99 protein-coding genes and 2 tRNA genes (2 of these 101 cut by a window edge) are annotated in these 115343 nt (G+C 56.0%); 44 read left to right on the forward strand and 57 right to left on the reverse strand.

Annotated features, from left to right (window positions below; genetic code table 11):
- Together uvrC and uvrY are read right to left on the reverse strand one after the other, a co-directional pair.
- Window positions 1-1028, reverse strand: the 5' portion of a protein-coding gene (gene uvrC, locus HFD92_RS04710) for an excinuclease ABC subunit UvrC (RefSeq protein ID WP_111208065.1). The gene continues 805 nt to the left of window position 1, outside the view; 1028 of the gene's 1833 nt are visible here — the first part of the coding sequence; the start codon lies at window positions 1026-1028; its stop codon lies off the left edge, out of view.
- Window positions 1021-1680, reverse strand: a complete 660-nt coding sequence (gene uvrY / locus HFD92_RS04715; protein ID WP_009090981.1) for a UvrY/SirA/GacA family response regulator transcription factor — start codon at window positions 1678-1680, stop codon at window positions 1021-1023. Before uvrY ends, uvrC begins: the two co-directional genes overlap by 8 nt.
- Window positions 1681-2110: 430 nt before the next feature.
- Here uvrY and HFD92_RS04720 point away from each other — a divergent pair, with 430 nt between their 5' ends.
- Window positions 2111-2335 (forward strand): DUF2594 family protein, encoded by a 225-nt coding sequence (locus tag HFD92_RS04720; protein WP_003849983.1) that lies wholly within the window; start codon window positions 2111-2113, stop codon window positions 2333-2335.
- A gap of 37 nt (window positions 2336-2372) precedes the next feature.
- Here HFD92_RS04720 and HFD92_RS04725 read toward each other — a convergent pair whose 3' ends face one another.
- From HFD92_RS04725 to HFD92_RS04735, 3 genes are all read right to left on the reverse strand, one after another.
- Window positions 2373-2984 (reverse strand): acyl-homoserine-lactone synthase, encoded by a 612-nt coding sequence (locus HFD92_RS04725; RefSeq protein ID WP_167428503.1) that lies wholly within the window; start codon window positions 2982-2984, stop codon window positions 2373-2375.
- 119 nt (window positions 2985-3103) lie between these two features.
- Window positions 3104-3826 (reverse strand): transcriptional regulator SdiA, encoded by a 723-nt coding sequence (sdiA, locus tag HFD92_RS04730; RefSeq protein WP_111208066.1) that lies wholly within the window; start codon window positions 3824-3826, stop codon window positions 3104-3106.
- Window positions 3827-4990: 1164 nt separating this feature from the next.
- Window positions 4991-5686 carry an extensin family protein gene (locus HFD92_RS04735; protein ID WP_154927877.1) on the reverse strand — a complete coding sequence of 232 codons (696 nt, stop codon included), beginning with the start codon at window positions 5684-5686 and terminating at the stop codon, window positions 4991-4993.
- A gap of 287 nt (window positions 5687-5973) precedes the next feature.
- Between HFD92_RS04735 and cycA the strand changes: the two genes are divergently transcribed.
- A complete protein-coding gene (gene cycA / locus HFD92_RS04740) occupies window positions 5974-7374 on the forward strand; it encodes a D-serine/D-alanine/glycine transporter (RefSeq protein WP_046101562.1) in 1401 nt (466 codons plus the stop codon).
- Window positions 7375-7418: 44 nt separating this feature from the next.
- On the opposite strand, the gene HFD92_RS04745 is transcribed toward cycA, so the two are convergent.
- Window positions 7419-8393, reverse strand: a complete 975-nt coding sequence (locus HFD92_RS04745) for a metal-dependent hydrolase (RefSeq protein ID WP_167428411.1) — start codon at window positions 8391-8393, stop codon at window positions 7419-7421.
- 38 nt (window positions 8394-8431) lie between these two features.
- Entirely contained in the window at window positions 8432-9067 is a 636-nt protein-coding gene (rutR, locus tag HFD92_RS04750; RefSeq protein WP_009090993.1) for an HTH-type transcriptional regulator RutR, read from the reverse strand.
- Between the two features lie 306 nt (window positions 9068-9373).
- Here rutR and rutA point away from each other — a divergent pair, with 306 nt between their 5' ends.
- The 6 genes from rutA to rutG are packed head-to-tail and all read left to right on the forward strand — an operon-like array spanning window position 9374 to window position 14303.
- The gene (gene rutA / locus HFD92_RS04755) at window positions 9374-10465 is read left to right on the forward strand and encodes a pyrimidine utilization protein A (protein ID WP_154927879.1); all 1092 of its coding nucleotides are present in this window, start codon (window positions 9374-9376) and stop codon (window positions 10463-10465) included.
- Window positions 10465-11178: a pyrimidine utilization protein B gene (gene rutB / locus HFD92_RS04760; RefSeq protein ID WP_167428504.1), complete on the forward strand. Its 714-nt coding sequence runs from the start codon at window positions 10465-10467 to the stop codon at window positions 11176-11178. Before rutA ends, rutB begins: the two co-directional genes overlap by 1 nt.
- Before the next feature lie 17 nt (window positions 11179-11195).
- Window positions 11196-11591 (forward strand): pyrimidine utilization protein C, encoded by a 396-nt coding sequence (gene rutC, locus HFD92_RS04765; RefSeq protein WP_009090999.1) that lies wholly within the window; start codon window positions 11196-11198, stop codon window positions 11589-11591.
- Window positions 11591-12397, forward strand: a complete 807-nt coding sequence (gene rutD, locus HFD92_RS04770; protein WP_167428412.1) for a pyrimidine utilization protein D — start codon at window positions 11591-11593, stop codon at window positions 12395-12397. Before rutC ends, rutD begins: the two co-directional genes overlap by 1 nt.
- Before the next feature lie 18 nt (window positions 12398-12415).
- Window positions 12416-12928: an NADH-dependent FMN reductase RutF gene (gene rutF / locus HFD92_RS04775; protein ID WP_033736345.1), complete on the forward strand. Its 513-nt coding sequence runs from the start codon at window positions 12416-12418 to the stop codon at window positions 12926-12928.
- Window positions 12929-12977: 49 nt separating this feature from the next.
- Window positions 12978-14303, forward strand: coding sequence for a pyrimidine utilization transport protein G (rutG, locus tag HFD92_RS04780; RefSeq protein WP_154927881.1), 1326 nt, complete (start codon window positions 12978-12980; stop codon window positions 14301-14303).
- Here the strand turns inward: rutG and HFD92_RS04785 are convergent, their stop codons facing one another.
- Window positions 14304-15218 (reverse strand): DMT family transporter, encoded by a 915-nt coding sequence (locus HFD92_RS04785; protein WP_167428413.1) that lies wholly within the window; start codon window positions 15216-15218, stop codon window positions 14304-14306.
- 98 nt (window positions 15219-15316) lie between these two features.
- Window positions 15317-15490, reverse strand: a complete 174-nt coding sequence (locus HFD92_RS04790; RefSeq protein WP_009091008.1) for a general stress protein — start codon at window positions 15488-15490, stop codon at window positions 15317-15319.
- Between the two features lie 301 nt (window positions 15491-15791).
- On the opposite strand from HFD92_RS04790, the gene wrbA reads away from it, so the two are divergent.
- From wrbA to HFD92_RS04805, 3 genes are read left to right on the forward strand one after another with little or no spacing between them, the layout of a single operon-like run.
- A complete protein-coding gene (gene wrbA, locus HFD92_RS04795) occupies window positions 15792-16391 on the forward strand; it encodes an NAD(P)H:quinone oxidoreductase (protein ID WP_009091010.1) in 600 nt (199 codons plus the stop codon).
- 20 nt (window positions 16392-16411) lie between these two features.
- Window positions 16412-16642 (forward strand): YccJ family protein, encoded by a 231-nt coding sequence (locus HFD92_RS04800; RefSeq protein ID WP_009091011.1) that lies wholly within the window; start codon window positions 16412-16414, stop codon window positions 16640-16642.
- Window positions 16643-16696: 54 nt separating this feature from the next.
- The gene (locus HFD92_RS04805; RefSeq protein WP_167428414.1) at window positions 16697-18070 is read left to right on the forward strand and encodes an NAD-dependent succinate-semialdehyde dehydrogenase; all 1374 of its coding nucleotides are present in this window, start codon (window positions 16697-16699) and stop codon (window positions 18068-18070) included.
- Window positions 18071-18134: 64 nt separating this feature from the next.
- Here HFD92_RS04805 and agp read toward each other — a convergent pair whose 3' ends face one another.
- The 3 genes from agp to HFD92_RS04820 all read right to left on the reverse strand — a co-directional run bounded on the left by agp (window position 18135) and on the right by HFD92_RS04820 (window position 20394).
- Window positions 18135-19880, reverse strand: coding sequence for a bifunctional glucose-1-phosphatase/inositol phosphatase (gene agp, locus HFD92_RS04810; RefSeq protein WP_167428415.1), 1746 nt, complete (start codon window positions 19878-19880; stop codon window positions 18135-18137).
- Window positions 19881-20145: 265 nt separating this feature from the next.
- Window positions 20146-20233 (reverse strand) — tRNA-Ser (locus HFD92_RS04815).
- Between the two features lie 73 nt (window positions 20234-20306).
- Window positions 20307-20394, reverse strand: a tRNA-Ser gene (locus tag HFD92_RS04820).
- Window positions 20395-20614: 220 nt separating this feature from the next.
- Between HFD92_RS04820 and yccA the strand changes: the two genes are divergently transcribed.
- A complete protein-coding gene (yccA, locus tag HFD92_RS04825; protein WP_009091017.1) occupies window positions 20615-21268 on the forward strand; it encodes an FtsH protease modulator YccA in 654 nt (217 codons plus the stop codon).
- A 104-nt stretch (window positions 21269-21372) separates the two neighbouring features.
- Complete coding sequence (locus HFD92_RS04830) at window positions 21373-21699, forward strand: TusE/DsrC/DsvC family sulfur relay protein (RefSeq protein ID WP_009091019.1); 327 nt, start codon at window positions 21373-21375, stop codon at window positions 21697-21699.
- On the opposite strand, the gene yccX is transcribed toward HFD92_RS04830, so the two are convergent.
- Window positions 21700-21978, reverse strand: coding sequence for an acylphosphatase (yccX, locus tag HFD92_RS04835; protein WP_167428416.1), 279 nt, complete (start codon window positions 21976-21978; stop codon window positions 21700-21702).
- 85 nt (window positions 21979-22063) lie between these two features.
- On the opposite strand from yccX, the gene rlmI reads away from it, so the two are divergent.
- Both rlmI and hspQ read left to right on the forward strand, forming a co-directional pair.
- On the forward strand, window positions 22064-23254 hold the full coding sequence (gene rlmI / locus HFD92_RS04840; protein ID WP_009091023.1) for a 23S rRNA (cytosine(1962)-C(5))-methyltransferase RlmI: 1191 nt from the start codon (window positions 22064-22066) through the stop codon (window positions 23252-23254).
- A gap of 58 nt (window positions 23255-23312) precedes the next feature.
- A complete protein-coding gene (gene hspQ / locus HFD92_RS04845) occupies window positions 23313-23630 on the forward strand; it encodes a heat shock protein HspQ (protein WP_009091024.1) in 318 nt (105 codons plus the stop codon).
- Between the two features lie 36 nt (window positions 23631-23666).
- Here the strand turns inward: hspQ and HFD92_RS04850 are convergent, their stop codons facing one another.
- The gene (locus tag HFD92_RS04850) at window positions 23667-24080 is read right to left on the reverse strand and encodes a CoA-binding protein (protein ID WP_009091026.1); all 414 of its coding nucleotides are present in this window, start codon (window positions 24078-24080) and stop codon (window positions 23667-23669) included.
- Window positions 24081-24256: 176 nt separating this feature from the next.
- Here HFD92_RS04850 and HFD92_RS04855 point away from each other — a divergent pair, with 176 nt between their 5' ends.
- Both HFD92_RS04855 and mgsA read left to right on the forward strand, forming a co-directional pair.
- Window positions 24257-24898, forward strand: a complete 642-nt coding sequence (locus HFD92_RS04855; RefSeq protein WP_167428417.1) for a DUF2057 family protein — start codon at window positions 24257-24259, stop codon at window positions 24896-24898.
- A gap of 68 nt (window positions 24899-24966) precedes the next feature.
- Window positions 24967-25425 (forward strand): methylglyoxal synthase, encoded by a 459-nt coding sequence (gene mgsA / locus HFD92_RS04860; protein WP_009091029.1) that lies wholly within the window; start codon window positions 24967-24969, stop codon window positions 25423-25425.
- 1 nt (window position 25426) lies between these two features.
- Here mgsA and helD read toward each other — a convergent pair whose 3' ends face one another.
- A complete protein-coding gene (gene helD / locus HFD92_RS04865; RefSeq protein WP_167428418.1) occupies window positions 25427-27481 on the reverse strand; it encodes a DNA helicase IV in 2055 nt (684 codons plus the stop codon).
- Window positions 27482-27604: 123 nt separating this feature from the next.
- On the opposite strand from helD, the gene HFD92_RS04870 reads away from it, so the two are divergent.
- Window positions 27605-28045: a YccF domain-containing protein gene (locus tag HFD92_RS04870; RefSeq protein ID WP_009091033.1), complete on the forward strand. Its 441-nt coding sequence runs from the start codon at window positions 27605-27607 to the stop codon at window positions 28043-28045.
- A 1-nt stretch (window position 28046) separates the two neighbouring features.
- On the forward strand, window positions 28047-30188 hold the full coding sequence (gene yccS, locus HFD92_RS04875) for a YccS family putative transporter (protein WP_370525218.1): 2142 nt from the start codon (window positions 28047-28049) through the stop codon (window positions 30186-30188).
- Here the strand turns inward: yccS and HFD92_RS04880 are convergent.
- Window positions 30185-30814 carry a TfoX/Sxy family DNA transformation protein gene (locus HFD92_RS04880; RefSeq protein WP_058958010.1) on the reverse strand — a complete coding sequence of 210 codons (630 nt, stop codon included), beginning with the start codon at window positions 30812-30814 and terminating at the stop codon, window positions 30185-30187. The two genes, yccS and HFD92_RS04880, sit on opposite strands and share 4 nt — an antisense overlap.
- A 210-nt stretch (window positions 30815-31024) precedes the next feature.
- On the opposite strand from HFD92_RS04880, the gene sulA reads away from it, so the two are divergent.
- Together sulA and ompA are read left to right on the forward strand one after the other, a co-directional pair.
- A complete protein-coding gene (gene sulA / locus HFD92_RS04885) occupies window positions 31025-31516 on the forward strand; it encodes an SOS-induced cell division inhibitor SulA (protein ID WP_167428419.1) in 492 nt (163 codons plus the stop codon).
- A gap of 350 nt (window positions 31517-31866) precedes the next feature.
- Window positions 31867-32937, forward strand: a complete 1071-nt coding sequence (ompA, locus tag HFD92_RS04890) for a porin OmpA (protein WP_009091041.1) — start codon at window positions 31867-31869, stop codon at window positions 32935-32937.
- Window positions 32938-33032: 95 nt separating this feature from the next.
- On the opposite strand, the gene matP is transcribed toward ompA, so the two are convergent.
- The gene (gene matP / locus HFD92_RS04895) at window positions 33033-33500 is read right to left on the reverse strand and encodes a macrodomain Ter protein MatP (RefSeq protein ID WP_009091043.1); all 468 of its coding nucleotides are present in this window, start codon (window positions 33498-33500) and stop codon (window positions 33033-33035) included.
- A 53-nt stretch (window positions 33501-33553) separates the two neighbouring features.
- Between matP and HFD92_RS04900 the strand changes: the two genes are divergently transcribed.
- Complete coding sequence (locus tag HFD92_RS04900; protein ID WP_167428420.1) at window positions 33554-35422, forward strand: Lon protease family protein; 1869 nt, start codon at window positions 33554-33556, stop codon at window positions 35420-35422.
- Between the two features lie 68 nt (window positions 35423-35490).
- On the forward strand, window positions 35491-36009 hold the full coding sequence (fabA, locus tag HFD92_RS04905) for a bifunctional 3-hydroxydecanoyl-ACP dehydratase/trans-2-decenoyl-ACP isomerase (RefSeq protein WP_009091047.1): 519 nt from the start codon (window positions 35491-35493) through the stop codon (window positions 36007-36009).
- A 68-nt stretch (window positions 36010-36077) separates the two neighbouring features.
- Here the strand turns inward: fabA and rmf are convergent, their stop codons facing one another.
- From rmf to rlmKL, 6 genes are all read right to left on the reverse strand, one after another.
- Window positions 36078-36245 carry a ribosome modulation factor gene (rmf, locus tag HFD92_RS04910; RefSeq protein ID WP_008925875.1) on the reverse strand — a complete coding sequence of 56 codons (168 nt, stop codon included), beginning with the start codon at window positions 36243-36245 and terminating at the stop codon, window positions 36078-36080.
- A 278-nt stretch (window positions 36246-36523) separates the two neighbouring features.
- Window positions 36524-37093 (reverse strand): membrane integrity-associated transporter subunit PqiC, encoded by a 570-nt coding sequence (pqiC, locus tag HFD92_RS04915; RefSeq protein WP_009091049.1) that lies wholly within the window; start codon window positions 37091-37093, stop codon window positions 36524-36526.
- Window positions 37090-38733, reverse strand: a complete 1644-nt coding sequence (gene pqiB / locus HFD92_RS04920; protein WP_009091050.1) for an intermembrane transport protein PqiB — start codon at window positions 38731-38733, stop codon at window positions 37090-37092. The genes pqiC and pqiB overlap by 4 nt, the downstream gene beginning before the upstream one ends.
- Window positions 38720-39988: a membrane integrity-associated transporter subunit PqiA gene (pqiA, locus tag HFD92_RS04925; RefSeq protein WP_167428421.1), complete on the reverse strand. Its 1269-nt coding sequence runs from the start codon at window positions 39986-39988 to the stop codon at window positions 38720-38722. Before pqiA ends, pqiB begins: the two co-directional genes overlap by 14 nt.
- A 14-nt stretch (window positions 39989-40002) precedes the next feature.
- Window positions 40003-41919, reverse strand: a complete 1917-nt coding sequence (locus tag HFD92_RS04930) for an ABC transporter ATP-binding protein (RefSeq protein WP_058957434.1) — start codon at window positions 41917-41919, stop codon at window positions 40003-40005.
- 6 nt (window positions 41920-41925) lie between these two features.
- On the reverse strand, window positions 41926-44040 hold the full coding sequence (gene rlmKL, locus HFD92_RS04935) for a bifunctional 23S rRNA (guanine(2069)-N(7))-methyltransferase RlmK/23S rRNA (guanine(2445)-N(2))-methyltransferase RlmL (protein WP_167428422.1): 2115 nt from the start codon (window positions 44038-44040) through the stop codon (window positions 41926-41928).
- Window positions 44041-44151: 111 nt separating this feature from the next.
- Here rlmKL and HFD92_RS04940 point away from each other — a divergent pair, with 111 nt between their 5' ends.
- The gene (locus HFD92_RS04940) at window positions 44152-45261 is read left to right on the forward strand and encodes a YcbX family protein (protein WP_167428423.1); all 1110 of its coding nucleotides are present in this window, start codon (window positions 44152-44154) and stop codon (window positions 45259-45261) included.
- On the opposite strand, the gene HFD92_RS04945 is transcribed toward HFD92_RS04940, so the two are convergent.
- The 4 genes from HFD92_RS04945 to HFD92_RS04960 all read right to left on the reverse strand — a co-directional run bounded on the left by HFD92_RS04945 (window position 45262) and on the right by HFD92_RS04960 (window position 49487).
- A complete protein-coding gene (locus HFD92_RS04945; protein ID WP_009091060.1) occupies window positions 45262-45804 on the reverse strand; it encodes a cell division protein ZapC in 543 nt (180 codons plus the stop codon).
- Window positions 45805-45957: 153 nt separating this feature from the next.
- Window positions 45958-46968 (reverse strand): quinone-dependent dihydroorotate dehydrogenase, encoded by a 1011-nt coding sequence (pyrD, locus tag HFD92_RS04950; protein ID WP_111208088.1) that lies wholly within the window; start codon window positions 46966-46968, stop codon window positions 45958-45960.
- A 134-nt stretch (window positions 46969-47102) separates the two neighbouring features.
- A complete protein-coding gene (locus tag HFD92_RS04955) occupies window positions 47103-48404 on the reverse strand; it encodes a flippase (RefSeq protein WP_009091062.1) in 1302 nt (433 codons plus the stop codon).
- A 102-nt stretch (window positions 48405-48506) separates the two neighbouring features.
- On the reverse strand, window positions 48507-49487 hold the full coding sequence (locus tag HFD92_RS04960) for a glycosyltransferase (RefSeq protein WP_167428424.1): 981 nt from the start codon (window positions 49485-49487) through the stop codon (window positions 48507-48509).
- 738 nt (window positions 49488-50225) lie between these two features.
- Here HFD92_RS04960 and ssuE point away from each other — a divergent pair.
- From ssuE to ssuB, 5 genes are read left to right on the forward strand one after another with little or no spacing between them, the layout of a single operon-like run.
- A complete protein-coding gene (ssuE, locus tag HFD92_RS04965) occupies window positions 50226-50777 on the forward strand; it encodes an NADPH-dependent FMN reductase (RefSeq protein WP_167428505.1) in 552 nt (183 codons plus the stop codon).
- Window positions 50778-50788: 11 nt separating this feature from the next.
- Complete coding sequence (locus HFD92_RS04970) at window positions 50789-51742, forward strand: sulfonate ABC transporter substrate-binding protein (protein ID WP_255461696.1); 954 nt, start codon at window positions 50789-50791, stop codon at window positions 51740-51742.
- Window positions 51743-51751: 9 nt separating this feature from the next.
- The gene (gene ssuD / locus HFD92_RS04975) at window positions 51752-52900 is read left to right on the forward strand and encodes an FMNH2-dependent alkanesulfonate monooxygenase (RefSeq protein ID WP_111209024.1); all 1149 of its coding nucleotides are present in this window, start codon (window positions 51752-51754) and stop codon (window positions 52898-52900) included.
- A 10-nt stretch (window positions 52901-52910) separates the two neighbouring features.
- Window positions 52911-53702 (forward strand): aliphatic sulfonate ABC transporter permease SsuC, encoded by a 792-nt coding sequence (gene ssuC / locus HFD92_RS04980; protein ID WP_058957440.1) that lies wholly within the window; start codon window positions 52911-52913, stop codon window positions 53700-53702.
- The gene (gene ssuB, locus HFD92_RS04985; RefSeq protein WP_009091072.1) at window positions 53699-54487 is read left to right on the forward strand and encodes an aliphatic sulfonates ABC transporter ATP-binding protein; all 789 of its coding nucleotides are present in this window, start codon (window positions 53699-53701) and stop codon (window positions 54485-54487) included. The genes ssuC and ssuB overlap by 4 nt, the downstream gene beginning before the upstream one ends.
- Before the next feature lie 41 nt (window positions 54488-54528).
- Here the strand turns inward: ssuB and pepN are convergent, their stop codons facing one another.
- Window positions 54529-57144 (reverse strand): aminopeptidase N, encoded by a 2616-nt coding sequence (gene pepN, locus HFD92_RS04990; protein ID WP_167428425.1) that lies wholly within the window; start codon window positions 57142-57144, stop codon window positions 54529-54531.
- Window positions 57145-57387: 243 nt separating this feature from the next.
- Here pepN and pncB point away from each other — a divergent pair, with 243 nt between their 5' ends.
- From pncB to HFD92_RS05010, 4 genes are all read left to right on the forward strand, one after another.
- A complete protein-coding gene (gene pncB / locus HFD92_RS04995; RefSeq protein WP_167428426.1) occupies window positions 57388-58593 on the forward strand; it encodes a nicotinate phosphoribosyltransferase in 1206 nt (401 codons plus the stop codon).
- A gap of 158 nt (window positions 58594-58751) precedes the next feature.
- On the forward strand, window positions 58752-60152 hold the full coding sequence (gene asnS / locus HFD92_RS05000; RefSeq protein WP_009091079.1) for an asparagine--tRNA ligase: 1401 nt from the start codon (window positions 58752-58754) through the stop codon (window positions 60150-60152).
- Between the two features lie 300 nt (window positions 60153-60452).
- Window positions 60453-61559 (forward strand): porin OmpF, encoded by a 1107-nt coding sequence (gene ompF / locus HFD92_RS05005; protein ID WP_304623150.1) that lies wholly within the window; start codon window positions 60453-60455, stop codon window positions 61557-61559.
- 233 nt (window positions 61560-61792) lie between these two features.
- Entirely contained in the window at window positions 61793-62983 is a 1191-nt protein-coding gene (locus HFD92_RS05010) for an amino acid aminotransferase (RefSeq protein WP_167428427.1), read from the forward strand.
- Between the two features lie 62 nt (window positions 62984-63045).
- Here HFD92_RS05010 and HFD92_RS05015 read toward each other — a convergent pair whose 3' ends face one another.
- From HFD92_RS05015 to cmoM, 7 genes are all read right to left on the reverse strand, one after another.
- Window positions 63046-63675 (reverse strand): MBL fold metallo-hydrolase, encoded by a 630-nt coding sequence (locus HFD92_RS05015; RefSeq protein ID WP_167428428.1) that lies wholly within the window; start codon window positions 63673-63675, stop codon window positions 63046-63048.
- Window positions 63676-63714: 39 nt separating this feature from the next.
- Complete coding sequence (locus HFD92_RS05020) at window positions 63715-64263, reverse strand: YcbK family protein (protein WP_009091085.1); 549 nt, start codon at window positions 64261-64263, stop codon at window positions 63715-63717.
- Between the two features lie 185 nt (window positions 64264-64448).
- Window positions 64449-66260 carry a L,D-transpeptidase gene (gene ldtD, locus HFD92_RS05025; protein WP_167428429.1) on the reverse strand — a complete coding sequence of 604 codons (1812 nt, stop codon included), beginning with the start codon at window positions 66258-66260 and terminating at the stop codon, window positions 64449-64451.
- Between the two features lie 149 nt (window positions 66261-66409).
- Window positions 66410-70897: a chromosome partition protein MukB gene (mukB, locus tag HFD92_RS05030; RefSeq protein ID WP_167428430.1), complete on the reverse strand. Its 4488-nt coding sequence runs from the start codon at window positions 70895-70897 to the stop codon at window positions 66410-66412.
- Window positions 70894-71619, reverse strand: coding sequence for a chromosome partition protein MukE (gene mukE / locus HFD92_RS05035; protein WP_009091092.1), 726 nt, complete (start codon window positions 71617-71619; stop codon window positions 70894-70896). Before mukE ends, mukB begins: the two co-directional genes overlap by 4 nt.
- Window positions 71600-72922 (reverse strand): chromosome partition protein MukF, encoded by a 1323-nt coding sequence (gene mukF / locus HFD92_RS05040; RefSeq protein ID WP_009091093.1) that lies wholly within the window; start codon window positions 72920-72922, stop codon window positions 71600-71602. Before mukF ends, mukE begins: the two co-directional genes overlap by 20 nt.
- Window positions 72919-73704, reverse strand: coding sequence for a tRNA uridine 5-oxyacetic acid(34) methyltransferase CmoM (cmoM, locus tag HFD92_RS05045; RefSeq protein WP_058957450.1), 786 nt, complete (start codon window positions 73702-73704; stop codon window positions 72919-72921). Before cmoM ends, mukF begins: the two co-directional genes overlap by 4 nt.
- Before the next feature lie 125 nt (window positions 73705-73829).
- Here cmoM and elyC point away from each other — a divergent pair, with 125 nt between their 5' ends.
- Complete coding sequence (gene elyC / locus HFD92_RS05050) at window positions 73830-74615, forward strand: envelope biogenesis factor ElyC (protein ID WP_167428508.1); 786 nt, start codon at window positions 73830-73832, stop codon at window positions 74613-74615.
- Here elyC and HFD92_RS05055 read toward each other — a convergent pair.
- The 12 genes from HFD92_RS05055 to serC all read right to left on the reverse strand — a co-directional run bounded on the left by HFD92_RS05055 (window position 74595) and on the right by serC (window position 88602).
- On the reverse strand, window positions 74595-75488 hold the full coding sequence (locus HFD92_RS05055; RefSeq protein WP_167428431.1) for a hypothetical protein: 894 nt from the start codon (window positions 75486-75488) through the stop codon (window positions 74595-74597). The two genes, elyC and HFD92_RS05055, sit on opposite strands and share 21 nt — an antisense overlap.
- Before the next feature lie 111 nt (window positions 75489-75599).
- Window positions 75600-76349, reverse strand: coding sequence for a 3-deoxy-manno-octulosonate cytidylyltransferase (gene kdsB / locus HFD92_RS05060; RefSeq protein WP_009091099.1), 750 nt, complete (start codon window positions 76347-76349; stop codon window positions 75600-75602).
- Complete coding sequence (locus tag HFD92_RS05065) at window positions 76346-76528, reverse strand: Trm112 family protein (protein WP_009091101.1); 183 nt, start codon at window positions 76526-76528, stop codon at window positions 76346-76348. The genes kdsB and HFD92_RS05065 overlap by 4 nt, the downstream gene beginning before the upstream one ends.
- 104 nt (window positions 76529-76632) lie before the next feature.
- Window positions 76633-77847 (reverse strand): winged helix-turn-helix domain-containing protein, encoded by a 1215-nt coding sequence (locus tag HFD92_RS05070; RefSeq protein WP_167428432.1) that lies wholly within the window; start codon window positions 77845-77847, stop codon window positions 76633-76635.
- A gap of 40 nt (window positions 77848-77887) precedes the next feature.
- Window positions 77888-78874: a tetraacyldisaccharide 4'-kinase gene (lpxK, locus tag HFD92_RS05075; RefSeq protein ID WP_167428433.1), complete on the reverse strand. Its 987-nt coding sequence runs from the start codon at window positions 78872-78874 to the stop codon at window positions 77888-77890.
- Window positions 78871-80619 carry a lipid A ABC transporter ATP-binding protein/permease MsbA gene (msbA, locus tag HFD92_RS05080; protein WP_046101523.1) on the reverse strand — a complete coding sequence of 583 codons (1749 nt, stop codon included), beginning with the start codon at window positions 80617-80619 and terminating at the stop codon, window positions 78871-78873. The genes lpxK and msbA overlap by 4 nt, the downstream gene beginning before the upstream one ends.
- 34 nt (window positions 80620-80653) lie before the next feature.
- Entirely contained in the window at window positions 80654-82909 is a 2256-nt protein-coding gene (locus tag HFD92_RS05085; protein WP_167428434.1) for a DNA internalization-related competence protein ComEC/Rec2, read from the reverse strand.
- Between the two features lie 204 nt (window positions 82910-83113).
- On the reverse strand, window positions 83114-83398 hold the full coding sequence (gene ihfB, locus HFD92_RS05090; protein ID WP_003849360.1) for an integration host factor subunit beta: 285 nt from the start codon (window positions 83396-83398) through the stop codon (window positions 83114-83116).
- 82 nt (window positions 83399-83480) lie between these two features.
- A complete protein-coding gene (gene rpsA / locus HFD92_RS05095) occupies window positions 83481-85154 on the reverse strand; it encodes a 30S ribosomal protein S1 (RefSeq protein ID WP_009091109.1) in 1674 nt (557 codons plus the stop codon).
- A 108-nt stretch (window positions 85155-85262) separates the two neighbouring features.
- Window positions 85263-85949 carry a (d)CMP kinase gene (gene cmk / locus HFD92_RS05100; protein WP_046101522.1) on the reverse strand — a complete coding sequence of 229 codons (687 nt, stop codon included), beginning with the start codon at window positions 85947-85949 and terminating at the stop codon, window positions 85263-85265.
- Window positions 85950-86147: 198 nt separating this feature from the next.
- Window positions 86148-87434, reverse strand: coding sequence for a 3-phosphoshikimate 1-carboxyvinyltransferase (aroA, locus tag HFD92_RS05105; protein ID WP_140924433.1), 1287 nt, complete (start codon window positions 87432-87434; stop codon window positions 86148-86150).
- 82 nt (window positions 87435-87516) lie between these two features.
- A complete protein-coding gene (serC, locus tag HFD92_RS05110; protein WP_167428435.1) occupies window positions 87517-88602 on the reverse strand; it encodes a 3-phosphoserine/phosphohydroxythreonine transaminase in 1086 nt (361 codons plus the stop codon).
- A 314-nt stretch (window positions 88603-88916) separates the two neighbouring features.
- On the opposite strand from serC, the gene ycaO reads away from it, so the two are divergent.
- The 4 genes from ycaO (at window position 88917) to pflA (ending at window position 95172) form a co-directional block, all read left to right on the forward strand.
- Window positions 88917-90680 (forward strand): 30S ribosomal protein S12 methylthiotransferase accessory factor YcaO, encoded by a 1764-nt coding sequence (ycaO, locus tag HFD92_RS05115; protein WP_140924435.1) that lies wholly within the window; start codon window positions 88917-88919, stop codon window positions 90678-90680.
- A 371-nt stretch (window positions 90681-91051) separates the two neighbouring features.
- Window positions 91052-91912, forward strand: coding sequence for a formate transporter FocA (gene focA, locus HFD92_RS05120; RefSeq protein WP_167428436.1), 861 nt, complete (start codon window positions 91052-91054; stop codon window positions 91910-91912).
- Window positions 91913-91984: 72 nt separating this feature from the next.
- Window positions 91985-94267, forward strand: coding sequence for a formate C-acetyltransferase (gene pflB / locus HFD92_RS05125; protein WP_009091120.1), 2283 nt, complete (start codon window positions 91985-91987; stop codon window positions 94265-94267).
- Window positions 94268-94431: 164 nt separating this feature from the next.
- Window positions 94432-95172, forward strand: coding sequence for a pyruvate formate lyase 1-activating protein (gene pflA, locus HFD92_RS05130; protein WP_167428437.1), 741 nt, complete (start codon window positions 94432-94434; stop codon window positions 95170-95172).
- A gap of 53 nt (window positions 95173-95225) precedes the next feature.
- Here pflA and HFD92_RS05135 read toward each other — a convergent pair whose 3' ends face one another.
- The 7 genes from HFD92_RS05135 to HFD92_RS05165 form a co-directional block, all read right to left on the reverse strand.
- The gene (locus HFD92_RS05135; RefSeq protein ID WP_167428438.1) at window positions 95226-96377 is read right to left on the reverse strand and encodes an MFS transporter; all 1152 of its coding nucleotides are present in this window, start codon (window positions 96375-96377) and stop codon (window positions 95226-95228) included.
- Window positions 96378-96696: 319 nt separating this feature from the next.
- Window positions 96697-97989 carry a serine--tRNA ligase gene (gene serS, locus HFD92_RS05140; RefSeq protein ID WP_167428439.1) on the reverse strand — a complete coding sequence of 431 codons (1293 nt, stop codon included), beginning with the start codon at window positions 97987-97989 and terminating at the stop codon, window positions 96697-96699.
- A gap of 92 nt (window positions 97990-98081) precedes the next feature.
- Entirely contained in the window at window positions 98082-99425 is a 1344-nt protein-coding gene (locus HFD92_RS05145; protein WP_167428440.1) for a replication-associated recombination protein A, read from the reverse strand.
- Window positions 99426-99432: 7 nt separating this feature from the next.
- Entirely contained in the window at window positions 99433-100044 is a 612-nt protein-coding gene (gene lolA, locus HFD92_RS05150; RefSeq protein ID WP_009091130.1) for an outer membrane lipoprotein chaperone LolA, read from the reverse strand.
- 177 nt (window positions 100045-100221) lie between these two features.
- Window positions 100222-103830, reverse strand: coding sequence for a DNA translocase FtsK 4TM domain-containing protein (locus HFD92_RS05155; protein ID WP_167428441.1), 3609 nt, complete (start codon window positions 103828-103830; stop codon window positions 100222-100224).
- Between the two features lie 118 nt (window positions 103831-103948).
- On the reverse strand, window positions 103949-104443 hold the full coding sequence (lrp, locus tag HFD92_RS05160) for a leucine-responsive transcriptional regulator Lrp (RefSeq protein WP_006118610.1): 495 nt from the start codon (window positions 104441-104443) through the stop codon (window positions 103949-103951).
- Window positions 104444-104617: 174 nt separating this feature from the next.
- Complete coding sequence (locus HFD92_RS05165) at window positions 104618-104851, reverse strand: hypothetical protein (RefSeq protein ID WP_141629822.1); 234 nt, start codon at window positions 104849-104851, stop codon at window positions 104618-104620.
- Between the two features lie 110 nt (window positions 104852-104961).
- Between HFD92_RS05165 and trxB the strand changes: the two genes are divergently transcribed.
- The 5 genes from trxB (at window position 104962) to infA (ending at window position 110861) form a co-directional block, all read left to right on the forward strand.
- Window positions 104962-105927, forward strand: a complete 966-nt coding sequence (gene trxB / locus HFD92_RS05170; protein ID WP_009091134.1) for a thioredoxin-disulfide reductase — start codon at window positions 104962-104964, stop codon at window positions 105925-105927.
- A gap of 144 nt (window positions 105928-106071) precedes the next feature.
- Window positions 106072-107841, forward strand: a complete 1770-nt coding sequence (gene cydD, locus HFD92_RS05175) for a cysteine/glutathione ABC transporter permease/ATP-binding protein CydD (protein WP_167428442.1) — start codon at window positions 106072-106074, stop codon at window positions 107839-107841.
- Window positions 107841-109571 (forward strand): cysteine/glutathione ABC transporter ATP-binding protein/permease CydC, encoded by a 1731-nt coding sequence (gene cydC / locus HFD92_RS05180; protein ID WP_167428443.1) that lies wholly within the window; start codon window positions 107841-107843, stop codon window positions 109569-109571. The genes cydD and cydC overlap by 1 nt, the downstream gene beginning before the upstream one ends.
- 33 nt (window positions 109572-109604) lie before the next feature.
- A complete protein-coding gene (gene aat / locus HFD92_RS05185) occupies window positions 109605-110297 on the forward strand; it encodes a leucyl/phenylalanyl-tRNA--protein transferase (protein ID WP_140924451.1) in 693 nt (230 codons plus the stop codon).
- A 345-nt stretch (window positions 110298-110642) separates the two neighbouring features.
- The gene (infA, locus tag HFD92_RS05190; RefSeq protein ID WP_002211347.1) at window positions 110643-110861 is read left to right on the forward strand and encodes a translation initiation factor IF-1; all 219 of its coding nucleotides are present in this window, start codon (window positions 110643-110645) and stop codon (window positions 110859-110861) included.
- 86 nt (window positions 110862-110947) lie between these two features.
- Here the strand turns inward: infA and clpA are convergent, their stop codons facing one another.
- Complete coding sequence (clpA, locus tag HFD92_RS05195; RefSeq protein ID WP_009091142.1) at window positions 110948-113224, reverse strand: ATP-dependent Clp protease ATP-binding subunit ClpA; 2277 nt, start codon at window positions 113222-113224, stop codon at window positions 110948-110950.
- 52 nt (window positions 113225-113276) lie between these two features.
- Window positions 113277-113597 (reverse strand): ATP-dependent Clp protease adapter ClpS, encoded by a 321-nt coding sequence (gene clpS, locus HFD92_RS05200; RefSeq protein WP_003849318.1) that lies wholly within the window; start codon window positions 113595-113597, stop codon window positions 113277-113279.
- A 316-nt stretch (window positions 113598-113913) separates the two neighbouring features.
- On the opposite strand from clpS, the gene cspD reads away from it, so the two are divergent.
- Window positions 113914-114135 carry a cold shock-like protein CspD gene (cspD, locus tag HFD92_RS05205; protein ID WP_009091144.1) on the forward strand — a complete coding sequence of 74 codons (222 nt, stop codon included), beginning with the start codon at window positions 113914-113916 and terminating at the stop codon, window positions 114133-114135.
- A gap of 68 nt (window positions 114136-114203) precedes the next feature.
- On the opposite strand, the gene HFD92_RS05210 is transcribed toward cspD, so the two are convergent.
- Window positions 114204-115343, reverse strand: partial view of an ATP-dependent endonuclease gene (locus tag HFD92_RS05210; RefSeq protein ID WP_167428444.1) — the 3' portion only. Its footprint extends 498 nt past the window's final position; only the last 1140 of its 1638 coding nucleotides appear in the window; the start codon falls outside the window, past its right edge; the stop codon is at window positions 114204-114206.

Here is a 115343-nt window from a genome sequence, read left to right on the forward strand (position 1 = left end):
ATGTTAACCCGGCGTCCCGCCAGTTCACTCAGAGACTCAGCCAGCAGCTCGCGCTCTGGCAGGGTAAAGTCCAGCAGGATGTCACCTGGCAGGGTGCGAGCCTCACTGCCCTGCAGATAGAACTGCCCGACAAAGGTCTGCACCACCTCGGCCAGATCGGTATCCACCGGGACTTTCGGGAAGTAGCTGCGGCTACCCAATACTTTACCCTGACGAATAAAGAGCACGTGAAGACAGGCCATACCGGCGTCGTACGCTACGCCCATGACATCGAGGTCATCACCCTGATTTGAGACAAACTGCTTTTCAGTAATCCGCCGCACGGCCTGAATCTGGTCGCGCAGTCGTGCCGCCTCTTCAAAACGCAGTCCGGTACTCGCCTCTTCCATGCGTCTGACCAGCTGATTAAGCACCTGATCATCTTTACCGGCCAGGAACAGGCGCACATAGTCGGTCTGCTGCGCATACTCCTCTTCACTGACCAGCCCGGCCACACAGGGACCCAGGCAGCGGCCTATCTGATATTGCAGACAGGGCCGGGAGCGATTGCGGTAGACGCTGTTTTCGCACTGGCGGATAGGGAACACTTTTTGCAGCAGGCCCAGGGTTTCACGCACCGCGTAGCCATTCGGAAACGGACCGAAATATTCGCCTTTGGCATGTTTTGCGCCACGGTGCATCGCCAGACGTGGATGAGTATCGCTGCTGAGGAATATGTAGGGATACGATTTATCATCGCGCAGCAGTACGTTATAGCGCGGCTGATAGAGCTTGATGTAGTTATGCTCAAGCAGCAGCGCTTCGGTTTCGGTATGGGTTACGGTGACATCGATGTGCTGGATATTGCTGACCAGCGCTTCGGTTTTGCGGCTGCCGACCTGCGTGCGGAAGTAGCTGGTCAAACGCTTCTTCAGGTCTTTGGCTTTGCCCACATAGATGACGGTGCCTGAGGCGTCATACATGCGGTAAACACCGGGCTTGCTGGTTACCGTACTCAGAAAGGCTCTGGAATCAAAAACGTCATTCACTACTGATTAACGGCTCCGCATTGTAGAGGCCATGTCGAATGGCCAGATGCGTTAACTCGACGTCGCCACTGATATTCAGTTTGCTGAACATCCGATAGCGGTAACTGTTAACGGTTTTAGGACTGAGATTTAACTGCTCGGAAATTTCCGTCACCTTTTGTCCTCGGGTGATCATCAGCATAATCTGCAATTCCCTTTCCGACAAACAGCTGAAGGGAGATTCCGCTTTTTGTGGTTCAATCTGGCTCAGAGCCATCTGCTGGGCGATGTCTGACGCGATGTAGCGCTGGCCGGCATTGACCGAACGAATCGCGTTGATAACTTCCTGCGGCGCGGCCCCTTTACTGAGGTAACCCGCAGCCCCCGCCTGCATGACTTTGGCAGGCAGCGGATTTTCGGTATGGATAGTCAGCATGATAATTTTGATATCGGGGTTGTAGCGCACGATTTTTCGCGTCGCTTCCAGCCCGCCAATACCCGGCATATTCATGTCCATCAGAATGACATCCACCTGATTGGACCGGCACCATTTGGCCGCATCCTCGCCGCAGTTAACCTCTCCGACCACGGCCAGCCCTTTAACATCCTCCAGGATACGACGGATCCCGGCACGGACAAGTTCATGGTCATCAACAAGAAGCACACTGATCAACGGGGAAACTCCAGAGGCTAAAAAGAGGAAGCAATCAGGTAATGTGAGCGGTAATCATACCCGCTTTTGCCCCAAAAGCACATCAACAAAGCAAAACAGTGGACGCATTGCATCATTACCCTCAGCCGGGCGTGGCGCGTCGCATCAGACTTTTCTGCTCATCATCAGCATCGTTGCATATTGATTAAATGCTCTGTATTTCAGAAGATTAACAACCGCGTTCGGTAATCCTGTCTACAACGCATTGCTGTCCGCTCCGGGCCAGTCAATCGTGTGATTACTTTCAGCGATTGATTAGTTGTGCTGGACGAAACGGCCTTTAACGGCAAAGCGGACCGGCACCATCAGCAACTTACCTCCCCTGTGGTATACTCACGCACTGCTGTGCGGACAGATTGCCGACACATTGTCATTCACCAAGGAGAAACTCATGAGCGATGAAGATTTTGCAACTTCCCAGGAAGCCCGGAAATTAGCGGATGAAATCGCGGGGCTGAAGATGATGATCACCCTGATTCTGAAAGGGATGGGTCAGGCTGATGCGGGAAAAGTGATTATTAACATGGAACGCTATGTACAGACGCTGGGCGACAAACCGCAGGCGGAAGTGTTCAGCAATACCATCAAGCAGATTAAAACCGCCTACCGTCAGTAAGCGTGTTGTGTTGCCCCCAGCCGCGGGGGCAATTGACCTAATTATGCGACTGCCAGTTGACCGACACACCCAGCGTCGGCAGCACCTCTTCCGGGGTGAAGCGTCGGGTGCCCCGATACTTCTCTGCCAGCGCAGGCTGAGTCACCGGAATACGGATCGCAAACAGATTATCTTCTGACAGAATCAGGCCGGGTGTGAGTGGCTCATAGACCACCTGATGCTGCTCAAACATCTTCTCCAGCATTGGCGTTGCCGAACTGATGATGTACTCCATGCCGTGCAGTTCCGCCAGCTGTACCGCGTGCCAGAGTATGTTCAGCGGCAGTTCGGCATCCACGTCCAGGCGTGCAGAGAAGCGCGACATTTCCCAGACTTTCTCATGGCTGAAAGGCAGCACGATGCCTTCACTCTGCTCAGGCTCAAACCAGGGCATCAGGCGGGCACAGCCGCAGATCCCTGCACGGGCATTCCATGCGATCAGCCAGGTCACATCTGAACGATCGTAGCGATCATACTCCTGTCCTGGCGTGCTCAGGCGCGGCGGAATAGACCACCCTTCGCCGCGCGCAAAGACGCTGTAACGGTAGCTGCCCAGTTCGGCGAGCAAAGAGGATGGCATATCCTTTAACTGCGTTTGCACTATTTTCATCATGCGCCTCTGACATCCCCATGTTGCTATGATTTTTTGCGCCAGCCTGGCAAAGTTCCGGCGCAGGGTAGACAACTGACCCGTACAAAGAAACTGCCAAAGGTGGCAGTTGTTGATGTTCAAATCAGTCCGATTGCGGCTGCATAACAGGCAATCTGCGTTTTATTGGAAACATTGAAACGCTTTTGCATATTTTTTTGATGAAAGTTAACGGTATGTTCAGAGATGGATAAAATAAGTGAAATCTCGACCGCCGTTTTTCCTTCGGCTGTCCATTTCAGAATTTCCAGCTCGCGCTGACTTAACGCATTTTTCAGTACCATCATCGCATCATCGCTAAAGCGTTCCAGCGTATCCAGGCTTAGTTCCGCTAAAAGGTGGAGTTTCACCTCCAGCTCAGCATGGCGGAGCTGGACAGAAATGGGCTGTTGGGACGAGATAGATAATATACCAATGACGCGATTTGGTGCCATTGCAGAGCAAGAAAAACCGCTCTGAAGCCCATATTCCCGCGACTCCCGCCACAGGTTGCCTGCGTCAGCAAACTGCGCCTCCGTCCATGCCATCCCCCTCCCGGGTCGCTGACACAAGCTGAGCACCGGGTCCACCGCGTAATAATTCTGCTTCTCATAGCGCTTAACCCATAATGTGGGATAGGTGCTGTATAAATGAATGCGCGGTCGGGTAAATGGCACCGGGTGCTGAATCAAAAAAGCAAAATAATCGAAGCCTAATGATTCCGTAAAATGTTGCAATAACGCCTTCAATTCAGATGAGGTCGTTAATGCCTGAAATTGTTCTTTCACACTGCTTCGCCAGGCGAAATAATTTTCACTACTCATATTGCCTCAGCATTATTTTCACCCGCCCTTCCGATGCTATTCAATCAGACTCATCAGAGAGTTTAAATTTTTCAGAAAAAATGAATATATCGTCAGAGATGAATCCGTTGCCTGATGAAGCGCCTTTTACCTTTCATCGTCATGGCGGAGTGAAAACGTGTCCCTGTCCGGGCAATGTGAGGTTGGTCACACGATTTTCAATCACACCCTAAGAATAAGATTTTTCTTATGGGATTTCAATGCCTGTCACCTGGTGACACTTTACCGCAAATTTGCAAATGGGGCGGAAATAATAAATAGCGCTACTGCTTATTGAGTAAATAATGAGTAAACAAGACGTTAATTCAATTCGATTAACGCTGCCTCCCTGGGAACCGCTAACATATTTCTCATCAGGAAATAAGATCGGCGTTTTTAAATCTCTCCGGCATGCAGCTGGCGGCCGGAACATCCAGCCGCCGGGAAACGCGGCGAGGCAGACGGAGAGGCTCGCTGGCCTGCCGCTGCGGGCTCAGGACCACAAATGTTGTGCTGCGTTTTTCTGCAGACCTGCGCCAGTTCTGTTGCTTAAGTTAACCCGCGGCTCCTGACCACCCTCTATTTTCTTCTGCCATCTGGCGGCTTTTTGCTGTTTATCATCCTGACAGCCTGCAAAAGAAAAGGTCAGGCAAAAACCGCTTCCTGATAAGCCTTACTTATCTCTTCAGCCTGATTTCGATCCCGTTAAAAGCGAAGCGGCTGTTTCGTTAGCAGGCTCACCCTTTATCGTAGTTTAGTCAGCAGAATGACATTAAAGGTAGTCACCGGGTTAAACTATCTGAAAAATAATCCTGCCTGTAAAAAAACAGAGATAACGCCCCAGCGCATTTGTTAATTTTCCCTTCTCATTTAACTTAATTCGGCTGTCTGCATGGTGAAATATTTTCATTCTGTCGCTCAGTAACGAGTATTTGATGAGAGAGGAGAAAAAGGGAATAGCGCATTTATTCGGCGGACAGTTTTACTCTTTAAATAGATGGCACTAAAATCAAATGCCTTAATGTTGTTCTGTCAGCGAATGAATGATTTCCGGCCGGTGCCAGATTCCAGCAGATAACTGGACTGAATTTTTACAGATAGCCGATCAATTATTAATCAAAGATGGTATTAGTCCTGACTGATGATTTACCGGCAATAGCCCGCGCCCCGCATCCCCAGATGAAAATGTGAAGCGTGTGCCGTGTTGTAATCCGGGCCCAGCGCATTGCCAAACACCTCACACCCCCCCCGCCACAAGGTATGCAGCATGGCCGCTTTTTGCCCGGGCTGCTGCCAGTGACGACTGACCTCAAGCCGCTGACCATCCGCCAGCTGGAAGCCGGTCACATCCCAGGCATCGGCGGTGGCATGTTCACTCAATCGCCCCTGCGCGCGATGATAAATGTTACGGCAGGCGTAGCTGCCGACATGCGTAATCCGTACCAGCGGACTCTGCATATCCCTGGCGGTCTGTTGACGACTGCGCAGGGCATACATCGTACTGGCAACCGCCATCGGACAGCTCGCCAGAAAGCTGCTGCTGAGGCTCACCGGACCAAATCGCTGAATGCGCAGCGGGTCGCTGAGGGGACAGTTGCCCGTCACTGCCGGTCGTTCGCTGAACGTCACCCAACCGGCCTGCTGAGCGCGGCGCATCACGGCGAGGCAGGCGTCAGGATCGCTGGCCAGCCGTTTCATCTTAAGCTGCGTCATCCAGCCCGGAGGATCGGTAACGGCGAGCGGGGTAAAGGGATTGAACTGCGGTGGCAGATGCTGCTTCAGCCATGGCAGACTCATCCAGCCCAGCGCGATTAACAGCAAAAACAGGATAAGCGTGCGCATAACCCCTCTCGCAGCATGATGATTAGCAAACAAAAAGTGTAGAAGCCAGATTCACGCTGCGCTGTGCAACTGACATAACGTGATGAATCCTTACCCTGGCTGACGCACGATTAACCAGAATGCGCAACGATTGCTCTGGCTGACCATGGCCGGTGTCACATCAGGTAAAAAACTGTTACCGGCTTTGGGGTGACTTCCTCTATCTTATGCCGACCAGCCCTTCGGGTAAGGCTATTCATTATCAGCCAGCAGAGCTGACACAACATCAAGACAGGAAAGAGTATTCTATGGTCGATCAATCTAAAGATGCCCCCTTGACGCAGGAAGGCCCCGACAAGCTACGGCGCAACCTGCACAACCGACACATTCAGCTGATCGCCATCGGCGGCGCGATCGGAACCGGCCTGTTTATGGGTTCAGGTAAAACCATCAGCCTGGCCGGCCCCTCGATCATTTTCGTCTATATGATCATCGGCTTTATGCTGTTCTTTGTCATGCGCGCGATGGGAGAACTGCTGCTCTCCAACCTGGAGTATAAATCGTTCAGCGACTTTGCCGCGGATCTGCTCGGCCCCTGGGCAGGCTACTTTACCGGCTGGACCTACTGGTTCTGTTGGGTGGTCACCGGCATCGCTGACGTGGTGGCCATCAGCGCCTATTTTCAGCTCTGGTTTCCGGGCTTCTCGATCTGGATGAGCGCCCTGCTCTGCGTGGTGGTCTTTCTGGCGCTTAACATTGCGACCGTCAAGCTGTTCGGCGAGATGGAGTTCTGGTTTGCGATTATTAAAATCGTCGCCATTGTCGCGCTGATCGTGACCGGCATTGTGCTGGTCTCCATCCACTACCCCTCTCCGGGCGGCGGTACGGCGGCACTGAGCAACATCTGGGATCATGGCGGACTGTTCCCGAAAGGGCTCAGCGGCTTCTTTGCCGGATTCCAGATTGCGGTGTTCGCCTTTGTCGGGATTGAACTGGTTGGCACGGCGGCGGCAGAGACTCACGATCCGCATAAAGTCCTGCCACGCGCGATTAATGCCATCCCGCTGCGGGTCATTATGTTTTATGTGCTGGCGCTGATGGTCATTATGGCGGTGACGCCATGGACCCAGGTGATGGCCGATCGCAGCCCGTTTGTTGAGATGTTTGTCCTGATTGGCCTGCCCGCTGCCGCGAGTATCGTCAATTTTGTGGTGCTGACCTCAGCAGCCTCCTCCGCGAACAGTGGCATCTTCTCCACCAGCCGGATGCTCTATGGTCTGTCACAGCAGGGGGTTGCCAGCCGCGCCTTTGGCCGGCTCTCAGCCCGCGCCGTCCCGACCACCGGTCTGTTTTTCTCCTGCTTCTGCCTGCTGGCGGGCGTGGCGTTAATCTACCTGATCCCGGATGTGATGACGGTCTTCACCCTGGTAACCACCGTCTCGGCAATTCTGTTTATGTTTGTCTGGACTATTATCCTGTGCAGCTATCTGGCCTATCGCAAAAAGCATCCGCAGCGTCATGCGGAATCCGGCTTTAAGATGCCGCTGGGCAAGCTGATGTGCTGGGTCTGCATGGCCTTCTTTGCCTTTGTGCTGGTGCTGCTGACCCTGCAGGATGATACGCGTCAGGCGCTGATGGTGACGCCACTCTGGTTCGCCCTGCTGGGTGTAGGCTGGTGGCTGCGTCATCGCGGCTCACGCAGTCGCTAGTTCAGCCTGTCAGAGAGGAAGCCCGGTCAGATGACCGGGCTTTTTTACAGGCGTTCACCCAGCGCAGAAAAGCTGGCGGACAACGAAGGCCGTTCAGAAGGCAAGCGCTGCGGTCGGGGATCGGGCTGCTGAGGCGTGCCAAGACCAAAGGTAAAGGTATACTTTTCCCCTTCGCCCATACGCAGGTCAGCTATCGTCGTCTGCCCATCCTGCTCACGCAGGGCATAAAAACCGTGGCTGAACCAGGCGACGCGCTCTGCATACCAGCTGCCACGAAACCCTTTGTAAAGTTCGGGATGACGCGGATACCACGTCACCTGTAGCGGACGCGAAGGCGACAGTAACGACCAGTAAGCTTCGCCATAACGGTCGCCGGTCAGGATCACGCTGCGCCAGACCAGCGTATTGAACGCCGTTGGCGTCACCAGTACCTTATCGGTCGGAATCCCCTGCCCGGTCAGCGACTGCCGGATCTGCCAGCCTGCCACGCCCTGAATCACCACGCTCCAGACCAGATAAAGCGAACTCAGCGTTAATCCCAGCCGGTTGCCGCGCAGCCCCCGTTCACCGCCACGCCAGAGCGCCACAGCCAGCCCCACCAGCAGCGGCAGCGTATAGAGGGGATCGATAATGTAGATGCTGCCAATCGCATAGGGAAAGTCGGTGAGCGGCAGGCCAAGCTGGGTGCCATACACCGTCATCAGATCGAGCAGCGGGTGCGTGATCAGTGCCAGCCAGATGGCAGGCCACCACGCCCGCCATGCCACCCGTTGACGACACAGCCCCGCCACCAGCCAGGCAACCAGCGGGGAGATCAGCGTGAGCCAGAGCAGCGCATGACTTTCGGTGCGATGCAGCGTCATGTTGCGTATTGCATCGCCATGATCGATAAAGACATCCAGATCGGGCAGGGTGCCGCAGACACCCCCAACCAGTGCCGCCTGCCAGATCGGAACCCGACGCCCCATCACCGCGACGCTGACGGAGGCGCCCAGTACCCACTGCGAAACAGAATCCATAGATTAACTCCGTTACCGAACCGTGAACCTGGGCGGAATCAGCGTACGCGAATGCCTTCAATGATCATGCGCTGAACGTTCTCGACAGTCTGCTCAAAGAACGCGGCGTCGCTGAGGGTCTGTCCGGTCACCGCCTCCACCTGCGTGGCGAAATCGGCATAGTGCTGCGTTGTGGCCCAGAGCATAAAGATCAGATGCTGCGGCTGGACGCCAGCCAGACGCCCTTCATCAATCCAGCGCTCAATTATCGCCGCCTTATCATCCACCAGTTGCTTGAGGTCGCCCGCCAGCTCCCCTTTCAGCAGCGGTGCGCCCTGCAGCATCTCCAGGCAGAACAGCCGGGAGGCCTGAGGATGATCGCGCGACACCTCCAGCTTCAGCCGGATATAGCGCCGGATGGCCATCAGCGGATCCTGATCGTGTGCCAGCGCGCGCAGCGGCGCCAGCCAGACATCCAGAATCTGTTTCAGCACCGCCACATAGAGCGCCTCTTTCGAGGGGAAATAGTAGAGCAGATTGGTTTTGGAAACGTCTGCCAGCTCGGCCACCTTATCGAGGCTGGTGCCATGAATACCAAACTGCGAGAACAGGGTCAGCGCCGCATCCAGTATCGCCGCTCGCTTTGCCGCCACCGCGCGTGAACGACGCGTTGGCTTTTTTTCATCGGTTTTCACTGCCTTACCTCATCCGTCAGGTGTCATCGCATCATAGCAAAGGGATCTCTGGCTGCCTAACCAGCGTGCTGCACCTTTTTTGCTCAGCCTGCATGGAAAACGTGCAGCGAATTTTGACCAAACGGTCTGAAATGGACCAGTCACTCCACTTTATTTTTACCTCTTCATTTTAACCCATTGTTATATAAACAATTAAAAATTGTGGCACAGGGTTTGCAAAATTGTGACTGAGCGCAGCCCACAGGGATGAGGCAGGATGCAGTGCCGCGCGTGAAACACCTTTCCCCCATCGCAACGAGGTTTCACATGAAGATAGGCGTCTTTATTCCGATTGGTAACAATGGCTGGCTGATCTCCTCCAATGCACCGCAGTACATGCCAACCTTTGAACTCAATAAGGCAATCGTACTGAAAGCAGAGCATTACCATTTCGACTTTGCGCTTTCGATGATCAAACTGCGCGGCTTCGGCGGAAAAACAGAATTCTGGGATCATAACCTGGAGTCATTCACCCTGATGGCTGGTCTGGCGGCTGTCACCTCACGTATTGAAATTTATGCCACTGCCGCCACCCTGACGCTGCCACCGGCCATTGTGGCGCGCATGGCGTCCACAATTGACTCCATCTCTGGCGGCCGTTTCGGCGTCAACCTGGTCACCGGCTGGCAGAAACCGGAATATGAACAGATGGGCATGTGGCCTGGCGATGAGTACTTCAGCAGCCGCTACGCCTATCTGACCGAATACGTTACCGTGCTGCGCGATCTGTGGGGCACCGGAAAATCGGACTTTAAAGGTGAATTCTTCACCATGAACGACTGCCGCGTCAGTCCGCAGCCGCAGCGCCCGATGAAGGTCATCTGCGCCGGTCAGAGCGACGCCGGTATGGCCTTCTCCGCACAGTATGCCGATTACAACTTCTGCTTTGGCAAAGGGGTAAACACCCCTGCCGCGTTCAGCTCAACCTCGATTCGCATGAAACAGGCGGCGGCGAAAGCCGGTCGCGACGTCGGCTCCTACGTCCTGTTCATGATCATTGCCGCGGAAACCGATGAGGAAGCGCGGGCGAAGTGGGAACACTATAAAGCCGGTGCCGATGAAGAGGCGCTCTCCTGGCTGACCACCCAGAGTCAGCAGGATACCAAATCGGGCAGCGACACTAACGTGCGCCAGATGGCCGACCCCACCTCTGCCGTCAACATCAACATGGGTACCCTGGTCGGGTCCTGGGCCAGCGTGGCGCGGATGCTGGATGAAGTGGCTCAGGTTGAAGGCACCCACGGCGTGCTGCTGACCTTTGATGATTTCCTGGAAGGGATCGAGAACTTCGGACAGCACATCCAGCCGCTGATGCGCTGTCGCAGCGCCCTGCTGGATGCCCGGAAGGAGGTGGCATGATGAATACCGTTTACTGCGCTCACACGCCTGACGTGACTCAGGTCGAACTGCCAGCCCGGCCGGAGCCGATTGCTTTTCCCCCCGCTCAGAGTGCGCTGATCGTGGTCGATATGCAGAACGCCTACGCCACTGAAGGGGGTTATCTTGACCTGGCGGGCTTTGATGTTTCCGCCACGCAACCGGTGATAGCGAAGATTCATCAGGCGGTGACGGCGGCGCGTGCCGCAGGCGTGCAGATTATCTGGTTCCAGAACGGCTGGGACAGTGACTATGTTGAAGCCGGTGATGTCGGTTCGCCCAACTTTCACAAATCAAATGCGCTGAAAACCATGCGCAAACGACCTGAACTGCAGGGCACGCTGCTCTCCAAAGGCGGCTGGGATTACGCACTGGTGGATGAACTGGTGCCGCAGCCCGGGGACATTGTGCTGCCTAAATCGCGCTACAGCGGCTTCTATAACACGCCGCTCGACAGCATGCTGCGCAGTCGCGGCATTCGTCATCTGATCTTTACCGGCATTGCCACCAACGTTTGTGTGGAATCGACGCTGCGCGACGGCTTCTTTCTGGAGTACTTCGGCGTGGTGCTGGAAGACGCAACCTACCAGGCTGGCCCGCCATTTGCCCAGCAAGCGGCACTGTTCAATATCGAAACCTTTTTTGGCTGGGTATCGGATGTCGATACCTTCTGCGAAAGCCTGAAAGCCCCCTGATCACCGAGGATGACGCTATGCCAAAAAGTATCATTGTTCCACCGGGCACCACGACGCCCATCGCCCCGTTTGTCCCTGGCACGCTGGCCGATGGGGTGGTCTATGTTTCGGGCACGCTGCCGTTTGATGCTGACAACAACGTGGTGCACGTCGGGGATGCCGCCGCGCAGACCCGCCACGTGCTGGAAACCATTAAAAAGGTGATTGAAACCGCGGGTGGCACGATGGCGGATGTCACCTTCAACTCTATTTTTATCACCGACTGGGCAAACTATGGTGCGGTGAACCAGGTCTACGCCGACTACTTTCCCGGCGATAAACCCGCCCGATTCTGTATTCAGTGCGGGCTGGTCAAACCGGATGCGCTGATTGAGATCGCCAGCGTGGCCCACATTGGCAAGCCGGAGGTCTGATGCAGCTGGATATTCTGGGCCTGCAAAATCCCGATGCACCGACGCTGGTGCTCTCCTCCGGGCTGGGCGGCGTAGCCGGTTTCTGGCAGCCACAGCTGGCGGCGCTGACGACACGCTATCGGGTGGTCTGTTATGACCAGCGCGGCACCGGACGCAGCGCTGACACGCTGCCGGAGGGCTACAGTATGGCGATGATGGCGGCGGAGCTGGCCGATGCGCTGGCGCAGCACGGCATCCTGCGCTTCAGCCTGATTGGTCATGCGCTGGGTGGCCTGCTGGGGATGCAGCTGGCGCTGGACTACCCGGAGCGGATCGAGCGGATCGTGGTGATCAACGGCTGGCTGTCGCTGCATCCCCATACCCGCCGCTGCTTTCAGGTGCGCCAGGATCTGCTGCTGAACGTCGGCGTGGAGGCCTTTGTCCGTGCTCAGCCGCTGTTTCTCTATCCGGCAGAGTGGATGGCGCAGCATCAGACGCGGCTTGAGCAGGAGGACAGTCATCATGTCGCCCATTTTCAGGGAATGGAAAACCTGATGCGCCGGCTGCACGCCCTGATGAGCGCGGATTTCAGCGCCCGGGCGGCGGCAATCCCGCAACCGGTGCTGGTGATCGCCAGTGAAGATGACCTGCTGGTGCCGTGGAGCTGCTCACCTGCGCTGGCTGCCGCGCTGCCCAACGCCACGGAGCAGAGAATGGCCTGGGGCGGACATGCCATGAGCGTCACCGACGCCGAAACCTTTAATGCCCGGCTGCTGCAGTGGCTGGATCAGACCGATAACGTGCAGCCCCTGCAGCGCGTCGTCTAAGCTTTTGCGGAGAAGATTATGAGCCTGGATACCCTTACCCCTGCCGTTGACAAAACGGCCTTTCGTCATGCGATGTCGCGCCTGGGCGCGGCGGTCAACATCATTACCACGGAAGGTCCTGCCGGACGCGCAGGCTTCACCGCCTCTGCGGTGTGCAGTGTCACGGATGCGCCCCCTACACTGCTGGTCTGCCTGAACCGTTCGGCCTCGGTCTATCCGGTGTTCCGCGAAAACATGCAGCTCTGCGTCAACACCCTGGCGGCGGGCCATGAAGCGCTCTCCACGCTGTTTGGTGGTAAAACCCCGATGGCTGAGCGGTTTGTGGCTGCAGAGTGGTCGACGGCCGTTACCGGCTCGCCGGTGCTGAGCGGCGCGGTCGCCTCCTTTGACTGCCGGATCACTCAGATTGTCAGCGTCGGCACCCATGACACCCTGTTCTGTGAAGTCCTGGCCGTGGTGCGCAACGACGATTCTCACGGCCTGGCCTGGTTTGACCGGGGATACCATCCCCTGATGCGGCAGGAAGCCTGATAACCCTTCCCTGAAACCCACCGGCATTCATAACGCTCTGGAGTAGACGATGGCACGATCCTGGTTTCCGCAATGGCAAAAGAAGTCGGCTTTAACAGAAAACGGTATTATCGCCCCGGATGAGACACTGCCTGCGGGGCAGACGCTGGTGCTGGGTTTACAGCACGCGGTGGCGATGTTTGGCGCAACGGTGCTGATGCCGCTGCTGATGGGACTGGATCCCAATCTGGCGATTCTGGTCTCCGGGATAGGGACCCTGCTGTTCTTCTTTATTACCGGCGGTCGCGTGCCCAGCTATCTCGGGTCAAGCGCCGCGTTTGTGGGCGTTGTGATTGCGGTGACCGGTTTCAGCGGTCAGGGACTGAACCCTAACCTCAGTGTGGCGCTGGGTGGCGTCATCGCCTGCGGCCTGCTCTATACGCTGATAGGCGTGGTGGTAATGAAATCCGGCACCCGCTGGATTGAGAATCTGATGCCGCCCGTGGTGACCGGAGCCGTGGTGATGGCTATCGGGCTGAACCTGGCACCGATTGCGGTGCACAGCGTCTCCGCCTCCGCCTTCGACAGCTGGATCGCGGTGATGACCGTGTTATGTATTGGCCTGGTGGCCGTCTTTACCCGCGGAATGGTTCAGCGCCTGCTGATTCTGGTGGGGCTGATTCTGGCGTGGGCGATCTATGCCCTGCTGACTAACGTTATGGGACTGGGCAAGCCGGTGGATTTTACGGCGCTGTCACAGGCGGCGTGGTTTGGTCTGCCGCATACCACCTCGCCGACCTTTGATCTGCATGCGATGGTATTAATCGCCCCCGTCGCCATTATCCTGGTGGCGGAGAACCTCGGCCACCTGAAAGCGGTAGCGGGCATGACCGGACGCAACCTCGACCCGTATATGGGACGCGCCTTTGTGGGCGATGGTCTTGCCACGATGCTCTCCGGTTCAATCGGCGGCAGCGGGGTGACCACCTATGCGGAAAACATCGGGGTGATGGCGGTGACCAAGGTCTACTCGACGCTGGCATTTGTTGCTGCGGCGGTCATCGCGATCCTGGCCGGTTTCTCGCCGAAGTTCGGTGCGCTGATCCACACCATTCCGGCGCCGGTGATCGGCGGTGCCTCGATTGTGGTCTTCGGACTGATTGCGGTGGCGGGCGCGCGCATCTGGGTACAGAATCAGGTCGATTTAGGCCAGAACAGTAACCTGATCATGGTGGCGACGACGCTGGTCCTTGGCGCAGGTGACTTTGCGCTTAAAATCGGTTCATTCACGCTGGGCGGCATCGGCACGGCGACCTTTGGGGCCATTATCCTCAATGCCATTCTGCGCCGTAACCGCGCCATGCAGCAGGATAAGCTGGCGCGTCAGCAGGGTTAACTACTCCAGCGGTGGGGCAGCAGGCTGCACCGCTTTCTTTCGTTTCAGCCGCAGTTCACTGACAATCACGCCACAGACAATCAGCGCCCCACCCATCAGCGCCAGTGCAGGCAGCCGCTCACCGGCGATACGTCCGACTACGCCCGCCCAGACCGGCTCACCGGCGTAAATAACCGTGGCACGCGTGGGTGACACGCTGCGCTGCGCCCAGTTCATCGTGACCTGAATCAGTGCGCTGGCGGCGCCCAGTCCCAGCGTACTGAACAGCAGCGGCATGGAAATCACAGGTACCGTCTCCCCATTGGGGATCATCAGCGCAAAGGCGCACAGCGACGCCACCGCGAGCTGGATCATCGTCACGCGACGCACATCGACCCGACTGGCAAAGCGGCTGATTAAGATAATCTCAGCGGCAATCGCCAGCGTACTGAACAGGGTGGCTATCTCCCCGGCATTCAGGCTGATACGGCCATCCTGCGGCCCCGCCACCAGCAGCAGACCGGTGAAGGCCAGCACAATCCCCAGCCATGACATGATGCCCGGCGGACGTCGTAAAAACAGCCATTGCAGCAGCGGCACCACCGGCACGTAGAGCGCAGTGAGAAACGCGGACTGACTGCTGGAGATGGTCTGCATTCCCCAGGTCTGCAGACCGTAACCGCCGGCAATCGACAGGCCAATCAGCGTCCCGGCTTTCACTTCCAGCCAGGTTATTCCTTTGAGATAGCGCCGGAAAAAGAGCGCCAGCAGCAGTGCGGCGGTGGCAAAACGCAGACCGACGAAAAAGAACGGTCCCGAGTGCTGCATCGCCCGATGCACCACCAGAAAGGTCCCGCCCCAGATCATAGTTATAAAGATTAACACCAGCTCCTGCCGCGTCAGGCGCAGGGATAAGCCGCGGAGAGTGTCCGACATAATTCACCTGATAAAAGATTCGGACAACATTGTGGAGGAGAGCGAGGGGGAAAAGCAACGACGTTAACCGCCGGATCTTACCGGCGGCTATCAGGGGATTAAGCGTCCGTTTTCTTCGGACTGCTGCGTCCGCCCTTTTCGCCGGCACGCGCGGCACGCTGCGGATCGTTTTTAAAATTACCGCCGCTGTTTTTGCCCCCTTTGCGTCCCGCTTCTGCGGCACGTTCACGGTTTTCAGCAAAATTACCTGAACCGCCACGATGTGTTGTCATGATGTGCTCCTGTCGCGTAGTGCGATAAATAAGAATGAGAAAGTCGAGAGCTGACGGCCCGGGGCCTGGATTCAACCCATGGTTAAAGAATAGCCAGATTCTGCTTTCACCCCGCGCACAGTCACATTTAGCAACAGACTATTCACCACCGATTTGAGTAAATAACGAACATTCCTCTGGCTTACAACCGATTAGCTGCGGAATTATTACACAGCTAAATCCGCCCATTCCTTCCCTCCCCTGCGTAAAACGAAAGCTCTTCTATACTTTTTCTGGACGTCTAAACCACCTGGAGAGATCAATGGCTAAGATTCTGGTGCTTTATTACTCAATGTACGGACATATCGAAACGATGGCGAACGCGGTTGCTGAAGGCGCTCGTCGGGTTCCCGGCGCGGAAGTGGATATCCTGCGGGTACCAGAAACGATGGAGGCCAGTCGCTTTGCGGAGGTGGGCGGCAAAACCGATCAGCTGGCGGCAGAGGCAACGCCGGATGTGCTGCCGCAGTATGACGCCATTATCGTCGGTACCCCGACCCGCTTCGGCAACATGTCCGGTCAGATGCGCACCTTCTGGGATCGCACCGGCGGCCTGTGGGCATCAGGTGCCCTGTTTGGCAAGGTCGCCAGCGTCTTCACCTCAACCGGCACCGGCGGCGGTCAGGAACAGACGATTACCTCGGTCTGGACCACCCTGGCGCATCACGGCATGGTGATCGTGCCCATCGGCTACGGCACCAAAGAGTTGTTTGATATCTCTCAGGTGCGCGGCGGAACACCTTATGGTGCGACCACCCTGGCAGGCGGGGATGGCTCCCGTCAGCCCACGGAAGCGGAGCTGAACATCGCCCGTTTTCAGGGCGAACATGTTGCCAGCCTGACCACTAAACTGCAGGACTGATTTAATCAAAGGAGAAAAGTATGTCTACTGAACAATCAAAAGCACATCACGTTGGCGAATGGGCCAGTCTGCGTCATACCTCCCCTGAAATTGCTGAGGCCATTTTCGAAGTGGCTGATTACGATGAGAGACTGGCAGAAGAGATCTGGCGTCAGCAGGGCAGTGACGATGTACTGATTCGCGCCTTTGAAAAAACCGATAAAGATCTCCTGACCTGGGATGACAAACCCGTAGAACGTAAAAACGTCTGATTCAGGGGCGGGATCTTCCCGCCCTCAATTTTTTCGCTCACCAAGGAGAACGCTATGTCTTCCTATCAAAGCATTAATCCCGCCAACAACCAGTTGCTGAAGAGCTGGCCATCCCATGATGATGCCGCCGTCAGCCATGCCCTGAAGGTCGCCGACCAGCTGTTCCACTCCTCCTGGAGCAAAGGGGATATTCAGCCGCGCCTGCAGGTACTGAAAAAGCTGGCTGACCTGATTGATAGCCGTGCGGAAGAACTCGCTACCATCGCCAGTAAAGAGATGGGTAAACTGATTGGTCAGAGCCGGGGCGAAGTCAAAATCTGCTCGCAGATTGCCCGCTACTACGCGGAGAATGCTGAGCGCATCCTGCAGCCGCACACCTACCCCAGTGAGCTGGGCGAAGCCTGGGTTGAATATCACCCGATTGGTGTTCTGGTGGCCGTTGAGCCGTGGAACTTCCCCTACTATCAGCTGATGCGCGTGCTGGCGCCTAACCTCGCGCTGGGTAACCCGGTGCTGGCAAAACATGCCAATATCGTGCCGCACTGTGCCGATGTCTTTGAAAAACTGGTTCACGAAGCAGGTGCGCCTGAAGGAGCCTGGACGAACCTGTTTATCTCTACGGAACAGGTCGCGGATCTGATTGCTGACGACCGGGTTCAGGGAGTTGCCCTGACCGGTTCCGAGCGCGCCGGTAGCGCCGTGGCCGAACAGGCCGGTAAGCACCTTAAGAAATCGACGCTGGAGCTGGGCGGCAACGACGTCTTTGTCGTACTGGATGATGCCGATCTTGATGAAGCCGTGCGTCAGGGTGTGCAGGCGCGCCTGAGCAACTGCGGTCAGGTCTGTACGGCGGCAAAACGGTTTATTCTGCATGAGAAAATTGCCGATCGCTTTATCAGCCAGTTCAGCGCGGCGCTGAGCGCGGCGACGCTGGGCGATCCGCTGGATGAGAAGACCACGCTGGGTCCGCTTTCCTCGGCAGATGCGCGCGACCGTCTGGTTAAACAGGTTGATGAAGCTGTCGCCAGCGGCGCAAAACTGCTGACCGGCGGTAAAGCCGTTGACGGCGTGGGCTGCTATTACCAGCCCACGATTCTGACCGGCATCACACCCGATAATCCGGCTTACTATCAGGAGTTTTTTGGCCCGGTGGCACAGGTCTATGTGGTGGCAGACGACCAGGCCGCGGTGGCGCTGGCCAACGACTCTCACTATGGTCTTGGCGGCTCCGTCTGGACGCGGGATATTGCCCGTGGCCGCAGGCTCGCTTCTGCCATTGAAACCGGCATGGTGTTTATTAACTCGCAGAGCGACACCTCCGCAGAGCTGCCTTTTGGCGGCGTGAAACGTTCCGGCTATGGTCGTGAACTTTCCGATCTGGGCATCAAAGAGTTTGCTAACCAGAAACTGGTTGTTGTGGCGGGATAGGCTGCCGCAGGTATAAAAAAACCCCGTCTCGACGGGGTTTTTTATTGTCAGCAGGATGGGGAAATTACGGTGTCGCTTCAGCCGCTGACTTTGTTTTATCGTTCTGCACGCTGGCAGACGGTGTTGCACTATCAGCCTTATCAGCCGTAGCGTTGTCACCGGCTGATTTCGCCGCTGCGTTATCCGCTTTGGCAGCAGCCGCGTTTTCCGCTTTGGCCTTCTCAGCCGCCGCTTTATCAGCGGCAGCTTTATCCGCTTTAGCCTTCTCCGCTGCGGCTTTGTCGGCAGCAGCTTTCTCCGCTCTGGCCTTCTCTGCTGCGGCTTTGTCGGCGGCAGCTTTCTCCGCTTTGGCCTTCTCCGCTGCGGCTTTGTCGGCAGCGGCTTTATCTGCATCAGCCTTACCGGCGGCAGCCTTATCCGTATCCGACTGCGCTTTGTCTGCGGTCGCCTTATCGGCTTCCGCTTTGTCAGCGGCAGCATCCTGCGTCGCAGCAGCTTTCGCACTGTCGTCATCAGATGGCGTCGCGGCGGCTGGCTGTGGTGCAGCGGCTGGCTGCATTGGCGTGCCCTGCAGCGCCGCGTTCAGCGCCTGAGAGAACTGATCCCAGCTGCAATAGCCGTTAGCATCCGTCGGGCAGCCCGCCAGTTGCAGCGTCACACGTTTTGGCGGATTTTTCAGACTCAGCACGTCCGCATTGCGCAGCTGATCGGCGCTCTGATAGACATATTCGACTTTGAGCAGGTCTTTGTCATTTTTCGCGTCGTGCCAGCGTTCAAAGACAACCTGACCACCAATCGGCGTTTTTTCCCAGGTATCAGGCAGCTCATACGGCTTCACCTGCAACGCGCTCAGCAGCGAGGCAATGTTGGAATCGTGCCCCACCATCAGCGTAATAGCGGGTGCACTGGCTTTATCCTGATCGACCAGCTGACTGCGGATGTAATCCACCAGCGGGGCGGCCACTTCGCGCGAGATATCCGGACTGGTAAACAGCGCGTCCTGATAGCCATTTTTAATGGCCGACAGCTCTTTCCACTGTTCAGGCGTCTTGATCTGTCCCCACGCCACCTGCTCCAGCGGGAAACCTTCATAATATTGCAGGGTGAACGCATCCATCAGCGAGTTACCCACTTTCAGCGGGCCACTGACATTCGGCTCTTTACCATTTTCCGCGCTGAAGGTGTTCTGACCACTGCTCAGATCGCACTGCTTTTTATTGTTACAGGCAGGCGAAGATTTATAGTCAACAATCTTCTCAAGACGCTGGAAAGCAGGCTTCAGCGAGAGTTTTTCATTTTCGGCAGCCATCGCGGCCAGCGCTTTCTTATTGAAGGCTTCGCTGCCATCTGTGATGACCGGATTAAAGATAGGATCCATGGTGCCCATCGCATCCTGATGCGTGACCGCGATGTCACAGCCCGGGAAAGCGCCATTGACAAAGAACTGGGCGGTGGCAACGGTACGCTGCAGGCTGTTGGCATAGACAAAGGCGTTATTGCTGTCAGGACAGCTGCCGTTCTTCGCCAGTCCCTGCTGGGCCAGCCACTGACGGGTATAGTTACCCATGTAGATTTCCAGCACGCCACCTTTGGTGGTCAGCTGACCGCCGGGAACGTCCCACTGCGGCCAGCTTTTTTTAGTGGACTGCTCCAGCACGCTGCCGTTATCGGCCAGCGGCGCACGCAGATTGTGACGGCTTAGCATCAGGACCTGCTGCAGCTGCATATCACCTTCAGCCGCCAGCGCGACGGTTCCGACCGGCAATGCTGCGAGCACTGACAATGCGCAAAGACTCAGTTTCTTGATCATTGTGCCTATTCCATTCATTCAGTAAAGAAACACTCTGGCTATCAACCGATTAGCTCGCCTCAGAGCGACGTAATCCCTAGTGTAACTCAGCTCGCCTCAGAAAAGCGCCAGATGTTTGCAAAAACGGTGAGTAGACTATAGCAGAGAGGATAAAGAGAGATGAATGCAAAGCCGGATGCGGCTCAGTGCGCCTTTTCGGCATGACAGAAGAACAGAGGAAGGCAGAAATGAAACAGGCCAGCACTCAGTGCTGGCCTGTAAAATCTGGCGGAGGAGGAGAGATTCGAACTCTCGGATGGTTTCCCATCGGCGGTTTTCAAGACCGCTGCCTTAAGCCACTCGGCCACCCCTCCGTTTTGAAACAGTACTGCATTGGCAAAATAATCAGCTGACATTTTGCCACTTTATTGCCCGAGGCAGATAAAGTGGCGGAGGAGGAGAGATTCGAACTCTCGGATGGTTTCCCATCGGCGGTTTTCAAGACCGCTGCCTTAAGCCGCTCGGCCACCCCTCCGCAATGACGCGCACTATAAACATCCCGATTATCGATGTAAAGCCTGTATCTGACTGTTCGCATGAAAAACAGCCATTTCCTGTTTTTTCGCTGTCAAAATCACCACTCTGCTCAAACAATTAGCAGATTAGCGCGTAAAGAAGGGTAAAACGGCTTTTCCCTCTTTAATGGCCTGCGTATTCTCGGCTCATATTTAGTGTTCTGCTTAAAGGAGCGCAACATGGAAAGAATTGTCACCTCATCGCAGTCCTCACTGCTCTCAACGCACAAAGTTCTGCGCAATACCTATTTTCTGCTGGGATTAACCCTGGCTTTCTCAGCCGTGACGGCCACGGCCAGCACCCTGCTGGCGTTACCCGCTCCCGGTCTGATCCTGATGCTGGTCGGCTTTTATGGTCTGATGTTTTTAACCTACCGTCTGGCTAACAGCCCGATGGGCATCCTGGCCGCCTTTGCCTTCACCGGCTTCCTGGGTTACTGCCTGGGTCCGATCCTGAGCTCTTTCCTGACCGCAGGGATGGGGGATGTAATCGCACTGGCGCTGGGTGGAACGGCGCTGGTCTTCTTCTGCTGTTCCGCGTATGTGCTGACGACCCGCCGTGATATGTCCTTCCTTGGCGGAATGATGATGGCGGGCTTTGTGGTGCTGCTGGTCGCGGTAGTGGCTAACCTCTTCCTGCAGTTACCTGCTCTGCATCTGGCGATCAGCGCCCTGTTCATTCTCTTTTCAGCCGGCGCGATTTTGTGGGAAACCAGCAATATCATTCACGGCGGAGAAACAAACTATATCCGGGCCACGGTCAGCCTCTACGTTTCACTCTATAACATCTTTGTCAGCCTGCTGAGCCTGCTCGGTTTTGCCCGCAGCAACTGACAGACACGTGCATCAGCGTTGAAAACCCCGCTCCGGCGGGGTTTTTTCTTTTACTGCTACGTCAGTTTGCTACACTGCGCCGTCATTTACAGAGAGGAAGTCACGTGAATTTTAACGGTAACGAAATCGCCGTCGATGCCGAAGGCTATCTGAAAAATCCCAGCGACTGGAGTGCAGCGCTGGCTGAACATATTGCCGCGCAGGAAGGCCTTACGCTGACCGACGCCCACTGGGAGGTCGTCCATTTTGTGCGCGCCTTCTATCTGGAATTTAACACCTCCCCCGCCGTACGAATGCTGGTGAAGGCGATGGCGAAGAAGTATGGCGAAGAGAAAGGCAACAGCCGCTATCTGTTTCGTCTTTTCCCTGACGGGCCGGCTAAGCAGGCGACGAAAATCGCAGGCCTGCCCAAACCGGCCAAATGTCTCTGACTATCCGGTCGTAAAGCCGCGTGGGGGCGATGACGGCTGGTGCGGCTCCACCCGTACACTGTCCACCCGCGCGCTGCGTGGCCCGCCCGCTTTGAGCCAGTCGATGAGGGCCTCGACCTTTTCCGCCTCGCCCCAGGCCAGCACTTCGACACTGCCATCCTCCAGGTTACGCGCATAGCCCAGCACGCCCAGCGCGCGGGCTTCGGCCTGGGTGCTGTAACGGAATCCGACGCCCTGCACGCGGCCATAAACCCATGCTTTAAAACAGGCTGCTGACATACTGCCCTCCTGCTGCTGTTCGTTGCAATTTCCCGTTATCCACCGGACAATGGCACCTCATTTTTTCAGGTAAGCATAGCAAACTATGACAGTCAGATTGATTCTCGCAAAGGGACGTGAAAAGTCCCTGCTCCGTCGCCATCCCTGGGTCTTTTCAGGCGCTGTCGCGCGTCTGGAAGGTAAAGCGCAACTGGGTGAAACCATTGACGTGTGTGACAGTAACGGCAAATGGCTGGCGCGCGCCGCCTATTCTCCTCAGTCACAGATTCGCGCCCGTGTCTGGAGCTGGCAGGCCGATGAATCCATCGATATCGCCTTCTTTGTGCGCCGTTTTGAGCAGGCGCAGCAGTGGCGCACATGGCTGGCAGCGCGAGACGGCCTGGACAGCTATCGTCTGATCGCCGGTGAATCTGATGGTTTACCGGGCGTCACCATTGACCGCTTTGGCAATTTTTTTGTTCTGCAGCTGCTCTCCGCTGGAGCCGAATATCAGCGTGCGGCGATCATTACTGCCCTGCAGCAATGTTTCCCCGGCTGTGCTGTCTATGACCGATCCGACGTCGCCGTGCGGAAGAAAGAGGGTCTGGAACTGACGCAGGGCACGATTACCGGCGAACTGCCGCCGCCTCTGCTGCCGATTACTGAGCATGGCATGAAGCTGCTGGTAGATATCCAGGGTGGCCATAAAACCGGCTACTACCTCGATCAGCGAGACAGCCGTCTCGCCACCCGCCGTTACGCTCAGGATGCCCGGGTACTTAACTGCTTCTCATATACTGGTGGATTCGCCGTCTCGGCATTGATGGGCGGCTGTAAAGAGGTAATCAGCGTTGATACTTCGCAGGAAGCGCTGGATGTGGCACGTCAGAACGTTGAACTGAATGAACTCGACCTCTCCCGCGCGCGCTTTGAGCGTGATGACGTCTTCAAACTGCTGCGTCGCTATCGTGACAGTGGGGAGAAATTTGATCTGATCATTATGGATCCGCCGAAGTTCGTCGAAAACAAAAGTCAGCTGATGGGCGCCTGTCGCGGCTATAAAGATATCAACATGCTCGCCATTCAGTTGCTGAATCCCGGTGGCGTTCTGCTGACCTTCTCCTGCTCCGGTCTGATGGCCACCGAGCTGTTCCAGAAGATCATTGCCGATGCCGCACTGGATGCCGGCCGCGAGGTGCAGTTTATTGAGCAGTTCCGTCAGGCAGCGGATCATCCGGTGATCGCCAGCTACCCGGAGGGACTCTACCTGAAAGGTTTCGCCTGCCGCGTCATGTGACTTGAAAAATTGGCTCCTGCCCCCATATTGGAAAGAGAGCTTTTTTTCGGAGGTCACTATGATTGCCAGTAAATTTGGTATTGGTCAGCAGGTTCGTCATCGTTTGTCCGGCGTATTGGGCGTTATTGTCGATGTCGATCCTGAGTACTCGTTAGATGAGCCTAAAATTGAAGAGGTTGGCGCGGAAGAGAAGATGCGTTCGGCACCTTGGTATCATGTCGTGATGGAAGATGAGGAAGGCGATCAGGTGCATACCTATGTTGCTGAGATTCAGCTTTCGGGCGAAACCAGCGTTGAACACCCTGAGCAGCCCTCAATGGATGAACTGGCGGCCTCAGTGCGTCAGCAGCTTCAGGCGCCTCATCTGCGACATTAATCTGTGGCGGCACCCTCTGCCGCTACATATCTCTTCTCAGCGCGTGATCCCCAGCCGCGGAATCTCAATCTTCGGACAGCGATCCATAATCACCGTCATACCCGCATCCTGTGCCAGCACGGCCGCCTGCTCATTAATCACACCCAGCTGCAGCCATAGGGTTTTTGCGCCCACCGCAATCGCCTCCTGGGCTACGCCCCACGCGGCTTCAGAATTGCGAAATACATCCACCATATCAATATGGCCCGGAACATCTGCCAGGCTGGCATACGCCTGCTGCCCCAGCAGGGTCTTGCCCGCCAGCTTCGGGCTGACCGGAATCACGTCATACCCCTGATCAAGCAAATATTTCATCACGCCGTAGCTGGGACGCTCAGGGCGATCGCTTGCCCCGACTAAGGCGATGCGTTGGGTGCGGGTCAGCACCTCGCGAATTGTCTGGTCGTTCATCGTTATCTCCTTTCAGGCCAGAGTTGAGTGTAGATGGGCACACCCATGAACGGTTAAGTCAGTGACGTAATTAATTGAGCCAGCGCACGATTAAATATGTTTAAATGTAAACTCACTGCCATAATGTAAGAATTTGCTACACATAATCCTGTGTGTCATCAGTTACCGGAGTTGAAATGAAGCTGTCGCTGGCTGTAATGGGGTGGGTCGCTCTCCTCGTTTCGGCGTCCTGTTCTGCCATCACGTTAAAGCTCGATCCGCAAATCGATCTGCTGGTGCTGGATGGCCGTAAGATTTCAGGCTCGCTCCTCAAGGGCGCAGACAGTTTAGAGCTGGACCGGGGTCAGCATCAGTTTCTGTTTCGGGTAGAGCAGCAACGAAAAGGTCAGAAAGAGAGCACCCTCGCCTATCAATCGGTGCCGATGATCGTCACCTTCACTGCCGTGGCTAAAACCATTACCATCCGGCTGCCTGCGCTGGAGACAAAACGCGAGCGCTATCACTTCGATCGCAGCCTGAATTTTCTGCTGGTGGATGAGAAAGGGAACGAAATCACCAGCCTGCGCGATCGTCTGCCTGCCGCGCCCGCTGTCGACATGGAAAAAGCGATGGTGAACTACAATCGCACCGGTCAGATCGCCTCTGTGCCTCGTTTTGCCCATTCAGCCTCTGAGACGCCTTCTGCGGTCAGTCTGACCGCCGATCTCGACTGGAGGATTGAGGCGGAGCATCCCTCACTTCACCGCTGGTTTCAGCGCTTTGACGAAGCGACGCGTCAGCAGTTTCTGACGCTGGTCAAAATGCTGCGCACCAGTTGATAGCGCTGAAAGCACAGAGGTAAACTCGCGCTATCGCTTTTTCCGCATAACCCTGAATGGAGACGTTTGTGGAGCAGACTACCCGTACCCTTGGTAAACAAAAACATATCGCACTGGTCGCCCATGACCATTGCAAAGCCGCTCTGCTTGAGTGGGTTAAACAGAATCAGCCCGCACTGGAATCCCATATCCTCTATGCGACCGGCACCACCGGGAATCTCATCAACCGTGACACCGGCCTGAATGTCACGGCCATGCTGAGCGGCCCGATGGGCGGCGACCAGCAGGTAGGCGCGCTGATTTCAGAAGGAAAGATAGATGCGCTGATCTTTTTCTGGGACCCGCTCAATGCGGTACCCCACGATCCCGATGTCAAAGCGCTGCTGCGTCTGGCAACCGTATGGAATATCCCGGTCGCCACCAATCGCTCTACCGCAGATTTTATTATTCAGTCGCCGCTGTTTGCGCAAAGCAGCGAGATCATGATCCCTGACTATGCGCGCTATCTGGCCGGACGGCTGAAGTAACTCAGGCTTTACGCAACACCGGTACACCCAGTTCACGGAAGTGCCCGACAAAGGGTGACGGCGCGCTTTTATCAAACAGCAGAAAAACCTGCTGGCGCGCCCGTGTCAGAGCGACGTAGGCCAGGCGGCGCTCTTCTGCATCCGGGAACGCTTCCGGCTGCGGTAACAGGCCCTGTTCGATAATCGATTCGCGCACGTTCGCCGGAAAGCCCTCTTTGCCCTGCTGCAACCCCAGCAGAATGACGTAGTCCGCCTGCTGGCCTTTACTGGCATGGATGGTCATAAATTCCAGATTGAGTTTCGGCCAGCGGGTTCTGGCTTTGTCCAGCACATCCGGTCGCAGGTAGTGATAGCGCGCCAGCAGCAGGATGCGCTCATCAGGCTTTACATAGCCGCTGAGTTTATTCAGCAACGGCTCCAGCTGATCGTCCGCCAGCAGTGAAATCGACTTTTTATTCCCTTTGGTGATGCTGTTAAGCGGCTTCGTCAGCTGCTGCGGATTCTGCTGGATAAAGCGGTTCGCGATGTCGCCGATGCGATCGTTAAAGCGGTAAGTGGTATCCAGCACACAGCGGTCACCCTCACCAAAGTAGTGATGAAACGCCGTCGTCAGCGTCATCTCTGCACCGCTGAAGCGGTAGATGGCCTGCCAGTCATCGCCAACGGCAAACAGGGCGGTGCGCCTGTTCTGCTGGCGTAAAGCGCTGAGCAAGGCGGCGCGCTGCGGTGAGATATCCTGAAACTCATCCACAAGAATGTGTTTCCAGGGGCTGATAAAGCGCCCTTTTTCCAGCAGAGCAATCGCCTGATGAATCAGCCCCGAAAAATCGACCGCGCCCTCCTCTTTTAACGCACTCTTCCACGCTTTCAGCAGGGGAGCCATCAGCCTGATACGTTTGCTGAACAGATCGCGCACCTCTTCAGGCACCTCTGCGATCATCGCGGCCTGCGCGCCGCCATGCATGCGCATCAGACCCAGCCAGCGTTCGAGTCGTGACGCCAGGCGCTTAGCCAGTTTGTCATCCTCCCAGAATGGCCCCTCCGGCACCTCCCACTCCAGCTCGTCACGCAGCCATTGGCGCCAGCCGTTGGCCTGGGCCTTTTTTTCATGACACTGCTGCCGCCATTCCTGAATCAGCAGTGCACGACGCGCATCGGCATCGCTCTCCAGCTTGCTGATGACCGGCTGCTTGTTGCTGCCTTCACGAATAATATGCAGGGCCAGAGAATGGAAGGTTCGCGCCTGAATATCACTGGCTGACAGCCGCGACTGGATACGGGCGTTCATCTCTTCTGCAGCCTGTCGGCCAAAGGCCAGCAGCAGAATTTGATCGGCGCTGGCGAGATTGCGCTGCATTAACCAGCCCGCACGCGCCACCAGCACGGAGGTTTTACCGCTCCCGGCGCCCGCCAGCACCAGCAGTGAATTTTCGCCGTTGACTACCGCCTCGCATTGCGATTGATTGAGAGGCGTACTCTCGACCGTGTCGAAGAATGCCCGGTAGCGGGTCAGCATTGCGGCGGTCCAGTCACGGTTTCGCTGCCGCAGGGCCGCCTCGCCCTGCTCCAGCCAGCGCTGACAGAAAGCCTGGTTTTCACGACAGTCAGCAAAATCCTTCAGCCGGGAGAGCGGCAACGGCAACGCATCGAACTGCTGAATAATGGTGTTTTTCAGCGCCTGCAGTTCATGCCGGTTCAGCCAGCGATCCTGCGCACTGAATGCCTCAATGTCATCACGCAGGGTCTGCAGTACGTCGCGGCACACCGCACTCATCTCCAGGCTCCAGCTCTGCCAGGCCTGCAGCAGGTAGTGATAAAAGCGCTGCGTTTCCTGCCATTCCGTGCCATGCAGCCGCACCACTTTTTCATCAGCCAGCAAAAATTCCAGTTCGCCCCACACCACGCCGCGTTTGCAGGCGATATCCAGCAACTGATTAAAAGGGATCAGGTACTCATGCTTATCGCCACTGACTTCGACGCCCGCTGCCATCAGACGGACACGATTATAGGGATGCCGGGCAAGTCGTTTGCCCATCGAAGTTGCTTTCAGTTCCACGCCGACACTCACGTCAGAGAATAGGATTCGGGGAAGTTTACCTGTCAGACCCTTGGCGCTCCAGCCTTAAAACAGGCTAAACTTGGCGTCACATCTTGCGGAATGCAAAAGGAAAAGAAGATCATGCGCACCGTCTTAAACGTTCTTAATTTTGTCCTGGGCGGTTTTTTCACCACCCTGAGCTGGCTGTTTGCCACCCTGATCAGCATCGTACTGATTTTTACCCTGCCGCTGACCCGCTCCTGCTGGGAAATTACCAAACTCTCGCTGCTGCCATTTGGTAACGAGGCGGTGCATGTGGATGTGCTTCGCCCTGAAAACAAAAGCCACATCATGAACACCGGCGGAACCTTTCTGAATATTTTCTGGCTGATTTTCTTCGGCTGGTGGCTCTGCCTTTCCCATATCTCTGTCGGGATTGTGCAGTGCATCAGCATCATCGGCATTCCCGTCGGGCTGGCTAACTTCAAGATCGCCGCGATAGCACTCTGGCCGGTCGGACGCCGGGTGGTGTCAGTGGAAGAGGCGCAGGCTGCGCGCGAAGCCAATGCCCGCCGCTATTAATATGATGTCAGCTACGCTGCCGGGCTGGCGCAAATATCTGTTTAACAGCGCCTGGCGCTATCTGCTGCGCATCCTGTTTGCGCTGAGCGGATGCGCCGCCATTCCCTGGTGGCTGCACCAGATTGAGTGGACCATCCCGCTGACGCTGGGCGTGGTAGCGGCGGCGCTGGCCGATCTCGATGATCGTCTGGCGGGTCGCCTGAAGAATCTGCTGATTACCCTGCTCTGCTTCTGCATCGCCTCGGTTTCCGTCGAGTTACTGTTTCCCTGGCCTCTGGCCTTTATCGCTGGCCTCGCGATCTCAACCTGGGGTTTTATTCTGCTGGGCGCGCTGGGTCAGCGTTATGCGACGATCGCCTTTGGCGCGCTGCTGATTGCGGTCTACACCATGCTTGGCATCGGGCTGTTCAGTCAGTGGTACATGCAGCCGATCCTGCTGCTGGTCGGCGCGCTCTGGTACAACCTGCTGACACTGCTGGGTCACCTGATGTTCCCGGTGCGACCGGTGCAGGAGCAGCTGGCCGGCAGTTTTTCACAACTGGCGCGTTATCTGGATGCGAAAGCGAATCTGTTCGACCCGGATGCGGGTGAACAGGATGATGCCGCCTTTGTGGAGGCGGCAATGGTCAACAGCCAGTTAGTGGCCCAGCTCAACCTGACCAAAACCACGCTGCAGAGTCGTCTGCGCGGCGATCGCGGCTCACGCGGAACCCGCCGCAGCCTCCACTACTACTTTGTGGCGCAGGACATTCATGAACGGGCCAGCTCATCTCACCTGCAATATCACCTGCTGCGGGGTGACTGGCGCTATAACGAAATTCTGTTTCGCTTCCAGCGACTGCTGAATATGCAGGCTCAGGCGTGTAGGCAGCTGGCGCATTGCATCCTGATGCGCGAAAGATGGGTGCATGACAGCCGGTTTGAGCGCGCGTTTGAACGTCTGCAGAAAGCCATAGAGCGTCTGGAGCAGCGTGAACCGGAAGCCGCCCATACGCGTGCGCTCTTCTGGCTGCTGCGTAATCTGCGTGCCATCGACGCTCAACTCGCCTCGATTGAATCTGAACAGACCCTGTCAGGGGAAGACACTCAGCACAGCGACAATCTGCTGTCGCGTGAAGGGCTCAGTGGCTGGAGTGATATACGGCTGCGCTTCAGCCGACATCTCACGCCCGCGTCGGCGCTGTTCCGGCATGCTGTCCGGATGTCTGTGGTGCTCTGTATCGGCTACGGTTTTATTCAGGTGACCGGACTGGAACGCGGTTACTGGATTCTGCTGACCAGTCTGTTTGTCTGTCAGCCTAACTACAATGCAACGCAGCGACGCCTGGCGTTGCGTATCGGCGGGACGCTGGCCGGTATTGCGATTGGACTGCCCGTTTTATGGCTGGTGCCCTCCATAGAAGGTCAGTTAATCCTGATCGTTATCTCCGGCGTGCTCTTTTTTGCCTTCAGACAGGTCCAGTATGCGCAGGCCACGCTGTTTATTACGCTGCTGGTGCTGCTCTGTTTTAACCTGTTAGGTGAAGGATTTGAGGTCGCCCTGCCACGGGTGGTGGATACCTTACTGGGCTGTGGGCTGGCCTGGCTGGCTGTGGCCTTTATCTGGCCTGACTGGCGTTTCCGTCAGTTACCGGCCGTGGCAGAACGGACTCTGCAGGCGAACTGTCGTTATCTTGACGCCATCATGGAGCAGTACCATCAGGGCAAAGACAACCGACTCGCCTATCGCATTGCGCGTCGTGATGCGCACAATGCCGATGCTGAGCTGGCCTCGGTGGTGTCAAATATGAGCAGTGAAAGTCGCACCAGCCAGAAACTACGTGAATCCGCTTTCCAGCTGCTCTGTTCTAACCACTCGTTTCTGAGTTACATCTCTGCGCTGGGTGCTCACCGCGATAAGATCAGCGACCCGGCACTCCTCACGCTGCTGGATGACACCGTCTGCTACGTGGAAGATGTGCTGCAGACGGAGGTGGTCAGTGACGAACAGGCAGAGGCGATGCGCCAGCCGTTAGCTCAGCGCATCAGCCAGCTGGCCGCGGATGCAGATACGCGTGCGCCACTGGTGCTCCAGCAACTCGGTCTGCTGGTGGCTCTGACGCCTGAAATGGCTCGCCTGCGCCGCACGCTACTCGCCGACTAACCTTTGCTGCTTCCGGGCGCTGTGTCAGATAACAGCGTGCGCTGAAACCAGGCGTTCAGCTCGGCCCGGGTTGCCTGCGGCAGTGCAGCAGCATGATGACCGGTGATTGCGCCCTGCAGCGCCAGCAATGTCTGAAATCCGACGTGCTGGTTGATGGCTTTCAGCTTCAGCCAGCACTGTTTGGCCCCCATCTGGTAAAGATGGTTGACGCTCATGATACCCGCGTCATACAACATCATCTCCAGCCGGACACTGAGGTTGGGCAGATCTTTGAGTCGCGGTGAACCCTGCCTGTCCTGCAACTCCAGCTGCGCCGTTTCCAGTGAGGCGGCGGAGAGCGCCAGCAGGTGCTCAGGATCGCGCCATAACGTCTCATCGACGCGGTAGTAATTGAGACTGACCAGCTTCCCCCGCTTGCGAAACACCAGCGGCTGCAGAGGACGATCGGTGATGTACGCCTGCAGGGGTTCACTGGCGCGCAGGTAGAGCTCACCCTGATTAATTAACGCGAAAACCACACTCTCCACCGCCAGTGCATACCCGCCGAACTGGGTACGGGACTCAATGGCTCCCAGCGGGGCCAGATGCGCTCTGGAGCGCTCTACAACCGGATTCACCTTTTTCATTGCACCACCTCCATGTCAGAAACAGACCGTAAATTGCCTTGGGTATCAGGCAATTAGAAGATAGGAAAAAGCGTAAGCGGGTTCAATGAATAAATAGTGGTTCGCCTAATCTTGTCGCGTTTTTGCGAGGCGTTTTCAGAAATTTGGGTTGATCTTTATCCAGGATGACAGTACTGTATATTCATACAGTCAACTGCTGGTGATTAACTTATGCGAACCCAACATCCTGATAATGCACGCTATGCTCATCGTTATGCGTACTCTTCTGTTCCGGCGGCTCAGCCTGGTGGAATCACAGAGTTACGTTACAGTGAGCAGCCCGGAATGATGCAGATGTTACTGCTACCGTTATTGCAGCAATTGAGTCAGCAATCACGCTGGCAGCTGTGGTTAACCCCCGCGCATAAGCTGAATCGCGCCTGGCTACAGGAATCGGGATTACCGCTGAATAAAAGCATGCACATCGCCGATTCAGAACGACTGAATGCGGTTGAGGCGATGGTCAGGGCGTTACGCACAGGTAATTACAGCGTGGTACTGGCATGGATCCCCTACGAGCTGGATGAAGATGAGCGTCGTCAACTGGAAAATGCGGCAGCAGAGGGTGAAGCGCTGGGGCTGATTTTGCGTTCAGGCGGGACATTGGAAGCGCCTCTCAGACCACAAAACTCCATAAAAATTCAGTCGGATTTGTTTCATTAAGTAAAAATAAGAAGTTTCTCAAGCTATTTTTCTTATCTGTCGTCGCTAAACCACTGATTCTGTTAGTTCGAGCATTGACAATGGTTTAGCAGGTTTTTCAGGCTTGCTGCCGCGACAATACTACCAGGCTAATTGTTAGAAATTGTGTATAAATCGCTGTTTTTTTACAGAAGCGCCTCACATCATACTTGTAAGTTTCCAATCTCGTTGTAGACTTTATCTCGCCAGGGTGCTCAATAACCTCCGTTTTTTGCGGTAGAGTCATAAGCGAGCGTTTTGACCCGGCGAAGGATTTAAACCAAGAGCAACCTTTTTGCTCATTGCCTATTTGGATGATAACGAGGCGCAAAATGAAAAAGACAGCTATCGCAATTGCAGTGGCACTGGCTGGCTTCGCTACCGTAGCGCAGGCCGCTCCGAAAGATGACACCTGGTACACCGGTGCTAAACTGGGCTGGTCTCAGTATCACGACACTGGCTACTACGGCCACGGTTACGAGAACAACAACGGTCCAACTCATGAAAGCCAGCTGGGCGCAGGTGCGTTCGTTGGTTATCAGGCAAACCCATACCTGGGTTTCGAGCTGGGCTATGACTGGCTGGGTCGCATGCCTAACAAAGGCACCGTGACTAACGGCGCATTCAAAGCACAGGGCGTTCAGCTGGCAGCTAAACTGAGCTACCCAATCTATGACGATCTGGACGTGTACACCCGTCTGGGCGGCATGGTATGGCGTGCAGATGCTACGCAGACTAACCCAACTACTGGCCGCATCAGCGACCACGACACCGGCGTATCTCCGCTGGCTGCTGTAGGTGTTGAATACGCACTGACCAAAAACTGGGCTACCCGCCTGGACTACCAGTGGGTTAACAACATCGGTGATGCACAGACCGTTGGTGCACGTCCAGACAACGGCATGCTGAGCGTAGGCGTTTCTTACCGCTTCGGTCAGGATGACGTCGCTGCACCAGCTCCGGCTCCGGCCCCAGCTCCAGCACCCGTTGTTGAAACCAAGCGTTTCACTCTGAAGTCTGACGTTCTGTTCACCTTCAACAAAGCGACCCTGAAGCCAGAAGGCCAGCAGGCTCTGGATCAGCTGTACAGCCAGCTGAGCTCAATGGATCCTAAAGATGGTTCCGTTGTCGTACTGGGCTTCACTGACCGTATCGGTTCAGAGCAGTACAACCAGAAACTGTCTGAGAAACGTGCTCAGTCAGTCGTAGATTACCTGGTATCTAAAGGTATCCCTTCTAACAAGATCTCTGCACGTGGCATGGGTGAATCTAACCCAGTTACCGGCAACACCTGTGACAGCGTGAAAGGCCGTAACGCCCTGATCGACTGCCTGGCGCCGGACCGTCGCGTAGAAATCGACGTTAAAGGCATCAAAGACGTTGTAACTCAGCCACAGGCTTAAGTTAACACGTAATAAAAAACCCCGCTAAGGCGGGGTTTTTTTATGCCGGTAATAAAGGAATGTTCAGAGCTGGTCACCCTGCTCCACCTGCCCGGCTAGTCGTTTTCTGAACCTGATTTACCCAGAATCGCCTGCAGGTCCTGCTTCAGACTCGACATCTGCGTAGCATATTTCTCTTTGCGTTCCGCATCCTCGATCAGCTGAACAATGGTCTCAGAGAGGGTACAGCCGCGCCGCTGTGCCAGTCCGGCCAGTCGCTGCCAGACCAGATACTCCAGGTCGATCGATTTTTTTCGGGTATGCTGATGTTCTGCATTAAAATGGCGTTTCCGCCGTGCGCGGATGGTCTGTTTCAGCCGGTTATCAAGATCGGCATGGATATGTTCAGCAATCCATTCATTCACCGTCACCGGATTATTTTCCATCGCCAGCAGTTTATCGACTGCCGCCTGCGCCGCACTCAATTCAAGGTGACGCGTGATCAGTTCACCTTCCCGATGTTTTTTCACCAGGTATTTCCACTTCCATCCACTTTCAAGATTTTCGAGTTGCTGGTATTTCATCGGAATCTCATCGTGATCACGTAACGAGCTAAGAATAACAGCTTTTTTCCCGGATGCAGCAACGAAAAACATGCTGTCAGCCTCACAACTTCACCAGGAAGTCTGCAGTGCTTAACCAGGGTGAATCCTGTATAATCTCGCTTTTCTTAAAACAGATAAATGCGATTATTTTGACCAGCACCCAACTTACGTGGCAGACCTTACAGCCGGATAGCGCACCATACCAATCCGTTTTCTCCCGAATTGCTGATGAAGAAACTGATGCTCTGGCAACGGTACAGCCCCGGTTGCTGAATGCGCTGGCGCATTTACATCATCAGTCGCAGGGATTCCCGTTACTGCTGGTTCGAAGCCAGGAGAATCGCGATTATCTGACCTTCATTGCCCAGGCCGCGCAGCGGGTGATGCCCGACAGTACCACGCTGTACGGCGGTGATTACCATATCATGGGTGACACTATCACGCTCCTGCCGCCCTCCGATCCTCAGCGCCCGTTCACCAGTCAGGGTGGTATTCATTTTGCTGAATGGGTTGAGATGGAGCAGCTGTTTGGCTGCGTACGCCAGTCTAAAGATCGCCTCCAGCCTGAGCCGGGCCTGATCCATCGCGCCAATGGCGGTACGCTGGTGCTCTCACTGCGAAGCCTGATGACCCAGCCGATCCTCTGGTTGCGCCTGAAAAAAGCGATTGAGCAGGGCTACGTGGAGTGGACTTCCCAGGACGAGCGCCGGCCCCTGCCCGTCTCTGTTCCGCCTGTGCCGCTCAGGCTGAATCTGGTGCTGTGCGGAGACCGCGAGGTGCTGGCCGATTTTCAGGAGCTCGATCCTGAAGCGCATGAAATGGCGATTTATACCGAATTTGAAGAGAACATTCAGATTCTGGATGAAGATGACATGCTGGCCTGGTGTCGCTGGAACGAAGAGCTGGCGCGTCAGGCGGGTCTGCCGGTTCCGGAAGCGGACTTCTGGCCGGAACTGATTAAAGAGGGTGTCCGCTATAGCGGCGATCAGGAGACATTGCCCCTCTGTCCGCGCTGGCTGCAGCGCCAGATGCGCGAGTCAGCCCTGATGGGTGACACGCTCAATGCCGAAGCGCTTCGCGACGCACTGGAAGCCCGCTTATGGCGTGAGAACTATCTCAATGAGCGGATGCGGGATGAAATCCTGCTGCGACAGATTCTGATTGAAACCGAAGGTGAAGTGGTCGGTCAGATCAACGGCCTCTCGGTCGTTGAATATCCTGGCCATCCCCGCGCCTGGGGCGATCCGACACGGATTACCTGCGTCGTTCACCCCGGTGATGGGGAGTTCATGGATATTGAGCGTAAGGCGGAGCTAGGCGGCAATATCCACGCTAAGGGCATGATGATCATGCAGGCTTACCTGATTGCAGAGCTGGAGCTCGATCAGCAACTGCCCTTTTCAGCGTCAATGGTATTTGAGCAGTCATACTCTGAAGTTGATGGCGACAGCGCCTCTCTGGCCGAGCTCTGTGCATTGATCAGCGCGCTGGCTAACCAGCCAATCAATCAGCAGATTGCCGTCACCGGATCGGTTGATCAGTTCGGCAACGTCCAGCCGGTAGGCGGCCTGAATGAGAAGATTGAAGGTTTCTTCGAGATCTGCCATCAGCGTGAACTCACCGGCCAGCAGGGCGTCATTATCCCGGCCTGTAATGTGCGTCATCTCAGCCTCAGCCAGGCAGTGGTCAGTGCGGTAGAACAGGGCCGTTTCCACATCTGGGCTGTAGAACGTGCTGATGAGGCGCTGCCACTACTGACCGGTAAAATATGGCGTACGGAGGATGGCGAGGGCGATTGCCTGCTGCACACCATCCAGGAACGCATCAGCCTGTTCAACCAGCCGGATGTCCCGCAACGTCCCTGGGCGCTGCGCTGGCTTAACTGGTTCAACCAGCGTTAATCCGATTTGCTCAGCGTACAACTGTTCGCTAATATTCGTGATTCACTAAAACAAGGCTTATTGAAAACATGGTAGATAAACGCGAATCCTATACCAAAGAAGATCTGATTCTGTCAGGTCGTGGTGAACTGTTTGGCGAAAATGGTCCGCCGCTTCCTTCCGGCAACATGCTGATGATGGACCGCGTGGTCAAAATGACCGAAGACGGCGGCAAATATGACAAAGGCTTTGTTGAAGCAGAACTGGATATCAATCCCGATCTCTGGTTCTTCGGCTGCCACTTTATCGGCGATCCGGTGATGCCAGGTTGCCTGGGTCTGGATGCCATGTGGCAGCTGGTAGGTTTCTATCTGGGCTGGCTGGGCGGCGAAGGTAAAGGTCGTGCGCTGGGCGTGGGTGAAGTGAAATTCACTGGTCAGGTCCTGCCGGACGCGAAGAAAGTCACCTACCGCATTCACTTCAAACGCGTGATCAACCGCAAGCTGGTGATGGGCGTGGCAGATGGCGAAGTGCTGGTTGACGGTAATCTGATCTACACCGCCAGCGATCTCAAAGTGGGTCTGTTCAAAGACACCGCGGCATTCTGAGCATTCTGCACAGAAACAAAAACCTCCGCGCCAGGCGGAGGTTATTTTCCTTTTTCAGTGACATCCGGTTATGCTGCTACCGACCTGTCCTCCATGGCTTGTCGCCAACCTCCCAACCAGTGAGACTTAGCGTCAATCAACTGATACGGACACATCTCTTTTGAGCGTCCAGTAATGCCTGCCTGATAACCACGTGAATGGGCGCGTTCGAGGCGGTCTCGTTTCTGTCTCTTCATACTCCGTGTCCCTCATGTAAGGTCTGTGGAATCTGGTGGAAAGAAAAGTGGTGAATTAATGTTCAACCACTCTTACGTTCTACCCCCTGCGCACCCAAAGATCAATGCGCAATCTTCATGCCACTGTCATAAATGTGACCTTAATCGGAAAAGAAAGCGCGGTTTTGTGATGGAGATGGCAACACTATCGCCCTGATTAAGCTAATAAAAAACCCCTGAATCATGCCGTTATATCGCGACATTTCATCAGGGGCTTAGCTTATTTATTCATAATATTCTTAATTTAGCGCAACCACACTATTGGCGATCTGCTGCGCCGTCTGCTGCCAGCCGGTGGCCAGCGTTCTGACCATGGCATCGTAGCCATCTTCAGTTTGCGGCAGGACAATATTAAATGCCTGTTTGGTCAGACGGCCCTGATGCTCAAGCGTCCATTCACCGCTGACAATCGCCTTGCCGTCGTAGCGCCCCTGAAAGCCTGTAATAGTGACATTTAGCGTGTCGTGCTGCGCGCCCAGCGGCGATCCGGCTACCAGCCGGCCAGGTAGCGCCTTGCTCAGATTGGTGATCAGCGTCTGTTGCAGCTGCTGATCAAGCGGACTGGCCCAGAGGTTGTTGGCGGCAATGACATATTTGACGTCACTGGTCTGGTAGACCAGCCCGTTGCCGGCCAGATAATCCGGCACCGTCACCTGCTGCACCCACAGCATCGGCTGAGCTTCGTTCATCTGGCTGCTGCTGACCTGCATGGAGGCCGCCCCGGAGGGCAGCTGATACCAGGTATTGTCAACGCTGCTGCTGCATGCGCTCATCACCAGCGCGGCACAAAGTATCAATCCTTTCTTCACTGTTTCGCCCTCTTCGGCTGGGGATCCTGTCCCGGTTTCGCCTCAAATACCAGCGCATTGCTCTTGGTGTTGAGTGTCCTCAGCACCGGCTGAAGTTCACGCAGCACCTGATCCAGTCGTTGCATATCCCCGACCAGCTTACTGTAAGCAGGCGAACCGGGCTGCAGTCCTTTCATGCTGCGATTCAGCTCACGCAGCGTCTGCTGCAGATCTTCCGGCAGGGTCTTCATTGCCGGACTGGCGGTCACTTTGTTGATATTGTCGATAGTGCGCTGCAGATCGCGCATCGTCTTCTGACTCTCTTTCAGCGTACCGGTCGCTTCATTGACCATGCCGTTCAGAGGCAGGCTGTTGATCTTATCCAGGGCCGCCATCAGTTTCTGCTGAATCTGGCTCAGTCCGCCGCTGACGGTTGGGATCACTTCATAGCCTGAGACTTTCTGCGGGCCTTTGTAGGCTGGTGCATTGTCATAGAAGTCGAGATCGACATAGAGCGCACCCGACAGCAGGTTGCCGGTTTTCAGCGTGGCACGCAGGCCACGTTTCTTCCCATCCTGCAGATGCTGCTCCAGATCGAAATTCTCGCCCAGCCGGCTGATAAAGCGATCCGGCTCAATGCGAATCAGCACCGGAACGCGGTAATCGTTGTTCAGTGCCTGATCCAGACCCGCTTTCATCAGCGGTGCCTGTGACACGGTTCCGAGGCGAATGCCGCGGAATTCAACCGGTGCACCAGCCTGCAGACCGCGAATGGAGTCTGAGAAGAAGAGCACGTAGTCGACGTGATTGGTGTAGAGCGAATCCTGGATGCTGCGCTGATCGTCAAACAGATGATAGTCGGCATGATTTGTCGCCGCTTCACCCAGATCCCAGCCATCCGGCACATCGAAACTGACACCGCCACTGAACAGCGTGGTCAGCGATCCCATTTCGACCCGCATGCCTGACGCGGACATATCCACGGCGATGCCGCTGTCTTTCCAGAAGCGCACGTTGGTGGTCACCAGGCGGTCGTAAGGCGCGGCAATAAACAACTGATAGGTCATCATGCGTTTATCGGTGTCAAACGAGCTGGTTTCCACTGTACCGACCCGGTAGCCGCGGAACAGAACCGGATCGCCCGGATTAAGCTGACCGGCTTTTTTGCTGTCCAGTATGATGCGGATCCCTTTAGCATCCGGTGGCGCCAGCGGCGGAGCATCCAGCAGCTTGTACTGCTCAGGTGCCTGGTTTTTCGTGCCGGGCTGCAGTTCGATGTAGGCGCCTGACAACAGCGTGCCAAGGCCGCTGATACCTTCACGGCCCACCTGCGGTTTCACGACCCAGAACACGCTATCGCTGTGCAGCAGCTTGTCCATGCCCGCGTTCAGGCGCGCTTTAATTTCCACATGATGGAGATCGTCGCTTAGCACCGCGCTTTCCACCACACCGACATCCACGCTGCGGCTTTTAATGGTGGTTTTACCCGCCACAATGCCCTCAGCGTTTTCAGTAATTAATGTCACTTCCGGCCCCTGATGGCTGAAGTGATAGAAGAGGATCCATCCGCCGATAAGCAGCGTGACGATGGGGACAATCCAGACCGGCGACCAGCGCTTAATCTGTTCCACCTTTGCATGGCCGTGGTTAGTTTCCGTCAAGGCGCGACTCCTTCATTGTGTTTTCACGTGCACGATCCCAGAGTAATCGCGGGTCAAAGGTCATGGCAGCGATCATGGTGATGATCACCACCATCGCAAACAGAACTGCCCCCCACGCGGGATAAACATTCATTAATTGCCCCATACGCACTAGCGCAGAGAGCACGGCAATCACAAACACGTCGATCATCGACCAGCGGCCAACAAACTCGACCACTTCATAAATCTTATGCATTTTGTGGCTGTCCCGCCGTCCGCGTCCGCTGGCATCCCAGCAGAGCCAGCCAATTGCCAGCATTTTCAGCGTCGGCACCATGATGCTGGCGATAAAGATCACCAGCGCCACCGGATAGGAGCCATCAGCCCACAGCACAATCACCCCCGCCATGATATTGGAGGGATAGGCGCTGCCCAGCGTCTCCGTGACCATAATCGGCATCAGGTTAGCCGGAATGTAGAGCAGCACCGAGGTGAGCAGCAGCGCCAGCGTCCATTGCAGGCTGTGCTTACGCCGGGCCTGTGCCTGGACGCCACAACGCGGACAGATGGGCTTATCCGCAGGCAGAATGGCGGTGCAGCAGGGACAGGATCGCAGGCCCTGCGCCAGGCCACTGACGCCCACCTCGGGCGCATGCGGCAGTGCGGGTCGGGGTGAGAGGCGATCCCACAGCGCACGCCGATCGACGCACTGAAAGGCACGCAACTGCAGCAGACAGAACAGAACCCAGGGCCAGAAGCTGGTTTCCAGTCCGATTTCACCATAGGCCATCAGCTTGACGAAGCTGACCAGCACGCCAGCCATGAAGATTTCTGACATGCCCCAGTTGCGCAGATGAAACAGGATTCGGGCGAGACCGACTCTGAGCGATGTGGGTAACGGTATCGGATTGACCAGCAGAAGGATGGTTATCATGCAGAAGGCGGGAACCGCCTGCACGAACAGCAGAAACAGCGTGGCGAGACTGCTGTAATCTTCCGACACCATCACTCTGGGTATCTGCATCAGGGTGATCTGACTGGTCAGCCCGGCCACCTTCATGGAGACGAATGGAAACAGGTTCGCCAGCACCAGCATAAACAGCGCTGCCATCGCATAGCCCGTTGGTCGTTTACGCGGTTCATGCCAGTTCGCCGTCAGAGCAGTGTGGCAGCGCGGGCATGATGCCCGGCTGCCAGCGGGAATGTCCGGCAGCCTGATCGTTAAATCGCACTGTGGACAGAGCATCCACGCGTTACTTTTCACTGCTGAACACATCCGCTAGCCCTGCCCTACGCGCCGTTTTTCAGTGACTCAAGCTCTTCCCAGCGCGCAAACGCGGTTTCCAGCTCCTGCTCGGCCTGAGCAAGATTATCCAGCACCGGTTGCGTCTGATCGTGTGGCTGACTGAAGAAGTCCGGATGACTCATCTTCGCCTGCAGTTCACCGATGCGCGCTTCAAGCTGCTCCAGTTTTTGCGGCAATTGTTCCAGCTCACGCGCCAGATTATAGCTGAGTTTATTCACGTTACGCTTCGCCTCGCTCTTCTCTGCGGCGGGCTTCGCGGTGCTGGTTGCCGCTCTGGCTGGGGCTGAGGCCTTATGCTGCCGGTAGGCTGCACGCTGCTGTTGTGCATCGTGGTAGCCGCCAACAAAGGTGCCAATCTCGCCATTCCCTTCGAAAATCCAGCATTCGGTCACGGTATTATCGACGAACTGACGATCGTGGCTGACCAGCAGTACTGTGCCCTGATAACCATCAATCAGCTCTTCCAGCAGTTCCAGCGTTTCGACGTCGAGGTCGTTAGTCGGTTCATCGAGAATCATCAGGTTGCTGGGACGCAGGAACAGACGCGCCAGCAGCAGGCGGTTACGTTCCCCACCGGAGAGCGCGCGCACCGGGGTCATGGCCCGTTTCGGATGGAACAGGAAGTCCTGCAGATAACCCAGAACGTGGCGCGGTTTGCCGTTGACCAGGACTTCCTGCTTGCCTTCGGCCAGGTTGTCCATCACGGTGCGATCCGGGTCCAGCTCCGCACGGTGCTGGTCAAAGTAGGCCACTTCCAGCTTGGTGCCGGAATGCACGCGGCCATGATCGGCCTTAAGCTGTTGCAGCATCAGGCGCAGCAGTGTGGTTTTACCGCAGCCGTTTGGCCCGATCAAAGCAATCTTATCGCCACGCTGCACCTGGGAAGAGAAGTCCTTCACCAGCACTTTGCCATCGACCGCGTAATCGACATTTTCCAGTTCAAAGACAATTTTGCCCGAGCGGGAGGCTTCACCCACCTGCATGTTCGCTTTGCCCATCACTTCACGGCGCTCAGAACGCTCGCGACGCAGGGCTTTCAGCGCACGCACGCGACCTTCATTGCGGGTACGACGGGCTTTAATGCCCTGACGGATCCACACCTCTTCCTGCGCCAGCTTGCGGTCAAACTCCGCGTTCTGCATCTCTTCGACGCGCAGCGCTTCCTCTTTACCCGCCAGATACTGATCGTAGTTGCCCGGCCAGGAGACCAGTTTGCCGCGGTCAAGGTCGACGATCCGCGTCGCCATGTTGCGGATAAACGAACGGTCATGGGAGATAAAGACGATGCTGCCGCTGAAATTCTTCAGGAAGGTTTCCAGCCAGTCGATGGTTTCAATATCCAGGTGGTTCGTTGGTTCATCCAGCATCAGAACGCGCGGATTGCTCACCAGCGCACGGCCCAGCGCCGCTTTACGCAGCCAGCCACCCGAAAGCGATGAGAGCTCGGTATCGGGCTTCAGGCCAATCTGCTCCAGTACATCATGGATGCGGCTTTCCAGCTGCCACAGATTCTGATGGTCGAGAATGCTCTGCAGACGCGCCATCTCGTTGAGGTTTTTATCGCTTGGATCGTCCATCACCAGATGGGAAATGGCGTGATAAGCTTTCAGATGCTCTGCCTGCTCTTCAACGCCTTCAGCCACGAAGTCATAAACCGAACCGGTAATATTGCGTGGGGGGTCCTGTTGCAGACGCGCCACGACCAGGTCGGTTTCATAAATAATGCGACCATCATCCAGGGGCTGTTCACCGTTGATGATCTTCATCAGGGTGGATTTACCTGCACCGTTACGGCCGACCAGACAGACGCGCTCGTTCTCTTCGATATGCAGTTCGGTGTTGTCTAACAGCGGCGCATCGCTGAAGGAGAGATAGGCGCCGTGGATACTGATTAATGACATGTAATCTTATTCCTTACCGGCGTGTGTGATCAGCCAGCAGTTGTGAATGTGTCGGTTGCGCGCGAAATCCTGCGACTGCGTTTTCTGGGTAATATCCTGCGCCTGCAGGCCCAGAGATTTCAGGCCATCCATGTCCATTTTAAAACCGCGTTTGTTGTTGGAGAACATGATGGTGCCGCCGCGACGCAGCAGGCGCTTCAGGTTACGCATCAGCATCATATGATCGCGCTGAACGTCGAAGCTCTCTTCCATACGCTTGGAGTTGGAGAAAGTTGGCGGATCGATAAAGATCAGGTCAAAATTCTCATCACTCTCATGCAGCCAGCTCAGGCAGTCCGCCTGCATCAGACGATGCTGACGACCGGTCAGCCCGTTGAGACGCAGGTTGCGTTCCGCCCACTCCAGATAGGTGCGTGACATATCGACCGTGGTGGTCGAGCGTGCCCCGCCCAGACCGGCATGCACACTGGCGGTGCCGGTGTAAGCAAACAGGTTCAGGAAATCTTTACCCTTGCTCATATTACCGAGCATTTTGCGGGCAATGCGGTGGTCGAGGAACAGACCGGTATCGAGATAGTCGGTCAGGTTCACCAGGAAACGCGCATTAAACTCTTTAACTTCGAAATAGTCGCCCTTCTCACTCAGCTTCTGATACTGCGCTTTGCCCTTCTGACGTTCGCGGGTTTTCATAATCAGACGGTCTGCAGGCAACGCCAGTACGGTGAGCGTCGCACTGATCACATCGAACAGGCGCTGACGCGCTTTGTTGGGATCGATGGTTTTCGGTGGCGCATACTCCTGGATAATCACCCAGTCAGCGTAGCGGTCAACAGCCACGTTGTAGTCTGGCAGATCGGCATCGTAAATACGGTAGCATTCAATGCCTTCCTGACGCGCCCACTTCTCCAGCTTTTTCACGTTTTTACGCAGACGGTTTGCGTAATCTTCCGCAATCTGCCCGGCGCTTTCGCTGCTGTTCACCGCGAGCTGATAGTTTTTCTGCACGCAATCCAGCGGGCCGTTTTTGGCTTTAAACTGACGGTCGGCGCGCAGCTGCAGGCAGCTCAGCAGCTCCGGTGAGGCGCTGAACAGAGAAAGCTTCCAGCTGCCAAAATGCTGTTTCATCAGGCGTCCAAGCTGACTGTGCAGCGCGATCAGCGCCGGTTCGCTCTCCAGGCGTTCACCGTAAGGGGGGTTGCTCAGCACCGTGCCGTGAACCGCCGCATCTACCGGATTGGTCAGCTTCAGCAGATCCTGCTGTGCAAAGGTAAAGAGCTCTTCCACACCCGCCCGGCGCGCATTCGCCTGCGCCCACTCCAGCACCCGGCCATTCGTGTCATAGCCAAAGAAGCGCGCCTGCGTATTCTCCGTGCCGGTGCGGGCACGATTATGCGCTTCGTTTTTCACGTCCTGCCACAGCGCAGCATTAAACTGGCTCCAGGCCATAAAGCCCCAGTGACGGCGCAGCAGGCCAGGCGCACGATCGCAGGCGATCAGCGCAGCTTCAATCAGCAGCGTACCCGAACCGCACATCGGATCGATCAGCGGTGTGGATGGCTCCCAGCCAGAACGCAGCACAATCGCCGCCGCCAGATTCTCTTTTAATGGTGCCTGACCGGTCTGCTGGCGATAGCCACGCTGATGTAATGAACTGCCGCTCAGATCCAGCGCGATGCTGGCGCGATCGTCATTCAGCCAGACGTTGATACGAATATCCGCCTGCTCACGGTCGACATTGGGACGCTCAAGATTCTTACGGGTAAAGCTGTCCACAATGGCATCTTTGACTTTCAGCGCACCAAACTGGCTGTTGCGAATCGAGTCATTGGTGCCGCTGAAATGGACGACAAAGGTTTTGTCGCTGCCGAACATGGACGGCCAGTCCACGCCCTGCACACCCAGATAGAGATCGAGGTCGCTGTAGACGCCAAACTCTCCCAGCGGCAACAGGATGCGTGATGCTAAACGGCTCCACATCAGGCTTTGGTACATGACGCGATCGTCGGCTTCGTAGTGAACGCCTCCCTGCACCACTTGCAAATCCTGCGCGCCCAGCGCGTCCAGCTCACTTTTTAACAGCTCTTCGAGCCCACGCGCCGTGCTGGCAAACAGAGAATTCATATCGTCACTTTTTAACTCTTGAGAAAATTGTCGCGCATTATAGCGAATCACAGACCTATGTCATAAAGTTAGCTTCTTTTGTCTTGCGCGTCGGGTTTCAAGGAGAACACCATGATCACGCTTTCCCGCTTATTTATTCATCCTGTGAAGTCGATGCGGGGGCTGGCGCTGTCACACGCCCGGGTTTCTGGCAGCGGGCTGGCTTTTGATCGTCTGTTTATGGTGACGGAACCTGACGGCACCTTTATTACCGCCCGGCAGCATCCGGAGATGGTGCGCTTTACACCCGCTATTTTACCTGAGGGGCTGTTACTGGAAGCGCCTGACGGCAGTCACATGCTTATCCGCTTCAGCGATTTCGGGGAGCAGGAACACCCGACCGAGGTCTGGGGCAATCGCTTCAGCGCACGCATCGCCCCGCCCGCCATGAATCAGTGGCTGAGCCAGTTCTTTCCCCGTGACGTCCAGCTGCGCTGGGTCGGACCTGAACCCCGTCGCCGGGTCAAAGCATTTGACCATGTCCCGCTGAGTTTTGCCGATGGCTATCCGTTTTTGCTGGTGAACAGCGCCTCGCTGCATGACCTGCAACAGCGCTGCCCGGCCAGCGTACGTGCCGAACAGTTTCGTCCCAATCTGGTCGTGAGCGGCGCGGCTGCATGGGATGAAGACAGCTGGGCGGAGATCCGGATAGGTGAAGTCATCTTTGAAGTGCCGAAACCCTGCAGTCGCTGCGTGCTGACCACGGTCAGCCCCGAAACCGGACGCAAACATCCTGCCGGTCATCCGCTCGCCACTCTGCAGACGTTCCGCAGCGCCCAGGATGGCAGCGGGGATATCGATTTTGGCCTGAATCTGGTGGCCCGTAATCAGGGTGTGGTACGTGCCGGTGACGAAATGGTGATCCTGAAGCGCCATGCTCCGCGCCTCTACGGTGCCGGAGAGGTCATTGAGACGCTGAAACCGCAGCCGCAGACCCCTGATGCCGTGACTATCACCTTTCAGGGACAGACCTTCCGCGGGGATAATCAGCAGGTGTTACTGGATCAGCTGGAAATGCAGGGATTTCGTATCCCCTACTCCTGTCGTGCGGGACTGTGCGGCAGCTGTAAGCTGAATCTGGTGTCGGGCGAAGTTAAAGCGCTGAAAAAAGGCGCCGTGCGTCAGGACGGAACGCTGCTGAGCTGCAGCTGTATTCCGGCAGGCGATGTCGAACTGAAGTAGTCAGACCGCGCGGGCATAGCGCGGTGCGACATCCTGATACCAGGGCTGCAGGCGGTCGTTCATCACCTTGATGGCATCGCCGAGCACCATATTTTTGCCGGCCAGCGTCAGTGCTGGCTGAGCCAGCAGGCAGAGCGCCGCGTTACTGCCGCTTTCAACCACCAGCAGACGCGCCTGCGTTCCCTCTTCTGCCAGCGTAACCTGCACCATCTCACCGGGCCGCGGCTGCATAGCCGGGGCATATGCGGTGAAGTGCCAGCTTTTCGGCATCAGCGGTTTCAGGAAGCGCGCGGCGACCAGGGCATTCAGCACCAGTTCAGCGCGATGGCTGCCACTGAGTTTGCACTGACGGCAGGTCTCTTCAAAGGTGTAATAGAGGGCGGCATCATCAACACAGAAACCCGACTCTGAGAACGCATCGGGCGTGAGCATTTTGCGGGAATAGCGGGAGCGAAAAAGCATACCGTCTGCCAGGTCGAGCATCATTCGGTCGTGGCTGTTGTCAAAATACCAACGCCAGTTATCGTCGGGTTTAATGTTCATCGTCTGCCCTGTCTTTTACCGCTGCGCCATACGTCACGCAGAATTCAGCGAAAATAGAATATAAGGAAAAGCTGAAAAATCGTGCAACAGGACAAAATATAAACGAGCCGAGGGGATAAATAAACCCCCCGGCGAAGCATTGTGAGAATTGTCTTAGAGATGTGTGACGATATCTTTAATTAATCCTGGCCCCTGATAAATAAAGCCTGAATAGATCTGAACCAGCGTGGCCCCTGCCGCAATCTTTTCACGCGCAGCGGTCAGAGAATCAATGCCGCCTGCGCCGATAATCGGCAGGCGTCCCTGCAGTTCCTGTGAGAGGCGCTGAATGACCGCCGTGCTGCGCGACTGGACAGGCCGTCCGCTTAAGCCACCGGCTTCCTCAGCATGCTTAAGACCCGTGACCAGGGAGCGATCGAGCGTGGTATTCGTCGCAATCACGCCATCAATCTGGTGACGTACTAAACTGTCCGCTACCTGAATTAACTCCTCTTCAGAGAGGTCCGGAGCAATTTTTACGGCCAGCGGAACATATTTGAGATGACGCTGTTCCAGCGCTTTTTGTTTCTGTTTAATGGCGGAAAGCAGATCATCCAGAGCCTCACCATATTGCAGTGAGCGCAGACCGGGAGTGTTAGGTGAGGAAATATTGATGGCGATATAACCGGCGTGGGCATACACCTTTTCCATGCAGATCAGGTAATCCTCTTTTCCCTGCTCAACCGGCGTATCTTTATTTTTGCCGATATTAATCCCCAGTACGCCGTTAAAACGCGCTTTTTTCACGTTTTCGACCAGGTGATCGACCCCCAGATTATTGAATCCCATGCGATTGATAATCCCGCCCGCTTCAACCAGTCGGAACATGCGCGGCTTATCATTGCCTGCCTGAGCGCGCGGCGTGACGGTGCCAACTTCAACAAACCCGAAGCCCATCGCCGCAAAGGCGTCAATGCACTCCGCGTTTTTATCCAGGCCCGCGGCCAGGCCAAGGGCATTTTTAAAGGTCAGTCCCATACAGGTGACCGGACGCGACGGCAGATTCTGGCGATAAAACCGTTCCAGCGGGGTGCCATTCATAAAGCGCAGTTGCTGAAAGGTGAGTTCGTGCGCGCGTTCGGGGTCGAGCTTAAACAGCGCCGGTCGGACGATAGGATAAAACATGCACTCTCCTGAAGGACGGAAGCAATCGTGAAAATCGGTGCACGGGAAATTGTGCGCCAGAATGGTAAAGTGCTCTGGCGCAAAAGTAAATCGAAGGGCGGAAAGGCGGGAAGTTAAGTCACCTTGCTTTGATCTTACGCAGCGGAATCGTTTACGGGGCGATTTTCCACCTGAGAGGGAAAGAGATATTCCCGCAGGATACCGTGACGATGCATGATGCCAAAAATGCCAAGACAGACAAACGCTTCCGCACCCACCATCGACCATGCCGCGCCGATTGCGCCAAACTTCCAGGCCAGGAAACAGCAGAGCGGTACGTTAATCACCCCCGCCGCCATCATGACCCACATACGCTGGCGCGCCAGGCCGTGTGGGATCAGGATCTGTAATCCGGCCGGATAGGCGATGTTGCCAAACAGGAAGCAGAGCACGAAGACGCGCAGCACATCCGCCGACGGAATAAAGTCTTTACCCAGTAAAATTGAGACGACCAGGTCAGCAAAAAACCAGGTAAAGATGACAATCGACAGACTCAGAGAGAATGAGAGCAGCAGACTTTTGCGTGTTGCGGCAATCGCGGCGCGTTTATCCCGGCCAAACAGGTGGCTGACGCGCGGAAAGAAGGCGCTCCCGATCTGCTCCGGCACGGAATTTGCCGCTTTACGCAGGCGATCGGCACCGTTATAGATCCCCACCATATAGGTAGAAGTAAAGGTCGCCAGGATCACCACGTTGACGCTGTTAAACAGGTTGGCCCCGGCAATGGCAATAAAGACATCCATGCTGTCGGTGATGCGCTGTTTAATTTCACGCGGTTCAAAGCGGTAATGGCCAATGACTTTCATCTCCAGCACAAACTTCAGCGTTATCGCCGCACTGATCATGGAGACGACGCCAGGGATCAGCGCAGCCAGCCAGGTGTCCTGCGGAGATTTCACCAGCAAAAAGGTCAGCGGAATGGCGCAGAAGTTACCGAAGGTGGCGATAACTGCGGTTTTACCCAGCTTCTCAAAGCCCTGCATCAGCCAGCCAAAGGAAAACAGCGAACCAACCAGCGTCGTGCAGTTCGCCAGCACAATAAAGAACAGTGAGTGCCAGGCAGGATTAAACCAGGTGGCGGTGAGCAGCGTGCCACTGGTCAGCAGCAGCAGCATCAGCTTGGCGTTAAAGGTGGACCAGAAGAGCTGACTGACACGTTCCTTGTCGTCACGATGGTGCGCAATATCTTTGGTGGTAAAGACATTGAATCCCCAGTCGGAGATGGTACTGCAATAGAGCACGCAGGCGATCGCCAGCGCCAGCGTACCCATCTGTTCTACCCCCAGAACACGGGCCAGATAGGGCAGCGTAGCCAGCGGAAACAGAAACGACGCGCCGCGATACGCCAGCAGTGAAAAAATATTAATAATCAGACTTTTATCGAGTACTTTTGCCATGACGCAACAACCTTATACACATTGCATGTCTCACCTTCTCATTTCGCTAAGGCATAAACAATATCGCTTCAAATTTTTCAGAATCCGGCTGCTTTTGCAGGATCAGGCGGCACGACTGAGCTCTTTTTTAACTTTGTAATGCTGTAACGCAATAAAGAGTTCAGGGCGATTGAACAGTAGCCACTCCTTGACGTTTTCTGTTTTGACATTACGGCCCAGGAAGCGGATGGCATTCAGGACATATTCCGGCACGGGGGTGCCATTATAGAGTGACAGGTAGATCATCAGGCGAAACGAATGAACTAAATAGGCTTTCTCCAGCGAACTGCGCCAGGCGGATTTCGTGATCGAGCTGTTTAACGTACTGTAGGCGTGCATAAAAGCGTTATAACGCTGGTAGAAAAACTCATTACTTTTGGTACTGTTGGTCAGCGAGCCATTACGGATACGCTGTTTATAATAAACCTGACGGCTGACCCAGGCCTGCTGACTTTTTACAAACACGGATAGCGTGAAGTTGTGATCTTCATGAACGCGTCCAACAAAGCGTAATTTATGTTGCTCGACAATTCGCTTACTGACGATATAACTCCAGGCCGCCGAGGTATATCTGCCGTTTCGCAGCAGATGCAAAAAGACCTCCTGCGATTTCTGCTGGCCAAAAATTTCGTGTCTGACTTTAGGTGAGGTGACATCAATCTGCCCATCACGATAAACGCAGGAGTTGAAACAGAACAGGTCGTTCTCCGGGTGCTGTTCCGCGACCGTCGCGAGTTCCGCCACCAGGCCATCAACCACGACATCATCCGGGTCGCAGAAAAAGAGGAACTGGCCTCTGGCCTGCTCAATACCCACATCGCGAGCACGACCGGCGCCGCCGTTTTCCGTGGTAATTATTTTCACCTGAGAAAGATGCGCATAATTCTGTTCAAGTAAGGCCAGCGTTCCGTCGGTGGAGCCATCATTCACAATGAGAATTTCATTGGGAGATTTAACCTGGCGCAATAAGGAATCAACGCACTCGACAATATATTTCTCAACGTTGTAGGTTGGAATAATTACGGATAACAGGATGTCAGACATAGGTAATTCTCAGCTGTTAAAAATAACAAAACGATTCACCTGCCTGATGCAGGTCCTGACCAGAGGCGAAGCGATGAAAAGAGTGAGAGGCTGATATTCTGTTTCTTTGATTCAGCCCGATTATCTTAAACCGGCTTCGTAAAAAAAGACCAGTCGTAAAAAATATCTTAACGTTTCACAGGAGTATCACTGTTAAAAGACGTGCATCAATACCCCGCTGTAATGTTAAAACTGTTGAGGATTGATTTAAAAATAGGTGATAAAGCAGACGTAACCAGATTCAGGAATCTGTAAGCGAACGTCTGAATCAGTGAAAAACGTCACCATTCCTTCATTTTTATTACACTCTGCCTTATGGCATAAATCCTAATAGCAGACGAAGGAAGCCCACTACCAGTCAGTTTCCGTGCTGCTTCTGACCCGGCCGCTGCGCTTAATGGGGTTGTCGGTCACAATCAGAATGTTCAGGCAATCAGACGAGAGCGATTTTTTTTGGGCATCCCGCCTGTTTTTGCGATCTCGCATCACCCTCCTTAATGAATCGTTTCTCTGTTTGCCCTGAAATTAAGAATATTCGGAATGCCCCCGGATGCGTCCCGGTTTCCGCCGCTTCTATTTGCAGTTTTTACGCTTACTTTGCCGGATAAATCATTTAAGCCCACTGCCCTGCTCTGACAGTATGAAGGCATAAGTTCTCAACATTTGATAATCAATAACTTTTAGTTATAAGGAGTGATGATGCGAGTTATTACGCTGGCAGGCAGCCCACGGTTCCCCTCCCGCTCAACTTCCCTGCTGACGCTGTGTCAGCACAAGCTGGAGGCGCGTGGCGTTGAAGTCATTCCCTGGAATATTCACAACTTTCAGCCTGACGATCTGATCAATGCGCGCTTTGATGCGCCTGCCCTGCTGGCATTACGCGAGGACCTGGCCTCAGCGGATGGGCTGATTGTGGCGACCCCGATTTATAAAGCCTCATTTTCGGGGGCGCTGAAGACACTGCTTGACCTGCTGCCGGAACGCGCGCTGGAACATAAAGTGGTGCTGCCACTGGCCAGCGGCGGCAGTGCCGGTCATATGCTGGCGCTCGACTACGCCCTGAAGCCGGTTCTCAATGCCCTGAAGGCGCAGGAGATTCTGCACGGCGTTTATGCCGAGGATCATCAGGTGGTTCATTATGACCGGCAGCCTGAATTACAGGCCTCTCTGGCAGAGCGTCTGGATGAAGCGGTTTCCGCCTTCTGGCTGGCGCTGAACCGTCACCACCACCCCGTTGCGCAAGCGGTTTAAGGAACAGAGCAATGAAGCAGAGATTAGGAAAGTGGCTGGTTGCAGTGCTTCTGCTGGCGGGCCTTCAGGTTCAGGCCGCCGAATCCGACCCGGCTGAGATTCGTATCGGTTATCAGAAAGGCTCAGTCAGCATGGTGCTGGCAAAGTCGCATCAGTTACTGGAGAAGCGTTTTCCCCATACGCATATTAAGTGGGTCGAGTTCCCGGCGGGCCCTCAGATGCTGGAAGCGCTGAATGTGAACAGCATCGATCTCGGCAGCACCGGCGACCTTCCGCCACTGTTTGCGCAGGCCGCGGGCGCTGATCTGCTCTACGTAGGTTCTGAGCCGCCGAAACCGAAATCAGAAGTGATTCTGGTGCCGAAAAACAGCCCCCTGAAACAGGTGGCAGATCTGAAAGGGAAAAAAGTCGCCTTCCAGAAAGGCTCCAGCTCGCACAACCTGCTGCTGCGCGCGCTGCAGCAGGCGGGACTCTCCTTTAACGATATTACGCCGGTCTATCTGACGCCCGCCGATGCCCGCGCCGCTTTCCAGCAGGGCAACGTTGATGCCTGGGCTATCTGGGACCCCTACTACTCCTCCGTGCTCCAGCAGGGTAACTCGCGCCTGCTGATTGATGGCAGTTCGCTCAACCTGACCGGCTCGTTCTATTTAGCGACCCGCAGCTATGCCGAAGCCCATGGCGCCTTTATTCAGCAGGTGCTCGACACGTTCAGTGCGGCCGATGCGCTCACCATCAGCCAGCGGCAGCAGAGTACTACCCTGCTGGCTCAGGCGATGGGCCTGCCCGAACCGGTTATCGCCAGCTATCTGGATCACCGGCCGCCGACCCGCATTTCACCGGTCAGTGCCGAAACGGCCGCCGCGCAGCAGCGCACCGCCGATCTCTTTTATGCCAATCATCTGTTGCCAGTCAAAGTGACGATTCAGGATCGTCTCTGGCATCCCCACACCGTCACGCAATAAGGAGCAACAATGAGCGTATCTGTTTTCTGGTTCCTGCCAACCCATGGCGACGGACACTATCTTGGCACGGCTGAAGGGGCGCGACCGGTTGATCACGCCTATCTGCAGCAGGTGGCGCAGGCCGCTGACCGTCTGGGCTTTGGCGGCGTCCTTATCCCGACCGGCCGCTCCTGTGAAGATGCCTGGCTGGTGGCCGCCTCGCTGATTCCGGTCACTCAGCGTCTGCGTTTTCTGGTGGCGCTGCGGCCGGGTGTGATTTCACCGACGCAGGCCGCCCGTCAGGCCGCCACCCTGGATCGCCTCTCTAACGGGCGGGCGCTGTTCAACCTGGTGACCGGCGGCGATCCGGAAGAGCTGGCGGGCGACGGGGTGTTCCTCGATCACCGCGAGCGTTACGCGGAATCCGCCGAGTTTACCCGCGTCTGGCGTCGGGTTCTTGAGGGGGAAACCGTCGATTATGAAGGCAGGCATGTGCACGTTCGCGGGGCGCGGCTGATGTTTAAACCGGTCCAGCAGCCTCGCCCGCCGCTCTGGTTTGGCGGCTCCTCGGAACCGGCGCAGGAGCTGGCCGCGGAGCAGGTTGATGTCTACCTCACCTGGGGCGAGCCGCCTGCGCAGGTCAAAGAGAAAATTGAGCAGGTGCGCGCGAAAGCGGCTGCTCAGGGCCGGACCGTGCGGTTCGGTATCCGTCTGCATGTGATTGTGCGTGAAACTAATGAAGAGGCCTGGCAGGCGGCTGACCGGCTGATTGCCAATGTGGATGACGCCACCATCGCAAAAGCGCAGGCGGCATTCCAGCGCGCCGATTCTGTCGGACAGCGTCGCATGGCCGCGCTCCACGGGGGTCGCCGCGACAAGCTCGAAATCAGCCCGAACCTCTGGGCAGGTGTCGGTCTGGTGCGCAGCGGTGCCGGAACCGCACTGGTGGGTGATGGCCCGACCGTTGCCGCCCGGATCAAAGAGTATGAAGCGCTGGGTATCGAGACCTTTATTCTGTCAGGCTACCCGCATCTGGAAGAGGCTTATCGCGTCGGGGAACTCCTGTTCCCGCATCTCGACCTGCAGGTGCCGCTGGTCCCGCAGCCTCGCGTCGTTCAGGCGCACGGTGAAGCGGTAGCCAACGATTTTACCCCTGAGAAAAAAGTCGCCCGGGGCTGAGGAGAGCAGAATGGCCAGAACCCGAAAACGTCTTGCCGATACGCTGGTGCCGTGGCTGCTGCCTCTCCTGCTGATCGTGGTGTGGCAGATTGCCTCGCAAACCGGCTGGTTATCAACCCGCATTCTGCCCGCGCCGGAGAAAATCGTGACCACCTTCTGGCAGCTGACGGTCAGCGGCGAACTGTGGCAGCACCTGGCGATCAGCAGCTGGCGGGCGCTGGTCGGTTTCGCTATCGGCGGCTCTATCGGTCTGATACTTGGACTGATTACGGGCACCTCAAAAACCGGTGAGCGTCTGCTCGATACCTCGGTTCAGATGCTGCGCAACGTGCCGCATCTGGCCCTGATCCCGCTGGTGATCCTCTGGTTCGGTATTGATGAGTCGGCCAAGATTTTCCTGGTGGCGCTGGGCACGCTCTTCCCTATCTACCTCAACACCTATCACGGCATCCGTAATATTGACCGCGGGCTGGTTGAGATGGCCCGCAGCTACGGTCTCTCCGGCTGGAGTCTGTTTATCCAGGTGATCCTGCCCGGCGCGCTGCCGAATATCATGGTCGGCGTGCGTTTTGCCCTCGGCCTGATGTGGCTGACGCTGATCGTCGCGGAAACCATTTCCGCCAACGCCGGTATCGGCTATCTGGCGATGAATGCGCGGGAATTTCTGCAAACGGATGTGGTGGTGGTCGCCATTATTCTCTACGCCCTGCTCGGTAAACTGGCGGATGTCGCCGCGCTGCTGCTGGAGCGTGTCTGGCTGCGCTGGCATCCCGCTTATCAATTAAAGGAGGAGAACGCATGAGTCCGATTCTCTCACCGGCACGCCTCAACACCGGCACCCCGGTTGGCGTCAACGGCGTCAGCAAACAGTATGGCAACCGCACTATTCTTAATAAAATTGACCTGCATATCCCTTCCGGTCAGTTTGTGGCGGTCGTGGGCCGCAGCGGCTGTGGCAAAAGTACCCTGCTGCGCCTGCTGGCCGGACTGGAGCACTGCTCCAGCGGTGAGCTGCTGGCGGGCAATGCGCCGTTGCAGTCGGCGCGCGACGATACCCGTCTGATGTTCCAGGATGCGCGACTGCTGCCGTGGAAAAAAGTGATCGATAACGTCGGCCTGGGACTGCGCGGACGCGAATGGCGCGGCGCGGCGCGGGATGCGCTGGCGGCAGTCGGACTTGCCGATCGGGCGGATGAGTGGCCTGCTGCGCTGTCGGGAGGCCAGAAACAGCGGGTTGCGCTGGCCCGGGCGCTGATCCATCGTCCCGGTCTGTTGCTGCTGGATGAGCCACTGGGGGCGCTGGATGCCCTGACCCGCATCGAAATGCAGGGACTGATTGAGTCGCTGTGGCAGCAGCATCACTTTACCGTGCTGCTGGTCACACACGATGTCAGTGAGGCGGTTGTGATGGCGGATCGGGTGCTGTTGATTGAGGAGGGAGAGATCGGGCTGGATCTTCAGGTCGATTTGCCCAGGCCGCGGCGCCGGGGATCGGCACGACTCGCCGAGCTGGAAGCGGAGGTGCTGGATCGGGTGATGCAGCGTACAGAGCGCACTCCACCAGTGCGACTGGCGCAGCAGCGCTAAAAAAAGGCGGAGGCCGTCTCAGACGCTCCGCCTTTTTATTATCAGGCGTTCAGCGCCCGGGTGATTTTCTCGTAGAGATCGCCAGAGAGTTTATCCAGCGTCAGCAGTTCTTCCAGCGCCTCGCGCATCATCGCCTGACGCGTTTCGTCATAGCGTTTCAGGCGAATCAGCGGCTCCACCATCCGTGCCGCCACCTGCGGATTACGGGTGTTGAGGTCAGTCAGCATCTCGACCAGGAACTTATAGCCGCTGCCATCTTTTGCATGGAAAGCAGCAGGGTTCGCGGAGGCAAAGGCACCCACCAGCGAGCGAACGCGGTTCGGGTTACTCATCGTGAAGGAGCGATGCGTCAGAAGCTGACGCACGTTGCGCATCACGTTGGCAGCCGGGCTGGTCGCCTGCAGCACAAACCATTTGTCCATGACCAGACCATCCTGATGCCAGCGCTCATCATACGCCGCCAGCAGCGCATCGCGGCACGGCAGCTGCGCCGCCACAGCGGCAGAAAGAGCGGCCAGCGCATCAGTCATGTTGGTCGCCTGCTGATACTGCGCCTGCACCAGTTTGTCCGCCAGCTGCGCATCGCTGAAGGCGAGATAGGTCAGGCAGATATTTTTCAGGCTGCGCTGACCAATCGCCTCATGCTCCACGCGATACTCTGGCTGCTGATTGGCGTTGTAAATCGCAAAGAATTCATCGGCCAGTTCGCGCGCCAGCGTACGTTGCAACGCATCCCGCACCAGTGAGATGGCCTGCGGATCGATAACGTCAAACAGCTCGGCAATCTCATTTTCTGACGGCAGCGTCATGATCAGCGCGGTCAGTGCCGGGTCGCAGTCGGTATCAAGCAGCACTGCGCGGAACGCGTCGGCGACGTGCAGCGGCAGCGACAGATGCTGACCCTGCTGATAGCGGGCGACATTGAGGCGGATATAGGTAGCCAGCAGGCTCTGAGCCGCATCCCAGCGGGAGAAGTCGTTGCGGGCATGGCGCATCAGGAAGGTAAGCTGCGCGTCACTCCACTTATAGTCGAGCTTCACCGGCGCAGAGAATTCACGCAGCAGCGACGGCACCGGCTGGAAGTAGACGTTGTCGAAAATAAAGGTCTGGAACTCCTCGGTAACATTCAGCACATGATGCACCGGCTGCCCATTATGCTGCAGCGGGATCACCTTGCCTTCACCATCATAGAGTTCGATATCCAGCGGAATGTGCAGCGGCAGCTTCTCTTTCTGGTCGGCGGTGGCTGGCGTGTGCTGGGTAACATGCAGAGTGTACTGTTCCAGCTCCGGATTATAGTCGTCACGGACCGTCAGGACCGGTGTACCCGACTGGCTGTACCAGCGGCGGAACTGCGACAGGTCGACGTTTGAAGCATCTTCCATCGCCTGAACAAAATCATCACAGGTTGCCGCGCTGCCGTCGTGGCGCTCAAAATAGAGCTGCATGCCTTTCTGGAAATTCTCCTCACCCAGCAGCGTGTGCATCATGCGGATCACTTCCGATCCCTTTTCATACACGGTCAGAGTGTAGAAGTTGTTCATTTCGATCACCTGATCCGGGCGGATCGGGTGCGCCATCGGGCTGGCATCTTCGGCGAACTGTGCACCACGAACGATGCGCACATTATCGATGCGGTTCACCGCGCGCGAACCCAGATCGGAGCTGAACTCCTGATCGCGGAAGACCGTCAGCCCCTCTTTCAGGCTGAGCTGGAACCAGTCGCGGCAGGTCACGCGGTTACCGGTCCAGTTATGGAAATATTCATGACCAATTACGGCTTCAATACCGAGATAATCTTTGTCGGTCGCGGTTTCAGCTTTGGCCAGTACATATTTGGCGTTAAAGACGTTGAGGCCTTTGTTTTCCATCGCCCCCATATTAAAGAAGTCCACTGCCACGATCATAAAGATGTCGAGGTCATACTCCAGACCGAAACGCTCCTCATCCCACTTCATGCTGTTTTTCAGCGAGGTCATCGCCCAGTCAGCGCGGTCGAGATTGCCGCGGTCGACGAAGATCTCCAGCGCCACATCACGGCCTGAGCGGGTGGTAAAGCTGTCGCGCAGCACGTCGAAGTCGCCCGCCACCAGCGCAAAGAGATAGCAGGGTTTCGGGAATGGGTCCTGCCACTTCACCCAGTTGCGCCCCTGATCGTCCTGGCCGCCGTCGATCCGGTTACCGTTGGAGAGCAGGTAGGGATAGCGATTGCCGTCGGCATAAATGGTGGTAGTAAAACGCGCCAGCACATCCGGGCGATCGAGATACCAGGTAATATGACGGAAGCCTTCAGCTTCGCACTGGGTGCAGAGCGCCTCACCCGATTTGTACAGTCCTTCCAGCGCCGTGTTCTGATCCGGATGAATATCGTTGATGATTTTCAGGGTGAAGCTTTCCGGCAGCTGACTGATGACCAGCGCCCCCTCTTCTTCACGGAACGCCGTCCAGGGCTGCCCGTTGATTTCCAGCGCAATCAGCGTTAACGCCTCCCCGTCCAGGCGCAGCTCAGCCTGGCTGTCGCCCAGCCGTTTGACCTGGCTGATGGCCGTTACGCGGGTGGTCGACGCATCCAGTTCAAAGGTTAAATCGATGTCGGTGATGGTGTAATCAGGCGCACGATAGTCGTGGCGATACTTGATTTGGGGCTGTTGCGTCATATTCCGTCTCGCGTTGTTATAAGTTTACCGGCAAAGTCTAAGCTTGTTACAACAAGCTTGCCACGCACAATGCAGCTAAAGGGTGAAATGTCTACAGTTTGTTAACAAAGGCACAGATTGGCCTCGACCCGCCGGACTGAAATATGCTGTGATCGGCGTCAGATAGTGAATTATACTTTTGCGTCTTTATGACTGTGTACAACACCGGGCTCTGCGCCACCGAACAGGATGCTGAAACGCGCCATGACAGGACATGCTTCCCCGATACTGACCTCGCTGCTGGATACGGACGCCTATAAGCTCCATATGCAGCAGGCCGTTTTCCACCGCTACCACGACGTAACGGTGACGGCGGAGTTTCGCTGCCGCGGCGACGAACTGCTGGGTCTCTACGCTGACGAAATTCGTGACGCGATAACCGCAATGCAAAATCTGGCGCTGACTGAAGATGAAGCGATCTGGTTGTCTCATCTTCCCTTCTTTCGCGAAGATTACCTGAGCTGGCTTCGCCAGTTCCGCTACAAACCGGAGCAGGTTGAGGTGCGCAATCACCACGGCAAGCTGGACCTTCGTATTCAGGGGCCGTGGCGTGAAGTGATACTGTGGGAGGTGCCACTGCTGGCGCTGATCAGCGAGATTGTGCATCGTCATCGCACACCGCAGGTCACCACTCAGCAGGCGATTGACCACCTGCATCATAAGCTCAGCGACTTTAACGCGCAGGTGGCCGACCTCGACATGTCACGCTTCCGCCTGATGGATTTCGGCACCCGCCGTCGCTATTCACAGGATGTACAGCAGTCGATTGTCGCAACGCTGAAACAGGATTTCCCCTGGCTGATTGGTACCAGTAACTATGACCTGGCGCGCCGCCTGTCACTCACGCCAGTGGGCACCCAGGCGCACGAGTGGTTTCAGGCGTTCCAGCAGATTAGTCCCGTTCTGGCGAACAGCCAGCGGGCAGCACTGCAGGCGTGGCTGGATGAGTATGACGACCAGCTGGGTATTGCGCTGACCGACTGTATCGCCATGGATGCGTTCCTGCGCGACTTTGGCCCGGTGTTCGCCCGCCGTTATCAGGGTCTGCGCCACGATTCCGGCGATCCGGTTGAGTGGGGTGAGAAAGCGCTCGCCCACTATCAGAAGCTGGGTATCGATCCCTTAAGCAAAAATCTGGTCTTTTCTGACAATCTGAATCTCGATAAAGCGCTGGCGCTTTACCGCCATTTTGGTCAGCGAACGAATGTGGTTTTCGGTATCGGCACCCGTCTGACCTGCGATATTCCGGGCGTCACGCCACTGAATATCGTCATTAAACTGGTGCAGTGCAACGGTAAACCGGTGGCAAAACTCTCCGACAGCCCGGGTAAAACGATCTGTCAGGACAAAGCCTTTGTCAGAGCGCTGCGTAAAGCCTTTGACCTGCCGCTGGTGAAAAAAGCGAGTTAAATCCCCTCTTATCGGGGCGTCAATACGCCCCGCCTCTGCTGTAATAAATCTGTTTTCAGCCTGAATTTTGCTTGTTTCCTGAAGACTCGCAAGTAACATAGCAAAACCCCGGATGGGGCAACTTTTTTTACTCACTTCTTCTATATAGAGAGATATTTATGAGCGTAGTGCCTGTAGCGGACGTACTGCACGGTCGCGTCGCGGTTGACAGTGAAGTCACCGTACGTGGTTGGGTGCGTACCCGAAGAGATTCCAAAGCCGGTCTTTCCTTCATCGCCGTGTATGACGGCTCCTGCTTTAATCCCGTTCAGGCTGTCGTCAATAATTCTCTGAATAATTATCAGGATGAAGTGCTGCGTCTGACCACGGGCTGTTCGGTTATCGTCACCGGTAAAGTGGTGGCTTCGCCGGGTCAGGGCCAGGCGTTTGAGATTCAGGCGACCCATCTGGAAGTGGTGGGCTGGGTGGAAGATCCGGACAGCTACCCGATGGCGGCTAAGCGCCACAGCATTGAGTATCTGCGTGAAGTGGCTCACCTGCGTCCGCGCACCAACCTGATTGGCGCGGTTGCCCGCGTCCGCCATACTCTGGCGCAGGCGCTGCACCGTTTCTTCCATGAAAATGGCTATTTCTGGGTCTCCACTCCACTGATCACCGCGTCAGACACCGAAGGCGCAGGCGAGATGTTCCGCGTTTCGACGCTGGATCTGGAAAACCTGCCGCGTGACGATCAGGGCAAAGTCGATTTCGCTGAAGATTTCTTTGGCAAAGAGGCGTTCCTGACCGTATCAGGTCAGCTGAACGGTGAAACCTATGCCAGCGCCCTGTCGAAGATTTACACCTTTGGTCCGACCTTCCGCGCCGAAAACTCTAACACCAGCCGTCACCTGGCGGAATTCTGGATGCTGGAGCCGGAAATTGCGTTTGCTTCGCTGGATGATGCCGCAGCACTGGCCGAAGCCATGCTGAAATATGTCTTTAACGCGGTGCTGGAAGAGCGCGCTGACGACATGGCCTTCTTTGCTGAGCGTGTCGATAAAGAGGCTGTTGAGCGCCTGCAGCGTTTCATCACCACCGATTTTGCTCAGGTCGACTACACCGATGCGATTGAGATTCTGAAGAACTGCGGTCAGACCTTCGAGAATCCGGTATCCTGGGGTATCGACCTCTCCTCTGAACACGAGCGTTATCTGGCAGAGAAACACTTCAAAGCGCCAGTGGTTGTGAAAAACTACCCGAAAGATATTAAAGCGTTCTATATGCGCCTGAACGAGGATGGCAAAACCGTGGCGGCGATGGACGTTCTGGCGCCGGGCATTGGTGAGATCATCGGCGGTTCACAGCGTGAAGAGCGTCTGGATGTGCTGGATGCGCGTCTGGAAGAGATGGGGCTGAATAAAGAGGATTACTGGTGGTATCGTGACCTGCGTCGCTATGGCACCGTTCCGCATTCTGGCTTTGGTCTGGGCTTTGAACGTTTAATCGCCTATGTTACCGGCGTACAAAATGTCAGGGACGTTATCCCCTTCCCACGCACCCCACGTAACGCGAGTTTCTGACATTCGGCATTAAATATAAGAAAATCATATATATAAAGAGGTCGGCACTGCCGGCCTTTTTTTATTTTTGTAAATTTTGAGTTCTCTCACAAAGTTCCGTCTTTTTTACATTTTGTAATACATATTTTCCTTTAGAAACCAGATTACGAGTTTAGTAGCATTTTCGCGCTAGAATTACGGCGGGGGGGATGGAAAGATGCGTGCAGACACAGGAAGACACCAAACTTCGTTGAGGGTTCTGTAAAGATTTCCTTACGGCAGTGGCAGGTGTACAAATAACTCCAATGAGGGTAATGAATAATGATGAAGCGCAATATTCTGGCAGTGGTTATCCCTGCTCTGTTAGCCGCCGGCGCAGCCAATGCTGCAGAAATCTATAACAAAGACGGCAACAAACTGGACCTGTACGGTAAAGTCGATGCACGTCACCAGTTCTCTGACGACGCTGGCAGCGACGGCGATGAGTCTTATGTCCGCTTTGGCTTCAAAGGCGAAACCCAGATTAATGACCAGCTGACCGGTTACGGCCAGTGGGAATATAACCTTCAGGCGAACAACTCTGAGGGTGGTGACGCACAGAATGGCAACAAAACCCGTCTGGGCTTTGCCGGTCTGAAATTCGGTGATGCAGGTTCAATCGACTACGGCCGTAACTATGGTCTGGTTTACGATGCAATCGGCTGGACCGATATGCTGCCAGTATTTGGTGGTGACTGGGGCAGCTCAGACAGCTTTATGAACGGTCGCAGCACCGGCCTGCTGACCTACCGCAACACCAACTTCTTCGGTCTGGTTGATGGCTGGGACTTTGCTGCTCAGTATCAGGGCAAAAACGACCGTACCGCGATTGACCGTGCTAACGGTGACGGTTATGCGCTCTCAACTTCATACACCTCACCAATTGGTGTTGGCATCGTTGGTGCTTACAGCAGCAGCGACCGTACTAATTCACAGGCAGCGGGTGTTGCTGTTAATGGTAACGTAGTTGGTCAGGGCAAACGTGCTGAGAACTGGGCAACCGCGCTGAAATATGATGCGAACAACGTTTACCTGGCAGCGATGTACGGTGAAGGCCGTAACTCTACCGCTATTGGCGTCCCTGTAGCTAACACTGACGACTCAGTGACTGCATTCGCCAATAAAACTCAGACTATTGAGTTAGTTGCTCAGTACCAGTTCGACTTCGGTCTGCGTCCATCCATCGCATACGTGCAACAGAAAGGCAAAGATATCGAAGGTATCGGCGATGCTGACCTGTACAAATATTTCGATGTTGGCGCGACTTACTACTTCAACAAAAACATGTCTACCTATGTTGATTACAAAATCAACCAGCTGGATGACAACAACCGCCTGAATCTGAACACAGACGACGTGGTGGGTGTAGGCCTGGTTTACCAGTTCTAATCCTGCTTTCAACATGTTGAAAAACGGGGCCACGGCCCCGTTTTTTTATGGCTGTTAATCACAACCTCTGCGCTGCTTAATCCCCTTCCGCCCCACGTTAACGTCTTTATCTCCCCGTCGCGCAATCCGCACCGCAAAATAGAGCATTTTGATTCGCAAACGGTTGGCATTTGCCTGGCCGGACGTTAACCTGAGAGCCCTCTTGCAAACGTTCACGCTAATGGACCTGACACATGTTTGAATCGATCTCTGCTGCACCCGCCGATCCTATTCTCGGGCTCGCCGATCTGTTTCGTGCTGATGACCGCCCTGAAAAAATCAATCTGGGTATCGGCGTCTATAAAGACGAAACCGGCAAGACCCCGGTGCTGACCAGTGTTAAAAAGGCTGAGCAGTATCTGCTGGAAAACGAAACCACCAAAAACTATCTCAGCATTGATGGTCTGGCGGATTTCGCGCGCTGCACGCAGGCCCTGCTGTTCGGCAATGACAGCCCACTGATTAGCGCGCGCCGTGCACGTACGGCACAGACGCCAGGTGGCACAGGCGCGCTACGCATTGCGGCAGATTTTCTGGCCACGCAGACAGCGGTAAAACGGGTCTGGATCAGCAACCCCAGCTGGCCGAATCATAAAAATGTGTTCAATGCTGCCGGTCTTGAGGTGTGTGAATATCACTATTATGACGCGGCAAACCATACACTCGATTTTGAGGGAATGCTGGCGTCGCTGAGTCAGGTTCAGCCTGGCGACGTGGTACTTTTCCACGGCTGCTGCCATAACCCGACCGGTATCGATCCGACAGCGGAGCAGTGGCAGAAGCTGGCAGAGATCTCACAGGCGAATGGCTGGCTGCCGCTGTTCGACTTCGCTTACCAGGGCTTTGCCCGTGGTCTGGACGAAGATGCCGAAGGCCTGCGTATTTTTGCCGCGTCACATCAGGAGCTGATTGTCGCCAGCTCATACTCGAAGAATTTTGGTCTCTACAATGAGCGCGTGGGGGCCATCACGCTGGTAGCGGCCGACGCCAGCGTAGCAGAAACCGCATTCAGTCAGGTGAAATACACCATTCGTGCCAACTACTCCAATCCCCCGGCGCATGGTGCGGCCGTCGTCGCGACGATTCTGAGTAACGACGCACTTCGGACGATCTGGGAGCAGGAGCTGTCGGACATGCGTCAGCGCATTCAGCGTATGCGGCAGCTGTTTGTTAACACGCTGGCAGAGAAAGGTGCGCAGCGTGACTTCAGCTTTATCATTAAGCAAAACGGCATGTTCTCATTCAGCGGCTTAACCAAAGAGCAGGTTATTCGCCTGCGTGAAGAGTTCGCTGTGTATGCCGTTAACTCTGGCCGCGTGAATGTGGCCGGAATGACGCCGGACAACATGTCGGCGCTGTGCGAAGCGATTGTCGCGGTGCTCTGAGGCAGGCGATAAACAAAAATGGGCCTGAGGGCCCATTTTTTATGGCAGCAAAAGGTCTGATTTTACTGCAGGAAAGGATTGCTGATGCGTTCCTGTCCCAGTGTGGAGATCGGGCCGTGACCGGGCAGAAAAGTCACATCATCGCCCAGCGGCAGTAATTTAGTGTGAATCGCCTTAATTAACTGCTGATGATCGCCCTGCGGGAAGTCTGTTCGTCCCACGCCGCCATTAAAAATCACATCACCTGAAATCAGCAGCTTTCCGGGACGGTCAAAGAACACCACATGACCAGGGGAATGGCCCGGGCAGTGCAGGACCTCCAGCGTAGTCAGCCCGACCTGCACACTCTCCCCCTCCTCCAGCCAGCGATCCGGCGTGAAAGGGGCGCACTCTTCCAGTCCGAACATCCGGCTCTGCGTGGGCAGCGCCTCCAGCCAGAAAGCATCCCGCTTTTGTGGCCCGACAACAGGGATCTGATAGTAAGCCGCCAGTTCGACCGCGGCTCCGACATGATCGAGATGCCCATGGGTCAGCAGAATCTGAGCGGGTTTGAGTCTGAGCTGTTCCAGCGTTTGTTTAATCAGATCGGCATCGCCGCCTGGATCGACCAGAGCCGCTTCACGGGTGGTGTCGCACCAGATAACGGAACAGTTCTGGGCAAAGGCTGTAACAGGAATAATGTGGTAGTTCATAACGCTCCATGACCGGCTCACGCAGCGTCGCCGGTGTCGTTACCAGTGCCTGATCGGACCGGTATCAATATGTACAAAGTTACTGCGGGGATAATATCCTACACCACCCGCACGCAGAGATAACGCCGCTTTACGTACATTGGCTAATGAAACCCCTTCAATATGGAAATCCATCGCCTGGCCTTTGGTGTGATAGCTATGCTTCGCGACTCCCGGACCGCTCTCACGTAACATATTGTTGGTCGCCAGTGAACGGTAGCCCGAGACCAGCTGGACAGGTTTGCGCGTACCGAGCAGTGCCTGCAGGCGGAAAATCTGATCGAAGAGGTGCGGATCAATGCTTTTCACTTTATTGGCGCGGTAGTCACGGAAAAAGTGATTTAATCGTGTCAACTCATCCTTGTCGTAACTCTTACCATTAAAAAATTCAGTTTTAAGGGTTTCACCGGTGTGAAGATTGTTAAGCATCAATACACGCGGGCGAGATGTTGAAAGCGAAGCCCTTGCAGAAGCGGGCAATAATGCCAGTCCGGCGGCGGCACTACCGCAAAGCAGCAGGTTGCGACGAAAAGAATCAATAGTAGACATGTAGCGGTTTACCTGAGAGTGAAGCCATAGAAATGTGCAAAAAGCGCACAGGCCGAACCATAACTTTCTCTCAGGTAAGCGTCAACCCATCTGGGGCGTGTTTGAGAGGCGATTCCCGAAGGAATCGCCCTCAGAGGATATTTCTTACGGTGCCAGGTGCGCTGCTAACGATTTAAAATCAATCACTAGAGCAATAACTGTTTGGCCCGGCTCAGTGCCTGACTGCCCGAACGGGCGGTGTCATCATAATTGTAAATATCTGTTCGGAACTGCGGCTTGCCATCATCAGCAACCCAGGCCGTAAGGTAATAGAGATTGACCGGGATGCGATGGCGAATCGGCACATAACGGGTATCCCCCTCTTTCAGGGTGCTGGAAATACGGGAGTCGTTCCAGCCTGCATCCTGCAGTAACAACCCGGCCAGTTCTGATGCCTTATTCACACGCACGCAGCCTGAGCTGAGCGCACGAATATCACGCTGAAACAGGTTATGGTTTGGCGTGTCATGCAGATAGATGGCATCTGAACTAGGCATGTTGAATTTGTATCGGCCCAGCGCATTCGTCTGACCCGGAGCCTGAATCATCCGGTAAGGGAAGGATGCAGCGGAAACCATGCGCCAGTCGATCATACTGGGATCGATCACTTCAGCGTCAGCACTCCAGCCCGACAGCAGGGTATAACCGTGCTTGTAGAGATAGGTGGGGTCCTGTTTCACTTTAGGGATGATATCTTTACGCACCAGCGTCGTCGGCACATTCCACGGCGGATTGAGCACCACATTATTGAGCGCGCTGCGCATCAGTGGTGTTTTACGATCGGGGCGCCCGACAATAACCCGGGAAGAGAGGATCTTGTTGCCGTTGTTGTAATAGATCAGCGAGTAGTTGGCGATGTTGACCATAATGCCGTTGTGCATATCATCCGGCAGCAGGCGCAGTCGCTGAATATTCAGCGCCAGTAATGAAGCGCGCATCTGGGGTGAGACGTTCAGCCACTGCCGCGTTCTGGCACCGATAGCGCCATCGCCATCCAGCCCCTGCCACTGCTGAAAACGTTTGACCGCCGCCACCAGCGTCTCGTCATAGACATTAGCGGTGTTGCCGTCCAGCGTCTGGCTCTGAACGTTGCCGGGTGACTGCGGCGATGGCGCAGGCAGATCGTTAACCGGCGTGGCGGAAGGACTCACTGCCACCGGCTGATCGCTGTGGGTTACCGGCGAAGGAGCGACCGGCACGGCATCATCATCCGGTGCGGGCGCGTTGCTCTGTGCGGTCAGCATGCCGCTGCGCTGCAGAATTTCACGCAGTGCGGGCACATCGTCACTGACCTGCCCCGGACGCAGCGTTTCGCTGTTCTTCAGCTGCGGCCAGGGTTGTTTATCACTGAGCAGCGCTTTCAGCGCAGCGTGCATCGGCTGATACTGAGGATGCTGCGGCTGCAGGGAAGCAACAAACGTACTGCTCGCGCCCGCATTAACCGCATTCTGCCACTGATTCACCACGGCCACCGACGGCTGTGTCAGCCTGTAAGGAACATTACTGTAGAGCCAGGTTTCGCCCTGCGTCGGCACGTTAGAGACAAACTGCAGGTAGCCCAGCATGGCGTCGGAGAGGGTCACGTCACGGGCAAAGCCGGTGATAGCCGGGTTAGTCAGACGGTCAACCCAGCGCGTGAACTGCGGCTGGACGCCAGAGAGCGCCACCTCAGCCAGCTGCTGCTGAAACTTCTGAACCGCCTGCTCATCCTGCCAGAGCGGCTGCATGTGGCGGGACGCATACAGCGTCGCCAGCGGCGCAAGATAAAATGGCTGATCGGCGCTGGAAAACGCCTGGCGGATACGTTGCTGACTGTCGGAAACCGAAACTGACGCGTGCGCGGTGCCGGGCATCGCGGCGATAACAGCGGCCTGTGGTAGCGTAAATGGAACAACCGTTAGCGCCAGCGCTAACACTGATATAACACGATGATGATTAACCTTTTTTGCCAGCAACATCCCTGCCCCCTTATCTTCTTAACTGCGCAGCGTTCCCTGTATCCGCTGCGATCGGGCTGTGACTCATTATGTTGAGTATACAAACAAAAACGGCATTTGCCTCATGCGACAAATGCCGTTTCCAGATTAACCAATGGTTCGGTTTTTGACTACGTCTCAGCCTGAGATTTTTCAGTGGTCAGATCGGGCAGAGCGGCCTCCCCGCTCCCGGCACGAGTGGGCACGGGATCGGCCGCAAATCCACGCAGGCCGACAACATGCACGTGCTCGGTGTTGTTAAACACCTTACGCACCAGTTTGTAGGTCGTGCCTTTCTCCGGGCTGATGTTCTCCGGCGCAGCAATCACCAGCTGCATCTCCAGACGTTCACATAGCTCAAACAGCGTGGCGATAGAGCGGGCATCCAGACGAGCCGCCTCATCCAGGAACAGCAGGCGGCAAGGTGAGATATCCTTGCCTCGCAGACGGCGGGACTCCTCTTCCCAGCTCTGCACGACCATCACCAGAATCGACATCCCGGTACCGATCGCTTCGCCGGTTGAGAGTGCGCCACTTTCTGCACGCAGCCAGCCATCCGAACCACGGTTAACTTCCACCTCCATCTCCAGATAGTTGCGGTAGTCCAGCAGCTCCTCACCGATAGTCTGCGGCGTCCGCTGACCCATATCGATATGCGGGTTCAGACGCTGATAGAGCTTCGCCAGCGCCTCTGAGAAGGTCAGACGGTTACTGTTGAAGAGGTCCTGATGCTGCTCATGCTCTTCCGACAGCGTATCCAGCAGCATGGCATGGGTTTCGCGAACGTTAACGTTGAGACGTACGCTGCGCACCTGACCAAAGCTGACGGTCTGCAGGCCCTGATTCAGCTGACGGATACGGTTCTGTTCACGCTGAATGGTTTTACGGATAATGTTCGCCGCACTGCGAGAACTGATGGCCAGCATCTGCTCACGCGCGGTCAGCTCTTCCGTCAGGCGATTCAGCTCAATCTCCATCTGCTCAATCGCTTCCACCGGATCGTCAGTCCGGATAATGTCCTGACGAATACGCTCACGCAGATGCTGATAAACGGCGATAAAGAACTGAATTTTACGTTCCGGACGTTTCGGATCTTCTGACAGCCGCAGCACGTCGCGCAGATGCTCATTGTCCGCCACCGCCAGACGCAGCGCACCCAGCGCCTTATCCGACATCGAACGCAGTTCATCGCCACTCATGTAGGCGAGTTCACGACGATGCAGACGGCGCTCCACGCCATTCTCTTTGACCAGACGCAGCACCGTGCACCAGCCCGCTTTCGCGCTGACCACCTGTTCACGCACCTGATGATACTGGCGTTCCAGCTGGCGCAGTCGCTTCTGCAGATTATCCATCTCCGCTTCGCAGAAGGTCAGCTGTTTCTCCAGCTGATTCCGGCGTGCGCGGTTGTGGCTCAGTGCGGTATAAAGCTCATCGCGACGCGCCCGCGCCCGCGCTTCTGCGCTGCTGTCCGCATGGACGCCAATCGTCTGCATCTCCTGCTGCAGCTCTTTCAGCATGTCGCGCTTGGCATCCCAGGCGCTTTTCAGCGAGGCCAGCAGCTGAGCATATTGGGTCAGCTGTGCCTGATGTTCACGCAGACGTTCACGGCAGCGGCTGCGCTCGCCTTCAGCCTGCTCCAGGCGCTGACGCAGTTTGTCGCTGAGGTCATTGTTGCCACTGAGCATGCTGGCTGAATCGTCATAACTGAAGTGAGCACGACGCTGCACCACCTCGGTCAGGGCAAATGCCTGCTGACGGGCGTTGCGCTGCTGCTGCTGCGCCTGCTGATAGTCCGCCTGCAGCTGTTCGTGCTGTTCCGGGTCGCTCTGCAGAACCGCGATGATCGGTTCCAGTTTCGCCAGCTTAGCACCATGCTGATGCAGGAAGCGCGCCGCATCCTGAGCGGCATCAACCTGCTCACGAATCTCTTCGCAGCGATCGGCCAGGGTGTCATCCAGCAGCAGATTAACGCGCGGCAGCAGGCGGTTTAACTGCGATACGCCCTCTTTCGCCAGCTCATACTGCTGACGCTGCTGCTGATTGTTACTTTCATGCTGATTCAGTGCCCGCTCCAGCTCCCCGCGGCGCGCGCCCAGCTGACGAATCTGCGCTTCCGGGTCGGCATCAAAGGCGACGGCCAGATGACTGCCGATAAAGCGACTGAAGGACTGATGCAGACGCTGCGTTTTCTGCACATCGAACGACAGGGTCGCATAGCGTTCCGCCAGCTTGTCGCGCTCCAGATGCAGCAGCTCAAGCTGATTTTCACGCGCCGCGCGGCCAAACAGCGGTATTTTCGGGAAGCGGGAGTAGCGCCACTGACGCTCAGCCACTTTTACCACGACCGCATTCTGCAGCTCATCAACACTGAAGACGCTGTCGTCGAATGACTGCGGATCGCCCTCGATCAGATAGAGATCTTCCGGACACTCTTCCAGTCCGTCCAGCAACTCGCGCACTCGTGAAAGATCAGGTACAACAATCGCGTGACGTGACGGGCCATAGAGCGCCGAGAAGTACGGCGCATCGTCCAGGGTCACATCATCATAAATCTCTGACAGCAGCACGCCGCCAAAACGTTCTGCCAGCTGGGTCAGACGCGCATCCTCAGCACCGCCCGGCTGACTGAGCCGTTCAATCTGCTGCTCGATGTCACGTTTACGTGCTGCCACCTCGTCGCGCTCGACGGTGGTTTCACGCTCCTGTTCCAGCAGTTGCTGCATGTACTCGGTGACATCCTGGCTGCTGTTCAGCGCCTGGCCGGTCTGTTCGCTGAGCTGCGTCAGGATCTCCTGGGCGGCGAGCCAGTGCGGCGCGCGCGCCGTCAGGCCTGTAATACGTTCACGCAGCTGTTCGAGCTCCTGGCGCATCTTCATGCGCTGCTCACCCGCGTCCGCCACGCTGCTGTTCAGCTGTTCGATCTGCGCTTCCAGCTCCTGCTGCAGGCCAGCCAGCGCATCCGCGTCGTAGTGCTGCCCCTGACGCTTGCAGAACTCGGCCAGCAGACGCTCAGCCTCATGCTGCTCGCGCAGCCGCTGTTCCAGTTCATTTAGACGCAGACGCAGCGAGGAGAGCTGTTCGGCGTGATGGCGCTGATTGCTGGCATCCCGCAGCAGTTCGCGGCCGGTTTGCCAGGCATCCTGACGACTCACCTCACCGGCGATGCTGGTCACCAGCGCCAGCGCCTGTTCAAACTGACTGTGCGCCGCTTCCGCCACGCTCAGCTTCTGCTCAAGACGCAGCAGGTGCTCTGTCGCCTCCTCCTCTTTAGCCTGGAAGCTCTCCTGCCATTCGGCTGCATTGTCGATGCTCAGGTCGGGCAACTGGCAAAGGGTGCGGGCGCGCTCCAGTGCCTGCAGTGCCTGCTGATACTGAATGGCGCGGGTTTGCTGCACGTCGAGCGCCTGCTGGAAATCAGCCAGCTGACTTTTCAGCTCATCCACTTCCAGCTCAGCCGCTTCAGCCCGCGCTTCGTTCTCTTCCTGAATCTCACGCGCTTCGGCCACCACTTCGGTCTGCTCTTCCAGCCGCAGCGTCAGGTCTTCGATATCGGCATCGTAGCGTTCAATCTTCTCCTGCTGACGCATAGCCGTCTGCACAAGGTTAAGGTGATCGCTGGCGGACTGATAATCGACTTCGAGATCGTTTTCGGCGCCGCTGTGCTCAGCCAGTTCGCGCGCCATTTCAACATGACGATACTGCTCGGTGGCGAGTTGCTTGCGGCTGCTGAACAGTTCATTGCGCAGCTGTAACGCGCTGTCGAGATGAACCCGACGCTCGTTAGCATGGCGCATGTAGTCAGCCGAAACGTAACTGGTCGCCTCAGAGATCAGGTGTTTAAACAGATCGCGATCGGACTGAGTTACGCGGATTGCCTCCAGCGTCATGCGGTTCTCGCGCAGTGCGGCTTCCATATCCTGGAAGGCTTTGCGCACGCCGCTGTTTTCAGGCAGCAGGTAATCACGCAGCGATCGAGTAATCGCACTGGAGATACCGCCGTAGAGCGAGGCTTCAATCAGGCGATAAAACTTGCTGCGATCGCTGGCGGAGCGCAGACGACGCGGCACCACGCCCAGATCAAACATCATGGCGTGATAGTCAGTGACCGAGTTATAGGCGCGGAACTGTACCCCTTCCTGCGCCTCAACCCGCTCTTTCACCTCATTCAGCGGCAACACGCGCGCCTGACGGCTGTTCAGCACTTCAGTCAGCATGTCGGTCGGATTGGTGTCGGCAGGCAGACCGTGGATACTGAATGGCTTGATGTCCACCTTTTTATCCCGGCCGGCGACCTGCTGCAGGCGAACACCCACCACCACACGCTGGTGGCGTGAGTTCACCACATCCAGCATGGAGTAGCAGACGCCGGCGCGCAGTTTGCCGTGCAGGCCTTTATCGCGCGACCCGGAGGTCGCACCCGCTTCGGTGGTATTACGGAAGTGCAGCAGCGTCAGATCGGGGATCAGCGCGGTGACAAAAGCCGCCATCGTGGTGGACTTACCGGCCCCGTTACCGCCTGACAGCGTGGTAACTAATTCATCAAGATCAAAGGTGCGGGCAAAAAAGCCGTTCCAGTTGATCAGCGTAAGCGAACGAAACTTTCCGCGCTCAATCATGCCTGTTCTTCCTCTGCGTTCTCACTCGCGTCGCTCTCCTGCCCGTCACCTTCATCGGTGTCGACCGGTGCAGTGGCGTTTTCCAGTAGCATCGCTTCCCCGTCACGAATCAGACGAAGCTGCGCTTCACGAGCATCATCCCCGCCGCGCACGTCAGCGCCAAAGCGGAACACCGATTCCGTGATGCGGAATTTGCTGCTGTCGTTGCCGAAAAACCACACCATGCCGAGACGGCGCAGACGGCTCAGTGAGGCGCGCACTTTCTCCTGCAGCTTGGTGCGGTCCAGATCCGACCCGGTTGAACGCTGATTCACCAGCTTCAGCAGCCGGTTCTCGTCCGCCAGCGAGAGCAGTTCATCGTAGAGCTCCTGCTGGGTGAAAATCCCTTCATTGGCCAGCCGTTCCGGGCTGAGATAGAGATAGCAGAGAATTTTCCCGACCATCATATCCAGCTCAGAGAGTACCGAGCGCGGGATCAGCGTGGTTGAACGCGGACGCAGATAGAAGAAACCTTCCGGCGCGCGGATTAACTCCACATGATAGCGGCTGTAAAACTCTTCGAGAAACGACTGGTAGTCCATCAGAAAAGCGTGGTTATCCAGCTCTTCAATACCGATGTGGCGTCCCGCGCGTAACTGGCTGTCCAGCGCGGGGAAAATCGGGTTGGCCAGTGCCTGTGCCAGCTTAACCGGCATCACTTGTTCAATATTTGTCGATGACATGTGCCTGCACCTTGGCTCCGTAATCATTGATGGCTTGCCATTCCACAGGCAAGCCGGCTAAATCGGCTTCCGCTACGCCAAGACGCACCGCCTGGTCCACCACAATGCGCGCCAGATCGAAATGACGGGCGCGGGGATACTGGGCCAGGTAGTCGCGCATTACTGACGCGAGGTTGAGCGGTTTTTGTTGCAACTTGTAGACCTGCAGCGCTTCTTCAATCATGGCTGCCAGCTGTTCGCGGATTTCGTTGATCTCTTCGTACTCCATCTCCGGCGGCAGTTCGCCCATGACTTCGTCGTTACGCAGCGTCAGGGCCTCATCGCGCATGTCATAGAGACGGTCGGCGTTGGCATAGGTCAGCGCCCACGGCGCGTCGAAGTAATTCTGAACCGATACCCGCAGACGCTGCGCAAAGACGCGGTTTTTATCCATGTCGATGGCAGTACGAATAAATTTATGGACGTGGCGGTCGTAGCCGATCCAGAGGTCAATCGCCTGCTGGCCCCAGCTGGTGATTCGGTCAAGTTTGCTCTGCAGATCAAACACCAGCTTGTCGACAAACCCGAGATCCGGGCTGTTCAGCGTGGCATCCTGAATGCGTAACAGGTTTTCCTGCAGCTTGTCACCCGCGGCTTCGAGCGTATCCTGCAGTTCGCGCAGGGTTCCCGAGGTCTCTGAAAGCAGCATTTCGCAGCTGGAGATAGCCGCGCGCCAGTCTTTGTTCAGCAGCTCGGCGATATCGTTTTTAACCGCCTGCTGCTGCTCATCCATCAGACGCTGGGTCATATCGATGCTGTCGAATATCTCTGCCACCGAATATTTCAGCGGCGCGAAAACATTTCGGTGCCAGTGAAACTCATCGCCATTTTCCTGGGCGGCATCGGCGGCCCGCTTCAGCTCACTGGCCACAATGGAGAGCTGCATCGACAGGCGCAGGGTCGAAAACTCCCGCTGACGGATGTAGTAGTCGGTGATACCGATCGCCAGCGGCGTCAGGCGATAGATGGCGTTGCCTTCGGTGAGTTCACTGGTAAAGCGGTTGAGCAGGCGCTGTCGCACCATGTCATTGATGGCGTTATTGGCGCGAACCAGCACGGTTTCATGGGTTTGTTCAAACGCTTTACTGACGTGACGGAAAGCATCAATCAGATCGCCTTCGCTCATTTCGCCGTCCATCCGCTCCCCGTTGAGGGTGGCGATAGCCAGCAAAAAGGCCAGCCGTTCCACTGGCAGCGCAAGGGAAAAGTCATTTTTGCGCGCCCAGGATACCAGTTCAGGTACCGTCTGGGAAAATTCACTCATAATTCGTCCTTCTGCCCGGGTTTACGCGCGGTCACGTGGATGTAACGCCCTAAGCTTAAAAAGGGTTCCTGACGGCAGTAACGCCGCTCCATCTCAATAATTTCGTCGTCGCTTTTGGGCTCGCCCTTTGGCGGTTTCATGTAGTCGCTGAAAACCCGGATACCGGCACGCCGCTCAATCACAAAGCCACAGGCCTCCAGCCAGCGATAAACCTGATCGGGATCGCGGGGATAGTCAGGCGATAGCGTGCGCTTTTTGCGTTTGGTCAGGTTGGTGCGCAGATAGCCAAAGTTGCCCAGCGTTAAGGTGCGCAGTGTCAGGCCGTGCAGATTGTAAAACATCAGTGACATGACCCCACCCGGACGCAGCACATCATACAACGCTTTCAGCACCGCCTCCGGTTCGGCGACCCACTCAAGCACAGCGTGGAACAATACCAGATCCACCGGCTTATCCAAATGTTCACCCACCTGCTGGGCGCTAATTTGTCTGAATTGCATGTTGTGGCTCACACCCTGCGCCGTGGCATTTTCTTCCGCCCGGCGCAGCATCTCACCGGAGAGATCGCACAGCAGCACCTGATGGCCCTGCGCCGCCAGACCGCTGGAGACCTGGCCGATTCCGCCACCCGCATCCAGCACGGAGAGCGGGTGTGGCGACAGGCCTGGCAGGATCATCGCCAGCTCATCATGGAGAATGGCCTGGCGTATCCGTCCTTTGGTGGTGCCGTAAATATTTTGCGAAAATTTATCCGCGAGATCGTCAAAGTTACGATCCTGCATGGCATGCGCTCCGGTATGCTGCGGTAAGACTTGTGCTATTTTGTCACAGGCACCAGAAGAATGAACCTTTCATCCCCATCTTCCCTTCCGGGTGCTCTATTTTCGGACAACAGGACGCGTTTTTGATGTTATTTACCCTGAAAAAAGTGACTGGCGGGCTGCTTTTACCCCTGCCGTTTCTGCTTTTGCTGATGGCATTGGGCATTTTACTGCTTTGGCTGACTGACTGGCAGAAAAGCGGTAAAACCGTGATCTCTGTCAGCTGGCTGTTACTGCTGCTTCTGAGTCTGCAACCGCTGGCCGACGGCCTGCTGTTGCCGCTGGATAGCCGTTATCCGACCTGGAACGGCACCCGTGAGGTGGACTATATCGTCGTGCTGGGCGGAGGCTACACGTTCAATCCGGCATGGGCGCCGAGCTCAAACCTGCTGAACAACAGCCTGCCGCGCGTGGCAGAAGGAGTGCGTCAGTGGCAACGCAATCCGCAATCGACCCTGATTTTCACCGGCGCCGCAGGCGGTACCAATCCGAAGAGCAGCGCCTGGGTCGCGGCACAGGTAGCCGAAAGTTTGGGTGTTCCCCCGGCACATATTCAGCTTCTCGATCAGCCGCGCGATACGGCGGATGAGGCGCAGGCGGTGAAAGGCGTGGTGGGTGAACATCCATTCCTGCTGGTCACATCCGCGAATCATATGCCGCGGGCAATACGTTTTTTCCACGCTGTCGGATTGCAGCCGATTGCCGCACCTGCCAACCAGCTGGCAATTACCTCACCGCTGAATGGATGGGAGCGGGCGATACCCTCCCCGATCTGGCTGAGTCACAGCGAACGGGCGGTGTATGAAACGCTTGGCGCACTATTACAGCGGCTGAAAGGAGAGAAACCGGACTCAGCCGAGCCAGGGAAGTAGCTGCGCGCAGGCATGGTCAAAACGGGGACGATTAAAGGTGCCGGTCTGGATCAGCTGGTCGACGCAGTCCCACACCTGATAAACCCAACGACGCCAGACAAAGCCTTCTGAAACCGGTGCCCGCTGCAGATAGCTGTGCAGCAGCGCTGTTTCAGCCGGAGAGTCATCCAGATGGATGAGATCAATCTCACGCGGTGCCCAGAGGAGCGGGCCGGGCTGGGTCATCGCGATTAGCTGATCGCTGCGGCTGTTTTTCAGCATGCTTTGCAGCCGGACGTTGCCATGCACCATTACGCAGGGATCGTCAAAGCCGCGGAACAGATGCGCCAGTCGCGCCCGGCAGCGAAACAGAATCTGGCGATCTTCCAGCATCAAAGCCGCTGGTCGCAGATAATTCAGCGTCGCCCACAGCACCTCAATCCGCTGAGCATACCAGGCGGGCCAGCGATTCTGCTGAGTGCTGTCCACCGTACCCACCAGCCCATGGCTGTCGAGCCGATGCCAGGCAAGCAGCCCCTCGACTACCTGCTCACAAAACTGCTGCCAGCGCTGAGCATCCCGCGCCGGGGCCTCCGCCGTCACGCCATTGAGTCGCGCCAGCAGAAGCATTTCATGAACCGGAGGACGCTGGCTCATCACCAGACCATACACGACTGGCACCGCAATCCGTCCGGCCTGACCAAGCAACGTCAGCTTTTTCGCTTCTATCGCTGCCCGGCCCTGATGACGAAAATATTTTGCCACGACCGGCATAGGGAGGCCTTCCCGATCGTATAGCGCATAAAGTCGGGTGGGCGGCTGTTCGCTGATGATTTCGAGGCGGCTGATCGTTTCCCCCAGCGCCAGCGTGAGTTCCGATTTAAGCTCTTCCATGCGGCATCCTCCTCAGATGAGTATCACAATATCCTGAAGGAAGTGTTGGCGATAAGTTTAGTGGCGGATCAATAAGGTTGTGCGGAAACGGGGAGACAGGCTCCCCGATAATCAGGCCTGCATGGCCTCGCGGACACGTTGCAGATCGTCTGGCGTGTCTACCCCCACGCTGGGAATAGTTTGCGCAACAGCAACATGAATTTTCTCGCCGTACCATAACACCCGCAGCTGTTCGAGCAGCTCAATCTGCTCCAGCGGACAAGGTGCCCAGGCAACATAGCGGCGGATAAAACCGGCACGATAGGCGTAAATACCAATGTGGCGCAGCAGCGTGTCACCAATCTGGTCGCGTGACGCAGCATAGCGTTCACGATCCCAGGGGATAGTCGCCCGTGAAAAATAGAGCGCGTAACCCTGCGCATCCATGACCACTTTCACCGCATTGGGATTAAACGCTTCCTCCGCATCCGTGATGGGTACGGCCAGCGTCGCCATGCCCGCGGCCGACCCCGCCAGATTATTCGCCACCTGACGCACAATCTCTGCCGGAATCATCGGTTCGTCGCCCTGCACGTTGACGATGATTTCATCATCAGCAAACTGATACTTTTCGATCACTTCCGCCAGCCGCTCTGTGCCGGACTGATGATCGGCGCGCGTCATGCAGACTTCGCCGCCTGCCGCTTCCACGGCCTGCGCCACATCGGGATGATCGGTGGCCACAATGACCCGGCTGGCACCCGACTCGCGGGCGCGCTCCATCACATGCACCACCATCGGTTTACCATGAATATCGAGCAGCGGCTTGCCGGGTAAGCGGGTTGACGCATAACGTGCAGGAATGATGGCGGTGAAACTCATGGATGAATCTCTTCAACAGAGAGCGTACGGGCTTCTGTTTCCAGCAGTACCGGAATCCCCTCTCTGACCGGGAAGGCCAGGCCATCGGGTTTGCAGATCAGCTCCTGCTGAGCATTGTTAAAGTAGAGTTTGCCATTACAGACCGGGCAGGCAACGATTTCGAGTAAACGATGATCCATATGTCCTCCATCAGGGAGCAAATGCTTAAGGGGTAAAGCATACCATAGCCCGCTTCATGCGGGATGGGGTAAAACGTTCTCTGCGGCAGCTGCCGCAAAAGAGATTATGTCAGTGTCCACAGCGCAGGCCAGCAATCGCTAAGGGCCTCTGGCATGTTGAGGATGACAACGCTCTCTGCACCCTGCCATGCAGCGAAACGTTCAATCGCGCGCCGGATATCCACGACAAAGCGTGCCGTCACACGAGTCTTCTCTTCAAGCCAGATATTTTTAATTTCCAGCTGTTTAGCCTTGCGCAGCATGCGGGCATCCAGCCGGCCTTTCAGCTGGCCGCGATGAAGTATCGGCAGCACAAAATAGCCAAATTTCCGTTTTTCTGCCGGGGTATAGCACTCGATACGATAGTCAAAGCTGAACAGCTCCAGCGCACGTTTGCGATCCCAGACCATCGGATCAAACGGCGACAACAGCGCGCTGTGCGTCGCCTGCAGCGGGGTCTCCAGTAACGGCAGCAGGTCCCGGTGAAGCCACATCGCCCCCAGCCCTTCCGTGTTGACGGCCACCAGTTCTCCGGCTGCCTGCGCCTCCGCGATAAACGCGTTCAGTGGTGCCCGTTTCAGACGGTAGTAATCGGCCAGCCAGGCAGTGCGAAAGAGACCCAGACTGCGGGCACTGTTCAGCAACATCTGGTGGATGGCTTCCGCTTCGCTGATGCCATGGATGGCATCCTGCCAGTCAGGCATCACGCGGCTTCGCAGGTCATAGACACGCTGAAAATTGCGGCGTTCGGTAACCATCAGTTCACCGGCGCTGAAGAGATTTTCCAGATGGCGCTTATGCGGTTTCCATGCCCACCATCCCGATTTGGGGTTATCAGCATGGCTGAAGTCGGCGGCCCGTACCGGCCCCTTCTCCCTGATCTGCTGCAGGAGATCGGCTATCTCCTGCTGATGCTCAGCAACCCACTGCGCATTATATTTCCAGCCCAGCCGCTCCGGCGACAGCATGCGATGACGCAGAAGCCGGTAATCGTCGCGGGGAATAAAGCAGGCTTCGTGCGCCCAGTATTCAAACAGCTCCCCCTCAGCCAGCACCTGTTCCAGCCAGCGCTGTGGAAAGTCACCAAGACGGCTGAAAAGCACCAGATAGGGACTGCGGGCTACCACATGGATCGTATCAATCTGCAGCAGCGACATGCGGGAGATGCACGCGATCAGATCCTGATAGACCGCGCGCTTTGCGGGGGCGCGCAGCAGGCCCTGGGCAGCAAGATGAAGGTGACGGGCCTGCTGTAACGAAAGTGAATGCGTGGTGTTCATTCTTTTCCTTATCAGGCCTCACCTGAATGCGCATTGGGGGTCAGGACATGCGGCGGCTGAGCTGTTCTATATCGTCCAGTAAGGGCGTCACGGCCTGGCCGGATAACCGGGCATCTACCGGCAGATACCACCACGACGGCTGGGCAAACGGGCGGCATTTCACCGCATCTTTTTCGGTCATCAGCAGTTGCTGGCCCGGCTGCAGTAGGCGGGTCAGCTCATCTTCGCTGTAGGCGTGATGATCGGCAAAGGCGACTTCTGCCAGCGGCGTCATACCCTGCTGCTTCAGCGTGTTGAAAAAGCGGGGCGGATGACCAATACCGGCCATCGCCACCACTGCCTCCAGCTGCTGCAACGGACAGGTTTCGCCGGTCAGCAAATTAGTGGCCAGGCCAGGCTGGAGATGCATGGCAATCTCGCCGGCCAGTGCATCGCCGCCGTTGATGATTACCGCATCAACCTGCTGCAGACGACTGGCACGTTCGCGCATCGGACCGGCGGGCAACCACCAGCCATTACCGAAGCGACGCAGGCCGTCCACCACCACAATTTCCCGGTCGCGCTGCAGAGCGTAATGCTGCAGGCCATCATCCGTGATAATGACATCCAGCGGGCCCTGCTGCAGTAACGCCTCAATCGCCTGTTGACGCCGGGGGGCGACCGCGACCGGTGCCCCGGTGCGCTGGGCAATCAGGACCGGTTCATCCCCGGCCTGATCGGTGCCGGTCTGGGTGGTCACCCGCAGAGGATAGTGATCCGCCTTGCCGCCATATCCCCTGGAGACGACCCCCACACGCAGGCCGCGCTGCTGCAGCGCCTCAACCAGCCAGATCACCACCGGCGTTTTTCCATTGCCGCCAGCGGTTAAGTTACCCACCACCACAACCGGCAAGGGCGCACGCCAGCTTTTTCGCCAGCCCCGGCGGTAACTGAAACGTATCAGAGCCGTAATCGCCCCATACAGCAGGCTTAATGGCCAGAGCAGAAGCCACAGCGGTGAGCGACCACTCCAGATACGTTCAATCATTGGCCGAATTGCATTTTGTGCAGCTGGGCATAGGCACCACGTTCAGCCAGCAGCACCTGATGCGTTCCGCGTTCAACGATCTGACCATCTTCAATCACCACAATCTCATCCGCTTTTTCAATCGTGGAGAGTCGATGCGCAATTACCAGCGAGGTGCGGTTCTTCTGCAACTCATCCAGGGCTGACTGAATCGCACGTTCGGACTCGGTATCCAGAGCTGAGGTCGCTTCATCGAGGATCAGAATCGGACAATCGCGCAGCAGGGCACGGGCGATGGCAATACGCTGACGCTGGCCGCCAGACAGCAGTACGCCATTCTCACCAATGACCGTATCCAGGCCTTTATCCATTTTATTGATAAAGTCCATGGCGTGCGCCATGGTCGCTGCCCGTTCGATCTCTTCACGGCTGTATTGCTCACTGCGCGCATAGGCGATGTTATTGGCAATCGTGTCGTTGAAAAGATGCACATTCTGCGACACCAGCGCCACCTGATTACGCAGCGAACGCAGGGTGTACTCACGCAGGTCAAAACCGTCCAGCAGAATTTCACCCTGCTGGATGTCATAAAAGCGGGTCAGCAGGCTCGCCATCGTGGACTTACCGGAGCCGGAACGGCCCACCAGCGCGACCGTTTTTCCGGCGGGCAGCGACAGATTGATATTGCGCAGTGCCGGGACTTCACGGCCCGGATAGGTAAAGGTCACGTCGCGGAACTCAATATCGCCTTTGGCGCGGGTAATTTCGCGGGTGCCATTGTCCACTTCCTGTTCACTGTCCAGAATGGAGAACAGGGTCTGACAGGCTGCCATGCCGCGCTGGAACTGGGCATTGACGTTGGTCAGAGACTTAAGCGGGCGCATCAGAGCAATCATCGAAGAGAAGACCACGGTGATGGTGCCAGCGGTCAGGGTATCCATGACGCTCGGGAAACTGGCGGCGTAAAGAACAAAAGCCAGGGCCAGAGAGGCGATCAGCTGAATCACCGGATCGGAAATAGAGGAGGCTGAGACCAGCTTCATTCCCTGCTGACGCATACGGTTACTGACGCGGTTAAAGCGCTCTGACTCAATTTCCTGACCGCCAAAAATCAGTACCTCTTTATGTCCTTTCAGCATCTGCTCGGCGCTGGTGGTCACCTGCCCCATGGTGTTCTGCATACTTTTGCTGATTGAACGGAAGCGCTTAGAAACGGTGCGTATGGCAAAGGAGACGATAGGTGCCAGCACGATCAGGATTAACGACAGCTGCCAGCTGTAGTAGAACATCATGATAAACAGGCCAATAATCGACGCCCCTTCACGCACCACGGTGACCAGCGCACCGGAAGAGGAGGAGGCGACCTGTTCAGAGTCATAGGTGATGCGCGACAGCAGGGTGCCGGTCGACTGCTGGTCAAAAAACGAAACCGGCATGCCCATCATATGGCTGAACAGGCGACGGCGAATATTCATCACGACATTGCCGGAAACCCAGGAGATGCAGTAGCTGGAGATATAGCTGGTTACGCCACGTACCAGCATCAGGCCGATCACCACCAACGGCATCCACAGCATCACTGACCGGTCGGCTTTACCAAAACCATCATCCAGTAACGGTTTCAACAGGGAGAGCATTAAGGCGTCGCCCGCAGCATTAATAATCAGGGCGACAGAGGCCACAATTAATCCCGCTTTATTTGGCGCGATCATCGGCCAGAGTCGGCGGAACGTCTGCCACGTAGAGAGATCTTTATCTTGATGCATTATTTATTCACGCTGTTGGAAATAGCCGGCCATTCTACCTGGAATCACGTTTGACGCCAAACCACTGATGATACCAACGGGGCATTAATTGATCCCGCAGGCTGAAAACCTGCACGCTGCCCTGCTCTATCCTGATGCTGATTTGCCCTGACTGCCCGGTATCCAGCCAGTGAAAACCGGCGGCGTGATAGGCTTCCACGACCCGTTTTGCAGGCATACGCCATGCATTGTAGCGCGCCAGAGAGGCGATTGCGGTGTGGCCTGCCGCTTTGCGCAGCAGCAGTGAGGTGGACGAAGTGCGGCTGCCGTGGTGCGGCACCTGCAGGATATCGACCTTCAATCCCTCCTTTTCCAGGGCCACCAACTGACGCTCCGCCCTGGCTTCAATATCGCCGGTTAACATCAGCCGCACCTGACCATCATCAACAATCATCACGCAGGAGTCGTTGTTTCCACCGGGTAAAGGGGCCGTCAGCGGCCAGATGACCCGAAAAGTGAGCTGTCGCCAGCGCCACTGCGTGCCACGCACACAGGGTAAGTGCGTCCTGTCCGCCAGCGCACTTCTGATTTCCGCTGCGGGCCAGCGCTTTTTGATCGCATCCAGCCCGCCGGTATGATCAAGATGTTTATGGCTGAGGATCACCTGCTTCAGGCGCAGCTGCCTGCGCTCCAGCCACGGAATAATCACCCGACTGCCTGCATTATCGTTCTGCCAGCGTGGCCCGGTGTCATAGATCACCGCCTCGTCGCCCTGGCTGATCACCAGGCTCAGTCCGTGTCCGATATCCAGCATATCGATACGCCAGCCCCGTTCCTGATTGGGCTGGCGACTGAGTATCATCGCCAGGGCGATCGCGCTGCTGCTCACAGGAAAAGCGAAAAAGAGCTGCGCGCGCCAGAGGATCAGGCCGCCCCAGACCATGACCGTAAACCAGGTTGTGCCACTCAGTGGATACCAGCCCGTCGGCAGCTGCTTCAGGCAGTAAAACAGCGCTCGCAGGGAAAGATCGGCCGCGCTCCAGAAGAAGCCGGAGAGCTGTGTGACCGGCAACAGCATGGCGAGCGTCATCAGGGGCATGGTAATGAATGAGACAACCGGAATCGCGACGAAATTTGCCATCAGGGCCGTCAGGCTGATGCCGTTAAAAATCGCCACCTGCAGCGGTACCATTAAAATCATCATGCCCGCCTGCAGATGCAGCAGCTGAAGTGGCAGCCAGCGTCGTTGATGCCGAAGCGCGGCAGGCAAGGGAAACCAGTGATACCAGACCAGCAGCATGCCGACAGCCAGTACCGAGAGCCAGAAGCTGTCAGAAAGTACGGTTAAGGGGTCTGCCACCAGCAGCAGTGCAATACAGAATGTCCAGACCTGCCAGCTGTTCAGCTGAATACCGGCAGTCCGGGTTATTCCCCATAGCGTCAGGGCAAGCAACGAACGCTCTGCGGGCGGCTGCGCGCCTGAAAGCCAGGTATAGAGTGCGGCGAACAGCCAGCTCACGATGAGAGGAAAAAGATAGCCGACACAGCGGGCTGGCAAAAAGAACTGCACGCCGCGCGCAATCAGCCAGCCGGTGCTGGCCGCTAAGGCGATGTGCATACCGGAGATCGCCATCAGGTGCGCAGTGCCCGTCTCACGCAGAAGCTGACGCGTCTGCTGGCTCATCTCATCACGAACGCCAAACGCCAGCGCTTCCAGCGTCGCCCGTGAAGCGAGGCCGCGGGTGCTCTCCCGATGCCCCAGAATAAACCGCCAGCGCGCGTCACAGCGCTCATCAATTGCGACCTGCTTCAGGATCCGACCCTGTAGCGGCGTATTGTTAGCGAGTGCGAAACGCTGGGCATCAAAATCGTCTTCGTTGAGACGGGCATGGACCGGTCGCAGACGCAGTTGCATCGTCCAGCGCTGTCCGGGACAGTAGAGCGCTGAGTCAGCATCGAAATAGATCCAGGCGAAGCGCGGCGGAAATATCCTTCTGCCCTCTTCTTCCAGCAGGCGAACCTGGATTTGCCTGCGCGCCTGGCGCAGTTCAGCGATCTGAATCGTGTAGCTCCCGGTACGTGCAGAGAAATGTTCAATGTCCCGCACTATCAGACGGGCGTCGTAGCACGCCCAGCTCAGAAGCAGCAGCGTGATACCGATCAGACGAACGGGCTGATAAGGAGAATGCAGCAGCACCAGACCGGTAAGAAGGAACATCAGTATCATCTGGCCTGAAGGCAGCCGGGCCATCAGCAGTAGCGGCAGTGTGGCCACAATCGTCAGTCGCGCCAGAACAGTCCATGTCAGCATAATCATATCCATCGGGTCAGTTCGGTAAGTCTGAACCCCTCAGGAGAAAGTAACAGGAGAGAATTGCGCTGGCCCGAGCGGGCTCGCAAAGAACTTGTGATGGATAGCGTCAGATGAGAACAGCGTGGATAGCCGATCGCAGACAGGATAGCGGGCAAAAAAAAACGACATCCGGAGATGTCGTTTATCGGGTTCGGTATCGGCTTAGCCGTAAATATTTGCGCGATCGCGCAGCTCTTTACCTGGCTTAAAGTGGGGAACGTATTTACCTTCCAGATCCACTTTGTCACCCGTTTTCGGGTTACGCCCGGTGCGCGGAGCGCGATAGTGCAAAGAAAAGCTGCCGAATCCCCGGATTTCGATGCGCTCACCCTGTGCCAGCGTCGTGGCCATGTGCTCGAGCATCTCTTTTACTGCATCCTCAACGACTTTCGCCGGTATATGAGTATGCTGTCCCGCCAGTCTTTCAATCAGTTCTGACTTGGTCATGTAACCTCCGGTTTATCCCTCAGGGAAAGTATGACAGCTTTTACCGAAACCGGGTGGTTACCCACCCGGTGCTTCAGGTCGATTACTCGCCTTTAGCCGCTTTGAACGCTTCAGCCATCGCGTTAGAGAAGTTGCCTTCTTCCTGTTTGGTGTTAACAGTGTTGATAGCTTCTTTCTCATCAGCCTGGTCTTTCGCACGAACAGACAGGCTTACGACACGGTTTTTACGATCAACGCCGGTGAACTTAGCTTCAACGTCGTCGCCAACGTTCAGAACCAGAGTGGCGTCTTCAATGCGGTCCAGTGAAGCTTCAGAAGCGCGCAGGTAACCCTCAACGCCGTCTGCTAATTCAACTGTAGCACCTTTAGCATCAACTGCAGTCACTTTACCGGTGACGATCGCACCTTTCTTGTTCAGAGTGATGTAGTTGTTGAACGGATCTTCTGCCAGCTGTTTAACGCCCAGAGAGATACGCTCGCGCTCTGCATCAACCTGCAGTACAACGGCAGCGATTTCGTCGCCTTTTTTGTACTCACGAACGGCTTCTTCGCCAGTCGCGTTCCAGGAGATGTCAGACAGGTGAACCAGACCGTCGATGCCGCCGTCCAGGCCGATGAAGATACCGAAGTCAGTGATTGACTTGATTTTACCTTCAACACGATCGCCTTTGTTGTGCGTCTCAGCGAACAGCTGCCATGGGTTAGATTTACACTGCTTCAGACCCAGGGAGATACGACGACGCTCTTCGTCGATGTCCAGAACCATAACTTCAACCACATCGCCTACGTTAACAACTTTAGACGGATGGATGTTTTTGTTGGTCCAGTCCATTTCAGAAACGTGTACCAGACCTTCAACGCCTTCTTCGATTTCCACGAAGCAGCCGTAGTCAGTCAGGTTGGTCACACGACCGGTCAGGCGGGTGCCTTCCGGATAGCGTTTAGCGATAGCAACCCATGGATCTTCGCCCAGCTGCTTCAGACCCAGAGAAACACGGGTACGCTCGCGGTCGAACTTCAGCACCTTAACGGTGATTTCGTCGCCAACGTTAACGATTTCGCTTGGATGCTTAACGCGCTTCCACGCCATATCAGTGATGTGCAGCAGGCCGTCAACGCCGCCCAGATCAACGAATGCACCGTAGTCAGTGAGGTTCTTAACGATACCTTTAACTTCCATGCCTTCCTGCAGGTTTTCCAGCAGCTGATCGCGCTCTGCGCTGTTTTCAGATTCGATAACGGCACGACGTGAAACCACGACGTTGTTGCGTTTCTGATCCAGCTTGATTACTTTGAACTCAAGCTCTTTGCCTTCCAGGTGCAGCGTATCGCGCACCGGACGCACATCAACCAGTGAACCTGGCAGGAACGCACGGATACCGTTCAGCTCAACTGTGAAGCCGCCTTTAACTTTGCCGTTGATAACACCGGTAACAGTTTCAGCGTCTTCGTAAGCTTTCTCCAGCGTGATCCATGCTTCATGGCGCTTAGCTTTCTCACGGGACAGCAGGGTTTCACCGAAGCCGTCTTCCACTGCATCCAGAGCAACATCAACTTCGTCGCCAACCTGGATTTCCAGTTCGCCGGCTGCGTTCTTGAACTGCTCTGCAGGGATTGCAGATTCAGATTTCAGACCCGCATCAACCAGAACGACATCTTTGTCGATAGAAACGACGATGCCACGAACGATAGAACCCGGGCGGGTTTCGATTGTTTTTAAGGATTCTTCAAATAGTTGAGCAAAAGATTCAGTCATATTGATAATCTTCAGGATTCTTCAATTTAACGTCCATCTGACTTCATGTCGGATGGGGTTGTTTCACATGCCCTGCACCGGATCCGTGGTATAGGGTTATTAATTCAGTTAAGCCGGGATGCCCAGCTTTTCGCGGGCATAGTGTAGCGCTTTTTCAATGACCTGGTCGATAGACATCTCAGTCGAGTCTAATACCAGTGCATCGCCAGCGGCGACGAGAGGCGCAATTGCGCGGTTACGATCGCGGTCGTCGCGCTCTTTTATCTCGGCTAAAAGACGGTCAAAGTTAACATTAAAGCCCTTTTCCTGCAACTGTAGCATACGGCGCCGGGCGCGCTCTTCCGGGCCGGCATCCAGGAAAATTTTCACTGGCGCATCAGGAAAAACCACGGTGCCCATGTCCCGGCCATCCGCAATCAGACCCGGCATCTCGCGGAAACCACGCTGGCGGCGCAATAGTGCTTCGCGCACCCGGGGAAAGGCAGCGACACGGGAAGCGGTGTTGCTCACCTCCTGCGTACGGATCTCTCCGGTGACATCCTCCCCTTCCAGTATGACCTGCATTTCACCCTTTTGAGAGACAAAGCGCACATCAAGGTGTGCAGCAATCGGCACTAACGCCTCTTCCGATTCGATATCCACCTGATGATGCAATGCGGCTAACGCCAGCACGCGATAAATAGCACCGGAGTCCAGCAGATGCCACTGCAGCGATTCTGCCATGGCTTTGCACAGGGTTCCTTTCCCCGCGCCACTTGGCCCATCGATAGTTATGACCGGGGCAGTTACTGTCATTATTCCCTCCTGTTGCTGCGTGCTTCATGGCCTGTCGGCCACCCTTAATGGTTAGCATTATACGCTGCATAGCCGTGCTTGGTTACCCTTTCGCACTGAGCGGCTGGGAAAATTTAGTCAAATAAGAGGATATCCGGGCGATTAAAGCCAGATTAAATCAGGGAAAATCCGGTGCGGGAACGCACCGGAGAAGGTCTGTCAGGCGCGCAGGCTGATTTTCTCAAGCTGCACAAAATAGTCCGGGAAGGTTTTTGCCGTACAGCCTGGATCAAGAATGGTGACCGGCGTATCAGAGAGCGCCACCAGAGAAAAACACATCGCCATGCGGTGATCGTTATAGGTGCCAATATCCGCATGAATCAGTGTCGCTGGCGGCGTGATGCGGATGTAGTCATGGCCCTCTTCGACCTCTGCGCCCACTTTACGCAGTTCAGTGGCCATCGCGCTCAACCGGTCGGTCTCTTTTACCCGCCAGTTATAAATATTACGTAACTGCGTTGTCCCTTCTGCAAACAGTGCCGTGGTCGCAATGGTCATCGCCGCGTCCGGGATATGGTTCATATCCATGTCGATCGCCTGCAGTTTTCCGGCGGTGCAGGCAATATAGTCATCACCCCACTCAATGCTCGCGCCCATCTTTTCCAGCACGTCAGCAAAACGGATGTCACCCTGCACGCTCTTACGTCCGATCCCGGTGACCCGAACCGTTCCGCCTTTGATCGCGGCGGCGGCCAGGAAATAGGAGGCGGAAGAGGCGTCGCCTTCGACCAGGTAATCCCCTGGCGACTGATACTGCTGCGCACCTTTGATCAGGAAGCGTTGATAGTGCTGATTTTCAACGTCGACGCCAAAGCACTGCATCAGATTGAGCGTGATGTCGATGTAGGGTTTCGATACCAGATCGCCTTTAATGGTGATGCAGGTGTCCTGCTGAGCCAGCGGCGCAGTCATCAGTAGTGCGGTCAGGAACTGACTGGAGACGCTGCCATCCACACTGACGTCACCGCCGGTAAATCCCCCGCGTAAACGCAGCGGCGGATAGTGTTCGTTTTCCAGATACTCAATGGTCGCCCCACCCTGACGAAGCGCATCCACCAGATGGCCGATTGGGCGCTCTTTCATGCGTGGTTCGCCGGTCAGTTCGACATCGTGCTGACCCAGGCAAAGTGCTGCTGCCAGCGGGCGCATTGCGGTTCCGGCATTACCCAGAAACAGCGACAGCGGTTGTGCGGCATGCAGCGGGCCGCCATTCCCCGTCACTTCACACACGGTGCGATCGTCTGAAAGGGTATAGCTGACGCCCAGTGCGGTCAGCGCATTCAGCATGTGCTTTACATCATCGCTGTCGAGTAAATTGGTGAGTCGGGTGGTGCCTTTTGCCAGTGCAGCCAGCAGCAGTGCACGATTGGAAACGCTCTTGGAGCCAGGCAGATTTACCGTGCCGTCGACGCGCGCAATCGGTTGAAGAGTCAGGGAGTCCTGCATGTGAAACGAAATCCTCAAAAAATACAGAGACCTCGTCGCAGGACGAGGTCTGGCATCAGCATCAGCGCTGATATCTTATCGGTTAGCCGTGATGGCGTTCAAAATCGACCATGAAATCAGTCAGGGCCTTAACACCTTCCAGCGGCATCGCATTATAAATAGAGGCGCGCATACCACCTACTACACGATGTCCTTTAAGCGCATGTAATCCATTCTTAAATGACTCTTCCAGGAACAGCGCATCCAGTGAGGCATCGGCCAGCTGGAAAGGAATGTTCATCCGCGAGCGGTTTTCTGTCGCCACATCATTGCGATAGAAGTCGCTGCCATCAATCACACCGTAAAGCAGGTCAGATTTTGCCTGATTGATGCGATCAATTTCAGCTACACCGCCTTTCTCTTTCAGCCATTTAAACACCAGACCCGAAAGGTACCAGGCAAAAGTCGGTGGCGTGTTAAACATGGAGTCGTTATCGGCCAGAACTTTGTAATCGAGGATAGAGGGAACAGAGCTGTGTGCCTGACCCAGCAGATCTTCGCGTACGATGACCAGCGTCAAACCAGCCGGGCCCACATTCTTCTGCGCGCCGGCATAGATCACACCGTAACGGCTGACATCAATCGGACGTGAAAGAATGGTAGAGGAGAAGTCAGCGACAACGGTTTTGCTGCCAAAATCGGGCTGTTCATCAATAGCGATGCCGTCGATGGTCTCATTCGGACAGTAGTGCAGGTAAGCGGACGCTTCGCTGACGGCCCATTCGCGCATCGGCAGAATGGCACGTTTACCGTCACGGGTTGTTTTGACATCCAGCGTGCGCGGGGAGCAATACTTTTCCGCCTCTTTAATGGCACTGTGCGCCCAGTAACCGCCATCAACATAGTCGGCCGTTGTCGCGGACCCCAGCAGATTGCCCGGCACGGCAGCGAACTGCGCACGTGCGCCCCCATGACAGAATAAAACTTTGTAACCGGCCGGGATTTTTAGCAGATCACGGAAGTCCTGTTCGGCTTCCTCAGCCACCTGAATAAACTCTTTACTGCGGTGACTGATCTCCATTACAGAGGTACCCAGACCGCGCCAGTTCGTCAGTTCCTGTTCTGCACGACGGAGCACTTCTACCGGTAGCATCGCCGGGCCAGAGCTAAAATTATAAACCTGCGTCATTTCCCCTCACCACTGTCATATCGAACGGTTATGAATAATCATCCGGTTTTATCACTGCATTCTGATAGCTGCAATCATAAATCAGGAGGCGGTCACATTTTCTGACTCTGCCGCGCCGGATGTTATGTTACCAATGCAAACCTGCACGAAATTTTGTGAGGCGTCGTTCAGCACGATAAAAGTGCGTCTGGCCGGTAAAGCGAAGTAATGGAAAACTACAGCGGTAAATTTATCCCGCCCTGATAGCGGTCTTCAGGCAAAATCCGTATCATGGCGCGCTTTACGCACCCTATGACAACTGAGAGAGCGGCACTATGACGCAAACATTTATCCCGGGCAAAGATGCCGCACTGGAAGACTCCATTGCGCGTTTCCAGAATAAGCTGCAGGATCTTGGCTTTAATATTGAAGAAGCTTCCTGGCTGAATCCTGTTCCCCATGTCTGGTCTGTGCATATTCGCGACCGCGATTGCCCGCTCTGTTTTACCAACGGCAAAGGCGCCAGTAAAAAAGCGGCGCTGGCCTCCGCGCTGGGCGAATATTTTGAGCGTCTCTCAACGAACTATTTCTTTGCTGACTTCTGGCTTGGAAAAAAGATCGCGAACGGCGATTTTGTTCACTATCCCAATGAAAAATGGTTTGCTGCCCCTGAGGATGAATCCTTACCTGAGGGGATTCTGGACCCGCGTCTGCGCGCCTTTTACGATCCAGACCAGGCGCTGACGGCGTCCGGATTAATCGATCTGCAGTCCGGTAATGCTGAACGGGGCATCTGTGCCCTGCCGTTTACCCGCCAGTCCGACCAGCAAACCGTTTATATCCCGATGAATATCATTGGTAACCTCTATGTCTCTAACGGCATGTCGGCGGGTAACACGGCCAATGAAGCGCGTGTTCAGGGGCTCTCTGAGGTGTTTGAGCGCTACATCAAAAACCGCATTATTGCTGAAGCTATCAGCCTGCCGGCGATCCCGGATGAGGTGATGCAGCGCTACCCTGACGTGATCGAAGCGATTGCCCGTCTTGAAGCGGAAGGTTTCCCGATTTTCGCCTACGACGCCTCACTGGGCGGTAAATATCCGGTGATCTGCGTGGTGCTGTTTAACCCGGCCAACGGAACCTGCTTTGCCTCCTTTGGGGCGCATCCCGATTTTGGCGTTGCGCTGGAGCGTACCGTCACCGAGCTGCTGCAGGGCCGGAGCCTGAAAGATCTGGATGTGTTTACCCCACCGACGTTCGACGATGAAGAAGTCGCCGAGCACGCCAACCTTGAAACCCATTTCATTGATTCAAGCGGCCTGATCTCCTGGGATCTGTTTAAAGAGACGGCGGATTATCCCTTTGTGGACTGGTCCTTCGCGGGCAGCACTGAAGAGGAGTTTGCCACACTGATGGCGATCTTTGCTTCAGAAGATCAGGAAGTCTATATCGCTGACTATGAGCATCTGGGTGTCTACGCCTGTCGCATCATCGTGCCTGGCATGTCTGATATCTATCCGGCAGAAGACCTCTTCCTGGCAAATAACAGCATGGGAGCGGGCATACGTGAAACCCTGCTGGCACTGCCTGATAGCAACTGGAATCCGGAAGAGTATCTCGATTTAATCGGGCAACTGGATGACGAAGGTTTCGATGACTTTACCCGCGTCCGCGAGCTGCTGGGTCTGGCCACCGGTAAAGATAACGGCTGGTCGACGCTGCGTATCGGTGAATTAAAGGCGATGCTGGCTCTGGCAGGTGGCGATCTGGAGCAGGCCCTGATCTGGACGGAGTGGACAATGGAATTTAACAGCTCTGTCTTTACGCCAGAGCGGGCAAATTACTACCGCTGCCTGCAGACCCTGCTGCTATTAGCGATGGAAGATGAGCGTGACCCGCTGCAATACCATCATGCCTTCACGCGGATGTATGGTGAAAGCGCAGTGGAAGCCGCCTCGGCCGCCATCAGTGGTGAACAGCCGTTTAACGGACTTCAGGCGGTTGATGATGATCTGCTGGCATTCCCGGCTCATCAGTCTCTGCTTGCGGCTTACGAAAAACTGCAAACGGCCAAACGCCACTACTGGAAAAACGCGTAATTCCTGACGCGTCAGCGGGTCGATAGTCGATCCGGCATGGCACTGCATTTACCGGGTGCCATGCTATTTTCTTTTCATGAAACATTAGCTGCATTAAATCCCTTTCCCGCAACATCCCATTGTTTTATTTAACATACGGATGACCAATAAGTTACAAACGCCATTCCGGACAGGCAATCACAGACCTGATATTAAAATAATCCTGCATATTTTAAAAAATATTTAATTAAATAAATTCAATATCTTACAACAAAATTATTCAGTTTTCCTGTGACAAAATGGTTACCGTTCTGGCAAACATGATCCACATCAATTACTTGCTACTACTCCTTTGTTACTATTTTTTCAGACAACTTCTGGAGTAAGTTAGTGTGAAAACTGACAACCCTTTTAATCTATTACTTCCGGCCGCAATGGCAAAAGTTGCTGAAGATGCCGGAATTTATAAAGCCACCAAACACCCCTTTACCACTTTCTTTCTGGCGTTAACCGCTGGCGTATTTATCTCAATCGCATTCGTTTTTTATATCACAGCCACCACCGGCAGCGGCACAATGCCCTATGGCATAGCCAAACTGATTGGGGGTATCTGCTTCTCACTCGGCCTGATGCTGGTCGTCGTGTGTGGTGCCGATCTCTTCACATCGACGGTCCTCATCGTTGTGGCCAAAGCCAGTGGACGTATCAGCTGGGGCCAGCTGGCCCGTAACTGGATCAACGTTTATGTCGGTAACCTGGGCGGTGCCCTCTTCTTTGTCGCCCTGATGTGGTTTGCCGGACAACATATGGTTACTAACGGTGCCTGGGGATTAAATGTGCTGCAGACCGCCGATCACAAAATGCACCATACCTTTATTGAAGCGGTCTGCCTGGGCACATTGGCTAATCTGCTGGTCTGCCTCGCGGTCTGGATGAGTTATTCCGGCCGTAGCCTGACCGATAAACTGGTGGTGATGATTCTGCCCGTTTCGATGTTTGTAGCCAGTGGTTTCGAACACAGTATCGCCAACATGTTTCTGATCCCCTATGCCATCACTATCCGCGACTTTGCGACACCTGAGTTCTGGCAGGCGGCAGGGGCGACAGCAGCACAGTTTCACTCACTGACCGTCACTCGCTTTATTCTCGACAACCTGATCCCCGTAACTCTGGGTAACATTATTGGCGGCGGCGTTCTGGTGGGTCTGACTTACTGGGTGATCTATCTCCGTAAAGGTGACCCGGTACACTAAACGTATTTTTGATGGCACAGCCCATCCGCTGTGCCTGACCGTAACAGTCTCTTCATCTAAGGCAGGTATAGTATGACCGAACTTAATGCAAAACTGGCCACAGCATGGGAAGGATTTGCTGAAGGCGAATGGCAGAATAGCGTCAACGTGCGCGATTTCATTCAGAAGAACTACACCCCTTATGAAGGTGATGAGTCATTCCTGGCGGGTGCAACTGAAGCCACTACCAAATTGTGGGAAAGCGTGCTGGAAGGGATCAAAATTGAGAACCGCACCCACGCGCCTGTCGACTTTGACACCGATCTTGCTTCAACCATCACCTCACACGACGCTGGCTACATCATCAAGCCACTGGAAAAAATCGTAGGTCTGCAGACTGAAGCCCCTCTGAAGCGCGCCATTATTCCTTACGGCGGCATCAAAATGGTGGAAGGCTCATGCAAAGTTTATGGCCGTGAGCTTGATCCTTCACTGAAAAAAATCTTTACCGAATACCGTAAAACCCACAACCAGGGTGTGTTCGACGTCTATACACCAGACATCCTGCGCTGCCGTAAATCCGGTATTCTGACCGGTCTGCCGGACGCGTATGGTCGCGGACGTATCATCGGTGACTATCGTCGTGTCGCGCTCTACGGCATCGATTTCCTGATGGCGGATAAATTCGCGCAGTTCACCTCACTGCAGAACGATCTGGAGAATGGCGTAAATCTCGAAGCAACGATTCGTCTGCGTGAAGAGATTTCCGATCAGCACCGTGCGCTGGCGCAGATCAAAGAGATGGCGGCAAAATATGGCCACGACATTTCCGGCCCGGCCACCAACGCTGCCGAAGCGGTACAGTGGACCTACTACGGCTATCTGGCCGCCGTGAAATCACAGAATGGTGCTGCGATGTCCTTTGGTCGCGTATCCACCTTCCTGGATGTCTACATTGAGCGTGACCTTAAAGCCGGTAAGCTGACAGAAGAACAGGCCCAGGAGCTGATCGACCATCTGGTGATGAAACTGCGCATGGTCCGCTTCCTGCGCACGCCTGAATATGATGAGCTGTTCTCAGGCGACCCAATCTGGGCCACTGAATCCCTGGCCGGTATGGGCGTTGATGGCCGTACACTGGTCTCAAAAAGCACGTTCCGCTTCCTGAACACCCTCTACACCATGGGACCGTCACCCGAGCCGAACATGACCATTCTGTGGTCAGAGAAACTGCCGATTAACTTTAAGAAATTTGCCGCTAAGGTCTCTATCGACACCTCATCCCTGCAGTATGAGAACGATGACCTGATGCGTCCGGATTTCAACAATGATGACTACGCCATTGCCTGCTGCGTCAGCCCGATGATTGTCGGCAAACAAATGCAGTTCTTTGGCGCGCGAGCCAACCTGGCGAAAACACTGCTCTATGCAATCAACGGCGGTGTTGATGAAAAACTGAAAATGCAGGTGGGCCCGAAAGGCGACAAAATCAGCGACGACGTGCTGAATTTCGACACCGTCATGGAGCGTATGGATCACTTCATGGACTGGCTGGCAAAACAGTATGTGACCTCGCTGAACATCATTCACTACATGCATGACAAGTACAGCTACGAAGCGGCACTGATGGCCTTACACGACCGGGACGTCTATCGCACCATGGCGTGCGGTATTGCGGGACTCTCTGTGGCGGCGGATTCACTTTCCGCGATTAAATATGCCAAAGTGAAACCTATCCGTGATGAAGACGGCCTGGCAATTGACTTCGATATCGAAGGTGAATATCCGCAGTTCGGTAACAACGATCCGCGTGTGGATGACCTGGCCTGCGATCTGGTTGAACGCTTCATGAAGAAAATCCAGAAGCTGACCACCTATCGCAATGCCGTGCCGACTCAGTCTGTCCTGACCATTACGTCAAACGTGGTATATGGTAAGAAAACCGGTAACACCCCGGATGGACGCCGCGCTGGTGCACCGTTCGGACCAGGTGCTAACCCGATGCACGGTCGCGACCAGAAAGGTGCGGTAGCGTCACTAACCTCCGTTGCGAAACTGCCGTTTGCCTATGCGAAAGATGGTATCTCGTACACCTTCTCCATCGTGCCGAACGCGCTGGGCAAAGATGATAACGTGCGGAAAACCAACCTTGCCGGTCTGATGGATGGTTACTTCCATCATGAAGCCAGCATCGAAGGCGGTCAGCATCTTAACGTCAACGTGATGAACCGTGAAATGCTGCTGGACGCGATGGAGCATCCTGAGAAGTATCCACAGCTGACCATCCGCGTTTCCGGTTATGCTGTTCGCTTTAACTCGCTGACTAAAGAGCAGCAGCAGGATGTGATTACCCGTACCTTTACTCAGTCACTGTAATCACCGCCCTGCCCGCTTAAAAAGGCTCCGCGCGGAGCCTTTTATTTAAAAGTCTGTTCTGGTGGTCGTCTCTGTGAAGGTGTCCACCAGAATCGATTTCCTGCCCTGAGCGCAACAGAGATTGCGCCGTCTGTTACGGCAGACTCACTGGAGAAAACATCGCAATGTCAGTTAACGGTCGTATCCACTCGTTTGAATCCTGCGGCACCGTCGATGGTCCCGGCATCCGCTTCATTACCTTCTTCCAGGGCTGCCTGATGCGCTGCCTTTACTGTCACAATCGAGATACCTGGGATACCCATGGTGGCAAAGAGATCAGCGTCGAAGCCCTGATGGCGGATGTGCTCTCCTATCGCCATTTCATGAACGCCTCTGGCGGTGGCGTCACCGCATCCGGAGGCGAAGCCATTCTTCAGTCTGAGTTTGTGCGCGACTGGTTTCGTGCCTGCAAGGCGGAAGGCATTCATACCTGTCTCGACACCAACGGTTTTGTCCGCCGTTATGATCCGGTGATCGATGAACTGCTCGACGTGACCGATCTGGTGATGCTCGACCTCAAGCAGATGAATGACGATATCCACCAGATTCTGGTGGGCGTGTCGAATCATCGCACGCTGGACTTTGCCCGCTACCTGCAGAAAAAAGGCAAACGCACCTGGATTCGTTTTGTCGTGGTGCCAGGCTATTCCGACGATGATGATACTGCGCACCGGCTGGGTGAATTCACTCGCGATATGGAGAATGTTGAGAAGATTGAACTGCTGCCTTACCACGAGCTGGGTAAGCACAAATGGATTGCGATGGGGGAAGAGTACAAACTGGATGGCGTGAAGCCGCCGAAGAAAGAGACAATGGAGCGGGTAAAAAATATTCTTGCCAGCTACGGACACGAAGTCATGTACTGAACCATTTTATGCCAGAAAAGGGAGCCAGTGGCTCCCTTTTTGTTATTCCGCGATCAGGCATGCGCCACTGGCGTAGCGTGATGATTCGCTTTACGCAGCAGCATCACCAGATAGATCAGCGCCACCGTCGCAATCATGATAAACAGTGAGCGATCAGAGTAATTCTGCATCAGAACGGAGGTCATCGCCGGTCCCGCCAGACTGCCGACGGTATAACTCAGTAGCAGCGCCTGATTCATGGCAACCAGCTCATGGTGTGATACCGTCTCACAGGCCCAGGACATCGCCACCGGATAGAGTGTAAAGCCGGCGAGGCCGAGCACAAACAGCGACGGTGCCATTGCGGCATTGGCCAGCATCGCCATCGCCCCCAGGATAACCACAAAGACCTGCACCCGCAGCACCAGCATGCGACCAAAGCGGTCAGCCAGACGACCGATGGGCCACTGCCCCACAATCCCGGCACTGACCAGTAACGCCATCCAGTAGCCCACATGAGCATCACTCATTCCCTGATGCGACAGGTAAAGCGGCATCAGGCCGTAAAGTGAACCCAGGACGATACCGGAGATAATGCAGCCATTGATGCCAAGGCGCGAGCTGCGGCGACGAAGCATAGGCCAGATGCGGGCCGGTACGGGCTCCGCCGCTTCAGCGCTGGCGGAGACGCGGGTAAAGACCAGCGGCAGTACCGCGCAGAACACCAGCGACGTGACCCAGGGGATCACACTCAGCAACTCTGTTGAGAGTCTGCTGACCAGCAACTGACCGGCCACCGTGCCCAGGTAGTAGACGATCATATAGGCTGCCAGAAGCTGGCCGCGGTTACGTACCGTTCCACTGCAGAGTAGCGCACTCTCAACCACCACCCACATCAGCGCACAGCCCACGCCCGCAATAAAGCGCAGCGAACTCCATGCCCAGAAGCCTTCCAGAGTCGTAAGGCAAAGCGTGGCGACAGCAAAAAGTCCGGTTGCCAGGTAATAGCTGCGATTAAACCCGTAGTGTCTGATCAACCAGCCAGCCAGCAGCGTGCCTGCGAGATTACCGGTGTAATAAGAGGAGCTTACGATGCCCACCTGCCAGGTTGTCAGTAAGTCATGGGTCAGCCACAGTGGAACCAGCGTATTCAGTACGGCGATGGCTACGGTCATTAACATCAGGCCGCAAAGCAGCAAAATCACAGGGCGTGACCAGGTTGACATAGGGGATCGAAACCAGAACAGATAAAGGAAAATTGCGCGCAGTTTGCCACTGGCTTTTTTAAAGTCAATGGGTGCCATTTAACAGCAGCACATTTTGCTGCTCAACCATTTAATTTACTAATCTTCAGTGGGTTACAATCCGACAGGCCATCAGGACCTCAAATGCTATCCCTATGAAAATACAGATTTTTGAGCATTACGGCCTATCTGATGTCGATAACGTTTATTTGTGATGCATTTGACGATAATCAGGCAGGGTAGTTAAAACTGTGGGCATAAAAAAACCCGGCGGGCGCCGGGTTTAGTCCGTCAGGCTTACTCAGCCAATGATCTCAGCGCCATTCATATACGGGCGTAAAACCTCAGGCACAACAATGCGGCCATCTTCCTGCTGATAGTTTTCCAGCACCGCAACCAGGGTACGGCCTACAGCCAGCCCCGAGCCGTTCAGGGTGTGTACCAGCCGTGGTTTCTTATCCTGTTTATTGCGGCAACGTGCCTGCATACGACGCGCCTGGAAATCGCCCATGTTCGAACAGGAGGAGATTTCACGATAAGTGTTCTGAGCCGGTAACCACACTTCAAGATCATAGGTTTTGGTCGATCCAAAGCCCATGTCGCCAGTGCAGAGTAAAACCTTACGATAAGGCAGGTTCAGCAACTGCAACACTTTCTCGGCGTGCCCTGTCAGCTCTTCCAGCGCATCCATCGACTGCTCCGGGCTGACAATCTGAACCATTTCCACTTTATCGAACTGGTGCATACGGATCAGACCGCGGGTATCACGGCCGTATGAACCCGCTTCGGAACGGAAGCACGGCGTATGTGCGGTCAGTTTGACTGGCAGGCTCTCCTCTTCGAGGATTTCGTCACGCGCCAGGTTAGTCAGCGGCACTTCTGCAGTCGGAATCAAGGCATAGTGGCTGCTGTCTGATTCTTCTTCCAGCGGGCGGGTGTGGAACAGATCTGCGCCAAATTTCGGCAGCTGTCCGGTACCGTAAAGCGTTTCGTGGTTAACCAGATAAGGCACATAGGTTTCCAGGTAGCCATGCTGCTCAGTGTGCAGGTCAATCATAAACTGACTCAGCGCACGGTGCAGGCGGGCAATCTGTCCCTGCATCACGACAAAGCGCGAACCGGTCAGTTTTACGGCGGCCGCAAAATCCAGGCCTTTGGCTGCTTCACCCAGCTCAACGTGATCTTTAACCTGGAAATCAAACTGACGCGGGGTTCCCCAGCGACTGACTTCCTGGTTTTCGCTGTCATCTTTACCCAGCGGCACTTCGTCTGCCGGAATGTTCGGCAGTGCCAGCGCAAAGTCACGGATTTGATTCTGCAGTTCATCCAGTTCTGCTTTTGCGGCATCCAGGCGTTCGCCCAGCGCGTTCACTTCCTGACGCAGCGGCTCGATATCTTCCCCACGGGCTTTGGCCTGACCGATGGATTTGGATCGGGAGTTACGCTCTGCCTGCAAATTCTCTGTTTCTACCTGCAGGACCTTGCGACGCTCTTCCAGCGAACGCAGCGTTTCCACATCCAGTTTATATCCCCGGCGTGCCAGTTTTTCTGCGACTGCGTCTGGCTCGTTACGCAGCAGATTGGGATCGAGCATGCTTATCCTGTGTTTAAAAAGTTGGTTGAAAGAAGGGACGCACTCCGGCGGAATGCGTTGAAAACATTGCCCACATTACCGTAACGTCTGTTTCAGCGGTAGCGTTTTGTCGGGCTATTTTGATCCTGTTCAGCCAGCCAGCTTAGCTTTTCGCCAATCTTGCCCTCAAGCCCGCGCTGGGTTGGACGGTAATAGCGCGCGTCAGCCAGTTCCGGCGGGAAATAGACTTCACCTGCGGCATAGGCGTTGGTTTCATCGTGGGCGTAGCGATACTCTTTGCCGAGTCCCATCTCTTTCATCAGCTTCGTTGGCGCGTTGCGCAGATGTTCCGGCACATCAAAATCCGGATGATCACGGGCATCCCGCATGGCGGCCTTGAAGGCGGTATAAACGGCATTACTCTTCGGTGCGCAGGCCAGATAAACAATCGCCTGTGCAATGGCGCGCTCCCCTTCTGCCGGGCCTACGCGTGTGAAACAGTCCCACGCGGCAATAGCGACCTGCATCCCGCGCGGATCGGCATTGCCGACATCCTCAGAGGCGATAGCCAGTAACCGGCGCGCCACATAGAGCGGATCGCCCCCGGCGGTGATAATACGTGCATACCAGTAGAGCGCCGCATCAGGCGCAGAGCCACGCACGGATTTGTGCAGCGCCGAAATCAGATCGTAAAAGCGGTCACCTTTGTTGTCGAAACGCGCCGAACGCTCGCCAGACACTTCATTAAGCAACCGGGGCGTGAGCTCCCGCTGGCCGGATGCGGTGGTTTCAGCCATATCCGCCATCATCTCCAGCGTGTTCAGTGCCCGACGCGCATCACCATTCACCAGCTCAGCGATCATTCTGCGCGTGTTGTCCGGCAGGACAATATCTGTATCGCCGTAGCCGCGCGCCTTGTCCAGCATCGCCTGATCCAGCACCTGCTCGATATCTTCCAGCGTCAGGGATTTCAGCAGATAGACGCGGGCGCGTGACAGCAATGCCGAGTTGAGTTCAAAAGAGGGGTTTTCTGTGGTGGCACCAATAAAAGTAATAGTGCCATCCTCGATGTGGGGTAAAAAAGCATCCTGCTGGCTTTTGTTGAACCGGTGCACCTCGTCCACAAACAGGATCGTCCGTCGCCCGGCCTGCTTATTCTGCCTGGCACGCTCAATGGCCTCACGGATCTCTTTAACCCCGGAGGTCACGGCTGAGATACGCTCCACATCGGCATTGCCATAGTGCGCAATGATTTCAGCCAGCGTGGTCTTGCCGGTCCCGGGGGGGCCCCAGAGGATCATGGAGTGCAGGTGCCCTGCCTCAATGGCACGCGGCAGCGGTTTACCGGCACCCAGCAGATGTTGCTGACCAATGTACTGTTTCAACGTTTCTGGCCGCATACGCGCGGCCAGAGGTTTGAAATTTTCGGTGGAAAAATCCAGGGACAGGTTACTCACCGTGACCTCACTGACGTTGGTCGTCCACCGTCACGCCTTTTGGCGGTGTGAACGTGAATTTGTCCGGGCTGATTGCACCATTCTGCTGACTTTTCAGCTGATAATCGCTGCGCTGCCCATCCTGTTCCACCGCGCTGAAGCGATTGATGGTTCCGCCAGGCGTTACCTGAATCGTAAACTGTTTCAGATTGCCGTCACTGCTTTTCGGCGTCAGTTCGAAATTGTCGCCCTGCTGTTTGATGTTGTACTGCTTCCAGTCATTGGACTGATTACGGGCAATCAGCATAAACGGCGTGTTGCTGGTCGCATTCTGCAGCAGGCTGACCGTCGCCTGTTCAACAAACGGGTTGTAGAACCACAGCGATTTGCCGTCAGAGATGATGATGCTTTCGTCCGGGGCGGTCATATGCCAGTTAAACAGGCTGGGACGCTTGACCCACAGCTCGCCTTCACCATCCTGCACGCTGGCGCCACTGCTGTCCGTGACTTTTTGTGTGAAGCTGGCGTGGAAGCTGCTGACCTTATTCAGGCGCTGTTGCAGATCACTGGACGCATCAGCCAGCACGCTGGCTGAAGCAAAGGTGGCCAACAGGCCCAGAGCGATTACGCGTAATTTCATCTGCTTCAATTCCTTATTTAAACGTTCCCATCGATGACTGCTTTAAGCCTGGTCGCCGTTCCGCCATCAGGATAGAGGAAAAAACCGAAAGCTGATTCAGATATGGGGGATAAACCGCATAAAAACAATGAGCCAGTCGGAACTGGCTCATTAAGACGTGTTACAACCTGTTAACCGTTACATATCGTGTGGCGGTGGCGACAGCACTTCACGGTTGCCATTGTGTCCGGGTGCAGAGACGATACCCTGCGCTTCCATCTGTTCAATGATCCGTGCCGCGCGGTTATAGCCGATGCGGAACTGACGCTGCACGCCTGAAATCGACGCGCGGCGCTTGTCGATGACAAAGCTGACAGCCTGATCGAACAGCGGATCCAGCTCTTCATCACTCTCCATTCCACCGGCACTTTCGCTCTCTTCGCCCGCCGTAATATTTTCGATATATTGCGGACGGCCACGCGCTTTCCAGTCCTGAACCACCGCGTGAACTTCCTGGTCGCGAACAAACGCGCCATGAACACGAATCGGTATTGAGGAGTTTGGCGGCATGTAGAGCATGTCACCCATACCCAGCAGCGACTCTGCGCCACCCTGATCGAGGATGGTGCGCGAGTCAATTTTGCTGGAGACGGTAAAGGCGATACGTGTCGGGATGTTCGCTTTAATCAGACCGGTAATAACATCGACAGAAGGACGCTGTGTGGCCAGCACCAGGTGAATACCGGCAGCACGGGCTTTCTGTGCCAGACGCGCAATCAGCTCTTCAACCTTTTTACCGACCGCCATGATCAGGTCAGCAAACTCATCGACCATCACCACGATGTAAGGCAGTTTCTCCAGCACCGGCGGCGTCATATCCATGCTGTCACCCGGCTTCCAGAACGGATCAGGAATCGGCCGTCCCATCGCTTCCGCCTGCTCAACTTTTTCGTTGTAGCCCGCCAGGTTACGCACGCCCAGCGCCGACATCAGCTTGTAGCGACGCTCCATCTCACCCACGCTCCAGCGCAGCGCATTCGCCGCATCCTTCATGTCGGTTACCACTTCCGTCAGCAGGTGCGGAATGCCTTCATAGACCGACAGTTCGAGCATTTTCGGGTCGATCATGATAAAGCGCACTTCTTCCGGCGTCGCCTTGTAAAGCATGCTGATGATCATGGCGTTTACGCCCACCGATTTACCGGAACCGGTCGTACCGGCAACCAGCAGGTGAGGCATTTTCGCCAGATCGGCGACGACTGGCTGACCGGCAATGTCTTTACCCAGCACCACAGCCAGCGGAGAGGTATTGTCACGGAATTTAGGACAATCCAGCACTTCACGCAGATAGACGGTCTGACGATGCTTGTTAGGCAGTTCCAGACCAACATAAGGTTTGCCTGGGATGACTTCCACCACACGCACCGCGACTGTCGACAGTGAGCGAGCCAGGTCGCGTGACAGGTTGGAGATACGTGCCGCTTTCACACCCGGCGCCAGGTCAAGCTCGAAACGGGTGATGACCGGCCCCGGTGAAATGCCGACCACCTCCGCCTTGACGCGATAGTCACCCAGACGCGACTCCACCAGGCGGGCAGTCTGCTCCAGCGAGAACATATCTACCGGCTCTTCCTCTTCCGGCGGTGCGGTCAGCAGATCCAGCGAAGGCAGCGGCGTGGAAGGTTTCTCCAGCGGCTGCTCATGGCGCATCAGGAACGGGTGGATCAGGCTGTCATGCAGTGACGGCTTCGCTTCTTCAACCGGCTGAACCGGTGCTGCTGGCGAACCATAACTGGGCGCAGCATTGTCTGCAGCCGGTGCACTATAAGCAGGAGCCGCGGGCGCAGCGTAGGCTGACGTAGAGGGGGCCGGAGCCTGAGGCGCGGCCGGGGCGCTGTAGGCAGGCGCAGCATAATCCGGCTCAGGCGTTGCCGCTGGCGGAGCATAGGCGGGCTCTGCCGGCGCATAGCGTGGGGGAGCAGGAACCTGAGCCGGAGCCTGCGGTTCTGACACCTCACGCACCTGCTGCCAGGGTTCATGTGAAACCGCCGGCGCTTCCGGTTCCGGCGTAGCGGCAATGGTGAACAGCGGTTCAGACGGGCCTTCATCAACCAGATCTTTCATTGGCGAAAAATCAAAGGCTGACGCGGTATCCAGATTAAAGACCGGTTCTTTTCGCTCTTGCGGTTCATAGCGCTGCTGCTGCTGTTCGGCGAACTGCCGCGCCAGGGCGGCCTGCTGCTGCGCCTCCTGTTCTTCCTCATCATCCTGCTGCCAGCCGGCGCCATACCGCTGCTGCTGTTCAGACTGGAAGGCCTGGCGCAGTTCAGCCTGCTGCTGCGCTTCTTCAGCCTCCTGAGTCGGAAGATCGGATGCAGCCGCAGTCGATTCAGCGCTTTCCGCTTTCGCTTTCTCTTCAGCCATACGCTGCGAAGGTAACTTAATACCATACGAGGCCAGCTCACGGCGGGTAGGCAGTTTTACCGGATTAGGACGCGGCAATGCCGGGCCAATACCCTGCTTAACCTGCGGATTCAGATTCGTTTCAGGTGCCAGGTCAAAGATCGGGGCCGTGCGCGTCGCGGTTCGGGAGGCGGCGGCAGCGGCGGTGACCGCGGCTGTTGCGGCGGGCACCACAGGGTTGACCGGCGTGTCGCGCCAGTTCCCCATTTTCGGCTCATCATCGTCATAGGCACTGAACGCCGGAGCCGCTGGCGCCTCGTCAGGCATTTCAAAGTGATAAAGCGGAGGTGCGGCAGCAGGAGCAGATGCACTCTGCGTTGCCGTCGGCGCAGACGCTGCCACATAAGCAGGGGCGCTCTGAGCCGGTGCCGGCTGCACAGGCGCAGCTGGCTGCGAGGCCGACAGGCTTTCTGCTGCTGCTGGATGCACCGCTGACGGCGGTACGGCTGCAGGTGCCGCGGACGCAGCAGTTCCTGGCGTTGCCGCTGCAACAGGCGCAGCCGGAGTCAGCAGCACATCGGCCGCTTCTGTGGTAGTGGCAACGGCCGCGCTGGTGGCTGCGGCGGCTTTAGCCAGCAACGGATCCTGCTCAGACGGTGAGGGTTCAGCGGCTTTGCGGGGGGCAGACAACAGCACATCATCATCCTGATCGCCGGTATACAGCACAGGCGCGTCATCATACTCACGCGTATCCTGTTCATCCTCTTCCTGCCAGGGTTCATCGTGACGGGAGCGGTTGCTGGCAAAGGTCAGCACGCCCATCACGACCCCACCAATTCTCTCGGCGATAGTGAGCCATGACCAGCCAGTGTACAGCGTGATACCTGCCGCCCAGACGCAGAGCAGCATCAGCGTGCCGCCAGCCGGACTGAACCAGGGAGCGATGGCATTACTCACCAGGCTGCCGATCACCCCGCCTGAGGCAAAGTACCAGATATCATCTGCGTTGAGTGCCGCCATGCCACAGGTGGTGACCACCAGCGCAAGAACGCCGATCAGGCGCAGCCCGACAGCAAAGTAGTCAAAATAGTCCTGATTATCGCGCTGACGGAAGGCAATCCAGCACAGACCCAGGATAACCGGCGGAATGGCGTACGCCATTACACCAAAGATGAAAAGTAAGGTGTCAGCCAGCCAGGCACCGACGCTGCCGCCGATATTGTGGATAGGTTCATGCCAGGCCGTTTGCGACCAGCTCGGGTCGGAAGGGTTAAAACTGACCAGTGAAACCATCAGGTAGATGGCAAACAGCGCCACCAGAATGAGCAACGCTTCCAGCAGACGACGTCCACTGCTCAGCGACTGTAACGTAATGTCTTTATCTTCTGTATATTCCTGGCTCAAGAGGACTCTCCAGGTGCCTGTAAAGTAAGAAGCAACAGCGTCGGGCAAGCCCGACGCTGATCCTGTATGAATTCACAGGAGTGTACCGAAATATCTCAGGTTTTGCACCTGCCCCGCATCAGCGAGTCTTGATTACCAGGCGATTGCTCTGTTTGACCTCTTCCATGACGACATAGGTTCGCGTGTCGTTTACGCCCGGCAGGCGCAACAGGGTCTCACCCAGCAACTTACGGTAGGCAGACATGTCAGGAACGCGCGTTTTCAGCAGGTAGTCGAAATCACCGGAAACGAGGTGACACTCTTGAGTTTCCTCAAGTTTTTGCACAGCGGCGTTAAATTGCTCAAACACATCCGGCGCACCACGATTCAGAGTAATCTCAACGAATACCAGCAGAGAAGCATCAAGATAGTGCGGGTTCAGCTGTGCGGTGTAGCCAAGAATAAATCCCTGACGTTCGAGACGGCGCACGCGCTCAAGACATGGCGTAGGCGATAATCCTACGCGTTTGGAAAGCTCTACGTTTGAAATACGACCATCTTTCTGAAGTTCGTTCAGAATGTTCCTGTCAATTCTGTCGAGGTCTTTCCCGGGGCGTTTCTTATTATCTACCATTATTATTGTCTCTCTTCATTCCTTCCCTTTACCTGCCACACCCTGAAAACGCTCATTGTTCGGGGCATTTTTGAAGTGAGCTAACAGAGCCTGTGGGTGAGACTTATCGATATGACGCATGCTGTCTGTCCACATCATGCGTCATTATCCATACCAGGCTGCTTTTATTCGGCGTTAAGTGCAAAACAGGCGATGAAAACCTGTTTTGTTCCGATAAATGTTATCCGCTTCTGATAATGTTTTCGCAAAAGCGCAGGCGATTGTCAAAGTAAAATCACCAAATTCAGGACAAGATGCCAGACAGACCGCTGGGTTACTGTTTTTAAATGAGGTTTTTTCAGCTATTGCACCGCTTAAGCGGAGTTTTGCCCCCTTTTGGCGCATTGCACAGGCAAAGTTGCCATTCATCGTCTACGCCACTTGCAGCTATCGTTAACAAAATTGCCTAAACCTTGTCATTGCTGCCGGATATTCCCTACAATCGCAGGCTATGTCAGCCGAATGAAACTGAGGAACGCATGAGTACGGCCAAACACAGTAAGCTACTCATTCTGGGCTCCGGCCCAGCGGGTTATACCGCAGCGGTTTATGCTGCACGCGCCAACCTGAACCCGGTGCTGATCACCGGTCTGGAAAAAGGCGGACAGCTGACCACGACCACTGAAGTGGAGAACTGGCCGGGCGACCCGCACGATCTGACAGGTCCATCACTGATGGAGCGTATGCATGAGCATGCCGAAAAATTCAATACTGAGATCATTTTCGATCACATCCACACCGTTGATCTGCAGAACCGTCCGTTCCGTCTGACCGGCGACAGCGGCGAATACACGGCTGACGCCCTGATCATTGCGACGGGTGCGTCAGCGCGCTACCTGGGTCTGCCTTCCGAAGAGGCGTTCAAAGGCAAAGGCGTCTCTGCCTGCGCCACCTGCGACGGTTTCTTCTACCGTAACCAGAAAGTGGCCGTGATTGGCGGCGGTAATACGGCCGTTGAAGAGGCACTCTACCTGGCGAACATCGCGTCTGAAGTGCATCTGATCCATCGCCGTGACAGCTTCCGTGCTGAGAAGATCCTGATTGATCGTCTGATGGAAAAAGTGCGCAACGGGAATATCGTGCTGCACACGCATCGCACGCTGGAAGAGGTGGTCGGTGACCAGATGGGCGTCACCGGGCTGACCCTGCGCTCGACGCAGAACGAGGAAACCGAATCGCTGGATGTGGCGGGTCTGTTTGTTGCTATCGGCCACAGCCCGAATACCGCAATTTTCGACGGACAGCTGGCGCTGGAAAATGGCTACATTAAAGTGCAGTCCGGCCTGCACGGAAACGCGACGCAGACCAGCATCCCGGGTGTATTTGCGGCAGGTGATGTGATGGACCACACATACCGCCAGGCGATCACCTCTGCGGGCACCGGTTGTATGGCGGCGTTAGACGCTGAGCGTTTTCTTGATGGATTGGTTAAAAACGATCAGTAACTTGTTAACCCGCTGATCTCAAATGTTCCAGGCGACGGTTTTTCAGTCGCCTTTTTTATTGCCCTCATGCTAGATTCTGGCGCCAGAAAGGAGGGAAATGCCTTTCCCTCTCCTCCCCATCATCGACATTTAGCATGGTCTCGCATGGATAAATCGCGGCAGCAGCATCTCACCCGCTGGCTTCGTCAGCAGCGTCATTTCGGCGGTCGCTGGTTGCGCCTGAATACGCTGCTGGGCACCGTCAGTGCCCTGCTGATTATTGCCCAGGCAGGTTTACTGGCCTCACTGCTTCAGACGCTGATCATCGGGCAACAGCCGCGTGAAACCGTAACGGCCAGCCTGCTGCTGTTGCTGCTCTGCTTTGTGCTGCGCGCCCTGATAAATTATGCCCGTGAACGGACCGGCTATCGTGCCGGGCAGGCGATCCGTCAGGCGTTACGTCAGCAGGTGCTGGACCGGCTCGCCGGGCTGGGTCCGGCGTGGATTCAGGGTAAACCGGCCGGTAGCTGGGCGACCCTGCTGCTGGAACAGATTGAAGAGATGCAGGAGTACTATGCACGCTATCTGCCGCAGATGACGCTGGCAGTGCTGATCCCCTGCTGCATTCTGCTGACAATTTTTCCGCTCAACTGGACCGCGGGTCTGATCCTGTTTGCCACTGCTCCTCTGATCCCACTGTTTATGGCGCTGGTGGGGATGGGCGCCGCTGAAGCCAACCGGCGGAACTTCCTGGTGCTGGCGCGTCTGAGCGGTAACTTCCTGGATCGCCTGCGCGGCCGGGAGACGCTGCGACTCTTCTATCGGGGTGCAGCAGAGCAGCAGGCAGTGGCAGACGCCACCACCGATTTTCGCCAGCGCACCATGGAAGTGCTGCGCCTCGCTTTTCTCTCCTCCGCCGTACTGGAATTTTTTGCCTCCCTGGCGATTGCCGTCGTGGCAGTCTATTTTGGCTTCTCCTATCTGGGCGAATTGCATTTCGGCGACTATGGCCGCGGCGTAACGCTGTTCGCCGGTTTTCTGGTACTGATTCTGGCGCCAGAATTTTTTCAGCCACTGCGCGATCTCGGCGCGTTTTATCATGCGAAAGCTCAGGCGGTAGGCGCTGCCGATGCACTCGAGGCGTTTATGCAGGCTACGCCAGCCGCCACACCTCAGCAGGGTCAGATCCCCTTTACGGCCAATCGATCCCTCTCGCTGACCGCCGACCAGCTGGAAGTCTGCGCTCCCGATGGTCAGGTACTGTGTGGCCCGCTCACGTTTACCATCGCCGCCGGTGAGCAGATTGCGCTGGTCGGTCAGAGCGGGGCTGGCAAAACGGCGCTGATGAACGCCCTGCTCGGCTTCCTGCCTTACCGGGGATCGCTCAGGGCTAACGGGGTTGAATTGCGCGATCTACAGCGGGCGGACTGGCATCAGCAGCTCAGCTGGGTAGGACAGAACCCTCAGCTACCGGCCGCCACGCTCCGTGACAACATCGTGATGAATGCAGCCTGGGAGGCGGAACGATTTGCCGCGCTGCTGGAGACGTGCGGAATTAATGAGTTCCTGCCGCGTCTGCCCGATGGCATCGGGACCCGCCCCGGCGAGGGGGGTCAGCTGCTCTCTGTGGGTCAGGCGCAACGGATCGCCGTCGCGCGCGCGCTCTACAAAAGGTCGCATTTTTTACTGCTTGATGAACCCGCTGCCAGCCTGGACGCACTCAGCGAACGACATGTAATGGCGGCGCTGAATCAGGCGGCCTCCCGACAGACCACGCTGATGATTACCCATCAGATTGATACGCTGAGCCGCTGGCAGACCCTCTGGGTTATGGAGGCGGGTAAGCTGGTGCAGCAGGGAGAGTGGCAGGCGCTGTCGCAACAGCCCGGTGCTTTTCGTGAGATGCTGCAACATCGTCAACAGGAGATCCGCTGATGTCCGCCCTGCGCCCCTTTCTTCGTCTCTGGCTGCGCCACCCTTTTCGCCTCGCGCTGGGCATCGTGCTGGCGATTGCGACCCTGCTGGCAAGTATCGGCCTGCTGACCCTGTCTGGCTGGTTTCTGGCCGCCTCGTCCGTCGCAGGCGTGGCCGGCCTCTACAGCTTTAACTATATGCTGCCTGCGGCCGGCGTGCGTGGCGCCGCCATTATTCGTACGGCGGCGCGCTATGCGGAACGCCTGGTGAGTCACGATGCGACTTTCCGGGTGCTTCAGCATCTGCGTCTCCACACCTTCAGCCGTCTGATGGCGCTTTCGCCCGGCCAGCTGTTGCGGTTCCGGCAGGCGGATCTGCTCAACCGCTTTGTGGCCGATGTGGACACGCTGGATCATCTCTATCTGCGCGTGATTTCGCCGCTGACCGGTGCCCTGGTGGTCATCGTGGTGGTCACCACGGGCATGAGTTTCATCGACATCGGGCTGGCCCTGACGCTGGGCGGCATCATGCTGGTCACCCTGACCGTGATGCCCGCGCTCTTTTATCGCCTAGGCCGGCCCGCGGGCGTCGCCATTGCGCGTGGCCGCGCCCGCTGGCGCTTACAGCTGATGCAGTGGCTGACGGCGCAGGCAGAACTGACGTTATACGGTGCGTCGCCGGCGTGGCGTCAGCGACTGGATGAGGATGAACAGCAGTGGCAGCAGTCGCAAAGCCAGCAGCAGCGTCTGCAGGCCCTGGCGCAGAGCCTGCTGCTGCTGATTAGCGGCGTGACGGTGACACTTCTGCTCTGGCTTGGGGCTGCGACAGTCAGTCAGCAGCAACTCCCCGGCTCGCTGATTGCGCTGGTCGTGTTTTGCGCGCTGGCAGCCTTTGAGGCGCTGGCTCCCGTCGCGGGCGCCTTTCTGCCGATGTCTCAGGTGACCACCGCGGCTCAGCGGGTCAGTGACATTATCGATCAGTCACCTGCCATCACCTTTCCGGCCCATTCCGCTGCCCGGCCCGGCAGCCTGACGGTCGATATCGATCGGCTCAACTTCAGCTATCCCGATCGGCCAGACCGGGTGCTTGATCAATTTACGCTTAAAGTGGATGCGGGCGAACACATTGCGCTGCTCGGGCCCACCGGCTGCGGAAAATCCACCCTGCTGGCGCTGCTGACCCGCGGCTGGAACAGCCAGCAGGGTGATATCCGCCTGAACGATCTGCCGATCGCCGCCTGGTCCGAATCAGCACTGCGCCAGCGCATCAGTGTGGTTACTCAGCGGGTGCATCTTTTCAGTCAGAGCCTGCGCGATAACTTACTGCTGGCCTCTCCCGGCGCCAGTGATGAGCAACTGAATCAGGTACTGAACCAGGTTGGCCTGCAGCGCCTGCTGGAGAATCAGGAAGGCTTAAATGCCTGGATGGGCGAAGGCGGCCGGCCGCTTTCCGGTGGTGAACTGCGTCGGCTGGCGCTGGCGCGCGCATTACTGCACGACGGCGATCTCTGGCTGCTGGATGAACCCACCGAAGGGCTGGATGCCACCACTGAACAGCATATTCTCGCCCTGCTGCAGCAGCTGACCGCCGGAAAAACCGTCATTATGATTACCCATCGCCTGAGCGGTCTGGAAAAGATGGATCGCATCTGTGTGATGGACAACGGGACGATTGTCGAACAGGGCAGCCATTGCGAATTAATCTCAAAAGCGGGTCGCTACTGGCGTTTCCGGCAACGGATTGCGCTATAGTCTTAGCGAAATGCTGACGAGTAACCTATCGCGATGAGACTGATACAACTGTCACGGGAATCTCTGCAATTTCCGCCTCCTGAAATGGCACTGCGTGAGCCGAATGGCCTGCTGGCCATGGGGGGCGACCTCTCCCCTGCCCGGTTACTGAATGCGTATCAGCGCGGCATCTTCCCGTGGTTTTCGTCCGGCGATCCTATCCTGTGGTGGTCACCCGATCCCCGCGCGGTTCTTCTGCCCGAGCAGTTTCATCTCAGCCGCAGCATGAAGCGTTTCCATAACCAGTCGCCCTATCGCGTCACGATGAATGAGGCGTTTGCCGAGGTGATCGAGGGCTGCGCCAGCGGTCGCGAAGAAGGCACCTGGATCACGTTTGAAATGAAGCGCGCCTGGCTGCGACTCTATGAGCTGGGCCACGCCCACTCTATTGAGGTGTGGGACGCGCAGCAGCTGGTGGGGGGCATGTATGGGCTGGCGATGGGACAGATTTTCTGCGGCGAGTCGATGTTCAGCCGCCAGCAGAATGCGTCGAAAACCGCGCTGTTAGTCTTTTGCCAGCATTTCATCCGCCATCAGGGGCGTCTGGTCGATTGCCAGGTGCTTAACCCGCACACCGCCTCGCTGGGCGCGCAGGAGATCCCCCGCAGTGACTATCTGCACTATGTTCAGAACTTTGCCAGCCAGCCGGTCAGCGAAGGCTGCTGGCAGACTCAGACCCTTTTTTAGTCACGCCGAGATGTTTTGCACACATAAAGACGGTTAAGTGGTATAATAGTCGGGTTTGGTATGTCGTCCGCGCTTCGCAATAACGAGCCGGAATTGCCAGGCTGGGAATCTCAACGCACTCTCGGAACTGTTTTCAATCGTGCGCGTGTAACCGGTTGATACAGATTCTTAGCCCGCTAATCCCCCGCAGACGCCACATAAACACCCTAATTTTACCGGATGCCCGCCACTGACGAGCACCCCCGGCAAAGCGTTGGCAAAATCGCCGACGGTTCTTTACATAAATCGTTGAATTGGGCATTATCTTGCCGGTTCAACTGAAAGGTAGTACACCCAGAGGATTCGATGGCCAAAGAAGACAATATTGAAATGCAAGGTACCGTACTGGATACGTTACCTAACACCATGTTCCGCGTAGAACTTGAGAACGGACACGTGGTTACTGCTCATATCTCCGGTAAAATGCGCAAAAACTACATCCGCATCCTGACGGGCGACAAAGTGACCGTTGAGCTGACCCCGTACGACCTGAGCAAAGGCCGCATTGTCTTCCGTAGTCGCTAACAGACATTAATTTCGCCGCCCTTCAGGTTGCAGCGAAAAAAAAGGCCGGATAATTATCCGGCCTTTTTCACATCTGCAGCAGGCGATTAATGCACCGTGCCTTCAGTTTTCCGTTTTTCCGCACTCAGGAAGTGATAGGTCAGTTCACCTTTCTCACGATCCAGCGCCACGGATACCGAGCCACCATCCACCAGCGAACCAAACAGCAGCTCATTGGCTAATGGTTTTTTCAGGCTGTCCTGCACGGTACGCGCCATCGGACGCGCGCCCATCGCCTTGTCGTAACCCTTCTCCGCCAGCCAGTCGCGGGCTTCATCACTGACTTCCAGCGACACGCCTTTGGCATCCAGCTGCGCCTGCAACTCGACAATAAACTTGTCGACCACCTGATGAATCACCTCTGGTGACAGGTGACTGAACCAGATGATGTTGTCGAGACGGTTGCGGAACTCTGGCGTAAAGATCTTTTTGATCTCTTCCATTGCGTCGGTACTGTTGTCCTGATGAATCAGGCCAATCGACTTACGTTCCGTCTCACGCACACCGGCGTTAGTGGTCATGACCAGCACCACGTTGCGGAAGTCCGCTTTGCGTCCGTTGTTATCGGTCAGCATACCGTTGTCCATCACCTGCAGCAGCAGGTTGAACACATCCGGGTGCGCTTTCTCAATCTCATCCAGCAGCACCACCGCATGAGGATGCTTGATAACGGCATCCGTCAGCAGGCCACCCTGATCAAAGCCGACGTAACCCGGAGGCGCACCAATCAGACGACTGACGGTGTGACGCTCCATATACTCGGACATATCAAAGCGCAGCAGCTCAATACCCAGCGCTTTCGCCAGCTGCACGGTCACTTCTGTCTTACCGACACCGGTTGGTCCGGCAAACAGGAAGGAACCTACCGGCTTGCGATCCTGCCCCAGACCTGCGCGGCTCATTTTGATCGCTTCGGTCAGCGCCTCAATGGCGTTGTCCTGACCAAAGACCAGCATTTTGAGACGGTCGCCCAGATTTTTCAGCGTATCGCGATCAGTTGCAGAGACGCTTTGCTCCGGAATACGGGCAATACGCGCAACCACGGTTTCAATGTCGGAGACATTGATGGTTTTCTTGCGCTTGCTGGCAGGCATCAGGCGCGCACGCGCACCTGCTTCATCGATGACATCAATCGCCTTGTCAGGCAGATGACGATCGTTAATATATTTCACCGCCAGCTCCACGGCGGCGCGCACCGCTTTCGCGGTATAACGCACATCGTGATGCGCTTCATACTTGGTTTTCAGGCCATTCAGGATCTGCACGGTCTCATCAACAGACGGCTCCGTGATATCGATCTTCTGGAAACGACGCGCCAGCGCACGATCCTTTTCGAAGATGTTGCTGAACTCCTGATAGGTGGTAGAACCCATCACCCGGATCTTGCCGCTGGAAAGCAGCGGTTTGATCAGGTTGGCCGCATCGACCTGGCCACCGGACGCAGCCCCTGCACCGATGATGGTGTGGATCTCATCGATAAACAGAATGCTGTGTTCGTCCTGCTCCAGCTGCTTCAGCAGCGCTTTGAACCGTTTTTCAAAGTCACCCCGGTATTTGGTGCCAGCTAACAGCGAACCAATATCCAGCGAGTAGATGGTGCACTCTTTCATCACTTCCGGCACGTCGCCCTGCTCGATGCGCCAGGCGAGACCTTCTGCAATGGCGGTTTTACCGACACCGGATTCCCCCACCAGCAGCGGGTTATTTTTACGGCGACGGCACAGCACCTGAATGGTACGTTCCAGCTCTTTATCGCGACCAATCAGTGGATCGATCCCACCGACGCGAGCAAGCTGATTAAGATTGGTGGTGAAGTTTTCCATACGCTCCTCCCCGCCTGCTTGCTCTTCGTTAACCGGATTTTCTGCGCCTGGCGCCTGGCCCGGCTCATCTTTGCGCGTACCGTGAGAGATGAAATTCACCACATCAAGGCGGCTGACTTCATGTTTGCGTAACAGATAGGCCGCTTGCGACTCCTGCTCGCTGAAAATGGCGACCAGCACATTCGCGCCGGAGACTTCGCTGCGACCGGATGACTGGACATGGAAAACCGCACGCTGCAGAACGCGCTGGAAGCTGAGCGTCGGTTGGGTATCACGCTCCTCTTCGCTGGCGGGCAGCACCGGCGTGGTTTGTTCGATGAAGGCTTCGAGTTCCTGCCTTAGAGCCACAAGGTCCACCGTACAGGCTTCCAGTGCCTCTCTGGCCGACGGGTTACTGAGCAATGCCAGTAACAGATGCTCGACGGTCATAAATTCATGACGGTGCTCACGCGCTCTGGCGAAAGCCATATTTAAACTGAGTTCCAGTTCTTGATTGAGCATTAGGCACCTCCCCCAATTATCGCCCTTACCAGTTTCCTATATGGAGACGTGTTCAGGCTTTTTCCAGCGTACACAGCAACGGATGATGATTTTCCCGCGCATAGTTGTTCACCTGGGCCGCTTTTGTTTCGGCGACTTCTGCAGTAAATACACCACAGATCGCCTTGCCGTGATAGTGAACTTTCAACATCAGCTGCGTTGCACGTTCAACATCATAAGAAAAGAACTTTTGTACAACGTCAATAACAAATTCCATAGGTGTATAATCGTCATTATTCAGAATGACTTTATACATTGAAGGCGGCTTTAACCCTTCGCGTACTTTGTCTTCGGCCAGATGTTCAAAATTAAGCCAGTCGTTTGTGTTTGCCATAGTGTTCCGTTGAGATTTCGCTTTGAGCTTTTACGTCGCTACATCCTGAGAGTTTAACATGTCTGTCAAGCCGCTGGCCGCTGCTGAAAATTTATTCAGAAATTTCCTCGCGCGACCTGCATCACAAAATTCGCAATAGCGTTAACTGCCTCAAATTTTGATGATTTTTTCCCCACCTGGCCCGGTGGTTTGCTTGACGCCAGCGGCGCTTTCTCTACATTCTACCTGCACAGGCTGATTGAGTTTTAATCAACTCTGACTCACAGCGTCTGAGACCTCACCTACTTATAAAATGTCTTGCGAGGGAAGTAAAAGCATGGAGACGGGCACCGTTAAATGGTTCAATAATTCCAAAGGCTTTGGCTTTATCTGTCCGATCGGAGGCGGCGACGATATTTTTGCGCACTACTCCACCATTCAGATGGAGGGCTACCGAACGCTAAAGGCAGGCCAGCAGGTTCAGTTCGATGTTCATGAAGGTCCGAAAGGCAATCACGCCAGCCTTATCGTCCCCGTTGAGGTGCAGGTTGTGGCCTGACACTTCTCCCCTTATGAACGGTGGACCCAAATGCCAGCCCGTGCCGCTGGCATTTTCATTTAGGGCATTCAGTCTGCCTGCCCCTGTGCCAGCCGGATAACCCGGGCAAACATCTGCCGCATCAGTGGCGGAATCGCCTCTGGCCCGCGCTCTGCCGCCGATGAGGCTACCGCAATCGCCAGCTCAGGTTTGGAACTGCGGTGAATCGCTTTGGTAATAATACGCCTGGAACTCATCGGAACGTTTAACGGCAGGTGCGCCATCTGATGATAAACCTCCTGGAAGCCGTGCTGATAAAGAAAATTTTCCATATCCAGCGCCGGTAGCTGCGTCAGAAAACGCGGCTCCGCGTCACCCGGCTGCAGCTGACTGCGCGCCGTAGCGGCATACTTATGCCCCGCCTGATCGCCATCGGTCAGCACATGCCAGGCGATGCCCATACGCCGGGCAAACTTCAGCAGGGGCTTGAGGCCGGACTGCGCAAACTCAATCACTTTGATCCCTTCAGCCGCAAAGTTGTAGCCACACTGCTGCGCCAGCTCATTCATGATCCAGACTTCGGTCTCCCCCTCCACCAGCAGCCAGCAGCGGGCGAACAGCGCTGCAGGACGGTTGACACGGATATGAAAGCCGATACGCCGACTCTCTTCGGCACTCAGTCCTTCCGGACCGATGCGCCAGGCCGCCACGCGTGACGATTCACGCACCAGACGGCAGACATTTTCCACCGGCACCTGCGACAGCAGCTCAGCGGAATTGGTGGTGGCAATTTTCTGCAGCGGCAGCAGCCTCAGCAGGTTCCACGCTACCGAGAGCATAATCGGGTGCAGCCGGGTTTCCGGGTCTTCAATCAACAGCAGCGGCCGGGCATCGGCGGCAAGAGGCAGATCGCCCCGCGCCGCGATCAGCAGGGTAAAGATCTGCAGCAGGATCAGCTGGCGGCTGCGGGAGTCCGTTCCGGCAATCAGCTGGTTAAGGTGATCCAGCGCCCGCCAGCCCTGCCCGCCGTCGCGCGTCTGCCCATCCCGCGGCCGCGCCGTCTGACCGGTTTCCGGCGTCTGCACCTGAAAGTAGTGCTGCATCAGCTGCTGCATGGTCTTTAGTCCCTGCCGCAGCGCCTCATCGCTGAGCTGCTGTGGGTGGCGCGCCAGATCGCGCGCCAGCGACTCCATCCCCGCCAGCAACGGGGTATGCGCAGAATCCAGCGG

The sequence above is a fragment of the Pantoea sp. EKM101V genome (assembly GCF_011800325.1).
Taxonomy (GTDB): domain Bacteria; phylum Pseudomonadota; class Gammaproteobacteria; order Enterobacterales; family Enterobacteriaceae; genus Pantoea; species Pantoea anthophila.

Excerpts from the sequence above, each read along its gene's own strand:
- HFD92_RS05015 (WP_167428428.1), bottom strand. The coding sequence starts at position 63,675 with ATGAACTACCACATTATTCCTGTTACAGCCTTTGCCCAGAACTGTTCC.
- lrp (WP_006118610.1), bottom strand. The coding sequence starts at position 104,443 with ATGGTAGATAATAAGAAACGCCCCGGGAAAGACCTCGACAGAATTGAC.
- aroA (WP_140924433.1), bottom strand. The coding sequence starts at position 87,434 with ATGCAGGACTCCCTGACTCTTCAACCGATTGCGCGCGTCGACGGCACG.
- HFD92_RS04720 (WP_003849983.1), top strand. The coding sequence starts at position 2,111 with ATGAGCGATGAAGATTTTGCAACTTCCCAGGAAGCCCGGAAATTAGCG.
- elyC (WP_167428508.1), top strand. The coding sequence starts at position 73,830 with ATGTTATTTACCCTGAAAAAAGTGACTGGCGGGCTGCTTTTACCCCTG.
- HFD92_RS04850 (WP_009091026.1), bottom strand. The coding sequence starts at position 24,080 with ATGAACGACCAGACAATTCGCGAGGTGCTGACCCGCACCCAACGCATC.
- ycaO (WP_140924435.1), top strand. The coding sequence starts at position 88,917 with ATGACGCAAACATTTATCCCGGGCAAAGATGCCGCACTGGAAGACTCC.
- lpxK (WP_167428433.1), bottom strand. The coding sequence starts at position 78,874 with ATGATTGAACGTATCTGGAGTGGTCGCTCACCGCTGTGGCTTCTGCTC.
- rlmKL (WP_167428422.1), bottom strand. The coding sequence starts at position 44,040 with ATGAATTCTCTGTTTGCCAGCACGGCGCGTGGGCTCGAAGAGCTGTTA.
- pepN (WP_167428425.1), bottom strand. The coding sequence starts at position 57,144 with ATGACGCAACAGCCCCAAATCAAGTATCGCCACGACTATCGTGCGCCT.
- HFD92_RS04790 (WP_009091008.1), bottom strand. The coding sequence starts at position 15,490 with ATGACAACACATCGTGGCGGTTCAGGTAATTTTGCTGAAAACCGTGAA.
- HFD92_RS04970 (WP_255461696.1), top strand. The coding sequence starts at position 50,789 with ATGAAGCAGAGATTAGGAAAGTGGCTGGTTGCAGTGCTTCTGCTGGCG.
- cspD (WP_009091144.1), top strand. The coding sequence starts at position 113,914 with ATGGAGACGGGCACCGTTAAATGGTTCAATAATTCCAAAGGCTTTGGC.
- pncB (WP_167428426.1), top strand. The coding sequence starts at position 57,388 with ATGACAGGACATGCTTCCCCGATACTGACCTCGCTGCTGGATACGGAC.
- HFD92_RS04960 (WP_167428424.1), bottom strand. The coding sequence starts at position 49,487 with ATGTCTGACATCCTGTTATCCGTAATTATTCCAACCTACAACGTTGAG.
- ssuC (WP_058957440.1), top strand. The coding sequence starts at position 52,911 with ATGGCCAGAACCCGAAAACGTCTTGCCGATACGCTGGTGCCGTGGCTG.
- ssuD (WP_111209024.1), top strand. The coding sequence starts at position 51,752 with ATGAGCGTATCTGTTTTCTGGTTCCTGCCAACCCATGGCGACGGACAC.
- HFD92_RS05010 (WP_167428427.1), top strand. The coding sequence starts at position 61,793 with ATGTTTGAATCGATCTCTGCTGCACCCGCCGATCCTATTCTCGGGCTC.
- rutC (WP_009090999.1), top strand. The coding sequence starts at position 11,196 with ATGCCAAAAAGTATCATTGTTCCACCGGGCACCACGACGCCCATCGCC.
- ompF (WP_304623150.1), top strand. The coding sequence starts at position 60,453 with ATGATGAAGCGCAATATTCTGGCAGTGGTTATCCCTGCTCTGTTAGCC.
- mukB (WP_167428430.1), bottom strand. The coding sequence starts at position 70,897 with ATGATTGAGCGCGGAAAGTTTCGTTCGCTTACGCTGATCAACTGGAAC.
- HFD92_RS04945 (WP_009091060.1), bottom strand. The coding sequence starts at position 45,804 with ATGAACATTAAACCCGACGATAACTGGCGTTGGTATTTTGACAACAGC.
- rpsA (WP_009091109.1), bottom strand. The coding sequence starts at position 85,154 with ATGACTGAATCTTTTGCTCAACTATTTGAAGAATCCTTAAAAACAATC.
- HFD92_RS05165 (WP_141629822.1), bottom strand. The coding sequence starts at position 104,851 with ATGAATGGCAACTTTGCCTGTGCAATGCGCCAAAAGGGGGCAAAACTC.
- HFD92_RS04870 (WP_009091033.1), top strand. The coding sequence starts at position 27,605 with ATGCGCACCGTCTTAAACGTTCTTAATTTTGTCCTGGGCGGTTTTTTC.
- aat (WP_140924451.1), top strand. The coding sequence starts at position 109,605 with ATGAGACTGATACAACTGTCACGGGAATCTCTGCAATTTCCGCCTCCT.
- clpA (WP_009091142.1), bottom strand. The coding sequence starts at position 113,224 with ATGCTCAATCAAGAACTGGAACTCAGTTTAAATATGGCTTTCGCCAGA.
- HFD92_RS05020 (WP_009091085.1), bottom strand. The coding sequence starts at position 64,263 with ATGTCTACTATTGATTCTTTTCGTCGCAACCTGCTGCTTTGCGGTAGT.
- HFD92_RS05055 (WP_167428431.1), bottom strand. The coding sequence starts at position 75,488 with ATGGAAGAGCTTAAATCGGAACTCACGCTGGCGCTGGGGGAAACGATC.
- fabA (WP_009091047.1), top strand. The coding sequence starts at position 35,491 with ATGGTAGATAAACGCGAATCCTATACCAAAGAAGATCTGATTCTGTCA.
- HFD92_RS05085 (WP_167428434.1), bottom strand. The coding sequence starts at position 82,909 with ATGCTGACATGGACTGTTCTGGCGCGACTGACGATTGTGGCCACACTG.
- pflB (WP_009091120.1), top strand. The coding sequence starts at position 91,985 with ATGACCGAACTTAATGCAAAACTGGCCACAGCATGGGAAGGATTTGCT.
- HFD92_RS04940 (WP_167428423.1), top strand. The coding sequence starts at position 44,152 with ATGATCACGCTTTCCCGCTTATTTATTCATCCTGTGAAGTCGATGCGG.
- serC (WP_167428435.1), bottom strand. The coding sequence starts at position 88,602 with ATGACGCAGGTTTATAATTTTAGCTCTGGCCCGGCGATGCTACCGGTA.
- cycA (WP_046101562.1), top strand. The coding sequence starts at position 5,974 with ATGGTCGATCAATCTAAAGATGCCCCCTTGACGCAGGAAGGCCCCGAC.
- ldtD (WP_167428429.1), bottom strand. The coding sequence starts at position 66,260 with ATGTTGCTGGCAAAAAAGGTTAATCATCATCGTGTTATATCAGTGTTA.
- rutB (WP_167428504.1), top strand. The coding sequence starts at position 10,465 with ATGAATACCGTTTACTGCGCTCACACGCCTGACGTGACTCAGGTCGAA.
- sulA (WP_167428419.1), top strand. The coding sequence starts at position 31,025 with ATGCGAACCCAACATCCTGATAATGCACGCTATGCTCATCGTTATGCG.
- rlmI (WP_009091023.1), top strand. The coding sequence starts at position 22,064 with ATGACAGTCAGATTGATTCTCGCAAAGGGACGTGAAAAGTCCCTGCTC.
- HFD92_RS05065 (WP_009091101.1), bottom strand. The coding sequence starts at position 76,528 with ATGGATCATCGTTTACTCGAAATCGTTGCCTGCCCGGTCTGTAATGGC.
- HFD92_RS05135 (WP_167428438.1), bottom strand. The coding sequence starts at position 96,377 with ATGTCAACCTGGTCACGCCCTGTGATTTTGCTGCTTTGCGGCCTGATG.
- HFD92_RS04735 (WP_154927877.1), bottom strand. The coding sequence starts at position 5,686 with ATGCGCACGCTTATCCTGTTTTTGCTGTTAATCGCGCTGGGCTGGATG.
- cmk (WP_046101522.1), bottom strand. The coding sequence starts at position 85,949 with ATGACAGTAACTGCCCCGGTCATAACTATCGATGGGCCAAGTGGCGCG.
- mukE (WP_009091092.1), bottom strand. The coding sequence starts at position 71,619 with ATGTCATCGACAAATATTGAACAAGTGATGCCGGTTAAGCTGGCACAG.
- wrbA (WP_009091010.1), top strand. The coding sequence starts at position 15,792 with ATGGCTAAGATTCTGGTGCTTTATTACTCAATGTACGGACATATCGAA.
- cmoM (WP_058957450.1), bottom strand. The coding sequence starts at position 73,704 with ATGCAGGATCGTAACTTTGACGATCTCGCGGATAAATTTTCGCAAAAT.
- yccS (WP_370525218.1), top strand. The coding sequence starts at position 28,047 with ATGATGTCAGCTACGCTGCCGGGCTGGCGCAAATATCTGTTTAACAGC.
- pflA (WP_167428437.1), top strand. The coding sequence starts at position 94,432 with ATGTCAGTTAACGGTCGTATCCACTCGTTTGAATCCTGCGGCACCGTC.
- cydC (WP_167428443.1), top strand. The coding sequence starts at position 107,841 with ATGTCCGCCCTGCGCCCCTTTCTTCGTCTCTGGCTGCGCCACCCTTTT.
- HFD92_RS04785 (WP_167428413.1), bottom strand. The coding sequence starts at position 15,218 with ATGTCGGACACTCTCCGCGGCTTATCCCTGCGCCTGACGCGGCAGGAG.
- ssuE (WP_167428505.1), top strand. The coding sequence starts at position 50,226 with ATGCGAGTTATTACGCTGGCAGGCAGCCCACGGTTCCCCTCCCGCTCA.
- HFD92_RS04900 (WP_167428420.1), top strand. The coding sequence starts at position 33,554 with ATGCAGCAACGAAAAACATGCTGTCAGCCTCACAACTTCACCAGGAAG.
- HFD92_RS05070 (WP_167428432.1), bottom strand. The coding sequence starts at position 77,847 with ATGAACACCACGCATTCACTTTCGTTACAGCAGGCCCGTCACCTTCAT.
- ssuB (WP_009091072.1), top strand. The coding sequence starts at position 53,699 with ATGAGTCCGATTCTCTCACCGGCACGCCTCAACACCGGCACCCCGGTT.
- yccA (WP_009091017.1), top strand. The coding sequence starts at position 20,615 with ATGGAAAGAATTGTCACCTCATCGCAGTCCTCACTGCTCTCAACGCAC.
- rutF (WP_033736345.1), top strand. The coding sequence starts at position 12,416 with ATGAGCCTGGATACCCTTACCCCTGCCGTTGACAAAACGGCCTTTCGT.
- rutG (WP_154927881.1), top strand. The coding sequence starts at position 12,978 with ATGGCACGATCCTGGTTTCCGCAATGGCAAAAGAAGTCGGCTTTAACA.
- yccX (WP_167428416.1), bottom strand. The coding sequence starts at position 21,978 with ATGTCAGCAGCCTGTTTTAAAGCATGGGTTTATGGCCGCGTGCAGGGC.
- HFD92_RS04800 (WP_009091011.1), top strand. The coding sequence starts at position 16,412 with ATGTCTACTGAACAATCAAAAGCACATCACGTTGGCGAATGGGCCAGT.
- ompA (WP_009091041.1), top strand. The coding sequence starts at position 31,867 with ATGAAAAAGACAGCTATCGCAATTGCAGTGGCACTGGCTGGCTTCGCT.
- rutD (WP_167428412.1), top strand. The coding sequence starts at position 11,591 with ATGCAGCTGGATATTCTGGGCCTGCAAAATCCCGATGCACCGACGCTG.
- rmf (WP_008925875.1), bottom strand. The coding sequence starts at position 36,245 with ATGAAGAGACAGAAACGAGACCGCCTCGAACGCGCCCATTCACGTGGT.
- cydD (WP_167428442.1), top strand. The coding sequence starts at position 106,072 with ATGGATAAATCGCGGCAGCAGCATCTCACCCGCTGGCTTCGTCAGCAG.
- HFD92_RS04930 (WP_058957434.1), bottom strand. The coding sequence starts at position 41,919 with ATGTCATTAATCAGTATCCACGGCGCCTATCTCTCCTTCAGCGATGCG.
- ihfB (WP_003849360.1), bottom strand. The coding sequence starts at position 83,398 with ATGACCAAGTCAGAACTGATTGAAAGACTGGCGGGACAGCATACTCAT.
- msbA (WP_046101523.1), bottom strand. The coding sequence starts at position 80,619 with ATGCATCAAGATAAAGATCTCTCTACGTGGCAGACGTTCCGCCGACTC.
- lolA (WP_009091130.1), bottom strand. The coding sequence starts at position 100,044 with ATGAAATTACGCGTAATCGCTCTGGGCCTGTTGGCCACCTTTGCTTCA.
- HFD92_RS04725 (WP_167428503.1), bottom strand. The coding sequence starts at position 2,984 with ATGAAAATAGTGCAAACGCAGTTAAAGGATATGCCATCCTCTTTGCTC.
- clpS (WP_003849318.1), bottom strand. The coding sequence starts at position 113,597 with ATGGCAAACACAAACGACTGGCTTAATTTTGAACATCTGGCCGAAGAC.
- HFD92_RS04955 (WP_009091062.1), bottom strand. The coding sequence starts at position 48,404 with ATGGCAAAAGTACTCGATAAAAGTCTGATTATTAATATTTTTTCACTG.
- HFD92_RS04805 (WP_167428414.1), top strand. The coding sequence starts at position 16,697 with ATGTCTTCCTATCAAAGCATTAATCCCGCCAACAACCAGTTGCTGAAG.
- HFD92_RS04880 (WP_058958010.1), bottom strand. The coding sequence starts at position 30,814 with ATGAAAAAGGTGAATCCGGTTGTAGAGCGCTCCAGAGCGCATCTGGCC.
- infA (WP_002211347.1), top strand. The coding sequence starts at position 110,643 with ATGGCCAAAGAAGACAATATTGAAATGCAAGGTACCGTACTGGATACG.
- agp (WP_167428415.1), bottom strand. The coding sequence starts at position 19,880 with ATGATCAAGAAACTGAGTCTTTGCGCATTGTCAGTGCTCGCAGCATTG.
- asnS (WP_009091079.1), top strand. The coding sequence starts at position 58,752 with ATGAGCGTAGTGCCTGTAGCGGACGTACTGCACGGTCGCGTCGCGGTT.
- pqiA (WP_167428421.1), bottom strand. The coding sequence starts at position 39,988 with ATGTGTTCAGCAGTGAAAAGTAACGCGTGGATGCTCTGTCCACAGTGC.
- HFD92_RS04745 (WP_167428411.1), bottom strand. The coding sequence starts at position 8,393 with ATGGATTCTGTTTCGCAGTGGGTACTGGGCGCCTCCGTCAGCGTCGCG.
- trxB (WP_009091134.1), top strand. The coding sequence starts at position 104,962 with ATGAGTACGGCCAAACACAGTAAGCTACTCATTCTGGGCTCCGGCCCA.
- rutA (WP_154927879.1), top strand. The coding sequence starts at position 9,374 with ATGAAGATAGGCGTCTTTATTCCGATTGGTAACAATGGCTGGCTGATC.
- matP (WP_009091043.1), bottom strand. The coding sequence starts at position 33,500 with ATGAAATACCAGCAACTCGAAAATCTTGAAAGTGGATGGAAGTGGAAA.
- HFD92_RS04855 (WP_167428417.1), top strand. The coding sequence starts at position 24,257 with ATGAAGCTGTCGCTGGCTGTAATGGGGTGGGTCGCTCTCCTCGTTTCG.
- mukF (WP_009091093.1), bottom strand. The coding sequence starts at position 72,922 with ATGAGTGAATTTTCCCAGACGGTACCTGAACTGGTATCCTGGGCGCGC.
- pyrD (WP_111208088.1), bottom strand. The coding sequence starts at position 46,968 with ATGTTTTATCCTATCGTCCGACCGGCGCTGTTTAAGCTCGACCCCGAA.
- serS (WP_167428439.1), bottom strand. The coding sequence starts at position 97,989 with ATGCTCGATCCCAATCTGCTGCGTAACGAGCCAGACGCAGTCGCAGAA.
- kdsB (WP_009091099.1), bottom strand. The coding sequence starts at position 76,349 with ATGAGTTTCACCGCCATCATTCCTGCACGTTATGCGTCAACCCGCTTA.
- hspQ (WP_009091024.1), top strand. The coding sequence starts at position 23,313 with ATGATTGCCAGTAAATTTGGTATTGGTCAGCAGGTTCGTCATCGTTTG.
- sdiA (WP_111208066.1), bottom strand. The coding sequence starts at position 3,826 with ATGAGTAGTGAAAATTATTTCGCCTGGCGAAGCAGTGTGAAAGAACAA.